Here is a 112,326-nt window from a genome sequence, read left to right on the forward strand (position 1 = left end):
AAGCCGGTCGAAAATGATCGTCTCGTCCAGACGATTCAAAAACTCGGGCCGGAAATGGGCGCGAACCGCATCCATAACATCCCGTTTGGCCTGCGCTGCATCGGCCCCATCCGGCAGTTGACTCAACGCCTGAGCGCCAAGGTTCGACGTCAGGATGATCAGTGTCTGCTTGAAATCGACCTTGCGGCCCTGGCCATCGGTCAAGATACCGTCGTCCAGCACTTGCAAGAGCACGTTGAACACGTCCGGATGTGCCTTCTCGACTTCGTCGAACAGCACAACTTGGTAGGGTCTGCGCCGAACGGCTTCAGTCAGGACACCACCTTCTTCATAGCCAACGTATCCCGGCGGCGCGCCGATCAGACGTGACACGGCGTGTTTTTCCATGAACTCAGACATGTCGATGCGAACCATCGCCCCATCGTCGTCGAACAGAAATTCGGCCAAGGCCTTCGTCAACTCGGTCTTGCCCACGCCGGTCGGTCCCAACATCAGGAAGCTGCCCAAAGGGCGCGCTTCGTCGTTCAGACCAGCGCGCGCACGCCGGACGGCATTCGCAACCGCCGTGACCGCCGTATGCTGACCAATGACGCGGCGGCCAAGCTCGTCCTCCATCCGCAGCAGCTTTTCGCGCTCGCCTTCCAGCATCCGAGACATCGGAATGCCAGTCCAGCGCTCGACCACACTGGCGATCTGTTCTGGGCGCACGGCTTCTTCGACCATCATATCGCCTTCGCGACTCTCGGCTTCGGCCAACTGTTTCTCAAGCTCGGGGATACGCCCGTACTGCAACTCACCGGCGCGACCGAAATTGCCTTCGCGTTTGGCCTGATCCAGTTCGACACGCGAATGGTCCAGCTGCTCCTTAAGGTCACGTGCAGTGTCCAGCTTATCACGCTCGGCCTGCCAAGCAGCCGTCATCGAAGCGGATTGCTCCTGCAGATCGGAGAGCGACCGCTCCAGATTTTCCAGCCGGTCTTTAGATGCCTGATCATCCTCAAGCCGCAGTGCCTCCACCTCGATTTGCTTTTGCAATATATCGCGATCCAGTGCGTCCAGTTCTTCGGGCTTGCTGTCCACTTCCATCCGCAACCGCGATGCGGCTTCATCGACCAGGTCAATGGCTTTGTCCGGAAGGAAACGATCCGTGATATAGCGGTTCGACAAAGTCGCCGCCGCCACCAGAGCCGCGTCCGAGATCCGGACACCGTGGTGCAACTCGTACTTCTCCTTGATACCGCGCAGGATGCTGATGGTGTCAGACACCGAAGGCTCATCGACCATCAAGGGCTGGAAACGACGCGCCAAGGCTGCGTCCTTCTCTACGTACTTGCGATACTCATCCAAGGTCGTCGCGCCGATACAGTGCAACTCCCCTCGCGCCAGTGCCGGCTTGATCAGGTTGGCGGCATCCATCGCGCCGTCGGATTTGCCTGCGCCTACCAGCGTGTGCATCTCATCGATGAATAGTATCACTTCGCCAGCCGCTGCAGTCACTTCCGACAGCACAGCTTTCAACCGCTCCTCGAACTCACCGCGATATTTCGCCCCCGCGATCAGCGCGCCCATATCCAGCGACATCAGTCGCTTGTCGCGCAAGGATTCCGGCACGTCGCCATTGACGATCCGCAAGGCCAGACCTTCCGCGATGGCCGTCTTGCCGGTGCCAGGCTCGCCAATCAGAACAGGGTTGTTCTTGGTGCGGCGGCTCAGCACCTGCATGGCGCGACGGATTTCCTCGTCACGTCCGATGATCGGATCGATCTTACCCTCGCGCGCGGCTTCGGTCAGGTCACGGGCATATTTGCCAAGCGCTTCATAGGTATCCTCCGCGGACGCCGAATCCGCTGTCCGCCCTTTGCGTACGTCGTTAATCGCGGCGTTCAACGCCTGTGCATTGACCGCACCTGCATCCAGCGCGTCCTTGGCTTTGGACTTGACCATCGCCAGCGCCATCAGCACCCGCTCGACCGGCACGAAACTGTCGCCAGCCTTTTTCGCCACCGTTTCGGCCTCATCCAACACACGGGTCAGTTCGCGCGACAGATAGACCTGCCCCGCATCTCCCGACACCTTGGGCAGCTTCGAAACCGAAATGTCGACAGCCTGGCGCACGCGGTCGGGCGCACCGCCAGCTGCCGCGATCAAGTTCGCAGCCATGCCCTGTTCGTCATCCAATATCGCCTTGAGCAAATGCTCCGGCATCAACTGCTGATGCTCTTCACGCGTGGCGATCGTCTGTGCAGCCTGAAGGAAGCCGCGCGCGCGTTCGGTGAATTTCTCCACGTTCATATCGTCTCTCCTATAAAGCGCCTGCCGGATGCGCCGCCCTGTTCCAGGCGCGGTGCGGGTGCAGACCTCGTTACAGAAGATGGGATGCGTCAGCAGGGCTCGCAAGATGGAGCGCGAACGGAAAACGGGCGCCTTCGTTTCGGAAGACACCCGATCAAACAGCGGTCCTGGTACGGCGTCAGCCGTAGACGCTGGCTTTCCCGAAGTGCTTGGTCAGCAGGTAGTAGAAAACGGCACGATATTTGTTGGTGTTCGATTTGCCGTACTTTTCGGCCACTGTGCTGATGGCCTCATCCAGCTTTGGTCCGTCGGACAGACCCAGCTTCTTGATGAGGAAATTGTTCTTCACCGTAGCCATCTCCTCCTTGGAGGTGGTCGACACGGTTGAACTGTCGCGGTTGTAGATCGAGGGGCCGCACCCGATGGTTACTTTGCGCAGAAGGTCCATATCGGGCGCTTCGCCAATCTTGCTGCGGATTTCATCGGCATATTTTCCGATCAGTTCATCACGTTTGCTCATCAGGTGTCCCTCTCGATCTACGGTCTGGACGCCTGTGCGCCCCCCGGCGCAACAATTGCCAAATCAGGGGTAAAAATAAAGAAAAACTTCGCGATGTGTCCGAGCCACAAGCTCCAGTATGTCGACGGAAGATAAACACGATCGGAGCGGAACGCACTACGCTCGGGTCAAGAACGGTGAAGAACCAACCCCATACGTCATCCCGCACCGCCCGTCAGAGCGCTGCTTCGGGCATATCACAGATAGCCGTTGTATAAATCAAACTGGCGACCACCAGCCATTGTCACGCCGTGGACATCCCTGTGTCTCAGCCATCGCATGAGTGCTGAGCCAGTGTCGGCTTGGATCAGGTTGACCGGCTTAGCTGCTTCCATGATGAAAAAGGGCGCCCCGCCTGACCGAACGATCATAAAATGAAAAGGCCCCGCCGAAGCGGGACCCTGTGCCTAACTTATAACCTTGCGATAACCGTCACTTAATATCGCCGACCATCATATCCAGCGCCTGAACTTCGCCAGATTTATCCCATGCCGGCATGGCCTCCAGTTCGGATTCGGTCAGGGCGTTCAAGATCAATACGTCGTCCGAACGCTCGAAACGATCAAGCGCGATGGCAACCTCATGTTCCCCCAGTCCGAGGAAACCACCGACTCCAACAATCGCAACAAGTCCATCGTTGCCTTTTACGATGCTGTCGATTTCGCCAACTTCATTGCCGGTTTCGCCCCGAACATCCATACCGACCAGATCGGATACACGTACATCAGCAAACATTGAAGCAGCAGGATCGGCTGGCGGCTGAACGTCCGTAGAGACGGCTTCCGCGCGCTCGCCATCAGTCCCGTCGATAGTAACCGCCGGATCGGCATTGCCGTCAATTACAACACGTGCTTCGGCCTGATCGACGTTTACGTCGGCTTGTCCAGACTGTTCGATGTTCACGACCGGGTCGGTTTCGGACAAAACAACTTCACCCTCGCCTTCCGATTGGACGTTCACATTGGCATCAGCCTGTTCGATAGCGATTTCAGCGGCCTCGGCACGATTCAAGCGGATTTGCGGTTCGGCCTGAGTCACTTCCACGCGCGGCTCGGATTCCTCGATAGTGATGCGGGGCTCGGGACGGACAAACCGAACGATGGGTTCGGGCTGTTGAACGGCGATCTCCGGCTCGGCGGTATCGACGTTAACATTCGGCTCGGGCATAATTACGGTGATAGTCGGCTCGGGAATCGTCACGACCACTTCGGGCTGCGCTTGTTCGATGGTGATGACCGGAGCCTGCTGCTCGACCGTAACCGTCGGTTCGGCAACGGTCACGGTGATTTCAGGCTGCGCCTGTTCGACCAGAACTTCGGGACGGGCCTGATCAACCGTAACAACCGGATCGGGGACTGTGACATCGACTTCGGCGTCACCCTGCTCGACAACGATCTGACCGCCAAGGGGATCGGAACTTACAGATGCACCACCGGAGACCGGATTGCCGTTTGCATCCAATCTTACATGGCTCTCGGAATATGCTGCGGTGGTGGCGAGTGCCAGTGCGGCGACACTGCTCAGAAGCAGGCTGTGCTTGGTCATCGGGGTCTCCATTCAGCTGTTTGCAGTATAATGACAAACCTTCTGAAGTCAGACCGGTTCCAACTTTCTTGTTAAACAAATGAGGCGGGAACTGATGTCGGACCGCTTACGTTATATTTGGTTTAGGTGCGGTCAGTTCAATGAAAAAGGCTTTGCTGAGACGGGATCTACTACAATGGAACAATTCGATTTGGCAGTTGGTCGGTCAGTTGGATTGTTCCTATATCCCTTCCCCGGCATGTCCCAGCCCGGCGCGACAGGCGATGTTTCGGGTGCTGGCGCTTTGACATCCCATATTCAGAGTCTGCCTTCGAATTCCCCCTCCGATTCATATCCGCACGGATCAACATCGGCGCGCGACGGATTGATTCCGTCGAACTGGTCATGCTGGCGCGGTAATCAGCATATCAGCGAACCGCCTGGAGGATCACGGCCAAGGCGGCGGCGCTTGCAGATGACGGCAGCTGAAGGCTTTGGTCTTTCTCCCAGCATTCTTTGGGATATGCCCGCGGCGCAGGGCGCATATAACCGCGCCGGAATTGCTGAAGGTTTCAACTTCCGAGTCGGAAACGGTTGTCCTGAATGCTTTCCGGTGTGATGGTCGCGGACAGGTATTCACGCGATACCGCTGATCACAGGCCAAGCTACCGTTGTGCAGAAAGCCATACTGAACGCCATTTCGGAAATGTCTGGTACCGGCAGCGTCGGCACGCTCCGGACTCTCAACTCGTTCGCCATCGACATTATGTCCATACGCAACGCCGAGGACCTGTTCTGGTATGTCGCGCGGAACGTTGTGGGCAGGTTGAACTTCGTTGACTGCGTTATCTACGAGGCTGATCCCGCAACCGAGGAACTCGTGCAGGTCGCGGCCCTCGGGGACAAGAACCCTTATGGACGGACAATTCTCAACCCGTTGCGTATCCCGTTCGGGGAGGGAATCACTGGTCGGACGGCGAGAACCGGAGAAGCCGTCGTGATTGAGGATCTGCTGTCCAACCAGAACTACATTCCCGACACCCAGCCTGCCCGCTCTGAGATCTGCGTTCCCCTGATCTCGGACGGTCGCGTCCTGGGCGTGATAGACAGCGAGCATCCTGAAGCTGGCGCATTCGGCCCGGCTGAACTGGAGGTTCTTTCCACGATTGCCGCAATGACGAGCGCGAAGCTCGATCTGCTGGCGGAAACGGAGCGGTCCGAGCAACGCTATCGCGATCTGGTCCAGTCGCATGCCCAACTGAGCGCGGAGACAGAAACGCGAAAGGCGCTCGAAGCGCAACTCTTCGAGGCCCGGAAGCTTGAGGCAATCGGTCGCCTTACAGGTGGCTTTGCGCACGGGTTCAATAATCTGCTGACAGTCATCGCCGGAAATCTTGACCTTGTCGGAGAGCATCGCGTACCGCCCGAGGTGGGCGTGTTTCTTGGAGATGCGCGTGCCGCAGCCGACCGGGGTGCCAACCTAATTCGGGACATGATGGCATTCTCGCAGCAGATGCGACTTGTCCCGCAACCGACGGACCTCAATGCGCTCATCGCAGAGACATGGGATCGAAACCAGAAAGCTTTCGGCTGTGATGTCGAAATGGCCTTCGAGGCGGGAACCTGGACAGTTGCCGTCGATCCGAGCGCGACAGAGATCGCACTGGTCAACCTGATGATGAACGCCAGGGATGCCATGGAGGATCGGGGAACGATCAGGATCGAAACAGGAAACCTTGTCTGCGACGATGTCGCGCGCAGGACACGTGGGCTCGACCTCGCGCCAGGCCGGTACGTCCGTCTGAGTGTGACCGACGAAGGCATGGGCATTCCGCCCAAGACGCTTCAGAGAATATTCGATCCGTTCTTCACCACAAAAGTTGTGGGACAGGGGACCGGTCTTGGCCTCTCCATGGTGCAGGGCTTCGTAAAGCAAAGCGGCGGTTCGATCATCGCCCGGTCAGGGCCGATGGGCGGTGCGACATTCGATGTCTATTTTCCTGCAATCGACCCTGACGTTAACGAATCGTTAACCTGATTTGTGGAGGTGTTGTCCGACAGGGGGGAAAGAATGTCAGGTGCATCGGCGCGCGTACCGGAGACTGATGAGGTCATTCCGCTCATTAGTCTGTGCGATCTCGGGTCGAAAGACATTAATCGGGTTACCCGGCTTGCCGATACGATCGGACAGGCCGCGCGAGAGGTCGGATTTTTCCGCGTGTGTGATCATGGTATCGACGCGGCCACGATCAAGGCAACCTATGCCGCTGCGCGCACATTTTTCGCGCGACCCGAAATCGAGAAGCGCCGCCTCTACATCGGCTTGAGCGCAAATCATCGTGGCTATGTCCCGTTTACCGAAAAGGGGGATTATCCCGACGAAGTCAGCCGTAACTACGAGGCATTCGATCTTGGTTTGGACCTGCCGGAGGACGACCCTGACTATTGCGTTGGCAACCGAATGCTGGGACCGAACGTCTGGCCTGATCAGCCCGGTTTTCGGGATGCCATCTCTGTCTACTATGCACAGGTAGCGGATCTTGGACAAAGACTATGCGCATTGCTGGAATTGCACCTGGGTCTGCCGCCCGAATCAATGACCAGTCGGATGAGCAAGCCGATCTCGCAGCTGCGTTTGCTGCACTATGTCCGGGACCGTCAGGTGGCGAGTTCGAAATCCGTGAACATGGGCGCGCACACTGACTACGAGTGCCTAACCCTTCTGCATACCGGCAACCCTGGCCTTCAGGTGATGACACGCGACGACCGCTGGATCGATGTGCCGGTAGATCCATCCGCCCTTGTGGTGAACATCGGCGACATGATGGAGGCCTGGACAAACGGTCTCCTGCGCTCGACGCCGCACCGGGTTCTCAACCTTAGCCCGGAACGGTTTTCGCTGCCGTACTTCACAGCGACCAACCACGATACGGTCATCGCGCCATTCCCCGAGCTGGTTGAGCCGGGCCACCCTCCACGCTATGCCCCCTTCACTGCCGGCGCGCATCTCGAGCGGATGCTGGTGCGGGATTTTCCCTACCTGCGAAATCAGGTGCGGCGTGGCGATCCGGAGGATGCGGTCACCAATCCCTTCGAGGATCGTCTGAACCGGAGCGACGACTGATCCATGCCGCCTGTCGATACGATTCTCACCGTGGCCCTTGCCGGCCTTGCGCTGAGCGCAACACCCGGGCCTTCAATGCTCTACGTGCTGTCCCGCAGCGTCGGGCAGAGCCGTGCAGCGGGCTTGGCCTCGGCGATCGGACTTGGCCTCGGGGGCATACTGCTGGCGGTCGCAACCGCGCTAGGTCTGGCAGCGCTCTTCGCGGCGTTTGATTGGATCGTACCGACCCTGCGCCTTGCGGGATCCGCCTATCTCGTGTGGCTGGGGGTCGACATGATCCGAGGTGCGCGCGGCGGCGCATCCATGGTCATGCGGGCTGAAGCGGTCGAGGTTCGGCCGTTTTCTGAAATTGTCCGGCAGGGCATTCTGATCGAAGTTCTCAATCCCAAGACCGTCTTGTTCTTCGCGCTGTTCCTGCCGCCCTTTGTGGATGCCAGCACGGGAGGAACGGGGACGCTGAACGTACAGGTCCAGTTGCTTGTCCTCGGCATTCTCGTCCCACTGACGGCCTTGCCGTCGGACATTCTCGTCGCCTATCTGGGCGGCACCGCTGCGGAGAGCATCCGTCGCAATGAACCCATTAGAATGGGCTTGGCATGGGCCGGTGGTTTGACGCTGATCGCGATTGCAGCGAACCTGCATTTCGGATTTTTCTGACGAGCCATTGGAGTGAGCGCTACATGACCTGCGCGCCGATCCGCCGTCTGCTGCTGCGCAGCCACAACGAGCAGCCTACGACCTTGAGCGTTGAGCGATCGACGAAGTGATTGCGCCTTAGCTCGCGGAAAGTCGTTCTGCGGCGTCGGCCCAGCACCCGCGCCGTCTCCGTGGGAGCCATTTGCCGCAGAACGCATTCCTGAGCGGATTGCCTTACGGCAAAGCCTGCCTGGCGGAAATCTCCGGTGAAATGATGCGTTGAATCTATTGGTATATTATAAAGGCCCAATCCAAACTATGGATTAAGCCTCTATAATCAATCATTTATTATCAGTAGCGATAATGTTCCGGCTTGAATGGCCCGTCCTGCGTCACGCCGATATATTCGGCCTGCTCTTTGGACAGCGACGACAATTTCACGCCGATACGGTCCAGGTGCAGGCGCGCGACCTTCTCGTCCAGATGCTTGGGCAGGATGTAGACGCCCGGCGCATACTCCTCGCCCTTGGTCCACAACTCGATCTGCGCCAACACCTGATTGGTGAACGACGCCGACATAACGAAAGACGGATGACCTGTTGCGTTGCCAAGGTTCAGCAGGCGACCTTCGGACAGCAGGATAATGCGATTGCCCGAAGGCATTTCGATCATGTCCACCTGTTCCTTGATGTTTGTCCATTTGTGGTTCTTCAGGCTGGCGACCTGGATCTCGTTGTCGAAGTGGCCGATGTTCCCGACGATCGCCATGTCCTTCATCTCGCGCATATGCTCGATGCGGATGACGTCCTTGTTGCCAGTCGTCGTTATGAAGATATCGGCGGACGAAATTGCATCTTCCAGCGTCACGACCTCATATCCGTCCATCGCGGCCTGCAACGCGCAGATCGGATCGACTTCGGTCACCTTCACGCGCGCGCCGGCACCGGACAACGATGCCGCCGAACCCTTGCCGACGTCGCCATAGCCGCAAACGACGGCGACCTTGCCGGCCATCATCGTGTCGGTCGCGCGACGGATTCCGTCAACAAGCGATTCCTTGCAGCCATATTTATTATCGAACTTCGACTTGGTGACCGAGTCGTTTACGTTGATCGCAGGAAATGGCAACTGACCCTTCTTGTGAAGGTCATAAAGACGATGCACGCCGGTTGTCGTTTCCTCGGATACGCCCTTGATCGCATTCCGGACCTTGGTGAACCAGCCCGGGCTTTCCTTCATGCGCTTCTTGATCTGCGCAAAGATCGCCTCTTCCTCCTCGGAGGTCGGTACTTCGATCAGGTCGGTTTCACCGGCCTCGACCCGTGCACCCAGCAAGACGTACAGGGTCGCGTCTCCGCCATCGTCCAGAATCATGTTCGCGCCCTCGGCGAACATGAAGGACCTGTCCAGATAGTCCCAATGCTCGGTCAGGGTCTGCCCCTTGATCGCGAAGACCGGTGTTCCGCCTTCGGCAATTGCAGCCGCCGCATGATCCTGCGTGGAAAAGATGTTGCATGAAGCCCAGCGCACGTCAGCGCCCAAGGCGACCAGCGTTTCAATCAGAACCGCTGTCTGAATCGTCATGTGCAGCGAACCGACGATCCGCGCACCTGCAAGCGGCTGCGACCCGCCATATTCCTCACGCAGAGCCATCAGTCCTGGCATCTCGGTTTCTGCAATGTCGAGTTCTTTGCGGCCATATGCGGCCAACTTGATGTCCTTGACGATATAGTCGCTCATCACACGTGCTCCTGCGGAAATCCGGTTGGTCGCCGCCTAGCAGCAGGAACAGTGCCGCACAATAACCGGAAGCAACGCGCAGACACGCGCACGAGTTGGCATCAGGTGGGAGCCGTGCTGCTGATGCCGTCAGACCGGTGCATCGGATATCTGTGCAAGGTCGGTGCCGCCGGACCAGTCAGTTCCGGCTGCCATTATGCAGGACAAGCCGGACACATCTGTCATCAGGATCGTCCAGTTTCGGTCAGCCCTGGATACCCAGACTTCAAACAATGTCGAATCGCTTTGCAGGCCGCCACCGTCAAGCGCTTCGCCATAGTAACCTGACAGACGGTCAATGACCTCCGCGCGCGGCGCGCAATTCGCGGCCACCTGCGCCAGCGCTGGGGTGACTATGCCGGTACAAAATCCAATTACAGCGGTTGCGAGGATGAATTTCGAATTCATTTGGCACTCCCGTATCAATACCGCGACTGATCGCACCTGACGTCTGCCGTCGCGGAAACAACGCCAGAATCACGATTTGGTTGCATCGCGGCGTAGCGCGGCTACGACGGTTGAATGATCCGCCAACGCCCTCAACCCCGCGCATGGCAGCGCATGCTGTCGGGACGCCGTCTCGACCTTCTGGACCCGACCCCGATGGATATCGAGGTCGTGGATATCGCGCACGGCCTTGCCTTCGTGGCCAGATGGAATGGTCAGACCCATGGCGACTGGCCCTATTCAGTGGCCGAACACTCTTTGCTGGTGGTCGAAATATTCACCCGCCTCCACCCCGCTGCATCCGCGCGCGAGCGGTTGACGGCCCTGCTGCACGATGCGCCTGAATACGTGATCGGCGACATGATCTCGCCGGTAAAGGCAGCCGTCGGGTCTGACTACGGTGCCTTGGATAGTCGGCTACAGGCCGCGATTCACCTGCGGTTTGGTCTGACGGCCCACACGCCAGATCGGCTGAAGCGTCGTATCAAGAAAGCCGACAAGCTGTCTGCCTGGCTCGAGGCGGTGGGGATAGCGGGCTTCGATCCAACTGAAGCAAACCGCTTCTTCGGCAAACCCGCACCGGGCGTTCTGGACGGCCTGTCCCTGACTCTGCGCCCCCCTGCCGAGGCACGCGCGGCTTTCCTGGAATGCCATGCCCGTTTGATAACGGCCCTCGATCATGGTTAAACTCCATGTGCAACAGGTCGAGCCATGACGCAGATCGACGTCCGCAAGGCGCAGTCCTTTGATGCGGGGGCGATGGTCAGCCTTTTGAACGACATCATCGCCGCAGGCGGCATGACTGCCTTGACCACATCCGTCACATCCGCCGACCTGCGGGATTGGATGCACGAGAGCGGGGCTTGGCACCTCGCCGAAGTCGGCGGCGACATCTGTGGGTTTCAATGGATCGGTCCGCATGTCGACCTGGCACCCGACACCTGCGACATCGCCACCTTCGTCGCGCTTGGGCAACACGGTGTCGGGATCGGATCGGCCTTGTTCAGGGCAACCTGTGCCGCCGCGCGCACCTTGGGATATCGCCGGATCAATGCCGTCATCCATGCCGACAACGGCGGGGGACTCGCCTATTACAGGTCACGAGGGTTCGAAACAGTAGGGCACCTGAAGAATCTGCCTCTGCCAGACGGCAGAACTGTCAACAAAGTGGTAACGACCTATCGCCTATGATGGCCCGATGACATCACGTCCCTGCGTTTGAAAGGACATCGCAAGCCAAAGTGTTCGTGCTGCGGGTCACGACGTTCGCAGTCGTTAGGCGCTGGTAATGTAGCTTTTTTTGAACGTTATCTGGGCGACTTGCTTTTGCCTCCCATTGGCATGGGGTCGAATGTTGAGATTATACCCTCATATCGCCGGAATGGTCAGGCTGGCATCGCTTTCCGCACCGGAAACGCGATGGGCAGGTCTGGCCGCAGTGTGGGCGCGCTGCCGGGGACCCTGGCCTGAGGGGTTTGTAAATTCCTCAAATATCCCCGTCGCGAGGCTGGGACTGAACGATGGTGATGGCGATACGTCCTGGAGGCGGTGCTGGCTTCCGGTTCGGTTGCTTTCGGTGCCTGGGCCATCACACAGACGGCCCGATCCTGCAAACTTTCAGCCGCAGGTTCGTCCTGCAGTATCCGAACCACTGGTCCACCCGACGAAGGTTCCACTTTCGAACACTAGCTGCAGATTACCTTTGGTCACAAAGGCCTGACGACCTGAACCACAGGAAGTCGCGCGCGGGGCCATACCTTCGATCCGGGCAACCGTCTGCAATGCGCCCGGCTGATCACGCCCGAAGCCGATCTCCCGTCCGCCGGAACCGTTCACCAGAAGTCCGCCAGACGCAGGCACAAGCGTCAGACCCGGCAAAACGGGCGATGCAACCGGCGGAACGGCAGGTTGACACGCGGCCAGCCCCGCCAGAAGCACTCCGCTCAGGGCAGTCGACCTCATCTGGGCGACCGTTTCGCCAAAATGCGCTGCAACGTCCGTCGATGCATGTTGAGGCGACGGGCCGTTTCGGACACGTTGCGGTCGCACAACTCGAAAACGCGCTGGATATGCTCCCACCGGACCCGGTCCGCCGACATCGGGTTATCAGGCGGCGGCGGCAACGCCTCGCCCTGCGCCAGAAGCGCGTCGGTGATATCGTTCGCATCGGCCGGTTTCGACAAATAGTCGGTCGCCCCGATCTTGACCGCAGCGACCGCCGTTGCGATTGCGCCATATCCTGTCAGAACCACGATACGCGCGTCCGGCCGTCTTTCGCGCAGCTTTTCGACCACATCCAGTCCGTTGCCATCCTCAAGCCGCAGGTCGACGACGGCGTAAGCGGCCGGGCGGGCGCTGACCGACGCCAGTCCTTCAGCGACGGATTGTGCCGCCTGCACGTCGAAGCCGCGCTTTTGCATCGCCCGCTCCAACCGCCGCAGAAACGGTTCATCATCATCGACCAGCAAAAGCGTCCGATCGGGACCGATGTTCTTTAGGGCGTCGCTCATACCGTTTCTCCGGGTGGCCTTGTCACCTTGGAGATATGGGGCGATCCTGCCGTGGTCAAATTCGGGAGCGTCCCGCCCCATGTCAACACAGACTACCGGCAGCCTGCTGCCGCCCGAAACTGGAGCGCCGCAGGTGCGCCTCGGCACGCTAGTCAATCTGCGGTGGCTTGCAATCCTGGGACAGTCCGTCACCGTTCTGACGGGAAGCCTCCTGCTGGACCTTCAGTTCGAACTCGGGCTTTGCGCAATGGTCATCGGCGCTGCGGCCGTCGCGAACCTGATGACCGAGGCCATGCGCCCCGCCAATACCCGCCTCTCGGATCGGGCGGCCTTCGGCTTCCTGCTGTTCGATCTTATACAACTGTCAGCTCTTCTGTTCCTCACAGGAGGGCTGCACAATCCGTTTGCTATGCTTTTCCTTGCGCCCGTGACGATCTCGGCAACAGCGCTGTCGCTCCGGTCGACCCTGACGCTGGGTGCCATCGGGGCTGCGCTGATTACATTGCTGGGGGGATATTACCTGCCGCTGCGGTTATCGGATGGCCGTCTGCTGGAACTGTCGCAACTGCAACTGGTGGGATTCTGGCTGGCCATCTTGATCAGCATGATATTCCTCGCCGGGTTTGCCTACCGCCTGACGCTGGAAACAGAACGCACGTCCAATGCGCTTCTGGCCACGCAAACCGCGCTCGCCCGGGAACAGAAGCTGCATGATCTGGGCGGCGTCATCGCCGCAACGGCACATGAGCTCGGTACGCCTCTGGCGACCATCAAACTCGTGTCTTCGGAATTGGCGGAGGAATTGTCGGAGCGGCCCGATCTGCTGGAGGACGTACTGCTGATCCGCTCTCAGGCTGATCGGTGTCGCGACATCCTTCGGTCGATGGGGCGGGCGGGCAAGACAGATCACCACATGCGCACTGCCCTGTTCGAAACGCTGGTCCGCGAAGCGGCAGAGCCGCATATAGGACGTGGCATTATCGTTACCTGCGACTGGGCTGCGGCGGACGGATCGGACGAACGCATGCCCAGCCTTCAACGGCGACCCGAGGTCATCCACGGGCTGCGCAACCTGATCCAGAACGCGGTCGATTTTGCGCAATCGCAAATCTGGATCGACGGGCGTTGGTCCGCTGACGAGATCATGGTTCGGATCATCGACGACGGGCCCGGCTATCCGCCCGAAATGCTACACCGGCTGGGGGACCCGTTCGTGCGGTCGCGGCGACGCAACGGCTATGAAGGGATGGGTCTTGGCCTGTTCATCGCCAAGACACTGTTGGAACGTACCGGCGCGACTCTGTCTTTCGCAAACGGCAGGAAACCCGGCCAGCGCAGGCCATCCGTCCGCAGTGGAGCAATCGCAGAAGTCGTCTGGCCGCGCGCGTCCCTCGCCGTGCCGAAAATCGGCGGCCTGGGCGAGAATACCCCCCTCTTTCCCTGATTTTCCAAGCCATATCCTACGGGTCTTCACCGGACGTCATTAACCCCCTCTTAACCCGAATCGCTCACCTTGGCGTGCAGAACTTCGCCTGTCACAACCCCGAGGGTTCGATGCCATCCGCCATCATGATTCTGATACCCGTTCTTGGCGGTCTGATCGCAGGCATCATGGCCCTATCGGCGGTTCTCTGGCTCGCCCCCCGCAAGTGCGAAGCGTGGCAGGGTCTGGATGCGGACGTCTTGTCTGAACCCCGCCAGTTTCAATTTCGCCATGGCTATCTGGTGAACCACTCCGGCAATGTCGGATTCCTGCTGCCTTTTCCAATAGATCATCTCAAGGCGTGGGACTCGCTGATCGAAGCTTTGTCGGATATAAACGAGAATGTGCCGACCGCCTTCGATGCGCTGCGAGACACAGGGCTTCCGTTCAAGCTGGAAGGTCCCTTCGGGCGCGATCGCGTCGTCATAATCGGCCTGCGCGACGGCGAAGACCTCCGCATCACAATCGCCACCGCCGAAGAGCGGCAGGGTTCTGTTCGTATCGACCTGTCCAGCCTCAAGGCCATGGAAAGCGAGATTTCGATGCTGGCCCGGGTTGGCGACACCAGCCCGACGCTCAGCTGGGCGGTAAACGACGCCAGGCAGGTCGTCTGGTCCAACGCGGCCTATCTGGAACGGGTCGCGCAATGCGCCGGACCGGATGCGGCGCAGGGCTGGCCCTTGCACGTTCTGTTTCCCGAGCCGGACGACTCCGGGCCCGGCAAGACACGCCGCAAGAACCGGGATCGTGCCGGTATCGAACATTGGTTTGAAGTCACCACGTCCGCCCCGGATACGGATGGTTTGCGCCATGGGCATGCGATCCCCCTCGATACCGTCATCAAGGCCGAGGATTCTCGCCGCACGTTCATTCAGACCCTGACAAAAAGTTTTGCCTTTCTGCCCTCCGGCCTGGCCATCTTCGACCGCAACGGACAATTGACGCTGTTCAATCCGGCGCTGATGGATATGACCGGCCTTGATGGGGCCTGGCTCTCGCGCCGCCCGCTGCTTGCCGATTTCTTCGATGCGCTGCGCGACCGCCAGAAGTTGCCCGAGCCGCGCGATTACAAGACCTGGCGCGACAGCCTTTCGGACATCGAACGCACTGCTGGGCGAGGCGTCTACATCGAAACCTGGACCTTGCCCAGCGGCGCGACATTTCGCGTGACCGGACGTCCGCAGGGTGACGGTGCCGTAACGCTCATGCTGGAAGATATATCGGCGGACGTCATCGCAGACCGCACGCATCGGGCCGATCAGGACATGATGATGGCGGTTCTGGAAGATCTCGACGACGGAATCGCGATCTTCGAAGCTGACGGCACCAGAATTCTTGCCAATGCCGCAGCGGCCGCCCTGTGGGGGGATGGTAGCGCGGGCCTGCCCGCTACGCTCGACGGATGCATCACCTACTGGAAGACGCTGTCGCACCCGCATTCGATATGGGGCGAACTGCGCGATCTGATCCGCAGTCCCGATGCGGATTGGGCCGATTGGGACGATACAATCGGACAAACGAAGGGGCCCGCTTTACGGCTGCGGGTCAGTGCCCGGCCGGGCGGACGTATAGCACTGACATTCCGGCCCGATGTCGCCGTGACACCCGCGCAGTCCGAGGTGCCGGCAAAAAGGATCGCTTCCGCCTGACCGCCCCCTTGCGTGTCCCGGTACCGGGCGTCTAACTGCAGTCGGATGACCCGCCTGACCTGCTCCATTCTGTTGCCGTCGCAGGCCGCGACCGACGCATTCGCGGGGACCATGGCTCCCCTGCTTCGGGTCGGTGACGTGCTGTTGCTGGACGGCCCCGTCGGTGCAGGCAAGACCGCTTTCGCGCGCGCCCTGATCACAGCTTTGCGCAGACAGGCCGGGCTGCCGCGCGAAGATGTGCCCTCACCGACGTTCACGCTGGTCCAGACCTATGACACCGGCGCTTTCGAGACCTGGCACGCCGACCTCTATCGCCTGACAGGGCCGGATGGCATTGCGGAGCTGGGGCTGGACGAAGCCTTTTCCGAAGCTCTCTGCCTCATCGAATGGCCCGACCGTCTCGGCCCTGCCGCACCTCCCGATGCCGGGCGGCTGATCTTTACGGTCAACCCGGACGACAGCCGCAACCTTGCCCTGGTCGGACCGTGTGCGATGATTGCCCGTCTTGCACCGGCTTTTGCGGAAAATCCAGAATGACCGACCGTGATCCGATGATCCGAGATTTCCTGAAGGCCACCGGCTGGGGGTTCGCGACCCGCATTCCCTTGGCGGGCGACGCATCCCTGCGTCGATACGAGCGGCTTGTGCGCGGCAACGATCGCGCGATCCTGATGGATGCCCCGCCTGACTCGGGCGAGGATACGCGCCCGTTCATCGAAATCGCAGACTGGCTGGCCGATCACGGACTTTCCTCCCCAAGGATCATCGCCCGCGATCCGGATAACGGTCTTCTATTACTGGAAGATCTGGGCGACGATCTCCTTGCGACACATGCCGCATCGCATCCGGAAGACGAGCCGATCCTATACGCCGCCGCCGCCGGTTTGCTGGCCGATTTGCACCGTCACGTGCCGCCGGCCCGTCCCTCTTATCCGGCGCAGATGGCCACGCTGGCCGCAACTGTCTTCGACTGGTATGCCCCCGAGGCGCAGGATCGGCGTGACGATCTGACGGCGGCAATGCAGCGCGCCATCGACACGACGTTGACCGGCCCCGAGGTTCTGGTGCACCGCGATTTCCACGCCGAAAACCTGATCTGGTTGCCGGAGCGCACCGGCCCGGCCCGGATCGGGTTGCTCGATTTCCAGGACGCCATGCGGGGACCGGCCGAATACGATCTCGCCTCACTGATCCATGATCCGCGTCGTGCGGTGTCGCCCCGCGCTGCCCGGGCCGCCACGACGGCCTATCTGGACGCGACCGATATCGACCCCGAGATCCTTCACGCCCGCATTGCCGTCTGTTCGGTGCAGCGGTCCCTGCGGATCATCGGAAAGGTGTTCACACGCCTTTGCCTGCATTCCGGGCGAACGAGCTATCTTCGTTTCATCCCGCCCACTTGGGTCGCGCTGCAACGCGAACTTCGGCACCCGGCTCTGGACGAGGTTCGCGCGCTTCTGGTCGACCTTCTGCCCGAACCCGACGCTGCCTGGCTGGCCGATACCGCGGCCCGCGCGGGCACTCTCTACGGGCGCGACCGCGCGGGCGCGCCATGATCGCCACGATGATCTTTGCCGCCGGACTGGGCACACGAATGCGGCCGCTGACGAACGAACGACCAAAGGCGATGGTCGCGGTCGCGGGCCGACCGCTGATCGACCATGCGCTGGATCAGGTCGCCGGTCCCGGCCCGACCGTGATCAATACCCATCATTTCGCGGATTGCCTGCATACCTATCTGGCGGGCCGGAACATCACGCTGGTCCACGAGTCGCCCATGCTTCTGGAAACTGGCGGCGGACTGCGCAATGCCCTGCCGCATCTGGGCGACGGCCCGGTGCTGACGATGAACGCCGACGCCTGCTGGACCGGACCCCGCGCCCGTGACTCCCTGCTGAAGGCATGGGACCCGAGCCGGATGGACGGGCTTCTGCTGATGGTTCCGCGTGACCGTGCGATCGGCCCGTCGCGGGCCAGTTTTGCCATCGGTCCGGACGGACGGCTTACACGGGATGCATCCGGCCTGATCTATACCGGGGCCGGCATCGTGCGGACCGAAGGGCTGTCGGCCTTTGGAGACGACGTTTTTTCGTTGCGTGACCTCTGGTTGGCCATGATGAACCGGGGTCGCCTCTTCGGGGTGGAACATCCGGGGCACTGGGCCGACGTCGGAACCCCTGATGGTATCGCCGCCGCCGAAGCCATGCTGGCCGGGGCCGCCTGATGCGCGGCCTGTTTCATGAACCGATGGGTGTCGATTTTTCGACCACCTTCGCCGCCGGGCTTCGCGCCCGGTTGAACGGACAACCGCCCGAGGCAATGGCCCGCGTTACCTTGCTGGTCAACACGACGCGCATGGCCCGCCGGATCGAAGCAGCGCTTGCCGCGTCCGGGGCGACCCTGCTGCCCCGCATCGGATTGGTGTCCGATCTTGCGCCACTTTTGCCGCCCGGCGATGCACCCGTGGCCGGAATTGCGCCCTTGGCTCTGCGCTTGCGTCTAACCCGGCTGGTCGCGCGACTGCTGACCTCGGACCCGAGTCTCGCACCGCCGTCCGCCGCCTTCGATCTGGCCAGCAGCCTGACCCTTCTTCTGGCCGAGATGCAGGAAGAGGGGATGGATGCCGACGCCCTGACCCGGATCGAGACCGGCGATCTGTCGATACACTGGCAACGGACGCTGCAATTCCTGACGATTGCGACCGATTGGCTGACGGAGGACGGAACACTGACCCCGGCTGGCGCGCAGGCGCTGTCTCTGGACCGGCTGTTGCAGCACTGGACGGAACGGCCGCCTGCCGATCCGGTAATTGTGGCCGGGTCCACGGCATCGCGCGCGCCGACCCGGCGTCTGATCGGGGCTGTGCTCGGGTTGCCGCAGGGGGCTGTCGTTCTGCCTGGCCTCGATACCGATATGCCGGACGACGCCTGGGCGTCCCTGACCGATCCCGACGGGCCGGGCCAACAGGATCATCCGCAATACCGGCATGCCGCCTTGCTGACGTCTCTGACCAAAACGCGCGCGCAGACGCCGCGTTGGGGGGATGGCGCGCCAGCCGCGCCGCATCGCAACCGGTTGATCTCGCTCGCGCTGCGCCCGGCTCCCGCGACCGATGCCTGGCGCGCCGAGGGTCCTGATCTGGACGGTATCGCCGAAGCATGCGCAGGCGTGACCCTGCTGACCGCGCCGTCCCCAGGTGCCGAGGCCGCCGCCATCGCGACCGGGCTGCGCGCCGCACTGGATCAGGGGCGCACCGCCGCGCTGATCACACCCGACCGGACGCTCTCCCGACAGGTTGCGGCGCAACTGGACCGCTGGGGCATAGTGCCGGACGATTCCGCTGGCCGCCCGCTCAATCAGTCCGCGCCCGGTCGCCTGCTGCTGCACAGTGCCGAGATGCGCGGCCAGCCGGTCGAGTCCGAGGCACTGACCATATTGCTGAAGCATCCTCTGACGCATGTCGGTGGTGACCGGCCCGCCCATCTGATCCGCACCCGCGAACTCGAGGTCAAACTTCTGCGTGGGCGCCCTCTGGCTTTTCCGACACGGGCCGCACTGGATCACTGGCTTACCGATCGCAAGGTTCCGCAGGCATATGACGACTGGACGCTCTGGTTGTCGGATCTGCTCGATGCGATTCCGGCGCAGGCCGCCTTGGCACCTCTGGCGACCCATGTAGTCAGCCATCTTTCGCTGATCGAAATGCTGGCGAAAGGTACTGGCGGCGATACCGGCACGCTTTGGACGGATACCGCCGGGCACGAAGTCCGCCGCGTTCTGGATCGGTTATCGCAGGCTGCACCCGAACGCGGCGACGAACTGATCACTGCCCGCGATTATGCCCGTATCCTGGGCGCGCTTCTGTCTGCCGAGGAGGTGCGCGACCCGTTCAGCCCGCATCCGGAGGTGATGATCTGGGGCGCACTGGAAGCACGGGTGCGCACCGCCGATCTGGTCATCCTGGGCGGTTTGAACGACGACGTCTGGCCCGGTCAGCCGACGCCGGACCCCTGGCTCAACCGGACCATGCGCCGGGACGCCGGATTGCGTCTGCCCGATAGATCCATCGGCCTCTCGGCGCACGATTTCCAGCAGGCCGCCGCAGGGCCGGAAATCTGGCTGTCCCGTGCAAGCCGCACGTCCGAGGCCGATACCGTCCCGTCCCGCTGGCTCAATCGCATCGACGGACTTCTGACCGGCATCGGACCACAGGGCGATGCCGCATTGAACGCGATGGGCGCACGCGGCGACCGCTGGTTGTCGCTGGCCGCGCAGTTGGACAAACCTGTCAAGCGGATCGAACCCGCTCCCCGTCCGGCCCCGCAGCTGCCGCCGTCTGTGGCGTTGGACAAGCTCTCCGTGACAGCGATCGAGACGCTGATCCGCGATCCTTATTCAATATACGCCCGCCAGATCCTGCGCCTGAAGGCGATTCCGCCGCTGCGTCAGGGACCGGATGCGCGGGTCCGCGGACAGGCCGTCCACGATGCGATGGAACGCTTCGCCCATGCTGTGCCCGGCCCCCTGCCCGATGACGCGCCCGCGCAAATGCGCCAGGCGCTGGAGGAGGCGCTCGCCCTGTGGACACCGTGGCCCGGACCGCGCCGGTTGTGGCTGGGCAAATTCGACCGGATTGCTGCCGATCTGATCGCCGCCGAAACCACGCGGCGGACTTTGGGCCGCCCGACTTTCGTTGAACGCGACGGCGCGCTTCGCTTCGACGACCCACCCTTCACCCTGACCGCCCGCGCCGACCGCATCGACGACCGAGGCCATACGGTGGCGATCTATGATTACAAGACAGGCCCGGCGCCATCGAAGAAGCAGCAGACTCATTTCGCAAAACAGCTTCTGCTCGAGGCGTTGATGGTCACCGAAGGCGCTTTTCCCGACATCCCGCAGCGACAGGTCGAGGAGATCCGTTACCTGTCCCTCGGTGCGAAATACGCCGAGGCGGCACCGGATGATTTCGGTCCAGATCTGATTGCCGCCACGCGCACCGAGCTTCTGACCTTGATCCGCGCCTATGCCGACGGTCAGCCATTCCGCGCCCGTCTGGCACCCGATTTGCTGACCTATGCCAGTGACTACGATCAGTTATCGCGGTTCGGCGAATGGTCCGATACCGACGGCGCCACGACAATCCCGGTGGGGCGCGAATGACCGGCGTTGCCTATACACCCGATGCCGCCACCCGCGCGCAGATCGACGCCGCGAATCCGGCCGGGTCGGTCTGGCTGGCGGCCAACGCCGGGTCGGGGAAGACCCGCGTTCTGACCGATCGGGTGGCCTGGCTTCTTCTGGATGGAGCCGCGCCTGAACGTATCCTGTGCCTGACCTATACCAAGGCCGCGGCGGGCGAGATGCAGAACCGCCTGTTCAAGCAATTGAGCAAATGGACAATGCTGTCCGACGAGGCGCTGCGGGTAGAAATCACGCGGCTTGGCGCGGCGCGCGGCACCATTCCCGACGATCAACTGCGGCGCGCCCGCACCCTGTTCGCTCGCGCCATCGAGACACCGGGCGGGCTGAAGATACAGACGATCCACGCCTTCTGCGCGTCCCTTCTGCGCCGGTTCCCGCTGGAGGCAGGGGTTTCGCCCGCATTTTCCGAAATGGACGAGACCGCAACCGCGCGTCTTCAGTCCGAGGTGCTGGATGACATGGCGTCGGACCCGGCGCTGCAACCGCTGGTGGATCGCATTGCAGCGCGACTGACAGATGCGGAGCCATCGGCATTCCTGTCCGACGTTGCAAAACACAGAACCGGATTCGATCGCCGCTTTGAGACCGACGCCCTCAAGGCGGCGCTTGGCATCGCTGACGACAGCCCGAAATCCGTGCGCGACAGCCTGCCTGACGCGGATGATCTGGACCTGCTCGAGACGATCCGCGACGCGACGCTGTCGTTGTCCGGCAAAACGATGTCAGACCTGCATCGCGGGCTGGCGCAGGCCATTCTGGCCGATACATCCGACCGCCTGGACCTGCTGACGCCGATCCTGTTGACCCAGAAGATGGAACCACGCTCGATCCGCTGGACCAACGACGCCAAGACTGCGATCTCCGAAGACACAATCGACGATTTGACGGCCTTCGCCATCCGGCTGGCCGATGCCCATGCCCGGATCAACGCGTTCGAGGCCCTCGCACAGACCGAAGCCTTGCACGCTTTCGCCCCCGAATACACCGCGCGGGTCGAGGCGCGGAAACAGGCGCGCGGCTGGCTGGATTTCGATGACCTGATCTCACGCGCACAGCGCCTGTTGTCGACCTCGGACATGGCGCAATGGGTGCTGTTCAAACTGGACGGTGGCATCGATCACATTCTGGTAGACGAGGCGCAGGATACCTCGCCTGGCCAGTGGGAGGTCATTACGGCGTTGGCCTCGGAGTTCGGGGCGGGCCTGGGCGCGCGCCCGGATGTGCCCCGAACGATTTTCGTCGTCGGCGACCGCAAACAGTCGATCTATGCGTTTCAGGGTGCCGATCTGGACGCCTACGAAAAGATGCGGGCGATCTTCGGCGACATGGTGTCGCGACGGGACGACGGAGCGATGTCCGGACTCCGCGATCATGTGCTGCTGCATTCGTTCCGTTCCTCTCCGGTTATTCTTGATCTGGTGGATGCGGTCTTTGCCGACGGCGGTGGCGTCGGCGATGCGCCCGAGCACATCGCGTTTCACACCGAAATGCCGGGCCGCGTCGATCTCTGGCCGGTGATCGATCAGGACAAGGCGGACCATTCCGACCGGGTCTGGCACGACCCCATCGACCGGCCCGCCGCCAATGACGCGAATGTCCTGCTGGCCGAACGGGTGGCCGAAGCTATCGACCGGATGCTGAAGGACGGCACGCCAATCGGGCGCGACAAGGATCGGCGCGCGGTGCAGGCCGGGGATATCCTGATCCTGCTGCAAAGACGGGCGGATCTGTTTCATCACATCGTGCGGGCGTGCAAACGCAAGAACCTCGACCTGGCGGGGGCCGACCGGCTGAAGCTGTCGGACGACATGGCGGTCAAGGACCTGATCGCCGCACTGACCTGGGCCGCGACACCCGACGATGATCTGGCGCTGGCGACCGTCCTGCGGTCCCCGCTTGGTACGATGGACGAGGCCGGATTGTTCGCCGTAGCCCATGGCCGGGACCGGCGGCGGCTCTGGGATGTATTGCGCGACCATGGCAGCGATCCTACGGCCATTACGATGCTGACGGATTTGCTGCGGATTGCCGACATACTGCGACCCTACGAAGTGCTACAACGCATCCTGATCCGGCACGATGGCCGCCGCCGCCTGTTGGCGCGTCTGGGCGACGAAGCCGGAGAGGCCATCGACGCGCTGCTGACACAAGCCTTGGCCTATGAACAACTCGAAACACCCAGCCTGACCGGATTTCTGGGCTGGCTCGCCTCGGCGGACGTGGATGTGAAGCGTCAGGCGGGAAAGGGTTCGATCCGTGTGATGTCGGTGCACGGCGCCAAGGGTCTGGAATCGCCGGTGGTGATCCTGCCCGAGACGATGAAGCGTACACCACGCGGCATTTCCGGAGTCCGGCGTCTGCCCGATGGTCTGCCGGTCTGGATGCCGACCAAGGCCAATTGGTCGCCTGCGATGCACGACGCGAGCGACCGGGCCTTGGCCAGCGATCGGGCCGAACGCGACCGTCTGTTGTATGTCGCGATGACCCGCGCCGAAAGCTGGCTGATCGTCGGGGCCGCCGGAAATGTCGGCGAAGAGACGGCGGACAGTTGGTACAATAAGATCGCGGCGGCGATGGAGAACCGTGGGGCCGAAGATTACGACTTCGGCTTTGGTCAGGGACGACGGTTGGAGATTGGCGACTGGTCCGGGGTCGCGCCGAACAGGACAGATATGCCCACCTCGGATGTCCGGACACCGGCCTGGCTGCGTACCAACATCGCGCCGCCGACAAAGGCCGCCACCCGCATCGCACCGTCCGGCCTTCCGGGTGCGAAGGCGCTGCCGGGCGAGGCAGGCGTTGATACGGCGACGGCCCTGCGACGCGGCACCGCGATTCATGCCTTGTTGGAACATCTGCCTCGACTTGAGCCGGAAACATGGATGGAACGCGGGCCCGCCATCCTTGCCACCTATGCCGATGTGCACGAGGATGAGATCGGTGACCTTCTGGCGGAAGCCGCTGCCGTCTTGAACCACTCCGATCTGGCGCATGTCTTTGCCGGGGGAACGCTAGCCGAGGTTCCATTCGCTCTGCCGCCAACCGTGGATCGCCCTGCGATAGTCGGCACGATAGATCGGGTGATCCTGACACCTGACTGCGTTCAAATTATCGATTTCAAAACAAACACCGAGATTCCGCCGACTCCTGAGAGCACACCCGGCGGCTTGCTGCGACAGATGGCGGCGTATCGGCTGGCGGCAGAGAGCATCTGGCCCGACCGGCAGGTTCAGGTCGCGATCCTGTGGACGAAAGGCCCCCGTCTGATGGATCTTCCGCACGATCTCGTGACGGATCTCGACGCGGGCATTGACCCTTTGATCCTGCCCGCCTAGCTAATATGACCCGCCCCCGAGGCGCCCATATTCAGGAGAACACCATGGCTACGATCGCCGCCACCGACGCTACTTTCGATGAAGTCGTCAAGCAGTCCGACATCCCGGTCGTCGTTGATTTCTGGGCAGAATGGTGTGGCCCCTGCAAGCAGATCGGTCCTGCTCTCGAGGAGCTTTCGGCGGAATACGACGGCAAGATCAAGATCGTGAAGGTCAATGTTGATGAAAACCCCGGCAGCCCGGCGGCCCTGGGCGTTCGCGGCATTCCGGCGCTGTTCCTGTTCAAGGGTGGCGAAGCGGTAGATCAGAAAATCGGCGCTGCACCCAAAGCCGCGCTGAAGGACTGGATCGACGCCGCTGTCTGAAATTCGCGATTTAAATTTTCTCGGTTATTGAAAACTTCCCGACCCCCGGATGCGTCAGCATTCGGGGGTCTTCTTGTTTCCACATTGAGAAAGCCCGGATCGCTATCGGTCAGGTTTGCGTAGCGGCAAGCCATGCCTCGGCTTCGTCTTGCTCATCGAGTTCGAAACTGCGGATGTCGAGGCCGGGAAAGAGCGCGCCTTCGAATTCGGCGGCCTTCCTGAGCCAGTCGGAATCGGTAAGCACGGCGCATTTATCGAACTTTCCGAGCAACCCGAACAGTTTTGGCAGGCGGCTCATCTCGACACCGATTGCCCCCAAAGTGGGCAGGGAAAAATCGGTGATCCTGTAATACATGCGCCCGTTTTTCACGTCTTCGGACGCCGCGATCAGCTTGTCCAACCCATCCCGCATGGCATCCGCATCGAGGCTGCCACTGAGGTCAATGTCCACACGATTGGCAGAGCGCTTGGTGATCTTGAGCATGTCGGCCTCCTTTTGAAGTCTGGGGCATCCTCTTGATGATTGTCGGACCTGGCATTGATCCTGGTCAAGCAGGCGGTCAGATCTGCCCCGGTTTGAACACTCCAAACCGGCATGGAGATCAGTGCCACTGCCGAACCCATACTGAAATCCGATTATGAGCCGGTCTTGATCTCCACTATGGCAGAGCCGATTTTCCTGCCCCAGGAGACTCTGGACCATACCATTTCATGCAGGAAATACGAAATGAAACCGGTTACGGAGCCGACGATGGCTATGCCGCTGCTTGCCATGACCGAACCTGTGAAAAGGTAACTGATCAGCGTCATCATGATGAACCCCGCGACCTGCCATGTAGCTGACTTGGTAACGAGGCGGATCGTGCTGTCCATTGATGAATTCTCTGCGAAAAGTCGGGTGCTTCCTGCTGGTTACCTGCGATGCCCACGAATGGACATTAGGTCAATTTGCTGCGTAAAATCGATTTTGGTGTTTTATATCTACAAAGGGGGTAAAAATGGACAAGCGTATCCGTGCTGACGTGTTCCGGACCCGCCTTCAAGAAGCCATGTCGCTCAAAAAGGTTACCAGAAGCGCGCTGTCCAGAGCCGCCAATGTCGATCGGTCGACGATTGGTCAGCTTCTCAAAAACGATTATCCCCGTCTGCCAAATGCGCAATTGGCTGCTGATATTGCAGGCGCCCTGAGCGTCAGCACCGACTGGTTGCTGGGCCTGACGAACAGGCCAGAAGCTCCGGGCGACATCGTAGCGGCCGCAATGTCTCTAAGCCCGGCAGAACGGACTTCGGCTGACGAACAGCTTCTTGAATGGCATCGCGAAGCTGAGGGTTACAAGGTGCGACACGTTCCTGCGACTTTGCCCGACATTCTGAAGACCGAACGGATGCTGCAATGGGAATATGCGTCGTTTCGCGAGAAGCGGCTTCCCGAAGCCTTCGCCGCCATGCAAAATCAGCTCCAATGGCTGTCATCAGGCGTTTCCGACTACGAGATCGCCCTGCCGCTTCACGAAATCGAGGCCTGCGCGGCCGGGACGGCCTATTACAAGGGCGTCAGCAGAGATGTCCGGTTCGAACAACTGAATTTCCTTGCCAATCAGTGCGATCAGATGTTTCCGCGACTGCGGATATTCCTGTTCGACGCACATAGGGTCTTTAGCGCACCGGTCACTGTTTTCGGCCCGAACCTTGCCGTTGTTTACGTCGGCCAATGCTATCTCGCATTCCGTGAAGTCGAACGCGTAAAGTCACTGACAAATCACTTTGATTGGCTGGTACGAGAGGCGATCGTGGATGCGCGTGACGTCCCTTTTCATATTCGCTCGATGATGGATCAGTAACTTCGCCGTCTCCCGGTTTCGACCGCACCACGAAACATTGCTGAGCGGCGAAGGTCCGCATTGTCCCGCATGGCCGACCTACGAGATGGAAAGCCCCCGACCGCGTGCGCGACCGGGGGCTCGTCCCGTAGTTGCATCAGGGTTCAGCCGCGAGCGAACTCTGGGTAGGCTTCCATCCCCAGTTCGGCCATGTCGAGGCCGCTGATCTCGGCCTCCTCGGACACCCGGATACCGCCCAGCGCCTTGAGGATGAACCACACCAGCAAGCTGAAGATGAAGACGAAGGCACCGATTGCCACGAAGCCCAGAAGCTGGGTCGCGAAGGATGTGCCCTCCGTGTAGACCGGAACTACCATTGTGCCCCAGAACCCCGCGATCAGGTGAACCGGGATGGCACCGACAACATCGTCTATTTTCATCTTGTCCAGGGCCGGGACCGCCAACACCACAATCACGCCGCCGACCGCACCGATCCACAGCGCCCCAAACAGCGTCGGATCGAGGGGGCCTGCGGTGATGGACACGAGGCCCGCCAACGCACCGTTCAGAACCATCGTCAGATCGACCTTCTTGTAGAGGACCTGCGTCAGGATCAGCGCCGCGACGGCACCGGCGGCGGCGGCCATGTTGGTATTCGCGAAGATACGGCTGATGTCGGTCACGTCACCGATGGAACCCATGGCCAGTTGCGATGCGCCGTTGAAGCCAAACCAGCCCATCCAAAGGATGAACGTGCCCAGGGTCGCAAGCGCCAGGTTCGAGCCGGGCATCGGAACGACGCGGCCTTCCTTGGTGTATTTGCCCAGACGCGGGCCCAACACGATCGCACCCGCCAGTGCGGCGAACCCCCCGGTGGCATGGACTAGGGTCGAACCGGCAAAGTCCGAGAATCCGGCCTCCGACAACCAGCCGCCGCCCCACTGCCACGAGGCCTCGATCGGATAGATGACACCGGTCAGCACCACCGTGAAGATCAGGAACGGCCAGAGCTTGATGCGCTCGGCCAGAGTGCCCGAAACGATTGACGCGGTGGCGGCGACGAACATCAGCTGGAAAAAGAAGTCCGAACCGACGGACGCATAGGTCACGTCGACCACGTCCGCACCAGCACCCACAGGCTCCAGCGATACGGGCGCGAACAGTTTGCCCAGATAGCCCACGATGGTCCAGTCGTCGCCAGGATACATTATGCCGTAGCCGATCAGCCAATACATGAGCGCAGCAATGGAAAAGAGAGCGATATTCTTGGTCAGCTGCATCGTCACATTCTTGGACCGGACGAGACCGGCTTCCAGCATGGAGAAACCGGCGGCCATCCAGAACACCAGAAAGCCACCGATAAGAAACAGCAGCGTGTTGAAGATATAAGCGGTGTCCGCGAAAGTCGCGAATTCGGGTGCGGCGGCGTCCTGCGCGGTGCCCATCGTGGGCAAAGCGAGGAGCATTGCCCCGAGAAGAAGTGAGTTGTGGAGTTTCATGTCAATCCTGTCCCCTTGAATGTCGATCAGATCGCGTCGTCGTTCAGCTCGCCGGTGCGCACGCGCACGGCCTGGCTAACGTCGAGGACGAAGATTTTGCCGTCGCCGATCTTGTCGGTCTTGGCGGTGGCGGCAATGGTCTCTACGACCTGGTCGGCCATGGCGGAGGGCACCACGATCTCCAGCTTGACCTTCGGCACGAAGTTTACGGCGTATTCGGCTCCACGATAGATTTCGGTGTGACCCGACTGGCTTCCGAAGCCCTTGATCTCCGTCACCATCATGCCGCGCACGCCGAGGGTGGTCAGTGCCTCTCGGACCTCCTCCAGCTTGAACGGCTTGATTGCTGCGATGATGAGTTTCACATCAATTCCCCTTGTCATTGCGATCCACAGACCGGACGACGGCAGATCACGAACCCGTGGGGGGAGGCGCAACGTATAGGCAGGCTTGGCAGGTTCACTCCGTACCCGATGCCCGGATTTTCGCCTGTTTTCGAGGCAAAGCATAAAATTTAGGCATATCAAATATGCTGCACCTGCGAAGGATTTGAGGTTCGGGGTGCACAATCGACTCGCATCGCCATATATTGGCGAAAACCCTCTAACGGGATGAGCAGCAATGGCACGATCTGGCAAAACCCGTCTGGTCGCCGACAAACGGCGGACAACGCCCAGGGGCGAAAAACCCGCCGCGAAACCGGCCCGCAAAAGGCGTGCCAAGCCCACCGCCCGCAAGTCGCGCGGCCTTCTGGGCTGGCTACTCCTGCCATTCGGTTTGCTGATCCGGCTGGGCTGGGCGTTGGCGTGGCGTGGGGCAGCGATCGCGGCTGCCATCCTGCTGGCGGCGACGATCTACAATTATGCCCGCATTCCTGACATGGCCACGCTGTCCGACGGGCGGGCGCGCGGGTCCGTCACATTGCAGGATCGCGAGGGGCAGACATTTGCTTGGCGCGGTGACAATTTCGCCGGGCTGATCACGCTGGATGGGGTGTCGACTCAACTGTCGAATGCCGTCGTGGCCAGTGAGGATAAGCGATTCTATAAACACTTCGGCGTCAGCCCCCGCGGCATCGTCGGTGCCATGCGTAGCAATATGCAGGCCGGACGGGGGCCGTTTTCGGGCGGCGGTGGCTCGACCATCACACAGCAGGTCGCCAAGCTTCTGTGTCTGGGACAGGACTGGGACCAGACCCTTGGCATGACCGAAGCGCAGTTCGAGGCCGACTGCCGCGTCGGAAGCGTGTGGCGCAAGCTGAAGGAAATTCCCTATGCCTTGGCGCTGGAGGCGAAGTTCACCAAGGATGAGATCCTGGCGATCTATCTGAACAGGGCTTATCTTGGGGCTGGTGCGCGGGGTTTCGCCGCCGCCAGCCAGCGATATTTCGGCAAATCGGTCGCACGGCTGAACCCGTCCGAGGCGGCTATGCTTTCGGGTCTGCTGCCCGCGCCCAGCTACTACGCACCGACCAACAACCTGCAACGTGCGCAGGACCGGGCCGAAACTGTGCTGCGCCTGATGCGCGAGCAGGGCTATCTGACCAGTGCGGAGTTCGCTCAGGCCCTCGAACAGCCCGCCACCCTCTCGTCCGCCGCAGGGCAGGACACTGGCGGGTATTTCGCGGATTGGGTCATGTCGGCCGGTCCCGACTTCCTGACCGGCGAGACGACAGAAGATGTTCTGGTCCGGACCACCCTCGATCAGCGTATCCAGAAGGCCGCCGAGGATGCCCTGGCCGCGGTTTTCGAGGCCAGTGTCAGTCCGGAGTCCGAGGCGCAGGGCGCTATCGTCGTGATGTCCGCCGACGGCGCGGTCCGCGCGATGGTCGGCGGGCGCGACACGCGGGGCGGCGGGCAATTCAATCGCGCCATCCAGGCAGTTCGCCAGACCGGTTCCAGCTTCAAACCTTTCGTCTATGCCGCGGCGCTGGATCTGGGAATGCGGTTTGACGACTACATTCTGGATGCACCGTTAACACTGAACATCCCCGGGTCGGGTGCGTGGTCGCCCGAGAACTACAGCCGCAATTACGCCGGAGAAGTCACGCTCACAGATTCGCTGGCGCGGTCGCTGAATACATCGACCGTACGGCTGTCGGAACAGGTCGGTCGGGATGTGGTCCGCAAGGTGGCCACCGATTTCGGGATCAACAGCGACCTGGCGGCCGGCCCTGCCCTGGCCCTGGGGGCAAGTGAATCCACCCTGCTGGAAATGACCGGAGCCTATGCCGGTATCCTGAATGGCGGCACCAGCGTCACACCCTATGGACTCAGTTCGCTGACTCTGCGTGGCGACGACGTGCCGCTCGTCGATCACGAAAGCGGTCTGGGGGAACGGGTCATTCAGGAAAACGCCGCGCGACAGCTTGTCTACATGATGTATCAGGGCGTCGAGAGGGGCACCGGCAAGCGCGCCAAGCTGCCCGATGGCCGCCCGGCAGCGGGTAAGACCGGCACCACCAGCAGCTATCGCGACGCATGGTTCATCGGCTTCACTGGGGATTACGTCGCGGGCGTCTGGATGGGATATGACGACAATTCGCCCCTGACCGGCGTGACGGGCGGCGGCTTGCCCGCCGAAATCTGGCGCGAGACGATGGTGCGTGTGCAGGAGGGTCTGCCGGTCCGGCCCCTGCCGATGATCGACGCCGAGGCCGAGGCACGCCCCGCCCCCGCCCCGCAGGTCGTTCAGCAGCGGCCCGCACCGCAACAGCCCCAGCATCAGCAGCCGCAACCCGATCTGGCGGAGCGGATATTGATGGATGTTCTGGGTGGAATTTTCCGTCGCAATTGACGGTCTGTTCATTCCTCTGACGCTAAAAGACGCGGCCCGATAACGGAGTCCGCACCGCATGCCACCCCCGTGCCGAACCACGCGCCCCTCGGGCAGTGAGGAGGTCGCCGCCATCCGCCGGGCGTCGGCCGCTTCGATGAGGATGGTTTTCGTGTTCTCGATGGCGGTGAACCTTCTGATGCTGACCGGCCCGGTCTACATGCTTCAGGTCTACGACCGGGTTCTGGGTTCAAGATCCGAAGAAACGCTTGTCGCACTGTCAGTCGTGGCAACATTCCTGTTTGTCATGATGGGTGTGCTGGATCATGCCCGCGGGCGTGTCATGGCGCGGGTCGGCGCGGAGTTTCAGGCCCGGTTGGACGGCCGCGTCTTCGCCGCGCATCTGCGCCATTTGTCGCTGACCCCCGGTGGGGCGGGCGGGCGCAATCCGCTGCGGGATGTCGAGGCTGTGCAGCGGCTGATGTCCTCACCTGTCTTTCTCGCCCTGTTCGACATCCCCTGGACGCCGCTGTTCATCGCGGCGATCTTTCTGTTCCATCCGATGCTGGGGCTTCTTGCCCTTGCCGGTGGGGTCGCGCTGATCGCGCTGGCCTTGATCAACCAGTTGATGGCATCCGGACCGATGGCGCAGGCAAATCTGGCCACTGCGCGCGCCGAACTGACGGCACAGCAACTCGCATCCGAGGCGGAACTCGTTCAGTCTCTGGGCATGCGCGGCGCCGCCTTCGCCCGTTGGATGAAGACGCGAGGCCGGTCTCTGACGCAATCGATGATGTTCTCGGACCGCTCGGGGCTGTTTACCGTGACGACCAAGACGCTGCGGCTGTTCCTGCAATCGGCAATGCTGGGTCTCGGGGCATGGCTGGTCTTGCGGGGCGAGATGACGGCTGGCGCGATGATCGCCGGATCCATCCTTCTGGGGCGCGCGCTGTCGCCCATCGAAATGGTGATCGGCCAATGGCAGATGATCCATGCGGCGCGACGCGGGCGTTTGTCGGTGATCGAGTTGCTGGACACGATCCCCGCCGAAGTGGTGCGCACACCCCTGCCCCGCCCGAGGGCGCGGCTGGTCGCCGAGAATGTGACGATGGTGCCTCCGGGTGCGACCCAGGCCAGCCTGCGGGCAGTGTCCTTCGTGCTGGCCCCAGGTCAGGCGATGGGCGTCATCGGACCGTCTGGCGCGGGCAAGACGTCGCTGGCCAAAGCCATTACCGGAGCATGGCCCACCGCAGGCGGTCGCATGCGACTGGACAGCGCGACGCTGGAACAATACGACCCCGACGTTCTGGGCAGTTATATCGGCTATCTGCCGCAGACGGTGACATTGTTCGACGGCACCATCGGCGAAAATATCGCCCGCCTTCAATCCGATGCAGACCCGGCACTGATCGTCAAAGCCGCAAAGAAAGCCGCCGCGCACGAGATGATCCTTCAGCAACCAGCAGGTTACGACACGCCTGTGTCTGCCGTCGGGGGCCGATTGTCGGGAGGGCAGATCCAGCGCATCGGTCTGGCCCGCGCAATGTTCCGCGACCCCGAGATTCTGGTCCTGGACGAGCCGAACTCGAACCTCGACAACGACGGAACGATGGCGTTGAACCGCGCGATCAAGGCCATGAAGGATGCGGGTGGCGCAGTCATCATAATCGCGCACCGCCCCGCCGCGATTCAGGAATGCGATCTGCTTCTGATGCTGGAGCATGGCGCACGCGCTGCCTTCGGCCCGCGCGAGGAAGTCTTGCAGAAACGCGTAAAAAACCACGTCCAGATCGCGGGTGGCGCGCGACCGGGGACAATGTCGTGACGCGCACCGCTGGCCCTGGTCCTGATCTGGCGCAATATTCCACTGCAAGGCCACTGATGCTGGGAATTCTGGCCCTTCTGTTGCTGATCGGCGGGTTCGGGTCATGGGCACTGACGGCGGAAATCTCAGGCGCAATCGTGACTTCGGGGCGGATTGCGGTCGACCGGAACCGACAGGTCGTGCAACACCCGGACGGCGGCGTCGTGACCGAAATCCTGGTACGCGACGGCGATACGGTCGAAGCCGGTCAGGTGCTGATCCGGCTTGACCCGACTGCGTTGCAATCGGATGCCGATATCCTGAGGAGTCAGATCCTCGAACTCGAGGGACGCGCAGCGCGCCTGATGGCCGAAAGGGACGGGGCGCAGATGCTGACCTTTCCCGCCGGTCTACTGGCCGCAGGGCGGGTCCGCCGCGACGTGGCAGAGACCATTGCAGGACAGCGCAACCTTTTCGCGACCCGCAGCACCGCGCGCAGTCGCGAGGTCGAACAGCTGACCCGCCGCAAGGAGCAGATCGCCAACCAGATTTCCGGGGTCGCCGCCCAATCCGCAGCGCTGCGGCGTCAGCTGGTGCTACTGCGTCAGGAACTGGTGGCCCAGCAGACCCTTCTGGCAAGCGGCCTGACCCAATCCTCCCGCGTTCTGGCGTTGCAACGGGACGAAGCCGGACTGCTGGGGCAACTGGGCGAATTCAGCGCCTCGGTGGCCGAATTGCAGGGCCGCATGACCGAAATCGATCTGGAAATCCTCAAACAAGGCAACCGCACGCGCGAAGATGCGATCACGGAATTGCGGGACCTGCGATCCCGTCAGATGGAGATTGCGGAACGTGACCGTGCCGTGCGCGCGCGCATGTCCCGTCTCGACATCACCGCTCCGGTTGCCGGAATCGTCCATGACATGCAGGTCTTTGCCCAGCGCAGCGTCATTCGCGCAGCCGACCCGGTTCTCTATCTCGTGCCGCAGGACCGGCCGCTGGTAATCATCACTCAGGTCGATCCGATCCATGTCGATCAGGTGTATCCCGGACAACCTGTGACCCTGCGCCTGCCTGCCTTCGACGCACGGATCACGCCAGAGTTGTTTGGCCATATCCGTCGCGTATCGCCCGACGCCCTGACTGATCCGGCGACGGGACTGACGTATTATCTGGCGGAGGTGCAGCCCGACGCCGGGGAAATCGCGCGGCTCGACGGTCAGGTTCTGCTTCCGGGCATGCCGGTCGAGGCCTATCTGCGGACTGGCGACCGCAGGGTGCTGGCCTATCTCGTCAAGCCGATGACCGATTACTTCAAGCGCGCGTTTCGGGAATAGTCTTCGTACGGACATGTGCCTCCTCCCGCATGCCACGCGTCCGGACATCTGCTTGGCATCGGCGGTTCGGCATGTCAGCAATCGTGCGACAATAACAGGAGTTGCCCGATGTCCTATACCGAGACCCTTGCAAAGTTGGGCGTAACCCTGCCCGATGCCCCGGCCCCGGCCGCCAACTATGTGCCTGCCGTCCGCTCGGGCGACCTGCTGTTCGTCTCGGGCCAGATCAGCAACGGTCCGGACGGGCTGATCAAGGGACGGCTGGGTGATGATATGTCGGTCGAGGACGGTGCCGCCGCCGCCCGCGCCTGTGCGATCAGCCTGCTGGCACAGGTCAAGGCGGCCTGCGGCGGCGATATCGAACGGCTGGAGCAGGTCGTCAAGCTGACCGCCTTCGTCAACTGCACGCCCGAGTTCGAGGATCAGCCCAAGGTCGTGAACGGTGCATCGGACTTTCTGGTTGAAGCGCTGGGCGATGCGGGGCGCCATGCGCGATCCGCTGTCGGTGCCATTCTTCCATTCGGTGTCGCCGTCGAGATTGAAGGAATTTTTCGCATAAAATGACCCTGCCCGCAGCATTTCTGAAGGGACATATCGCGCACCGTGGCCTGCACGGGATCGGGGCCGATGGGGTCGGACGACCCGAGAACTCCATGGCGGCCTTCCGCGCCGCGGTGGAACTTGGTGTCGCCATCGAACTTGACCTTCAACCGTCGTCCGACGGTCATGCCATGGTGTTTCACGACTACGATCTGGCTCGTCTGACCGTGCGAGATGGCAAAGTCGGTTCGTTCACGGCAAAGGCTCTCTCCCAGACCGGCTTGCGAGGCGGAGATGCCGGCATACCTACCCTGGAAGCGGTGCTTGAGATGATTGCCGGGCGTGTGCCTGTCCTGATCGAGGTCAAGGATCAGGATGGGCAGATGGGTCCCGATGTTGGCCCCCTGGAAGCGGCGGCGATGGCGACACTGGACGGTTATGTTGGCGACGTCGCGGTGATGTCGTTCAACCCGCATTCGGTCGCCTGTTTTCAGCGCGATGCGCCACATCTGTCGCGCGGGTTGGTGACTTCCGCCTTTGATGCCGATCATTGGCCCGAACTGACGGAGTCCACACGGGACCACTTGGCCGCAATCCCAGATTTCGACAGACTGGGGTGCGATTTCATAAGCCATCAGGCCGATGCGCTGAATATGCCCCGCGTGTCCGAGTTGAAGCGCGCTGGGGCCGCGATCCTGTGCTGGACGATCCGATCTCCGGCGCAGGAGGCCGAGGCGCGCAAAATCGCCGATGCCGTCACGTTCGAAGGCTACTTGCCCTGATGCGTAACGGCCCCACCTGTTGCCCATGACCAAATCCGTCCTCAAGTCCGAAGCCGAAATTGCGATCCATGTCGTGCCGTCGCTGGCCGATATCGACGCCGCCGACTGGGACGCCTGTGCCAGTCCCGAAACGGCGGACGGTGGCTCGCCGAATGACCCGTTCACGACGCATCGGTTCCTGCGCGCGCTGGAAACATCCGGGAGCGTCGGGCCGGGCACCGGCTGGCAACCGCAATATCTGATAGCAAAGTCAGGACAGGACATCATTGCCTGCGCGCCGCTCTATGCCAAAGGGCACAGTCAGGGCGAATACATCTTCGACCATGCCTGGGCGCAGGCTTGGGAGCGGGCGGGCGGCGATTATTATCCCAAGCTGCAACTGGCGGTTCCGTTTACCCCTGCAACCGGGCGGCGGTTCCTGTTGCGACCGGGATACGAGGACGTCGGGTTTAAGGCGTTGGTTCAGGCGGCGGTGCAGGTGACGGAGCAAAACGGGCTGTCGTCGCTGCACATCACGTTCTGCACCGAAGACGAAAGGGCGGCGGGCGCGGCGCTGGGCCTGATGGAACGATCAAGCCAGCAGTTCCACTGGTTCAACGACGGATATGAAGCGTTCGATGAGTTTCTGGCGGCACTCAGTTCCCGCAAGCGCAAGACAATCCGCCGTGAACGCGCCGTCGCGCAGGGGTTCGGCGGCGAAATAAATACCTACACCGGCGATACGCTGCGGCACGAGCATTGGGATGCTTTCTGGCGGTTCTATCGCGACACCGGCGCGCGCAAATGGGGCACACCATATCTGACCCGCGCGTTCTTCGATCAGGTGCAGGAAACGATGCGCGACGACGTCATGCTGGTTCTGGCCGAACGCGATGGCGTGCCAGTGGCGGGCGCGCTGAATTTCATCGGACGCGATGTGCTCTATGGGCGCTACTGGGGCGCGGTCGAGCATCACCCGATGTTGCATTTCGAGCTGTGTTATTATCAGGCCATCGACCTTGCCATCGAACGCGGCCTGTCGCGGGTCGAGGCCGGGGCGCAGGGCGATCACAAGCTTGCGCGCGGCTATCTGCCGGTGACCTGCCACAGCCTTCACCATATTCCGAATGAAGGCTTCCGTCGCGCCGTGGAGCAGTTTCTTGAGGCCGAGGCACAGGCCGTGGAGGAGGACATCGAAGTTCTGACCGGCTATGGTCCGTTTCGGCGCATCGCGCAGGAGGAACAGGAATGACCTATATGGAAATCCCCGAGGGCTGGTCCGGTGGCGCAGACGCGATCACGCGGCAGTTCAAGTTCGAAAACTTCTCGCAGGCATGGGGGTTCATGACCCGCGTGGCCCTTTTGGCAGAGGCTGCGAACCATCACCCTGACTGGCGCAATGTCTGGAACCGGGTGGACATTCGGCTGACGACGCATGATGCGGGCGGCCTGACGCAAAAGGATATCGACCTTGCGCGTGCTATCGACAAACTGACCTGAAAGACGCCCTTCGATATGAACGAACTCCTCTCGACCGAAGTCTACGCCGGGCGCACGCTGGGCGATTTCATTTCCTTCGACTATCTGGCGGGCATTCTGGGCAATGTGCTGTCCGCCATTGTGGTCCTCGTCATTGGCCTGATGGTCGCGGGATGGGTCGCGGGGCGGATTTCGGGGCTGTCGCACAGGCACAAGCGGCTGGACGACACGTTGTTCGATTTTCTGGCGAACCTTGCGCGATACGCCATCATCGGACTGTCGTTCCTGATTGTGCTGAACACCTTCGGAATTCAGACGACGTCTTTGGTGGCCGTCATCGGTGCTGCGGGTCTGGCCATCGGTCTGGCGTTGCAAGGCACGCTTTCGAACGTGGCGGCGGGTGTGATGTTGATTTTCTTCCGGCCCATCAAACTGGGCGATTTTGTCACGATCAATGGCGAGTCCGGAACGGTGAAGGCGATCAACCTGAACTTTACGGAACTGGCCAGCATCGGCAACGTTCAGATCATCATCCCAAACTCCGAAGTCTGGGGAAACACGATTACCAATTACTCCGCCTATGATACGCGGCAGGCGGAGTGGACGTTCGGGGTTGGCTACTCCGCCAATCTGGATACGGTCGAACAGGTTATCCGCGACACGATCTCCGCCGACCCGCGATTTCTGGCCGACCCGCCACCGACCATCAAAGTTACTGAACTGGGTGCCAGCAGCGTTGATTTCATGGTTCGCGCCTGGGTGCCACGGACGGAATTCTTCGCCTATTGGAAGGACATGAACCGCGAGGTGAAGCTGGCGCTGGACGCGGCCGGGGTGGAAATCCCATTCCCCAATCGCACCGTGCATATCGTCAAGGACGACTGATCGCGCGCAGTCCGGTTCAGGTCTCTGCGGCCCGCGCCAGCATCCCGAACAGGTCGCGCGGATCATCCGGATCGGCCAGCATGTCCAGATCGACATAGTATCCTGTTCGCCGGGCCGCATCGTGGATGTGGCACAGCGCGCTGAAATCCTCGGTCGCAAAGCCGACGCTGTCGAACAGGGTGATCTGATCGCGTGACGTCCGGCCCGTTGCCTTTCCCGCAATCACGCGCCACAGCTCGGTCACCGGATGATCGTCATCAAGTTGCTGGATCTCGCCCTCGATGCGCGTCTGCGGCGGATACTCCACGAAAATATCCGAGCGCTTCAGGATATCGCGATGCAACTCCGTCTTACCGGGACAATCGCCGCCGATCGCGTTGAGGTGGACGCCCGCGCCCACCATGTTGTCGGTCAGAATCGTCGCTTGTTTCTTGTCCGCCGTGCATGTGGTGATGATCTGCGCGCCCGCGATAGCGTCTTCGGCCGTGGTGCAGGACGTGACCTTCAACCCCGTTGTCGCCAGATTGCGCACCGCCTTGGCCGTGGCGTCCGGGTCGATATCGTAAAGCCGCACTTCTTCGATACCCAGAACGTGATGGAAGGCCAGCGCCTGAAACTCGCATTGCGCGCCGTTGCCGATCATCGCCATGACCTTTGCGTCTTTCGGGGCCAGATGGCGGGCGGCCACCACGGACGCCGCCGCCGTGCGCAGCCCCGTCAGAATCGTCATTTCGGACAGCAGGATCGGGTAACCGTTGTCGACCCGAGCCAGAACCCCGAAAGCCGTCACGGTCTGGAACCCGCGCCCCATGTTCGCCGGGTGCCCGTTGACGTATTTGAATCCATACCGCTCGCCGTCCGAGGTCGGCATCAATTCGATCACCCCTTCGGCGGAATGGGCGGCCACGCGGGGGGTCTTGTCGAAGTCTTCCCAGCGCAGGAAATCCGCCTCGATCCGGTCGGCGATGGCGGCGATGGTCTCGGCCACGCCATCGCCATTCACGATGCGCATCATGTTGTGGACCGACACAAACGGCACCATGGCCATGCGGGATGGGTTCAGGTCGGTCATGATGTGGCCTTTCGGGGTGATCGTGAAATACGGGCGGCGCGGGATGTCATCCTCGCGCCCGCGTCGGACGGTCGAGGACGGATTTACCGAACAGCGAGGCGACGAAATCCACCATCAGACGGGCTGTCTTGCCGCGCTCGTCCATGAAGGGGTTCAGCTCCGCGATGTCCAGCGATGTCACCAGTCCGCTGTCGTGCAGCCATTCCATCACCAGATGCGCCTCGCGGAAAGACGCGCCGCCGGGAACGGTTGTGCCGACGGCAGGTGCGATGTCCGGCTCCAGGAAATCGACATCGAAGCTGACGTGCAGATGTCCGTTCGCCGCCTCGACCCGGTCAAGAAAGGCACGCAGCGGCGCGGCAATGCCGTGTTCGTCGATGGCGCGCATGTCGGCCACCTGAATCTCGGTGCGGGCCAGTGCCGCCTTTTCATGCGGATCGACGGACCGCAGCCCGATCATGCAGATATTCGCCGGATCGACCCTGCCGGGCAAAACGGGGAACTGCGGCGAGAAATCTGACAGGCCGGTAAAATACGCGACCGGAGTGCCGTGCAGGTTGCCGCTGTCGGTGCTGTCGAAATCGTGGATATCGGAGTGCGCATCCAGCCACAGCACGAACAACGGACGACCGTCCGTTTCGGCACGGGCGGCCATGGCCGGGACCGTGCCCGCCGCCATCAAATGATCGCCGCCCATGAAAACTGGAATCGTGTCTTGGGTCACCTTGCCCGCCGCCGCCTGCAACGCACGCACCCAACCTGCGCAGAGGTCCAGGTCGCGGATGGTCTGGTTTTCGGTCGCGGGCACGCTCAGAACCTCGGGGGAGACGTCGCCCGCATCCGTCACATCATGCCCCAACACCGTCAGTGTCGCCGCAAGATCAGCCGTTCGCAGGGCATCCGGTCCCATCAGGCAACCGCGCCGCCAGGCACCGGTCTGAATGGGCGCGCCGAGAAGGGTGATGTGCTTGGCCATGGGATGCTCCGGATTGTTCGGGCCAGTTGATCCTGCTGGAGCGGCAGTCGAAAGCGGGATATGAGGTCAAATCGGTCGACGTTTCGACCAATATGATCAATCGGAGCAATCATAATGGACGATCTCGACCACCGGCTTCTGGTGCAACTCTCCAAAGACGGACGGGCTGGCATTTCGACACTTGCCGCAAGGCTGGGCGTCACCCGCGCCACTGTGCGGGCCCGAATGGAGAAGTTGTCGCAGGTCGGCGAAATCCTGGGCTATCGGGCAGTTCTCAAGAGCGATCTGGCGTACCGCCCGGTGCGTGGCATTATCCTGATCGAGATCGAGGGCAAGGGTGCGGCTCGCGTCAGCCGCACGCTGGCCGCCATGACGGAAGTCGAAGCTGTGCATTCCACTCATGGTCGCTGGGACCTGATCGCCGAGCTGGGTGCCGATACATTGGAGGCACTGGACACGACGCTCAACCGTATCCGTCTGATCGACGGCGTGTCACGGTCGGAAACCAATCTGTACCTCGCGACACGCCGGGCCTGAAATCAGAGCTCGGACAGAAGCGACTCTCCGGCCGTCATCTCGCAGACGCCGGTGGCTTCTTCAACGTGCAGCGTTCTGACCACACCATCGTCGACCAACATTGCATAGCGCTTCGACCGACCGATCAGACCGGCAGGCGGCGCGGTGAAATCCATACCGATAGCCTTGGTGAACGTGCCGTCCGCATCGGCCAGCATGTGCAAACCCGCCTCAGTCGCGCCCGTCGCCTCGCCCCAGGCTTTCATCACGAAAGGGTCATTCACCGATACGCAGACGATGGTATCCACACCCTTGGCCGCGAACCCGTCCCTGGTGCGGATGAAACTGGGCACATGGGCCGACGAACAGGTTGGCGTATAGGCGCCCGGCACGGCGAAGACGGCGATGGTCTTGCCGCGTCCGATCTCGGACAGGGAGACCGTCTCGGGGCCATCGTCGCCGATCCGGATCAGCTGCGTATCGGGCAATCTGTCACCTTGGGATATGGCCATGGATGGTTCCTCGCGTTTGAAGTTTCTGAAGCCGGGATATAGCTGTCCGTTAACAGACGACCAGAGGGAACGACATGCAGCACATTGCCGTAATCGGTGCCGGTCAGGCCGGGGCCACCCTGGTCGAGACGCTGCGCAAGCAGGGCTTCGACGGACGCCTGACTCTTTGGGGGGATGAGGCGGAACTGCCGTATCAGCGCCCGCCGCTGTCCAAGGCCTACCTGCTGGGCGAGATGACGCGCGACCGGCTGCATCTGCGGCCCGCATCTTTCTATGACGACCAGCGGGTGGAGGTTCACACAGGCACCCGGATCACCGCGCTGGACCCCGTCGCAATGACCCTGACCCACACAGGCGGAACTGAAACCTGCGATACCATCATCCTCGCCACCGGGTCGACGCCGCGCCGCCTGCCCGCCGACATCGGGGGCGATCTGCCGGGCGTCTTCGCCGTGCGCACGCTCGCGGATATCGACGCGCTGGAGCCGCATATCCGCGCGGACGGCCACCTGCTTATCGTCGGCGGCGGTTATATCGGTCTGGAAGCCGCCGCTGTCGCCCGCAAACGCGGCATGCGCGTCACGCTGCTTGAGGCGGCCCAAAGAATTCTCAGTCGGGTGTCCTGCCAGGATACGGCGCTCTGGTTCGCCTACCGTCACAGGGCCGAAGGCGTTGAAATCATCGAGGACGCGGCTCTGGCCCGTCTCACCGGGTCCGATCACGTCAGCGGCGCGGTCCTGTCGGATGGGACCAGTTTCAAGGTCGATGCCGTGGTTTGCGGCATCGGTGTCGCGCCCAATGTCGACTTGGCCAAGGCAGCAAAGCTGGAAGTGAATGACGGAATCGCGGTGGATGACCGCGGGCGCACCTCCGCTCCCGGCATCTGGGCGGCGGGCGACTGCTGTTCCTTTCCGTGGCGCGGGCGGCGCATCCGGCTCGAATCCGTCCCCAATGCCATCGATCAGGCGGAGGTCGTAGCCCGTAACGTGCTGGGAGCGGACGAAGCCTATGTCGCCAAACCGTGGTTCTGGTCCGATCAATACGACGTCAAACTGCAGATCGCGGGCCTGAACACCGGTTTCGATCACGTAATCGTTCGCGATGGCACCCCCACGGGCGGCGGTCGGTCGCACTGGTATTTCAAGGGCGACACCTTGCTGGCCGTCGACGCGATGAACGATCCGCGCGCCTATATGGTCGGCAAGCGCCTGATCGAGTCGGGCCGCTCCCCTGACGCGGGGGCCGTCGCCGACGGATCGACCCCGATCAAGGACCTGATGTGAGCCGCGCATGAGGATCATCGGCGGGGCGTGGCGCGGCCGTCGCCTGACCGCGGTGGGCAAGGGCGATACGGCAGCCCATCTGCGCCCGACCACCGACCGCGTCCGCGAGTCCATTTTCAATCTGCTGGTCAACGGCGGCCATGGCGATGTGCTGACCGACGCACGTGTTCTCGACGTCTTCGCCGGCACCGGCGCACTGGGGCTGGAGGCGCTCAGCCGGGGGGCCGCGTCCGCCACCTTCATAGAACAGGGGCGCAAATCGCTGGCGATCCTGCGCGACAACATAGCGCTGCTTGGCGCCGACGCACGTATCATCGCCCGCGATGCGCGCAGGCCGGGCGACGGCACGGCCCACGATCTGATCTTCCTTGATCCACCCTATGGGCAACGTCTTGGCGAGACAGCCATCGCGGCACTGCGGACCGGCGGCTGGCTGGCCCAAGACGCCCTCATCGTCTGGGAGGAGTCGATGCCCCCGACCCTCTCCGACCTGACCCCAATCGACCAGCGGCGTTATGGCGATACCTTCGTCACCCTGGCCCGATCGCAAAAAGGGCTGGCGAACCCATAGGCCGCCGCGCCTTCCTCCTGGCCGAAATATCCCGGGGGGTGCGGGGGCTGGCCCCCGCGTCCCGTCCGGATCACTCCGCCGCCATCAACGCCTGCGCATCCGCCACCAATCCGGCTCCATCAAGCCCCCTGGCCGTCATCTCGACGATCCAGTCGGCCGTGACCTCCTGGCCCAGGGCCACGATCTCGGCGGTGACTTCGGTCGACAGGGTCGCGATCTGGTTGTCCGTCGCCTCGACCACCAGACGTCCCTCGGCGTCGCCAAGGTCGTGCGCGCGCCCCGCCCAGGCCGAGGCCATCAGACCCGAATTCGCGTCGATCACCGCTTTCAGGTCGTCCGGCAGACCGTCGTAGACGGCCTTGTTCATCGCCCAGATGAAATACAGGTTGTACAGCGACTGGTCGCCCGCGACGTCGGTGTGGCTGTCCGTCAACTCGTCCAGTTTCAGCGAGGGGACCTGCTCCCATGTGATGACACCGCCGTCCAGCACGCCCTTGGCCAGCGCCTCTGGAAAGGCCGGGACGGGCATTCCGACGGGGTTTGCGCCCAGCTTGGCCAGCAACAGCGTGGCTGGCCGGGACGGGCCACGCAGGTTCAGACCCCTGAAATCCGCGACCGATTCAGGTGCCGGGCCCTTCTTGTGGACCAGACCGCGTCCGTGCATGTGCGCCGCGATGATCTGAACGTCGGCGAAATCGTCCATCAGGTATTTTTCGGTGAAGGCCCAGGCCGCACGCGATGCGGTTTCCGCGGATTTGGGCGTCATGAACGGCAGCTCCAGTGCCTCGGCCTCGGGGAACCGACCGGGCTGGTAGCCGGGAATGACCCAGCCGCCATCGACCGCGCCATCCGCGATCAGGTCATACATGTTCGGAGCCGACCCGCCCAGCTGCATGAAGGGATAAAGCTCGACCTTGATGCGACCGTTCGACTGCTCCTCGATGGCATCGGCCCAGGGCTGCATGAAATACTTCGGATTGGCCGAATTCGGGCTCACGAAATGCTGGAACCGCAGCGTAACTTCCTGCGACAGCGCTGGGGCCGCGAGTGGGGTGGCGAATGTCAGGGCGATCAGGGCAGTGCGAAGGATGGACATCGTAGGTCCCCCATATTTTGCGTCAGGGCCCCTTACTTACCACCGCCTGTAGCACCGCGAAAGGCAAATTTGAGAACGATTCTCATGTCATCGATTCTTACTATCCTCCCGTTGCCCTCTTGTTTCCGGATTCGGCATATGGGAGTCCGGCAAAAACCAATCTGGAAAAGCCGCGATGCCCGACGCCCGGGACCTTCTGCCCTCCATCTTCGGATTCGACGCCTTCCGCCCCGGTCAGGAGGAGATAGTCGATGCCGTCGTCGCCGGGCGCGATGTGTTGGCGATCATGCCGACAGGGGGCGGCAAATCCCTGTGCTTCCAATTGCCCGCACTGGTGCGCGACGGGCTGACTGTCGTGATCTCACCCCTGATCGCCCTGATGCGCGATCAGGTGCGGGCCCTGCAGGAGGCGGGCGTCAATGCCGGTGCCCTGACCTCGGGCAACACCGAGGAGGAGACCGAAACCGTCTGGCAGGCCATCGAAGACGGGTCGCTCAAGCTCCTCTACATTGCCCCCGAACGTCTGGCCTCGGGCGGTACGGAACGGATGCTGAAACGCGCCAACTGTACGCTGATCGCCGTCGACGAGGCCCATTGCGTCAGCCAGTGGGGCCACGATTTCCGCCCCGATTACCTGCGCATCGGTGCGCTGCGGCAAACACTTGGCGTGCCTCTTGCCGCCTTCACGGCAACCGCCGATGCCGAAACCCGCGCCGAGATCGCCAGCCGCCTGTTTGCGGACGAACCGCAGGTGTTCCTGCACGGCTTCGACCGGCCCAATATCACCCTGACCTTCCAGCCCAAGGACGGCCCGCGCCGCCAGATCCTTTCGTTCGCCGCCGCGCGCAAGGGCCAGTCGGGCATCGTTTACTGTGGCACGCGGTCCAAGACCGAGGGCATCGCCCGCGCCCTGCGCGACGACGGCCATGCCGCCTGCCACTACCATGCCGGAATGGACGCCGATGACCGGCGCGACGTCGAACGGCGGTTTCAACAGGAAGACGGTCTGATCGTCGTCGCCACCGTCGCCTTCGGCATGGGCATCGACAAGCCCGACATTCGCTGGGTCGCCCACGCCGACCTGCCGAAGTCGATCGAAAGCTACTATCAGGAGATCGGCCGCGCCGGTCGCGATGGTGCCCCCGCCGATACGCTAACTCTGTTCGGGGCCGACGACATCCGATACCGCCGCCAGCAGATCGACGAAGGTCTGGCCCCACCGGAGATGCGCGCCGCCGACCACACCCGCCTGAATGCGCTTCTGGGTCTGGCCGAGGCGCAGATCTGCCGCCGCGTGACCCTGCTGGGCTATTTCGGCGAAACGCCCGCGCCCTGCGGCAATTGCGACCTCTGCGAGAAACCCCCCGAACTATTCGACGCCACGACCGAGGTGCGCAAGGCGCTGTCGGCCATGCTGCGGACCGATGAACGCTTCGGCACCGGTCATCTGGTCGACGTGCTGACCGGAACGGAGACCGACAAGACCCGCCGTTTCGGCCACGACAGCCTGCCGACATGGGGCGCGGGCCGAGATACGCCGAAACCGCAATGGCAGGCGATCTTCCGACAGATGATGGGCCTTGATCTGGTGCGCCCGGATGGCGAACGCCACGGCGCGCTGCGGATGACCGATCCGGCACGCCCGATTCTGCGCGGCGAGGCCAGCGTCACTCTTCGCAAGGACACGATCACGCGGGCCGAGCGCCGCCCGGCCGTCAAGCAACTGGTGTCCGATGAGGACGCCCCCATGTTGTCGGCGCTCAAGGCCAAGCGCCGCGCGCTGGCCGAAGCGCAGGGCGTCCCCGCCTATGTCGTCTTCACTGACAGGACGCTGATCGAAATGGCCGAAACGCGTCCCGCGACACTGGATGCCATGGCCGGAATCTCGGGCGTCGGTGCGACCAAACTCGAGCGCTACGGCGCGACATTCCTGTCAGTCCTGACCGGCGAAACCCCTGACCCCGTCCACCCCGCCCGCCGCAAGCTGGCCGGGCGGGGCGAGGGCGAAATTTACGACAAGCTTCTATCGGTGCAGAACGATCTGACCCGTGGCGATACCGGGACCGACAAGCCGATGACCTGCTCGTCCTCGCAACTGGCCAAAGTCGCCCGCGCCCGCGCCGATGCGGCGGACATCACCCGCATTCTGGGTGATCGCCACGCCGAGCGGTTCGGCGAGGCGTTCCTCGAAATCCTGCGGGAAGCCTAGATGATGGCCATACCCGTCGATCCGCCGTTTCAGACCGACGCGGTCGCGCAGGTTTTCGGTGCCTTTCCCGATGCAGCCTGCGTCGACCTGCTGCGTCTTCGAGCGTTGATCTTCGCGACCGCCGCCGAAATCCCCGACCTCGGCCCGCTGACTGAAACGCTGAAATGGGGCCAGCCCGCCTATCTGCCCGCGGCGCCCCGTATCGGCACGGCAGTCCGACTAGGTATATCCAAGCCCAGCGGCACAGCGCTGTTCGTGCATTGCCAGACCAGCCTGATCGCCGATTTCCGCCAGACCTTCCCCGACACGCTGACGACCGAAGGCACCCGCGCCGTGATCTTCGCCCCCGGTAGCGCGCTGCCCGATGCGCCCCTCCGCCTGCTGATCCGCGACGCTTTGACCTATCATCGCAAACGGGGTTGAGCCTGCGGCCATGCCGCCTAAACTCCGCCAATGCTGACTGTCCTCTCCCCCGCTAAATCCCTCGATTTCGATCCGGTCGATATCGCCCCGACGCCGCCGCGGTTCCCCGAGGAGACGTCAAGTCTGGTACGAACCGCGCGCCGGAAGGGGATCAGGGACCTGCAGGACCTGATGAGTATTTCGGAAAAGCTTGCCCGTCTGAACCGCGACCGTTTCCGCGACTGGGACATCGCACCCGAAAAGCCCGCGATCTTCGCCTTTGACGGCGATACCTATACCGGGTTTGACGCCGCAACCCTGACGGACGACGCCCTGCGCCACGCCCAGACGCATCTGCGCATTCTGTCCGGCCTGTATGGCCTGCTGCGCCCGCTCGACGCTCTGAAGCCGTATCGCCTGGAAATGGGCAGTCGGCTGGCGACGCGGCGCGGCAAGGACCTTTACGCCTTCTGGGGTGATCGAATCGCCACTGTCCTGAACGACGATGCGGCGGAAAGCGGCGCGACTCACCTGCTCAACTGCGCCAGTCAGGAATATTTCGGCGCGGTCCGGACTGGAACCCTCGCGTTGCCGGTCGTCACGCCCAGCTTCCTTGAAGACAAACCCGGCGGACCCAAGATGATAAGTTTCTTCGCGAAACAGGCACGCGGCGCGATGGCGCGCTTCGTGGTCGACAACCGCCTGACCGACCCGGCGGACCTGCGCGGTTTCACGACTGGCGGTTATGCCTATCAACCCGACCGATCGGCCCCGAACCGCCCGGTTTTCCTGCGCCCCGACCAGGCGGCCAAGGCTGCCTGAACACGTCTTGGCTGCGGAAATATTCCCGCCCGAGGCCCGACGGCCGCACCGCCCGACGTCAGGCGAAGTAATCCTGCAGCACCCGCAGATAGATCGCCTTCAACTGCTCGATCTGCTCGACCCGCACCCGCTCGTCAACGGCGTGCATCCGATGGCCGACCAGTCCGAATTCCACCACCGGACAGTGATCCTTGACGAAACGCGCGTCCGATGTGCCACCAGTGGTCGATAACTCCGGCGTGCGGTTGGTCTCGATCTGAACGGCCTTCGCCACCAGATCCGACAGCGGTCCCGGCGGTGTCAGAAACGACTCGCCCGAGATCTTGACGCGCATGTCGATCGCAATGCCGGTCTCTCGCGCCATCCGGTCTGCCTCGGCGCGCAGCCAGTTCGTGATCCCGGCCCCGGTGTGCGCGTCGTTGAAGCGGATGTTGACCGTCGCGCGACCCTCCGCCGGGATCACATTCGTGGCCGCGTTCCCCACGTCCATCGTCACTACCGCCAGAGTCGAGGCATCGAAATGCCGGGTCCCGCTGTCCAGTTCATGTTCGGAAAGATCGGCCATCAGCCGCGCCATCGCGGGCAGCGGGTTCAGCGCCTTGTGCGGATAGGCGGCATGTCCCTGGGTGCCGCGAAACGTGAACCACGCGGTCATGGACCCGCGCCGCCCGATCTTCATCATCTGACCCATGTGATCGGGGCTGGTCGGCTCGCCCACCAGACAGACATCCAGCCGCTCGCCCTCGGCCTCCATCCAGTCCAGCAGGGCAACGGTCCCGTCGGTCGCATCGCCCTCCTCGTCGCCGGTGATGGCCAGCACGACGGCCCCGTCGGGCGGCGTGTCGGTCACGAAATCCACGGCGGCGGCGGCAAAGGCCGCGACGCCCGATTTCATGTCCGTCGCGCCGCGTCCGTACAGCCAGCCCTCCTCGATCTCGGCCCCGAACGGGTCTTTCGTCCAGGCCGCCAGGTCACCGACCGGCACGACGTCGGTATGACCGTTGAACCCGAAAGTCCGCGCGTGCGCCTTGTCGCCCCAGCGCGCATAAAGATTGGAGGTCCCGCCCCGGTCGACGCGGGTGCAGGCAAACCCGGCATCCGACAGCAGCGTCTGCAGCAGGACCAGCGCGCCGCCTTCGTCGGGCGTGACCGAGGGGCAGCGGACCAGCCGGGCCGTCAGGTCAACGGGGTCGATCATGCGTCGTCGCCCTCGTCTTCGTCATCATTCTCGTCGCCCTCGCGGAACACCGTCGTCTGCGCCACCACGACCGAATTCTCGCGCAGGGCACGTGCCATCATCTTGCGCTCGTCGACTTCGATGTCGTGGCCTTCGCCCTCCCGCTCCTCCAGCGACCCATATCCGGTCACCTCCAGCACGTTCAGGTCCGCGGTCTTCAGCACGGCGACGGTCTCGCGCACCGCCTCATCCTCGTCCACGCCACTGGCGTAACACATCAGGGCGGCCCCCGTGGCACCGTCGGGCAGGCCATCGCCGGTCTTGCGACCGACCTCGACCAGCAGGGTATAGACGAAATGCGGGCGTTTGGGTTTCTTCTCGGACATGGGGTTCGGTGTCCGTCGCGGCACCGGCCTTGTCAACCGGACCGGAAACGTAAAACGCCGCCCCAGGGGACGGCGTTCGACAATGACAGACGTGGCGTCAGCTTCGGACGGCGCGGACCCCGTAGATCAGGATGCTGGCACCGATGATTCCGACGAACAACTGCGGAATCCAGCTGTTTGCGGCGTAGATGCCCATCAAGCCCAGGATAAAGTTCAGGACCACGGCCCCGACGATACCCAGAATAATATTCATGAACAGACCGGTATCGGCCTTCATGATCATGCTGGCGATCCAGCCAGCCAGACCGCCAACGATGATCGATGCGATAATCCCAAGACCCATGATACGGCCCCCTTTTTGTGGTTGTGTGCGTCAGAAGGAAACGCCGCCCGCGCCCAACTGGTTCCCGACCGCCTCTTGCGAGGCTATTTGACAGGTCACCTCTGGCAACCCATCTCTGCACCATGTCACCGCGCCCGACACCGCCACCTGCCATTCCGCCCGCCACCACGTCCGCTGGCACGCAGGCTCAGGCCCGCGACCGTCGCCGCCTGATGGCCGAATACGACGCCCTGCCGCCCGCACTGCGCGACTGGCTGGCGGGTGCACGGCTGCAATGGTCGCCGGTCTCGGCCCGCAGGGCCTGGCGCAGGGGGTTGTGGAAAGGCCTCGGCCGGACATCCTCCGCCCGTGCCTACATGGACGCGCTGGAACAGGCGGCCATCAAGAAAGACGGCCTCGACCCGTCCTGACCCGATGCCGCCCCGATCTATTCAGTCGCGCAACAGCTCGTTGATCGACGTCTTGGACCGCGTCTGCGCATCCACCTTCTTGACGATAACAGCACAGTACAGGTTCACGCCATTCTTCGATGGCATCGAACCCGCGACGACCACCGACCCGGCGGGCACTTCGCCATAGGTGAACTCGCCCGTCTCCCGGTCGACGATCTTGGTGGACTTGCCGATGAACACGCCCATTCCCAGTACCGAACCTTCGCGCACGATACAGCCTTCGACGACTTCCGACCGCGCCCCGATGAAGCAATTGTCCTCGATGATTGTCGGCCCGGCCTGCATCGGCTCCAGCACGCCCCCGATGCCGACGCCGCCGGACAGATGTACGTTCTTGCCAATCTGCGCGCAGGAGCCGACCGTGGCCCAGGTGTCGACCATCGTGCCGCTGTCGACATAGGCCCCAAGGTTCACGAACGACGGCATCAGCACCACGCCCGGCGCGATATAGGCCGACCGCCGCACGATGCAGCTGGGCACGGCGCGAAAGCCCGCCGATTCCCACTTGGCGGCGTTCCAGCCGTTAAACTTGCTGTCGACCTTGTCCCACCAGCTGCCCCCCTGCGGCCCGCCGGTTTGCAATTCCATATCCTTCAGGCGGAACCCCAGAAGAACCGCCTTCTTGGCCCACTGGTTGACGTGCCAATCCGCGCCTTGCTTCTCGGCCACCCGCAGCTTGCCGCTGTCCAACGCATCCAGCGTCGCCTCGATCGCATCGCGGGTCTCACCGGTTGTCTGCGGCGTAATCTGGTCGCGTTCCTCCCAGGCGGCTTCGATCGCGGACTCGAGGTGTTCGTTCGACATCGGGGGGCCCTTCGGTTTGGCGGCATGAGTTGGCATCAATTGACTGCGGCGTGCATATCGCCCACCCCTTGCCGGGGCAATCCCGCCCCGTCCCAGGAGCTTTCGATGCAGACCCTGTCCCCCGCATTTTTCATTCCGATCCTCGTGGTTTTCGTCGCCGGTGTGGGCTTTGCCATTCAGGCACCGCTCAACGCGGCCCTCGGTAAGGGCATCGGCGGCGGCGTGGCGGCGGCAACGATCAGTTTCGGCGTCGGCTTCGCGGCGCTGTTGGTGCTGACCTTCGTGTTGGGCGAGGGGCGCGCGCTTACGCGGGCCATGTCGGTGTCGCCGATGTACTGGGCCGGCGGGCTGCTGGGCACGGTGGTTGTGTGGTCGATGCTGTGGTCCGTGCCCACCATCGGTATCCTGACGGCCTTCGCGGCACTCCTGCTGGGACAATTGTCGGCAGCACTTGTTCTCGACGCGATCGGGGCCTTTGCCGCCCCCGTCCACGCAATCACGCCGACGCGGGTGCTGGCCCTGCTGATGGTCGCGGGCGGCCTGATCCTCAGCCGGTTCTGAGGGCGTCCACCGGGTCGGGCGCAGGATTCGCGCCACAGATCAGGACCGCCACACGCTCACCCGGCTCAGGGGTGTAAGCCCCGCTGACCAACGCCGCCAGCGCACAGGCCCCCGCCGGTTCGACCCATTGCCGTGCCTCGCGCCAAAGCATCGCCTGCGCCTCCGTGATGGCCGCATCCGGGACCGTCACGCTGTCGGCTTCCCGCGCCAGATCGAAACAGATGTCTCCGATCCGCCGCGCGCCCAGCGCATTGGCCGCAACGCCCGACACTTCCACATCGACCGGCGCGCCCGCTGTCAGGGCCGCATTCAGCGCCCGCGACTGTTCCGGCTCCACCGCCACGATGCGCCGCCGCCCGCCGAACCACGCCAGCGCCCCGGCAACCAATCCGCCACCACCGACCGCGATCAGCACGGTGTCCGCGTCCAGCCCCTGCTCCTCCCATTCCGCGAAACAGGTGCCTTGCCCCGCCACCGTCGGAACGGAGTCATACGCATGAATCTGCATCGCGCCGGTCGCAGCTTCATGCGCCTGCGCCGCCTCCAGCGCATCGGCATACAGACCGGGGATGACGTGGCATGTCGCCCCCGCCCGTTCGATCAACCCGATCTTGGCCGCGCCCGCCACGTCGGGCACGAAAATATGCGCCGGGTGCCCCAATCGCCTCGCCGCGAATGCCACCGCCGCCCCGTGATTGCCGCCCGACGCCGCCACGACCCCGGCGGACGGCACATCGACCGACAGCAGCGTGTTGAACGCGCCCCGCACCTTGAAGCTGCCGGTATGCTGCATCTGTTCCAGCTTCACCGCGACGTCGAACCCGCCCGGTTCCAGTCGCGCCACAGGTGTCACGCGCGCATGCCCGGCAATCCGCCTCCGCGCATCTTCGATCTCGCTCTGCCAATCCATGTCGCGCCTCCCCGTTCGGCCTGTTACACCGCCCCGAACCTCCGGATGCAAGGACGACCCATGACCGACGCCCATCGCCAACATCCCCTGCCTCATGCACGTGAAGACCGGCAGACTGCCCGTACCGTCCCCGACACGCCCCAGACCCGCAATCCGGCCTATCGTCTGGCCTTCGTGGACGAGGATTTCCTGTGCCGGGAAGAATTGCGTCCCGTCCGCCTGCAACTTGAACTGCTCAAGCCCGCGCTCCTGATGGACGAGGCGGAAATCACCTCGACTGTCGTGCTGTTCGGCGGTGCGCGCATTCCGCGCCCCGAGAACCGGGCCGACGCCCGCACCCAGACCCTGCGCGACCTGACCGCGCAATACGACGAAGCCCGTGCTTTCGCCCGGCTGGTCACCGAACAATCCATGGCGACATCGGGCGGGCGCGAAAATGTCATCGTCACCGGCGGCGGCCCCGGCGTGATGGAGGCGGGAAACCGCGGCGCGATGGATGCCGGCGGGCGCAGCATCGGTCTCAACATCGTGCTGCCTCACGAGCAGGCCCCGAACGAATTCGTCACGCCCGACCTGTCGTTCAACTTCCACTATTTCGCGATCCGCAAGATGCACTTCCTGGTGCGCGCTGCCGCGATCTGCGTATTTCCCGGAGGCTTCGGCACGCTGGACGAATTGTTCGAAGCGCTGACCCTGATCCAGACCGGACGGATGGAGCGCGTGCCGTTCCTGCTGTTCGGCGAAAGCTTCTGGCGCAGCATCATAAACTGGGACGCGCTGCAGGAGGCAGGCACCATCGGTCCCGACGATCTGGAGCTGTTCCGCTTCGTCGATACCGCCGAGGACGCGCTCGCGCTGCTGAAGGACTGGCCCCACCCCCGCACCCGCCGCGAATGGCACCGCTGAATAGTCCGGGCCCCGCGCCCGTCACCAGCTTGCGGATGGCGATCCGAAAAACCGACCGCCCAATCCTCGCAAAGGCGAGAAGGGTGGCAATACCTTACACATGATCCTGGGGGAACCGCGCAGCGGCGGCATCGCCCCTAGTCCAACAGGTAGTCGACGAACTCCGTTCGCTGGATGAGGGGCCTGAGGTTGTCGTCGGAAATCATCGTCACCCGCATTCGCCCCTCGGCATCGCGCCAGACGTCTATGCCCTCCAGATTGTCATGTGTGCCGATGCCGGTCTGCAATTCCAGCCGCTCGTCCTGACCTGTCAGGTCGAAACTTCGGACGCGGGTGCGAAAGCCCAACACCGCGAAGTCGCGTTCCAGAACATATAGGCGCCCATCCGGCCCGACATCGGCACCCGACACCAGAAACCGACCATCCCGGCGCAGGTCGAACGGTTGTGTCCACACGTCGCCGTCGAAGCGAAACACCGGAAACGGTCGGGTCAGCACCCCGGACCGTTCCGGGATCGCATAGAGGTTTCCCGCCGCATCCGCCGCCAATGCCTCCAGCCCCGAATTGGTCTGCAACCCTTCGAAGGCGCCCGCCTGCACCATTCGCGACGGCGGTGCCGCGATATCGTCGTGCCGCATGACGCGGTGCATGCCTTCGTAGGCGACGTAGAACGCGCCATCGGCGAAGGCCACGGCCTCGGCATCCGTCTCGTCGGCCTTCAGGTCGTCGCCGGTCGATCGCAAAAGCGGCCCGCGATCCCTGATCGTCATGTCGGAAATCGCGCCCGCCGCGTTGCGCGTGACCGTGCCGCGCACCCAATGGCCCCTGTCCGACAAAAGCAGGACACCGGGGCCTTCCGGGTCCAGCCAGATCGCGGAATACCCCCCGGCACCGTCGAAGTCCGGTCTCCAGACGTAATTGCCCAGAAACGTCGCGGCGGACGCGGGTACAGTGGCGATCGCTGCCAACAGCGTTGCAAGACGCAGAATATTCATGATTGCATCCGACCTTCGTTCAGCGTGACGACAGGACCGAGGCACATTGCCGGGGCAGATCGGCCAGCCTCAACTCCGGGCGCGGGGTCGCGGCAGGGGCATTCGGGTCCGGCGGCGACGGGTTCAGAATATCGTCCACCCAGGACTGCGCCTCGGCACAGCCATCGCCGGGCGGCGGCGGGGCCTGATTTTCACAACCGCGCGCTCCGTCGGGACAACTTATGCGAACGTGGATATGCTCATGATGTCCATACCAGGGACGCACCTTGCGCAGCCATGACCGGTCGCCCGTCTCGTCGTTGCACATCTGGACCTTGGCACCCGGAAAGATGAAAATCCGGGCCGTGCGCGGGTCCTGCGCCGCGCGCTTGACCAGTTCGTGCTGCCCCCGCGACCAGTTCGAATTGACGAAGGCGCCCCCGGCGCGTTGCATGGATACGGCAGACAAATTCTCGCGCTGACGGCGCGACAGGGTCATGTCCGTCGCCGGATACAGCCAGATATCCGCATCCAGCCCGATCTGGTGACTGCGGTGTGCCGACAGCATCGGGCCGCCGCGCGGCTGGCTCATGTCGCCGACATAGATGCCGCCCCAGCCGATACGCTTCATGTAGCGGCCCAGGTCCTGCACCATGTCCACCAACTCCGGCTGCCCCCAGTTGCGGTTGCGCGACAGGCGCATCGCCTGCCAGCTTTCGCCGGTCTCGGGCAGGGCGACATTACCGGCGGCGCACCCGCGCGAATAGCCGCCGAACGGCTCCGGCGACTGGAAGGACGGCCCTCGCACACCGCTGAATTCCATCTTGGCCAGCTGCGCATGGGCGGCCGGGGCAGTGGCAAGGGCCAGACAGATGGCAAGAAACGTGACGGGGAACCGGCGTATCATGGCGCGACCTCTCCTTCGGGTTTGACCCAGATTAGCAGGACCAGACCGATTATGAACAGACCGACGATCGGCAGGATTCCGATCTGTTGACTGCCGGAGATATAAGTCACGAATCCGATCGACAGCGGCGCGATGAAAGCCGTCGCCTTGCCCGCCAGCGCATATAATCCAAACCCCTCGGTCACGTGATCCACGACCACCAGCCGCACCAGCATCGTCCGGCTGGACGCCTGCAACGCCCCCCCTGCCGCGCCGATCACCGCGCCCAGAACATAGAACGCGATGTCGGGCAGCGCCGAACCCTCGGCCACCGGGATCAACAGAACGGTGCCCGGCGTCACAGTGATCACCAACAGCGACACCAGAGTCAGGATCGCCACGCAGGTCACGATCACCGGCTTCGGCCCCCGTGCCCGGTCGGCCCGCCCCCCCAGCCATGCGAAGATCGCGCCGGTGACGGCCGCCAGGATGCCGAAGACCCCGATATCGACCACCGTCCAGCCCAGCACCCCGGCGGTATAAATGCCGCCGAATGTATAAAGCCCGTTGAGGGCGTCGCGATACATCATCGACGATCCCAGATAGGCTGCGAAGCCGGGCCTTTGCGGCAGCGACCGGAGCGTCGTCGCCAGCCGACGCAGGGCCGCACCGGCCGGCACAAGCGTGGTGGCGACCCGGCGCACCGGCTTCACCCACAGGAAGAACGGCACCATGAAGACGATGTACCAAAGCGCGGTGAACGGCCCGACGAACCGCGTGCCTTCACGCAGGGCAGCGTCCAGTCCGAAGATCGGCGCGATGCCGATCAGGGTCACGCCCTGCGCATTTTCCGCGAACAGCGTCAGCATCGCGATCAGCGCGATTACACCGCCGACATATCCCAGCGCCCAGCCCGATCCGGATATCCGTCCGATCTCATCGCGCGGACCCAGCGTCGGCAGCATGGCGTTGGTGAAGATCGTCGCGAATTCCATCCCGATCAGGCCGATGCCGAAGACCAGCAAAATGGGCCAGACCATATCCGCCCCCGGCACAGCGAACCACAGGCTGGCCGCACCCGCGACATACAGGACCGAGAATATCTTGATCCACATCAGATGCCGCCCCGACGCGTCGGCCATCGCTCCCAGAACCGGCGCGCTAATCGCCATGACAAAGCCCGCCAGCCCGACCGTCAGTCCGAAGACCGATTGCGCGGCGACCGGATCGTCCATCACGGCGCTTGCGAAATAGGGGCTGAAGATGAAGGTCAGCAGCAGGGTGTTGTAGGGCTGCGATGCGAAGTCGAACATCATCCAGCCGCGCACCCGGCGCCGAAGCGCGATGTCTGTCATGACTTCTCCCCAAGGCCGACCGGCGAACCTTGGGCGGGAAATCAGACCGGCGCAACAGCGGTGTGGCACACTTGGGTCAGATCGACGGCGGCACGTGACCTTCCGGCAAAACGCCCTCCGGCGGCCAGGGGCGCGTCCCCTCCGCTTCAATCCAGGCTGCGACCCATGCGGGCAAGTCAGGCGACACCGTGTCGACGTTCAATTCCGCCGCAACGTCACCCGTGGGCACGGACCGGCCTTTCGCTACCACCGCCGTCCGCAGCAGAGCCTGCGACGTACATTCGCCCGCCACCCACATCGACTGAACGATATAGAAGAACCGTTCGTCCCAACCCACGATCCGCGTCCGCATCTCGATCCGCTGGAACATCGTGACCCGGCGGCGATAACGCACGCTCACTCCTGCTACCGCCAACCCCCACTTCCGCCGCCGCAAAGCCGCCAGAAGGCCGATACGCTGCCCGGAGGTAAACCGGCCCAGATCATAGAGCGTCAGGGTGCGTCCGTTGTTCAGCTCCATGAAACCATCCAGATCCCACGGCAGGCACAGATGATGTGTCACCTGCGTGTCCATCACACCCATCGGCGTCGCGCGACGGGCGCGCGCCATTTGCCAGGCGAGGCGGAGAAACGGATACATGCCCGCCGTCTTTACCCCGATCCGATTTGCGTCAACCCGAACCCTGCGTCAGCTTGCGCCGACTGGCCCGTGCCCTTAGATCGGGGGCACTTCACTGAAAAGGCCCGACACAATGCTGACGCTCATCAACATCCTGCTGCTGCTGCTGAACGTCGCGTGGTGGTTCGCCGTGGCGCACATAATCATGTCATGGCTGATCAATTTCGGCGTGCTGAACATGAATCAGCCCATCGTCGGACAGCTCTGGGACGGGCTGAACCGCATTCTCGAACCGGTCTATTCGCGCATCCGCAACGTTCTGCCTGCAACCGGCGCGCTCGACCTGGCACCGCTGGTGTTTCTTCTCGGCATCATCATCGCGCAGATGATCCTGGGCGACGCGGCGCGATCGGTGGCCTTCTAAAGGGCCTGGATCCGTACGCCGCAGACCTGGCATTCCGCGACGTCGTGCCGTTCCATCTTTTCCACCGCCAATCCGGCAAGAATCGCGATTGCCAGCAAGGTCAGTCGAATTTCATGTCGCACACTCATGGACTTTCTCCGTCGTTCACGACCACTTTCCAATGCGCGCTACCCCCTTGCAATTCACAGGCCCGTGACGGCACCGTTTCGCACATGACAGACACGAAGATCAGCACCCACGATGCCGAAGACGATATCCGCAATGCCGCGATCCTGATCTGGGTGAACGGCAAGCTGAAACCGCGCGCCGAGGCCACCGTCAGCGTCTACGACAGCGGCTTCATGCTGGGCGACGGCGTGTGGGAGGGGCTGCGCCTCTACGACGGGCGCTGGACGTTCATCGACGAACACATCGCCCGCCTGTTTGACGCGGCCAAGGCCATCGACCTCGATATCGGCATGACTCCGACGCAGGTCATCGCGGCAATCGAGGACACCCGCGCCGCCAACAATTTCACCACCGACGCCCATGCCCGCCTGATGGTCACGCGCGGCGTCAAACGCCTGCCGTTTCAGCATCCGCGCCTGTCGACCCAGGGGCCGACCATGGTCATCATCATGGAACATTCGCGCCCGAAAATCCCGCGCCCCGTCACGCTGGCCACCGTGCCCCATATCCGTGGCCTGCCGATGACGCAGGACCCGAAACTCAACTCGCACTCGAAACTCAACTGCATCCTCGCCTGCATCGCCGCCGAAAAGGCCGGCGCGGACGAGGCGCTGATGCTCGACGTGCATGGCTTCGTGAACACCACCAACGCCTGCAACTTCTTCATCGTCCGCCGTGGCGAAGTCTGGACCAGCAAGGGCGACTACTGCATGAACGGCATCACCCGCCAGAAGGTCATCGACCTGTGCCGTGCGAACGACATCCCGGTGCGGGAGCGCAATTTTTCGTTGGTGGACACCTACGGCGCCGACGAGGCCTTCCTGACCGGCACCTTCGGCGCGCAGACCCCCGTCGGCATGATCGACGGCCGCGTCATCGGGACGGGCGATCTGGGACCGGTGACCGAGCGGCTGCGCGGGCTGTATAAGGCGCTTGTGACGCCTTGATTCACTGCCCAGGACCGCTGACACGAACTGTGTAGTCTGCTCAGAGACCGAACTCCCCCTCCTCTGTCGTCTTCTCGTCTGCGATCCCGAAGGAAGGATCATCAGCAATGTTTGGATGGCGCGCTACGCCAAGAGGCGATTACGGCCCATCGACACTCAGTCCAATATAGTCCTTCATTTCCGAGATCCCGGTCCCAGCCCCTGTCGCCGATAGAATTGACTCAAGCAAAACATCAAGGGATTCGATTAGGCGCTTCCAACCCCAAAAGTTCCAGCCGCCACCGCCACCGCGATTCGAGTATGCGTCGTCTATCACTGAGAATTTAAACGTTAATTCTGAACCTTCCAAGCCATGGTCTCGTATTTGTTCGGTACTCAAATTCGCTATTCTTACTTCCACTCTTTCCGCATGGCTGCGAAGCGGCATTAACGCTGCGTGCATTGGCTCTAATAGATGTTCCCGGAATTTAGGCCGCCAATTTGGCTCTTCCCTCATAGCCACCAAGTTAAGAAATTGCACTACGTCATTGAGGAAAGTTTTCAATACCTCTCGCGGGTCCTCGTATTTTTCTGTGGAAAGTTGCCCTAACATACTTATGTTTCCTTTTATAACAGTTGCTTAACGCTCCAAATTTCATGCTAAAATCATTCCCTCCTTTACTGTAAAGTATCGTGGCGCCCGTCATGTATTGAACTCGACCGCTTTGACTGGCTAAGACTGGGTTGCGACGGTCAAAAAAATAGGTCGTTCGGGTTCGAACTTTATCACGGCCGGGTTAGATTTGGCGCAAAATTTTTCATGGTCGCATGGCATTGAAGATAATCGCTGAATGGTGCTGCACAAAAAAATGCCACGGCGACGTTCAAGTTTGTGCTGTGCAGTGTGGAGAAAGACATCCGCACAGCGGACAAACATGGCCCGCAAAGAGACCCCAGCATCCAATCCCCCGCCCCACCATCCCACCTTGCCGTCGCGCCCCCCACCCCCCATGCTCGCCCCAACACGGGCAAGGGGACAGCCAGCATGAAAGTCATCGTCATGGGTGCGGGCGTGATCGGCGTCACGACCGCCTATTACCTCGCCAAGGGCGGCGCGGATGTCACCGTCCTCGACCGTCAGACCGGGCCGGGGATGGAGACCAGCTATGCCAACGCGGGCGAACTCAGCTATGGCATGACCTCGCCCTGGGCCGCGCCCGGCATTCCGGTCAAGGCGATCAAATGGATGTTCATGAAACGCCGCCCGCTGTTCATCTGGCCGCTGATCAGCCCGACCATGTGGTCGTGGAGCTGGCAGATGATCCGTAACTGCAACGCGGAAAGCTACCGCATCAACAAGGGCCGCATGGTCCGCATCTCGAATTATTCCCGCGACGTGATGCCCGAGTTGATCGCGGAAACCGGCATCGACTACGAGGGCCGCGAACAGGGCACGCTGCAACTCTTCCGCACCGCGAAACAGATGCGCGGCAGCCAGGCCGATCAGGACATCCTCACCGAATACGACAGCCCCTTCGAAATTCTCGGACGCGACGCCTGCATCGCCGTCGAACCGGCGCTTGCCGAAACCCGTGACAAATTCGTCGGCGGCTTGCGCCTGACCGCCGACCGCACCGGCGATTGCGCGATGTTCACCGTCGCGCTGGCCGAGAAATGCGCCGAAATGGGCGTCGAATTCCAGTACGGCCAATCAATCCGCGCCATCGCCATCGAGGACGGCAAGGTCGCGGGTGTCGACACCGAAATCGCCGGGCGCATCACCGGCGATGCCTATGTCTGCGCGCTGGGCAGTTTCGGTCCCCGGCTGCTGAACCCCATCGGCGTGAAGCTTCCCGTCTATCCGGTCAAGGGCTACTCCGTGACCCTGCCCGTCACCGACGACGCCTTCGCTCCGCAGTCCACCATCATGGACGAGACCCACAAGGTCGCGATCACCCGGCTGGGCGACCGCATCCGCGTCGCGGGCACCGCCGAGATCGCGGGCTACTCCAACCGGCTCGGGCCTCATGCCACCGACACCGTGCGCCATGTCATCGGCGACCTCTTCCCCAAGGGCGGCGACCTGAGCCGGGCGGAGGGCTGGACCGGCCTGCGCCCGATGACGCCGGACGGCACGCCGGTTCTCGGGCCGTCGCAATACGACAACCTGTTCCTGAATACCGGACACGGCACATTGGGCTGGACGATGGCCTGCGGCTCCGGTCGTGCCGTGGCCGATGTGGTTCTGGGCAAGACGCCCGAGATCGATTTCGATGGGCTGACGGCGGCGCGATACGCGGGGTAGAGTTATAGCCTGGACGTCCGCGCTGAGCCCATTTTGACGGATGCTGTAGGCTGCATGAATGTCGGCAATCATAACGCATGACTATCGGAACTGTCAGGATAAATTGATGGCTTTACTCAAAATACTGAGACTTTGCGGGGTGCAATTGCTTTAAGACAGATTTGCGCATCGAAATCGCAAGCCTATCGTGAAAGACTTCGATAGCGGATTCTGCACCTTTCTCGGATAGCCACCCATCATCAATTCTCCAATGGCGGAAGAACAGCCAATCCAAGGCGTTTCTGCGAGAAAACTCGAGGGACCGTTGGGCATACTTCCTTGATGGAACCTCACCCAGACGCGCCTTTGGCCCGTATTTATCACGTCCTTCGGCAATCTTCTCTTCATGCCAAATGATAAGCTCGTCGATGTGGTTGTCGTTTATCACAATTAGCTCTAAAATTTCGGCGGCTATGTGATCAGGAATGGTAGCAACCGCCTTCTGCACCGCTTCCAAAAAACGCTCGTCACTAAGAAACTCTAGGGTCCAATTCTTTGGTGAAGTTCTCCATAGTATGAACTCCGCTTCCTTGGTCCAGCTTCCATCCGAGATCAGGCCAAGTCGTTCAAGCATCTGCAGAAAATCGGGTTCGCATAGCGCGCAGCCCAGCCCGAAACGAGCGGCGATATTGGGGGTTGGAGGTGGCGGCGGATCTTTCATGGCAATGACAAAACCATTTCCTATGCGGGTCGGTGGGAGGCTTCCATCTGGCAACCGGAATGAAAGCTTGTTTTGTTGGTTCGCAAGCCACAGGATAGAAATGCAGATGTCGTCCCATCGAGGCATTGTCGCAGGTTGTTCAGGAGGATTCTTTGGTATTGCTCCCCAATCTGTTGCGTCAGCAAAGCCTAGCTTGACCAAGGCCATACATCCGATTTGATAGGCCGTTGAGGCCATATCGTGCCAACCCGGACGGTCCGAAGCTTTCGGCAAGTTTTCCGCTAGGAATTGCGCGGCGTCTTCACGCCAGTTTGGATAGTCACTAACCATGCTGCGCCTCTGATTTGGCTTAAGTCCAGACTATATGGCTCGATGCAAAGCGAACTGCAATTTCGTTGATCTTGTGTTTTTCGTAAAGTGGAGAAATTCACTGAAACGGTCATTGGCGCACCTGCACAAGTCCGCTAAGTCCGCGCAACTGGCATTCCACTTCATAACATCTCACACCTCACAGGCCGGACGGAATATTCCTTTCCCGCACCGTCCTCCCCCAATTTGCCCTTGACGGTGCGCCCAGTGACGTCAGACGTGGATCACCCGCAGATCACCCCTTCCTCACCCACGGAATCCGACATGAAAATCCTCGCCTGGTCCGGGCCCCGGAACCTCTCCACCGCGATGATGTATGCTTTCGGAAACCGCCCCGATTTCGAGGTCATGGACGAGCCGTTCTACGCCGCCTACCTTGCCACCACCGGCCTCGACCACCCGATGCGCGATGCCATACTGGCCAGCCAGCCGACCGACCCGGTGGCAGTTGCCGCCCTGTGCCGCAAGCCACCGAAAATACATTCTTATCAGAAGCATATGGCCCACCACATGCTGCCCGATTTTCCCCTCGGCTGGGCCAGCGGCGCCGTCCATCTGCACCTGATCCGCCACCCCGCCCGCGTTATCGCAAGCTATGGTGCCAAGCGCGACGACATCTCGGAATCGGACATCGCCTTCGCCGCCCAGGCCTCGCTTTACGATCGCGTCGGGGGACTTGTCATCGACACCGCGGACCTCCGGGACGACCCGGCGAAGATGCTGGCAAAGCTCTGTTCCGAAGTGGGAATTTCCTTCGATCCCGCTATGCTGAGCTGGTCGGGAGGCGGGCATTCCGCCGACGGAATCTGGGCCTCGCACTGGTACAACGCAGCTCACGCATCGACCGGGTTCGCAGGCCCCGAAGGTCCCCTGCCGGCCGTCGACCGCGATGATCTGCTCCAGGCCGCATTGCCATTCTACACCGCAATGAAAGCCCGCGCGCTTCAGGTCTGATCGGTGCCGAACTGCATGGAATGCAACTGCGTATACAGCCCCCCCTGCGCCAGCAGTTCATCATGCGTGCCACGCTCGGCCACACGGCCTTTGTCCAGCACAAGTATCTGATCCGCCTCGCGGATCGTCGACAACCGGTGGGCGATCACCAGTGTCGTCCTGCGTTGCGACAGATGGTTCAGCGCATCCTGCACAAGCCGCTCCGACTTGGTATCCAGCGCACTTGTCGCCTCGTCCAGCAAAAGGATCGGCGTATCGCGCAGCAGCGCCCGCGCGATCGCCACACGCTGCCGCTGACCGCCCGACAGGTTCGACCCGCGCGGCCCGGCAGGAGTATCGAGGCCAGCCGGCAATTCCGACACGAATTCGGTCACATGTGCCGCCTTCAACGCATCCTGCAACCGGGATTCGGACAGGTCGCCGCGCCCCAGCAGAAGGTTTTCCCGCAGCGTCTCATCGAACAGCAGCGTGTCCTGCGACACGACCGAGAACAGGCCGCGCAGGTCGCGCAGGGCATAATCCTGAATGTTGTGCCCGCCAATGGTGACCACCCCGGATTCAGGATCGACCATACGGGTCAATACGTTGAATATGGTGGATTTTCCCGCCCCCGAAAGGCCAACAAGCGCCGTCGTCGTGCCTTCCGGCACGGTAAAATCCACGCCGCGCAGGACAGGGTTGTCGCCATAGGCCAGCGTCACCCCGTCGAAGACGATCTCGGTTGTCTCGGGACGCGCGGCGGCAGGCGTCACCGGGTCGATGATCGTCGGCACCGTGTCGTGCAGGCTATAAATCCGTTCCAGCGAGGCATTCATCGTCTGCCAGGCCCCCGCCGTATTCGCCAGACGACGCATGGGCTGAAACGCCAGCGACATTGCGGTGAAGAACGACATGAACTCGCCCACCGTTTTTTCGCCCGCGATGATCTGCGGTCCACCGTACAGAAGAACGGCAAAGAATCCGAACCCGATCGCGAAGTCCACCAGCGCGGGCACGGTCGCCTGCCCGGCCTGCGTGCGGATCACGGCGCGCACCATATCTTCGGTGGCCAGGCGAAATCGTTCCTCCTGATAGCTTTCCATGGCATTCAGCCTAATGGGGGTAATGCCGTGAAAAATCTCGTCCAACCGCGTCGTGCGCCGCCCGGCGATGTCGCGCAGGCGGAAAGCCTTGCGGCGGATATAGCGTTGCAGGATCAGACTTGGCGCGATCAGAAGCGGCGCACCGACGATGGCGACGGCGGTCCAGACCGGATCGACCGAGATCGCCACGATCATCAGGGAGATCAGGGCCATGGCATCGCGCCCGACCCCAGTGATCATCTGCACCCACATCGTCTGGATTGCCTGCACGTCGCCCTGGACCCGCTCGATCAGCTGACCGGGAGAATGTCTGCTGAAATATGCCGCATCCAGACGCAGGACGTGACTCAGCAGATCCTGTTGGATGCGGGACGACGCAAGGTAGGCGACCCTGGACATCACCACTCGCTGCGCAACGCCTGCCATGCCGCGTACGATGAACAGGGCAAGGATCGCCGCGCCGACCCAGACCACCGCGCTGGCGCGCCCTTCGACGAAGACCAGATCGAACATCGGCTCCAGCATCCAAGCCAGAACACCGACCGTGCCGCCTTCGACCGTCATCAGGAAGGCACCGAACAGGATCCACCAGAGGTGACGCCGCAGATAACCACGCCACAGACGGACGAAAGGATGGACGGTTGAGGGCAAGGGCCGGGCCTTTCGACGAAGATCAGGGCGCGACCTAACGCGCGTTTGCGCGTTCGGGCAAGGTCGCGGCCCGGTCTCCGCCCTGAAGATTCCGGAATGTGGCGCATCGGCTATTGCAATTGACCTGCGACCGGCGGGACAGCGATCGCACTTGCGCTGAAGCGGGCGGACATGCGACGGCGGGCAAAACGGGGGGACATTACATGAAGTCTGGCATCGCAATCCTCACGCTTGCCTATGTGCTGAGCCAGTTCTATCGCGCTTTCCTTGCCGTTCTTGCACCTGATCTGACCGCCGATCTGAATGTCACACCCGCCGATCTGAGCCGCGCATCGGGCATCTGGTTTCTGGCTTTCGCCGCGATGCAACTGCCGATCGGCTGGGCGCTGGACCACGTCGGACCACGCCGGACAGCGGCCCTGTTGCTGGGCGTAGCGGGTGGCGGCGGCGCGCTCCTGTTCGCGGTCGCCAGTGCCGGGTGGCAGATCGATCTTGCGATGGCACTGATCGGTGTGGGCAGCGCACCGGTCCTTATGGCCAGCTACTATATCTTCGCGCGCACGTTTCGGCCCGCGATCTTTGCAACACTGGCGGGCGTGCTGATCGGGGTCGGGTCGCTGGGCAATATCGCGGCATCTGTGCCGCTGAGCTGGGCGGCAGAGATAGTGGGCTGGCGCAGCGCGATGACGACATTGGCCGTTTTGACGGCGGCGACGGCGGTCGGTTGCCTGCTGCTGGTGCGCGACCCCGAAACGGTCGAAGGGGGCAAACGCGGATCGCTGCTGGACGTGCTGAAAATCCCGGCGATCTGGGCGATTCTGCCGATGCTGTTGGTGAACTATGCCCCGGCGGCTGGCCTTCGCGGGTTATGGGCCGGGCCCTATGTCGCGGACAGCTATGGCGCGGAATATGTGGGCACCGTGACGCTGGTGATGGGACTGGCGATGATTGTCGGCAATTTTGCCTATGGCCCCGCCGACCGGATATTCGGGACACGCAAATACGTCGTGCTGGCAGGAAATCTGGCCGGAGCCGCGATCCTGGGTGTCCTGTGGTGGATGCCGGTTCCGGGATTGGTGGCGGCGACGGCTCTGCTGGCGGCTGTCGGCTTCCTTGGGTCCAGCTACGCGCTTTGCGTGGCACATGGTCGGGCTTTCTTTCCTCCGCATCTGGTGGGGCGCGGCGTGACGCTTCTGAACCTGTTTTCCATTGGCGGCGTCGGCGTGATGCAGTTTGCGACGGGGCCCCTGTTCACGGCATCGGGCGGCGGCGTGGCCGGATATCAGACGTTGTTCGGGGCGTTCGCGCTGGCGTTGCTGGCGGGGAGCATCGTCTATGCCTTTGCACCGGACAACACGAACTAGAGCGATCCGAATGCCACGCATCACGGATCGTGTTGCGCCCTTACCTTTACGCGACAGGTCCACGGGTATAGGCCCCGCCCGTTAATCAAAGGACAGATCAGATGGGTTACAAGGTCGTCGTCGTCGGCGCCACGGGGAACGTGGGTCGCGAAATGCTGAACATCCTGGCCGAGCGTCAGTTCCCCGTAGACGAGATCACGGTGCTTGCATCGCGCCGGTCGATGGGAACGGATGTGAGCTTTGGCGACAAGACCTTGAAAACAAAGGATCTGGAGCAATTCGACTTCACCGGCTGGGACATCGCGTTTTTTGCCATCGGGTCGGACGCCACCAAGATCCACGCGCCCCGCGCCGCCAAGTCAGGCTGCGTGGTGATCGATAATTCCTCGCTCTACCGCTACGACGCGGACGTGCCGCTGGTCGTGCCGGAGGTGAACCCCGAGGCGGTGGACGGCTACGCCAAGAAGAACATCATCGCGAACCCAAATTGTTCGACCGCGCAGATGGTCGTCGCGCTCAAGCCGCTGCACGACCGTGCGCGGATCAAGCGGGTCGTCGTGTCGACGTATCAGTCCGTCTCAGGTGCCGGGAAAGAGGGCATGGACGAGCTGTGGGACCAGACCAAATCGATCTACAACCCGGTCGACAACAAGCCCGCCACCAAATTCACCAAGCAGATCGCGTTTAACGTGATTCCGCACATCGACAGCTTCATGGAAGACGGGTCGACCAAGGAAGAATGGAAGATGGTCGTCGAGACCAAGAAGATCATCGACAAGTCGATCAAGGTCACCGCCACCTGCGTCCGTGTGCCGGTGTTCGTCGGCCATGCGGAGGCGATCAACATCGAGTTCGAGGATTTCCTCGACGAGGACGAAGCGCGCGAGATCCTGAGCAATGCCCCCGGCGTTCTGGTCGTCGACAAACGCGAGGACGGCGGCTATGTCACGCCCGTCGAATGCGTCGGCGATTTCGCGACGTTCGTCAGCCGCATCCGGCAGGACAGCACGATCGACAACGGCTTGAACCTGTGGGTCGTGTCCGACAATCTGCGCAAGGGTGCCGCGTTGAATGCCGTTCAGATCGCGGAAACGCTGGGCCAACGGATGCTCAAGAAGCACTGAGTGCATTTCTAGGGCTGACAGTTTCAGTCCGCCAAGCGACACTGGCCCCCGGATTCAATTTCGAGGGCCGTTTCATGCGCCGCACGTTACTCATCACGACCTTTCTGACCCTGCCACTTGCCGTCTGGGCCGAGGAGTTCCCCCTGCCCGCGCCGGTGACTGAAGCAGAGATCTATCTGCAGGGGGCCTTGCTGGTCCGAACCGGTCAGATCGACCTGCCTGCGGGCGAGCATCGTTTGCTGGTCCCTGTCGGCCGCACCGCGAACGGTCTGCCGAACATCGACCTGACGGGGGCTTCGCTGGGCACGGTCGAGACCCTGCCCGGTGCCATCGCGGACGGTCGCCGGTTCCTGACGCCACCGCAGCAGGCCGCCTATGATATCTGGGTGACCGCGCAGGAGGCGGCCGGTCTGGTCGAGGATGCCCGCATGCGCGCCGCTGCCGCAGTGAAGGCGGCAGAGGATCAACTGGCCTTCCTGCGCTCGATTACCGGGACCGGCCTTGAGTCGCTGGATGCCGGGGCAATGCTTGCGACACTGGATGTGCTGGGCGAACGGGTGCAGGAGGCCGAGGTTGCGCGCGCCGCTGCCCAAGCCGCCCTTCGCGCGGCAGACCGCGCCGTGCGCGATGCCGGTCTGATCTTGGCGCAGGCCAGGATCGACATGGACGCGACAGGGGCGCAACTGGGCAAGGTATCGTTGCTGGTCATCGGGGTCACGGTCGCCGAGGCCGGGACCGTTGGCCTGACGATGGAGACCTTCACACCGCAAGCCGGATGGGGCACGCGATACGATGTGACGCTGGGCGCGGACGATAGCGTAACGCTGGAGCGCAAGGTCGAGGTCTGGCAGGGCACCGGCCTGCCGCTGGTCGATGTCGCGCTGTCGCTCTCGACCGCCGATCCCTTTGCCCAAACCGCCCCGCAGGAGGTGTTTCCGAACCAGGCAAGTCTGGCAAAGCCGGAGGCGGAATTGCAGGTCAGACGATCTCTTGAGATGGCCCCGCAGGAGATGGACGCTGCGGCAGAGTTTTCCATGGCTGCCCCCGCGTCGGAACCTGTCTTCGCCAAGGCCAATTTCGACGGCCCCGTGGTGACCTACGATTATCCCACAGCGGTCAGCCTGCCCTCGACCGGCGGCAGTGTGACGCTGACGCTGGATACGCAGTCGCTCGACGCGCGGGTCTTCAACCGCGCCAGCCCACGGACCGATGAGACGGCGTTCCTGATGGCCGAGGTTATCAACACCTCGGGCGAGCCGCTCTTGCCCGGACCCGCGGCCCTGTTTCGGGACGGGGCGCGCATTGGAGAATCGTTCTTGCCTCTGATGCCCGCGGGCGATGAAGTCGAGCTTGCATTCGGCCCGCAACAGCACCTGCGGCTGGAGTTCGTGCGGCTGGAAAACGAGACCGGCGATCGGGGGCTTATCTTTACCTCCGGTACACGTCAGCAGGATATGGTGTTCCGCGTCCGCAACCTGTCGGACGCGACAGAAGTAGTCGAGACCCGTTTCGCCCTGCCCTATTCCGAGGAGGAAGACCTGCAGGTCGACGTCAGCACCCGCCCAGATCCCGACGAACGCAATGTCGAGGACAAACGAGGGGTGGCACAGTGGAATCTGGACGTCCCCGCCAGAGAGGAAGTCGAGGTCACTGTCGGCGTGACGCTAGAATGGCCGGAAGGCGAAACGCTGAACTGGCAGCCCTGACGGGAGAGTTCGACTTGCGGGCGGCGTCAGAACCGCTCCGCCCGCGAGACTTCGCAATCGGTCACCAACACAACGCCGATATGCCGCCCGATCACGGCGAAAGCCGCATAGAGCAATGCGTAATATTTTCAGCCTGCACCGAACAGGCGACCGACACTATTCCACTATTTCGGGAATGACCGGTCGGAACGGCCCGGCCCCGCGAACGGGCCAAGCGCAAACGGAAGATGACGGGCGGCGTCAGATTGGCGTCGAGAGGAAGGGAGAGTACTTCATACAACCAGATCCGAATACTGAACGGCGGTTCAATCAATCGTGTCTGACAATCCTGACAAACCCTTCAAATCGATATGAAACGGTCGGTCGCCGCGTCGTAGTACTCCAGCGTGCCTTCCACGATATCGTTCCAGAGGCCGTGCAGCGCCAGATCCCCCCGGTCGACCGCAGCGGCCACAAAGGGAAACGTCATCAGGTTGTCGATTGACGTCAGCACGGCGCGCTTTTCCAAGGCCTCCAGCCGCTCCCGTTCATCGGCGATGCCGCGCACTTCTTCCCAGCCGGGACGCAGCAGATCCATCCAGCGACCGACGAAGCTGGCGGGGTCCTCCAACTCGGGGGCGTGGCCGGAACACATCGCCTCGCAGCCCTGCACTCCGCCGCACTGCGAATGCCCCAATATGATAATCTGCGCCACCTTGAGCGATGTCACCGCGTATTCGATGGCCGCCGACGTGCCGTGCCGCAACCCGTCCGGTTCGTAGGGCGGCACCAGATTCGCGATATTGCGGTGAATGAAGAACTCGCCCTGTTCAGCCCCGAAGATCGACGTGACATGCACACGGCTGTCGCAACAACTGATGACCATGACGCGCGGGCGCTGGCCCTCGGTGCCCAGACGGCGATACCACGCGGCGTTTTCGGCAAAGGTCGTGGCCTTCCAGCCGTGATAGCGCTGGATAAGCGATCCGGGAAGGGGACGGGTCTTTCGCATGGCTCTCTCCTTGACGACTGGAGGCTTCTAACCCTGTCCACCCGTACAATTCGAGCGATTTCTACCTCGGATGGCCGAAAGACCGCCCCGGTTTCGCCCGGTTTCGCCAGCATCCATAAGACAGACGCCGTGGGGGCGACTGCCAAGGAACGAGACCAATGACAACAACCATCGCAACCCTCCGCCCGACCGAAGCCGTGACTTTCGACCAGGGCAAACTGGCCACGCTGTGTGACCGGATGGGACCGCGCGCCGAAAGCTTCATCGCCGGGGTGCTGGCCGATGTGGAAACCCTGATCGACGCCATCACACGGGATCATGCCAAGACCGCCGACCTGTCGCATCACTGCTTTGAACTGGCGCATTACGCCGACAGCATTGGCATGACGACGGTATCGCGCGCCGCGAAGGCCGTGCTGGACTGCCTTGCCCGCGATGACGCCCGCACCCTTGCCGCCTGCATCAATCGCCTGCAACGTCTGAACCAGCCGCAGGGCAATCCCGGATGGGCCCTTGAATCAGCCACCTGTCCCACAACTGTCGCCTGACACATCATCGCTATCCTGACTTTCGGACAACACACCGCCCGTTGATTCCCGCAGACCTTGCAGCGAGTGACGCCTCCGCTATCGTGCCCGACGCCGCACCGCGCAGCCGAGGATTGCATGACACCCACGTTCGCCGCACCCGATACCCGTGCCATTCCGGTTCGCACCGTTACCACGCAGGGCTTCGACGACTGGCTCGCCAGTCAGGATGTGCCGGTACGCGACTGGGTCCGGGCCAATGGGTTCATCGGAACCGCGGGTCAGATTCTGCGCCTGCCCGCACCCGATATGTCCATCGCCCGCGTTCTGCTGGGTTGGGGCGGGCCGAAGGACCGGGTGCGCACCCGGTTTCTGTTCGCCAAGGCCGCTGTGGCGTTGAAATCAGGCACCTATGCGCTGGACGGCGATCTGACGGCGAACCAGACCGAAGAGGCGGCACTGGGGTGGCTTCTGTCCGCCTATAGCTTCAACCGCTACAAGGGCGATGAGGTCGAAGTCGCGCGTCTGAAGGCCCCCAAGGGCGTCGACGCCCTCCGTCTGGAGGCGATTGCCGCGGGCGAATGCCTGACCCGCGATCTGATCAATACGCCCGCCAGCGACATGGGCCCGGACGAGTTGGAAGCGGCCTGTCGCGATCTGGCGCAGACCCATGGTGCCGACATCAAGGTGACCACGGGCGACGCGCTTCTGGACGATAACCTGCCGATGATCCACGCGGTCGGGCGCGCCTCGACCCGCGCCCCGCGTCTGATCGACATGACCTGGGGCCACGACGGTCCACGGATCACGCTGGTCGGCAAGGGCGTGTGCTTCGACACGGGCGGGCTGAACCTGAAGCCCGGCACGTCGATGGGGCTGATGAAGAAGGACATGGGCGGGGCTGCGACGGTTCTGGGCCTGGCGCATATGATCATGGCGACCGGGCAGAACCTGCGGCTGCGCGTCCTGATCCCGGCCGTGGAGAATGCGGTCGCAGGCAATGCTTTCCGGCCCGGTGACGTGCTGACCGCGCGCAATGGGCTTACGGTCGAGATCAACAACACCGACGCCGAAGGCCGACTGGTGCTTGCCGATGCATTGGCGCTGGCGGACGAGACGCCACCGGATCTGATGATCTGCATGGCGACATTGACTGGCGCGGCGCGGGTGGCCCTCGGCCCTGATCTGGCACCGTTCTACACTGATGACGATGCGCTCGCTATGGCGCTGAACCACGCCGGTCACCGGGTGCGCGACCCGCTCTGGCGGATGCCGTTCCACCGGCCCTATGACGACATGATCGAGCCTGCCATCGCCGATCTGGACAACGCCCCCTCGGGCGGATTCGCGGGCAGCATCACGGCGGCATTGTTTCTTGACCGGTTCGTGCGCAACACGCCGCGGTTCGCACACTTCGACATCTATGGCTGGAACCCCGTGGCCGCCCCGGCACGTCCAAAGGGGGGCGTCGGCATGGGCGCGCGGGCGATTTTCGACGCACTGCCCAAGGTGCTGTCGCTGTGACGGCCTATGATCCCCGCATAACGCCAGCCAACGGTCACGCCGCCGCGCACGAATTGCGCGGTCTGGTCCAGGCGACGCGCTACGTCAAAGGCACGGTTCGCACGGTGCAGCAGCCGCTTGTCAACCTGTCGGACGCTCCGCGCGGCGAACGCTCCAGTCAGCTTTTGTTCGGTGAAGCGTTCCGGGTGATCGACGAGCGTGACGGTTTTGCCTTCGGGCAGAGCCTGCGGGACGGATATTGCGGTTATGTCATCTCCGGTGCCCTGACGCGGCAGGAAGCGGCGACGCATTGGGTCGCTGCCCCTGCCACGCATCTGTATCCCAAGGGCCGCCTCAAAGCACCGCCCGAGGTCGCGATCTTTTTCGGCAGCCAGGTGCGGGTGACGTCCGATCTTGGCGACTTCAAGAAAATCTCGACCGGACACTTCATTCCGACCGGCCATCTGCAACCGCTACGCGCGCGGTTTTCCGACACGGTCGGCGTGGCGGACATGTTTCTGGGCACGCCCTATCTGTGGGGGGGCTCGTCGCGATGGGGTATCGATTGTTCGGGACTGGTGCAGGCGGCGCTCGTGGCCTGCGGTCTGGACTGTCCACGCGACAGTGATCAGCAACGCGGCGTCGGGCGCGAACTTCACCCCGAGGAGCCATTGCAGCGCGGCGATCTGATCTTCTGGTCCGGGCACGTCGGTCTGATGTCAGACGCCAATACCCTTCTGCACGCCAATGCCCATCACATGGCGGTCGCCTATGAACCGCTTGTGCAGGCCCGCAACCGGATCGCCGCGAATACTGACGGCGCGGAGGCCGGCACCGGCGATATCGTGATGCGACGACGGCCCGAATTGCGGAGTTGACGATATGCGGTCGGGCGAACCGTTCGTCAGTTCACCGACCGGATCAGCTTGCGTTCCAGCACGCGCAGGACAGTTTTCAGGTCCGACCCGCGTCGCAGAATACGGCCATCCATCCCGATGACACAGTAAAGACCCTGCTTGGCCGCCATCTTCGGGCGCTTTTCGATGCGAAACATCGGTTGTTCGGCGGTGCGGCGAAAAACCGAAAAGACAGCCACGTCACGCAGCGCGGATATGCCGTAATCCCGCCATTCGCCCGCCGCGACGAACCGACCGTATAACGACAGGATCACCGACAGTTCACTGCGCTGAAAATGCACATTGTCGTGGGTCGGAGAATGGATCGGCGTCGGCGCATTCATTGCGTCAAACGTGGCCCTTGCCGGGCATCGGCGCAAGGTTTCGTTGTGCCGGATGGACGCGAAGACGTTAACTTCGTCACATATCTGCCCTGAAATTACCCGGCCATGACCGCATCGTCACCCTCAAACCGCCGCGCGACACTCTCAAAACGGATCATGTAGGAGCGAAAGCTCACCCCGATGCGACGAACTATTGCCCCCACCCAGTCGCCGCATCAGGGAGCTACAGGCAGATAGGTTCCACAAATCGCCTGCCGGTCATCACGACCCCGTCCTTCAGGACGGGGTCGCTTTTTGTTATGCAGTCCGCCGTATCAGGTTCGGACCAGCTTTTCATAGGATTCCGCGATATCGCGGGTCAGTTCGCCCACCTCGAAATTATAATCCCCGATCTGACCCACCGGCGTGACCTCGGCGGCGGTACCGGTCAGCCAGCACTGCTCGAACCCCTCCAGCTCCTCGGGCATGATATGGCGTTCGTGGACCTTGATTCCGCGGTCGCGGAGCATCCCCAGCACCGTTTGTCTCGTGATTCCATTCAGGAAGCAGTCAGGATCAGGCGTATGTACCTCGCCGTTCTTGACGAAGAAAATGTTCGCGCCCGTCGCCTCGGCGACATAGCCGCGATAGTCGAACATCATCGCATCCGAACAGCCTTTCGCCTCTGCGGCATGCTTTGACATCGTACAGATCATGTAGAGGCCCGCGGCCTTGGCGGTGTATGGTGCCGTTTCGGGCGAGGGACGTTTCCACCGCGCGATGTCCAGCTTCGCGCCTTTCATCTTGGCGTCACCATAGTAATTGCCCCAGGCCCAGGTCGCGACAGCCATCCGCACCGGGTTGCGTGCTGAACTGACGCCCATATCCTCGCCCGCACCGCGCCATGCCAGAACACGAACATAAGCGTCGTCCAGCCCGTTGGCTTTCATCGTTTCGTATTTCGCGGCCTCGATCTCGTCGATCGAATAGGGGATTTCCATATCGAGCGCCCGTCCCGAAGCGATCAGACGCTCCGAATGTCGGCGCGATTCGAAGATCTTGCCGGAATAGGCACGCTCGCCCTCGAAAACGGCGCTGGCATAGTGCATTGCATGGGTCAGCAGGTGGACATTCGCGTCCTTCCAGTCGACCAGCGTGCCATCCATCCAAATCTTGCCATCGAGTTCCGCATAGGACCCAGCCATGATGTTCTCCATTCCATTCGTTACGAAATTACGCCCCATTCGGACATAATATTGCGTGAAATCTGGCCGTCGCTAACAATCCCGTCTTGGAATGTCAACAAGACTGACGTAGTTTCAGCCAGCACAAGGGGGGAAAATGGCCCAGGGACACAGCGACAATCTTCTGTTTCTTACCGATGAACAGCTGCGTCGCGCAATCGAGGCGATGTTCTTCGCCTATCGCGGCTTCACCGCCGACCCGGACCGTATTCTGGCCGAAATGAACTATGGCCGTGCCCATCACCGCGCGATCCACTTCATCCATCGCAGCCCCGGAACCACCGTCAACAACCTGCTGGCGATCCTGGGCGTGACCAAACAATCGCTGAACCGCGTCCTGCGAACCCTGGTCGAGGATGGGCTGGTCGACAGCCGCGTGGGTCAACGCGACCGCCGCGAACGACACCTTTACCTGACTGAACGCGGCGATGCGCTGGAGCGGGAGCTGTCGGATGCGCAGCGCGCCCGCATGCGCGCCGCCTTCCGAGAAGCGGGCCCGACTGCCGTCGCTGGATTTCGCGAGGTCCTTGAGCATATGATGGACCCGGAACTGCGCCGCCATTTCGCGGTTGCGAAGGAAGGCGACAGATGACCGAAGATGCCCTGCCGGGCCATCAGGCTCATGTCCTGCTGGTGGATGACGACGAACGAATCCGGGGGCTCTTGCAGAAGTTCCTGATGCGCAACGGCTATCTGATCACCGCAGCCCGCGATGCGGATCATGCGCGGCGTCTGCTGGCGGGTCTGGATTTCGATCTGGCTATCCTCGACGTGATGATGCCGGGCGACAATGGCTTCGTGCTCTGTGCGGAAATCCGCGAGACGCGGGACATGCCGATCCTGCTGCTGACGGCCAAGGGCGAAACATCGGACCGGATCACCGGGCTGGAGGCCGGGGCCGACGATTACCTGTCCAAACCGTTCGAACCGAAAGAGCTTCTGCTGCGGCTCAAGGCGATCCTGCGACGTGTTCCTGCCTCGGGCGGCGCCATGCCAAAGACGCTGCACCTCGGCTCTGCGCGCTACGATCTGGACCGCGGCGAATTGTTCCGCGGACAGGACCCTGTGCGCCTGACCGCAACCGAGACGACGTTGATGCGTGTCCTCGCTGCGACCCCGCATCAGGCGGTCAGCCGCGCCACGCTGGTCGACAGGCTGGGCCGTGACGGCGAGGCGTCGGGCGAACGCGCGGTCGACGTACAGATCACCCGCCTTCGCCGCAAGTTGGAACAGGATCCGAAGCAGCCGCGATATCTTCAGACGGTGCGCGGCGAAGGTTACATGCTTGCACCCGACTGAGCGGTGGCCGGGGGTCAAGCCCCAGACCCCCTGGGATACTTTCGCCAAAAGGAAAACGACCTTCCAATGACCCTGCTGATGACCCATCCCGATGCCGACGCGCACGAAAATCCGCCCGGCCACCCCGAACAGGTGAGGCGACTTCAGGCCGTTCGCCGTGCAATGGACGACATGGTTCTGGCGCGCGAGAAACCGTCGGAAGCATCGGACGCAGATCTGACCCGCTGTCATCCGCAGGATTATGTCGATGCGCTGACGGCCGCCTCGCCCGCCGAAGGCTGGGCGCAACTCGACCCTGACACCTATCTGTCGCCCGGCACGATCCGCGCAGCGCGTCTGGCTGCGGGGGCCGCGATCCGCGCGGTGGACGCGGTGATCGGCGGCGAACACGCGAACGCCTTCGTCGCCATGCGCCCACCCGGACATCATGCCGAAACGGCCAAGCCGATGGGGTTCTGCCTGTTCGGCACCGTCGCCATCGCCGCCAAACATGCTTTGGATGTGCATGGACTTGACCGGGTGGCCGTGGTCGATTTCGACGTCCACCACGGTAATGGCACGCAGGATTTGTTGTGGGACGAGCCGCGAACGCTGTTCGTCTCCTCCCACCAGTCACCGCTCTGGCCCGGAACTGGCGAGGTCGGGGACAGGGGCGCGCATGACAACATCATCAACGTCCCCTTGCCACCGGGCAGCGACGGCAGCGTGTTTCGCACCCGGATGAAACCTGCCCTTGACCGACTGGACGCCTTCGCGCCCGAACTGGTCATCGTCTCGGCCGGATTCGACGCCCACCGAGAAGACCCGCTGGCGCAGTTGGAATGGGACGAGGATGATTTCGCCTGGATCACCGAACAGCTGTGCGATCTGGCGGATCGCCATGCCGAAGGCCGTCTGGTGTCATGCCTCGAAGGCGGCTATGACCTCGACGCGCTGGCGACCTCGGTCGCCGCCCATGTGGAAGTTCTGCGGAGGCGGGGAAATGGCTGATGACATCAGGGACATGAGTTTCGAGACGGCCTTGGCCGAGCTGGAAAAAGTTGTGAACCAATTGGACAGCGGCGACGTGCCGCTGGAAAATTCCATCAGGCTTTATGAACGCGGCGCGGCCCTGAAGGCGCATTGCGATGCCAAGCTGAAGGACGCCGAGGAAAAGGTCGCGCAGATAACCCTCGATGCGAAGGGACAGCCGACCGGCACCACCCCGGCCGAGGGAATGTGACTTTCCAAGACCGGCTGCGCACAGCCCAGGACGACATTCAAACGACACTGACCGACCTGCTGGCCGCTTTCGACGGGCCGGTGGGCGACGCGATGCGTTATGCCTGTACCGGCGGAAAACGTCTGCGCGGGTTTCTGGCGCTGGAGACCTCGGCTCTGTTCGACGTGCCCCGGCCCCGTGCCTTGCGGGCGGCGGCGGCGATCGAGGCGGTTCACGCCTATTCCCTGATCCACGACGACCTGCCCTGCATGGACGACGACGACATGCGGCGCGGTCACCCCACCGTCCACCGCAGATGGGACGATGCGACGGCGGTTCTGGCCGGGGATGCGTTGCAGTCCGCAGCTTTCGAATGGCTGGCGGATGCCGCAACCCATGACGACGCCGGCGTTCGCGCCGATCTGGTGCTGACACTGGCCCGGAACGCAGGCGCGGCGGGCATGGTGCGGGGACAGGCGCTGGATATCGCGGCGGAAACGGCGGCGACGGCCCTGTCACTGGATCAGATCATCGAATTGCAGCGTCTGAAAACCGGATGTCTGCTGGAATGGCCGTGTCGCGCCGGTGCCTTGCTGGCGCAGGCCAATCCCGCGCCCCTGCTGGCTTATGCCGCTGATCTGGGGCTGGCGTTCCAGATCGCCGATGACTTGCTCGACGTCGAAGGCGACGCAGAAATCGTGGGCAAGGCCGTCGGCAAGGATGCGGGCGCCGGCAAGGCAACATTTGTATCGCTAATGGGAGCTGAGGCGGCCCGTACCCGTGCCGATAATCTTGTTAAAACTGCACAAGGCAGCCTTTTGCCCTTCGGTGATCGCGCTGATACCCTTGCCGCGGTCGCGCGCTATGTCGTGACCCGCGACAAGTGAGGCCGACGCCATGACCGAAACTCCTGCCCCCGAAACACCGCTTCTTGACCGGATCGCCGAGCCCGCTGACTTGCGCAATCTGTCGGACCGCGACTTGCGACAGGTCGCCGACGAACTTCGGTCCGAGACGATACACGCGGTATCCCGAACCGGCGGTCATCTGGGGGCCGGGCTGGGTGTAGTCGAACTGACCGTGGCATTACACGCTGTCTTCGACACGCCCCGCGACAAATTGATCTGGGACGTCTCGCATCAATGTTACCCGCACAAAATCCTGACCGGGCGCCGCAGTCAGATGAATACGCTGCGCCAGAAGGATGGCCTGTCCGGCTTCACCAAACGCACGGAATCGCCTTACGACCCGTTCGGGGCGGCCCATGCCTCGACCTCGATCTCGGCGGCGTTGGGATTTGCCGTCGGACGTGACTTGGGGGCACCGGGCAATGGCGACGCCATCGCGGTGATAGGCGACGGCGCGTTGACCGGCGGTATGGCATTCGAGGCGCTGAACCACGCCGGACATCTGAAGAAGCGCCTGATCGTGATCCTGAACGACAACGAAATGTCGATTGCACCGCCGGTGGGCGCGATGTCGTCCTATCTGTCGCGGCTCTATGCGGGAAATCCGTTCCAGGACCTGAAGGCCGCTGCCAAGGGTGCCGTCGGATTCCTGCCAGGCCCCCTCCAGGAAGGCGCGCGCCGGGCGAAAGAGATGCTCAAGGGCATGACCGTCGGCGGCACATTGTTCGAAGAACTGGGCTTCAGCTATGTCGGACCTATCGACGGGCACGATATGGAGACGTTGCTGGGGGTGCTGCGTGCCGTCAAGACACGTGCGACGGGGCCGATCCTGATCCATGCGATCACCAAGAAGGGCAAGGGCTTCCGCCCCGCCGAACACGCAAGCGACGGAGGTCATGCGACCGCCCGGTTCAATGTGACGACCGGGGCGCAGTCCAAGGCCCCGTCCAACGCGCCCAGCTATACCAAGGTCTTTGCCGAAAGCCTGATGCAGGAAGCCGCTGACGACGATCGCATCGTCGCGGTCACGGCGGCGATGCCGGATGGCACCGGGCTGAACCTGTTCGCGGAACGCTTTTCGTCGCGTTGCTTCGATGTGGGCATCGCTGAACAGCATGGTGTGACATTCTGTGCGGGTCTGGCCGCATCGGGGATGAAGCCGTTCTGCACGATCTACTCGACATTCCTGCAACGGGGTTATGACCAGATCGTCCACGACGTCGCCCTGCAACGTCTGCCGGTGCGTTTCGCCATCGACCGGGCCGGTCTGGTCGGGGCAGATGGTGCGACCCATGCCGGAAGCTTCGACATCGCCTATCTGTCCAACCTTCCGGGCATGGTCGTCATGGCCGCCGCCGACGAAGCCGAGTTGCGGCATATGGTGGCGACCGCCGCGGCCCATGACGACGGCCCGATCGCGTTCCGCTTCCCGCGCGGCGAAGGCGTCGGCTGCGACCTGCCCGAACGGGGCGCACCATTGGAGATCGGCAAGGGACGGATGATCCACGAAGGCTCCCGCGTTGCGATCCTGTCCTTCGGCGCGCGTCTGGCCGAAGTGGAGGCTGCGCGCGAAAAACTGATGGCGCGGGGCATTACGCCGACCGTCGCGGATGCCCGTTTCGCCAAACCATTGGACCGCGAACTGATCCTGCAACTGGCCCGGGACCACGAGGCGCTGATCACCATTGAGGAAGGCGCCGTCGGGGGTTTCGGCAGTCACGTCGCGCAATTGCTGGCCGAAAACGCCGTGTTCGACACAGGCCTGCGCTTCCGGTCGATGGTCCTGCCGGATGCCTTTATTGATCAGGCCGGCCCGCACCAGATGTATGCCGACGCCGGGCTGAATTCAGACGATATCGAACGCCGTGTGCTGTCGGTTTTAGGGGTCGACGTTCTGGAACGCCGCGCCTGACGGGACAGACGCGGTTAACCAGATTTTATGATTTGCTGACTAGGCTTCGAAAAAACCGAGGATTGGCAGGACGATCATGATGCCCGACCCTTTGTCAACAGGTCTGGACGGCTTGGCCGTTACAGGCGCAACCGGACGGATCGGGACCCTGTTGCGCGGCATTTGGTCGAATGGTGGGGCCGATGGCATTGCTTGGCTCGCGCGGTCGGACGAACCATTACCGGACATGCTGCGCGGACGGCGAACCCTGTTGGCGCTGGCCGGGGTGACCTGTGGGGATGCGGCGGCCATCGACAGTAACGTCACACTCGCCATCGGAGCGCTGGATGCTGCCCGTGACGAAAATCTGGATCGCGTTTTCCTGATGTCCTCCGCCGCGATCTATGGCCGCGCAACGGGCCGCCTGAGCGAAGATCGCGCGCCTACACCCATCAGTCCCTACGGCGCGGCAAAGGCCCGGATGGAGGCCGCTGCTGCCGAATGGACGGAATGCCATCCCGATGGCCCGCAAGTCACCTGTTTGCGGTTGGGAAATGTCGCCGGGGCGGATGCCTTGCTCGGCCAGCTGAATGGGTGCGCACCCAGCCTCGACGTCTTCGCAAACGGTCGCACCCCTTGTCGCAGCTATCTTGGCCCTGTCTCTCTGGCTGCGATCCTGTCACGGTTGTTCGCCTGTCCATCCCCTTTGCCTCCGGTATTGAACGTCTCGGCCCCGGACCCTGTCGACATGGCAGACCTGCTTCGTGCTGCAGATCGGCAATGGCTCGGTATACCGGCGGGCGTGGATGCCATAGCGAAAGTCTCGCTGGACGTGCGGGTATTGCGCAGGTTTGTGGATTTGCCCGAAGGTTGTGCAAGCCCGGAGCGTATCGTCGCCGAATGGCGCGGTCTGGCCGCATGACGCCCGGCAAACGTCTCTTCGATATCCTGTTTTCGCTGTATCTGATGGCGTTTCTCGCACCGGTTTTCGTGATGGTGACGTGGAATGTCTGGCGCAGACAGGGGCGTCCGATTTTCCACGGGTCGGAACGAATGAAGACCACGACCGAAAGCTTCGTTCTTTGGAAATATCGCACCATGCAGCCAGTGCCGTCCGATAGCGGCGTCACCGGCGGGGACAAGGCGGCACGGGTTACGGATTATGGCAAGGCCCTGCGGCAGCGGCGGCTGGATGAATTGCCGCAACTCTGGAACATCCTGCGTGGAGATATCAGTTTCGTCGGACCGCGCCCGCCCCTGCGCCGCTATGTCGAGATGTTTCCGGATCTGTATGCGCGGATCCTGGCCTCCCGTCCCGGTGTCACCGGTTTGGCCAGCCTGATCTTTGCCCCGCACGAGGATCGCCATCTGGCCCGCACGACCACGCCGACCCAGACCGAGGCCGTCTATATTGGCATTTGCATTCCCAGAAAGGCCAGACTCGACCTTTTGTATCACCGGCACCGCAGCTTCTGGCTGGACGTCAAATTGATCTCCTGGACGACGGCCAGGTTTTTTCCGGATCGTCTGCGCCCCCGGCGCAAGGGCAGGCCAGTCTGAGAGATCCTGGCCTGGCACAGTCGCTTCAGCCGCGATCGAACCGGGTCACCAGTTCGACATGCGGCGACCAGCGGAACTGGTCTACCACGGTGACCGGTCCCATCCGCCAACCGGCCCCCACCAATATCGCGGCATCCCGCGCGAACGTGCCCGGATTGCAGCTGACGAATGCGATCGTCGTCAGATCAGAGGCGGCAAGCTGCGCCACCTGAGCTTCGGCCCCGGCGCGAGGCGGGTCAATGACCGCCGCGTCGTAGCGCGACAATTCCTCTGACAGCAAAGGATTACGGAACAGATCACGCACCTGCGCGGTAACCGCCTTCAATCCGGTCGCGTGTCGTGCACCGTGGGCCAGTGCCTCGATCAGTGCACGGTCGCCCTCGATAGCATGGACCGGTGCCATTTTTGCAATCGGAAACGTGAATGTGCCGCAGCCCGCGAACAGGTCGACGACACTTTGCGCACCCGCAAGGCTTTCGTTCACGGCATTGACCAGTGCTGCTTCTCCCTCGGCTGTGGCCTGCAGGAAGGCCCCCGGCGGCAGCATCACGCGAGCCGCGCCCAACGTCACGACAGGAGGGGTCTGTTGCAGCGCCGTCTCGCCGTTCCAGGTGATCCGCGCGAAGGCCATGGCCAATGGCGCGAGGGCAAGCATGACATCGCGGTCAAACGGTTTCGCCTGCTCCACCGACAGGTCGATACCGGTGGCGGTCTGCGTGACGTGCAACGTAACCTCGCTCCCGCGCGTCGCGGCTAGCCGGGTAATCTGATCCAGCGCTGGCAGCGCGGCGATCAGATCGGGGTGCAGCAACCGACAGTCGGGCCCCTCGACGATGTCGGTGCCCCCCGCCACGTGAAACCCGACCTGTGCGCCCTTCTTGGTGCGCCGCCCCGACAGCGCAGCGCGGCGACGGCTGTTCGGCGGCGACGTCTTGACCCCGGTAATCCTGGCGTCGATCCCGACCCGTGCCAGTGTGTCGCGCACCAGCCCGGCTTTCCACCCTTCAACGAACGCGTCCGATGCGTGCTGAAGCGAACATCCTCCGCAGCGACGATAATGCGGACAGGGCGCGGCAACGCGATCGGTCGAGGGTGTGACGATTTTCGGGGCGATGATCCGGTCGCCGGTAACTTCACCCTCGATAACCTCGCCCGGCAGGGTGCGTGCGGCGAACACCGGGCCATCGGGACCGGACGCGATGCCGTCGCCATGATGGCCAAGGCGGGTGATGGAAAACGTCATGTCGGGTCTTTCGCGAAACGAAGCGGGGCACATCTGTCTCATGTCACTCCGCCGCAAGGTCCTCCACCCCGATGAAGCCACCGGACTGACGATCCCAATAGCGGGCATAAGTGCCTTTTGCAGCCAGCAACTCACTGTGGGTTCCGGCCTCGACGATTTGCCCGGCCTCCAGCACGACGATGCGATCCATGCGGGCGATGGTGGACAGGCGATGGGCAATGGCGATCACGGTCTTGTCCTCCATCACGCGGTCCAAGGCGGTCTGGATCGCAGCCTCGACTTCGCTGTCGAGTGCGCTGGTGGCTTCGTCCAGAACCAGAACCGGCGCGTCTTTCAGGATGGCACGGGCCAGGGCAATCCGCTGGCGCTGCCCTCCCGACAGTTTGACGCCGCGTTCGCCCAGATACGCATCGTACCCGGTGTTTCCTTTGTGATCGCGCAGGCCGGTAATGAACTCATGCGCCTCGGCCCGTCGCGCGGCGTCTTCGACCTCGGCCTGCGTCGCATCGGGGCGACCGTACAGAATGTTGTCGCGCGCAGTCCGGTTGAACATCGCCGTTTCCTGCGTGACCATCCCGATCTGCCGTCGCAGACTGTCTTGGGTAATGTCGCGGATGTCGCGCCCATCCAGCGTGATATGTCCGGATTCCGGGTCATAAAGCCGCAGCAACAAGGCCACGAGCGTCGACTTGCCTGCGCCCGATGCCCCGACCACGCCCAGCTTTTCGCCCCGCTCAAGCGTCAGAGTCAGGTCGACAAGTCCGCCACCCTCTCGTCCATAGCTGAAGGTTACGCCTTCGAATGCGATGCGCCCCTCCGCACGGTCAACCTCCAGCGCGGCGTCTCCGTCGCGCAGGGTCCAGCGCGGCGTCAGCGTATTCATCCCGTCCTCGATCTCGCCCACGTCGGCATACATCGACATAAGCGTGAAGCTGACCCAGCCTGTCATCTGTGCAATCCGGATGGCGATGGCCCCCGCCGCGCCGATGTCACCCGGCGTGGCGGTGCCCGACTGCCACAAAAGAACCGTTCCGCCGATCAGCAATACGGGCAGCAGACCCGCGATCGCCATCAGGGCGAAACGAAAGGCGGTCGAAACATGCCCGAACTCGACCGCGCGCAGCCGCAGGCGTTCCATCGCATCGAGCGCGGTGCGATCCTCGTGATCGCCATGGCCGAACAGTTTCACGGTTTTGATGTTGGTGATCGTATCCACCACCTGCCCGGTGACCATCGCACGCGCCGCCGCGCGGGCCTTGGACCGCCCGCGAATGCGCGGCATGAACCATCGGATCAGCGCGAAGTAGATACAGAGCCAGACCGTCAGAGCCAGCGCCACACGCCAGTCGATGGAAATCAGCAGGATCGCCGAACCGACCATCGACGCCAGCGCAAAGGCGATGACATTGATGAACTCGTTCGCCACCGATGTGACGGCGCGCGCCGTCTGCATCTGCTTGGTGGCGATGCGGCCAGCGAAATCGTTGTCGAAGAAGGTGACCGCCTGGCCCAGCGTCCAGCGGTGCAGACGCGACTGGACCAGAGGGTAGATATTCGGCGTGACGGCGATACCGTTCATCGCAGCCGAGCTGCCGAACAACAGCGGACGCAGGATGATGTAGAACGCCGCAAACCCTCCCAGCAATGCGGCGTTGCGGACGAAATAGCCCTCCGGCCCGCTCATGGTGCTGTCGATCACGGCACCGAGCAGGAATGCGGTGATGACCTCGGACACACCGGCAGCGGCGCTGATTGCAAAGGCCCATCCCATAACGCCCCAGGACCCCGACAGACCCCAGCGAATGAACGCGGCCAATGTTTGCGGTGGCGGACCATCGGCGTGCAGGAAAGGATCGAACAGACGGGACAGACGCTGAATGACAGTCATTCCGCGGCCTCTCGCGTGTCGATGAAACCGCCCGACTGGCGTGCCCAGAATTGCGAGTACAGCCCGTCGGCGGCCAGCAGCTTGTCGTGCGTACCCTCTTCTATGATGCGCCCGTCGTCGATCACCAGAATGCGGTCCATCGCGGCAATGGTCGACAGGCGGTGCGCGATGGCGATCACCGTCTTGCCTTCCATCATGCCATAGAGCGTGTCCTGAATCGCGGCCTCGACCTCGCTGTCGAGTGCGCTTGTCGCTTCGTCCAGGACCAGAACCGGCGCGTCTTTGAGGATTACGCGGGCCAGCGCGATCCGCTGCCGTTGCCCGCCGGACAGCTTCACGCCCCGTTCGCCGACATGCGCATCATAGCCCGATCGCCCCTCCGGATCGGCAAGATCGAGGATGAATTCATGCGCCTGTGCCTTACGGGCCGCCGCCTCGACCTGCGCGTCGGTCGCATTGGCGCGGCCATAGCGGATGTTGTCGGCAACCGACCGATGCAGAAGCGAGCTGTCCTGCTGCACCATGCCGATGGCGTGCCGCAGGCTGGATTGCGTGACATCGCGCAGGTCCTGGGCATCGATGGTGATCGTCCCGGCTTCGGGATCGTAGAACCGCAGCAGCAGCTTGACCAAGGTGGATTTGCCCGCGCCCGATCGCCCGATCAAGCCGACCTTTTCGCCCGGCCGGATGTGAACCGTCAGGTCGGTCACGCCGCCCTTGCCGCCGCCGTAATGATGCGTGACGCGGTCAAAACCAATGGCACCCTCCGTCAGAACCAGCGGCACGGCCCCCTGCGCGTCGCGCAAGTGGATCGGTTGGGCGATGGTTTCCATGCCCTCCTCGACGACGCCGAGGCTGCGGAAGAAAGAGGTCAACGCCCACATGATCCAGCCGGTCATCGCATTCAGACGCAGCACAAGCGCGGTGGCCGCCGCGATCACGCCGACCGAAGCCGTGCCCCCGACCCAGAGACTGATCCCCCAGCCGACGACGCCCACGATCAACAGACCGTTCAGCGTGACCAGTGACACGTCCATGATGGTGAAGATCCGCATTTCGCGCGCGAAGGTGGCGCGTGTCGTCTCGATGGCGGACTTGGCATAGGCCAGTTCCTCGCCTTCGTGTGCGAACAGCTTAACGGAATGGATGTTGGTATAGGCATCGACCACCCGGCCTGTCGTCATCGACCGCGCATCGCTGCTGGCCTTGGATGCGGGGCCGACACGCCGGACCGTCCAGCGCACCAGAACCGCATACAGCGCGAACCAGATCAGCAGCGGGATCACCAGCCGCGGGTCGGCGTCGAACAGCAAGATGCCCGCACCGATGAAATAGGCCAGAGCGAAAGCGATCGCGTCGAACACCTGAAACACCGCCTCGCCCGCAGCCGGGGGCGCCTGCATGATGCGGTTGGCGATGCGCCCGGCAAAGTCATTCTCGAACCAGCCGACCGACTGGCGCAGCACATGGTTGTGCGCCCGCCAGCGCATCAATGTGCCGTAATTCGGCAGGATCGCGTTATTCAGAAGCAGCGTGTTGAGCGTCTGCAACGCGGGCCGCAGAATCAGGATGAACAGTGCGACGGCAACCAGTTCCACGCCGTTGTCGCGGAAGTAGGTCGCGGGCGCGCTTTCCGTCAGGCTGTCGACCAGCCGCCCCATGTAGGCCAGCAGCCAGATTTCGACCACCGCGACCAGCACGGCAACCACGGCGGTCACGGCGAAGACCCGTTTGAAGGGGCGCGAATAATCCTTGAGGAACGGCCAGAGCCGGGCCGGAGGAGTGTCGGACTCCATATGCGGCGCATAGGGGTCGACCAGGGTTTCGAAGAAACGGAACATCGGATGGGCTTTCGGGGGTGCCCTAGCGAGTATAGCCCGTCACGCGAGGAAGACCATGAACCCCGAAGCGGCAAGCGCCAGAGCCATTACGGTTGTAAATACGCGCCAGGCCAGCGGAGTGCGGAGCAGATAGGCCAAGAGGGTTCCGGCGAATGTCCAGAACAGGCAGACGAACAGGTTGATCCCGCTGAACGCGCTGCCAATGCGCAGCGCCTCCTGCGCGGCGGGCAAGGTGCTGGCATAGCCCGATGCGGCTGCCAGCGCGATGATCCAGATCTTCGGGTTGACCCATTGGAACAGCACCGCTTCCACGAATGTGAAGGGTCGGTCGCGACCTTCGGTGGTCACGCCGCGCGACCGGAACAACTTCCACGCCATCCAGAAAATCCATGTCACGGCTGCGACCTGTAACGCCAGTTTCAGCACCGGGATCGCCAGCAGAAGCGCGCCGATACCCAAAGCGGTCAGTGCAGAAGTGATGCCCACGCCGATTGCCACGCCCAAAACGTGTGGAATGGTTCTGCCAAACCCAAAGCGCGCCCCCGATGCGGTCAGCAGGATGACGTTCGGGCCAGGCGTGAACAGGCCGAAAAAGACAAAAAGGTAAAGCGGGTCGATCAAGGCTTCGGATCTGCACGGGCCGCCGCAATCAGTTCAGCATGTGTCGCGCGCCCCCTGGTGGACCGCCACAGCGTGCGGGCCGCGTCCAACGCGCTGCCCAGCGCCGGGCCGGACAGGCCGGGCATAAGGTCGGATGCGGACAGCGGGAAGTCCGCCTTTGCTCCGTCCCGTGCCTCGGCCAGCAGCGCTGGATCAATGTCCTGGCCAAGCAGAGCGGCCTGCACGAACATGGCATCCTGCGCCAAACCCCGGCCATAGATGTCCCCCATGGCGAAGGGGGAGATATCGCTGCGCGCGGCGTCAGTCAGATTTTGCACCTCCCGCATCTCCTTTTTCGACAGACGCAGACCCGAGGTATCGCCGCCCAAAAGCGCCAGTCGCCGTGTCCAGTCGCCGGGCGAGGCCTCCAGATGGATCAGCACGGGAAGCGCGGTGGCATCGGCCCCCGGCAAAACCCGCTGCAGGATGCCGGTCTGCGCCATCGCAGCGAGGGCAGGTGCCGGGTCAGGTGCGCCCAGCAGCTTGCGAATTTCGAGGCCCACCCGCTCCCGGCTCAGCCGGGTCAATCCTTCGGCGTGATCGGCGCAGGCTGCCAACCCGTCTGCGTCCAGACCCAGAGCCGGGTCACCGTACCAGGCCGTAAAGCGGAAGAACCGCAGGATACGCAGATAATCTTCGGTGATGCGCGCCACCGGGTCGCCGATGAACCGGACATGACGCGCGCGCAGGTCGTCCAGACCACCCAAGGGGTCCACGATGACACCCGACGCATCGGCATAGAGCGCGTTCATCGTGAAATCGCGCCGCGCCGCATCCTCAGTCACATCATCGGAGAATGCGACCGTCGCATAGCGTCCGTCGGTATCGATATCGCGGCGGAACGTCGTAATCTCATACGGGGTGCCGTCCGAAATGACCGTGACCGTCCCGTGATCGATACCGGTCGGAACCACCTTGAACCCGTCCGCCTCGGCCACGTCCATCACCCGGTCTGGTGTGGCATTCGTTGCAAGGTCGATATCCGAGACAGGCACACCCAAAAGCGCATTTCGCACGCAGCCTCCCACTGCCAGTGCCCGATACCCTGCATCGTTCAGCGCAGTGAACACCGCCTGCGCACGCGAGGCCGTCAGCCAGTCATCGGTTATCCGCATTCGTTTCTTCCGCCCCCATCCGGTCTGCCAGCCCCCGCAGAATCCGGGCCGTCGCGCCCCAGATGTAATAAGGACCATAGGGCACGGCATAATACCTGCGCCACTCCCCTCGCCAGCGCCGTTGCTCGATGACGAAACTGGCGGGGTTCAGAACATGGGACGGAGGCACGGTAAAGACTTCGGCCACTTCCCCCGGTTCGGGTATCGGATCGAACGCCATGATCCGGGCCAGCACCGGCGTGACGGTGAAGCCGGTCACTGTCTCGTGGCTGGGCAGTCGGCCCAGAATGCGGGTGTGGCTTTCGGGCAGGCCGATCTCCTCGCTGGCTTCGCGCAACGCGGCCTGTTCGGGGGTCTCTCCCGCCTCCATCTTGCCGCCGGGAAAGGAAATCTGACCGGGGTGATGGCGCAGACTGGAGCTGCGCTTGGTGAGCATCAGGCGAAGCCCCTTGGGCGTTTCGACGAAGGGCACCAGAACGGCCGCGTCCCGCAGGATGCGACCGCCCGGCAGGATTACGTCCGGGTTCAGGTCAAAGTCCGACGACGCGCCGCCGTTGCGGGCCAGCGCGGCAATCAGGGCATCAGGCGTCATCGGCCGATTTCGTGGCCTCGAAGCCCAGCGTCTGCGGGTCGAATTCATAATGTGCGCCGCAGAACTGACAATCGGCAGTCACGCGCCCGTCGTCGGTCGTCATATGCGTGATGTCCTTGGCCGAATAGATCGAAAGCGATTGCCGAACCTTGTCGGCAGAACAACTGCATCCAAAGCGGATCGGCTGGCTTTCGAAAACGCGCGGACCTTCATCGTGAAACAGCCGCACCAACAGATCGGTGGGTGCGAGCGTTGGACCGATCAGCTCCAACTCATCGGTAGTGTCCAGCAGGATGTTTGCACGCGACCAGTTTTCGCCAGCGTCGTCATCCAGAATATCGGCAGCGGTCAACAGTCCGCCCTCGCCTGAACCGCCCTCGCCGGTGGCGAAGGGGCTGGCCTTGGGCATGTGTTGCAGCATTATGCCACCGGCCCGCCACGTCTCGGGCTGGCCCGGCGTGCTGGACCGGCCATAGGCCAGTGCGAACCGCGTGGGAATCTGTTCGGACTGCGCAAAATAGGTCTCGGCGCAGGCAGACAGCGACCCGCCCGACAGCGGAGTAATCCCCTGGTAGGGGGCCATATCGGGACCCTGATCGATCAGGATGGCGAAATATCCGCTGCCGACCAGATCAAATGGCCGGACGTTTGCCGCAGTCATCTCGTCCAGCCGATCGCGGTCGAAACTGGCGTAGGCGCGGATGCGGGCAGGCTGACCGTCATCGGTGGGGCCATAGTAATCGGTCGCCAGCAGGCGCGCCGGACCATCGCCACGCACCTGCAACGACAGCTTCCAGCGCAGCTTGATCGTCTGCCCGATCAGCGCGGTCAGCAGCGCCATTTCCGCCACAAGCGCCTCGATCGCGGGGGGGTAATCATGCTGCGCCAGCACATCCTCCAGCACACCGTCAAGACGGGCGATCCGCCCGCGGATGTCGGAAGAGTCGAGCTGGAACGGCAACACGGTGTCATCCCAGATATGGGTCGTCGCATCAGTCATGACGGAGGTCCTTCGATTGCCCAAACGGCTTTCACCGCGCGTCCGGGACTGGCATTGACAGGAACATATAGGCACAGCAACCGCAGGACCAACCCCATGATCCCACGCTTTGGCCGCGCACCCCGCCCCGGCACCGTCTATCGACATCGTCCGGGAGCCTATGCGGTGCTGATCCGCGACGGAAAGATGCTTCTGACGCGGCAGGTCACGGCGGACATCGACGAACTGCAACTGCCCGGTGGCGGGATCGATCCCGGCGAATCGCCCCTGCCCGCACTGATCCGCGAATTGCGGGAGGAGACAGGATATTCCGCCATCCTGACCCGTAAGCTGGGCGTGTTCCGCGATTTCACATGGATGAGCGACTATGGGTTTCATGCCGCAAAGCTGTGCCACCTCTATCTGGGTCGACCGGGATTGCGGCGGGGTCATCCAAGCGAGGCATGCCATTCCGCTGTCTGGATGCCATGGCGGGCGGCCATCGCGGGGCTGGCCAGCGATGGAAGTCGCCGCCTTCTGATGCATCGGCTTGGCTGACGGCTACCCCGCCGCCAAGCCACGTTTCGACGCCGAAGCGGTTTCGTAACGGAACAGCAGCATGGAAATGTCATCTTCGAAATCATTGATGCCCGAATGGTTGCGCAAGGCCGCTTCGATACTGTCGACCGCGGCTTCGGCCCCGTCGGGAATAGCCGACAACAGGTTCATCAGCCCCTCCTCCTCCAGCATGTCGCCCCAGGTATCGGCGCATTCTGTCAGACCATCCGAATAGGTCAGAAAAGCATCGCCTGGATTCAGCTGGACCGTGGTGCAGTCGAAGGCAAGACCAGGCAGAAGGCCGACGGGCGGACCGCCGTCACCGACCTGTTCGACCGTGCTGTCCGCGCGCCGGATCAACGGATGCGGATGGCCCGCCTGACAGAAGACGACCTGCCCCGTGACGGTATCGACATAGGCGAGGACGGCGGTGAAATAGATGTCTGATTCCATTTCCGACAGCATGAAACTGTTCAGACGCTCCATCACCACTTCGGGGTTGTAGACATCGCGCCCGTTGGACCGAAAGGCGATGTTTGCCCGCCGCGAGTTCCACGAGAACAAGGCCGCAAGCCGCCCCGTCAGAAGGGCCGACGCGACACCGTGCCCGGACACGTCGATGGAGTAGAGACCAATTCGCGTGTCCGAAATCGGAAAATAGCCGACAAGGTCGCCACCGATCTGCCCCGAGGTGACCAATCGCAGCGACAGGTCCGACCCTTGGAAGTGATGGTTTCGATCGGGAATGAATGCCATCTGCAGCTTTCGCGCTTCCGCCAGATCGCGGTCCATCGCGTCATGCAAAGTGGTCAGGTCGCGTAACGTCGTATGAACCTCGTGGTTTCGGTGCAGCAGCGCCTCCTGCATATCCAGGATGCGGCGACCCGTGTTGATGCGTGCCCGAAGTTCGGTCAGATCCAGCGGTCGCGTCACGAAATCGTCTGCCCCTGCCTCCAGCCCAATGGCCTTTTTCGAGCGATCCGTCTCGGAGGTCATCAAGATAAAATAGGCATAATCATCGCGGGCCAACTGTCTGAATGCGCGGCAGAAGTCGGGCCCATCCATGCCCGGCATCTGCCAATCGCTGAGAACCATTCCGATATCTGCCCCTTCATCGGTCATGCACAGGAACAACGCCTGGGCCGCGTCAGCGACCATAGTGACGTCCAGATCCATTCGGCACAGAACGCAGGCCAGCAACTGCCGCTGCGATTCGCTGTCGTCCACGATCAGCACTCGCAGTCTGTCCTGCGCTGGAGGCGGCATATCGGGTTCAGATCTGATCATCGGTCCGCGTCATCGTTCACATCCGGCAGATGTGCACCGCCAGCATTAACGCCAGGTGAAGAAAACAAATCGAAACAATCGGACTGTGGCAGTTAACATTATCTTATGACCTCGCTGCGATAGACGACCGCATGATCGACACTGAGCGCATTGCTGAATTGCAGGCCGAAATTGGCGCGGAAGACTTGTCTTGCATCGTCTCGGTCTACCTGGAGGAGGCGCGGGCAACTCTGGCACAGATCGCGGCGGGCCTGACGGAGGAAGATCACGCGCGTGCGATTCATTTTCTGCGCAGTGGCGCGCTCAATATCGGGCTGAGCGGCGTGGCGGATGTGGCGGGGAAAATGACTTGCCGTGCAGCGTCCAGCCGCGATGACTGTGCCGATCGCTTTCGCGATGTGCTGGACCACACGATGGCGGAGGTCACGGATAGTCTTGCGTAATCCATCCGACCGGAAGAAATGATCAGATCACGAGTTCGCCCAGAAGCGGGTCATCGGTCAGGTCGCGGGCCGCCATGCCCAGTTCCGCCATCCGCGTTTCCAGTTGCGCGAAGGCCTGTGGCTCGCGGCTCTCGATTCCAATCAGGACACTGCCGAAGTTGCGGGCAGATTTCTTGAGATATTCGAATCGCGCGATGTCGTCATCCGGCCCGAGAATATCCAGAAAATCCCGCAATGCTCCGGGGCGCTGCGGCATCCGCAGGACGTAGTATTTCTTCAGGCCGGCAAACCGCATTGCGCGTTCTTTCACATCCGGCAAACGCTCGAAATCGAAGTTGCCGCCGGTGGCGATGCATACGATGCGCCGCCCTTCGATCTCGGGTCCCAGGTCGCGCAGCGCGTCGATCGACAGCGCTCCCGCTGGCTCCAGCACGATGCCTTCTGTGTTCAGCATCTCCTGAATTGTAATGCAAAGTCTGTTTTCCGGGATACGCAGGACATGCTGTGGCGGCACCTGTCGCAAAATGTCAAAGGGGCGTACGCCGATCCGGGCGACGGCAGCCCCATCGACGAAACTGTCCAGCGTCGGCAAAGTGACCGGCTCACCGGCCGCAAGTGCCGCGGTCAGGCTGGCCCCGCCCGCAGGCTCTACATATCGTATGTCCGGCGTTGTTCCGATGGCCCGGAAATACGCCAGCATCCCCGCCGACAATCCGCCGCCGCCCACCGGCAATATGATCAGGTCGGGCGCATCGGGCATCTGGTCCAGCATTTCGACCGCGACGGAAGCCTGGCCTTCGATCACGTCGTTGTCGTCGAAGGGCGACAGGAAGTGCGCCCCCGACTCCGCGCAGAATGCCTGCGCTGCGGCCAGCGTGGCATCGAAGAAATCGCCGATCAGGCGGATTTCCACATGGTCGCCCCCGAACAGACGGGTCTTGTCGATTTTCTGGCCCGGCGTCGTGACCGGCATGAAAATCACTCCGTCAACGCCCAGATGGCGGCACATCCAGGCCACGCCCTGCGCGTGATTGCCCGCGCTGGCGCAGGCAACACGCCCGCCGCCCAACTTTCGCATCGCATTGAACGCGCCGCGCAGTTTGTAGGAGCGCACCGGCGTCAGATCTTCCCGCTTGAGCCAGATATCGGCCCCGAACCGATCCGACAGATATTCGTTTCTGGCCAGAGGCGTGGGCGGAAAAACGTCGCGCATGGCCAGAGTCGCTGCCTGCGCGCGGGATGCAAAATCAGTCAACCGGACGGCCTTCGACCAGATGACCGTACAGCGCCGTCAACGTACCAACCCCCAGGATCAGGCCGATCCAACCGATGACCAGTTGATAGATCACGGTGATGATCCCCGGCCCGGCATCCGCCGTCGCATCGGCCCCACCCCCATCGATCAGCGCGGGCAGTTGCAGCATCAGGGTGAAACCGACTGTCAAAATCGCCAACACCAGCACCGTGCCCACATGATTTCGGGTCACCTCCAGCGATTGGCTCAGGGTTATCGGCTGGCCGATGGCTCCGGCGGGCAGGACCAGCGCTAGGCGGTAGAACAGGATCATGCCGATGAACAAACCGCCCGTTCCCGCCAACATCCCGGCCAAGGGCGGGGCCAGCATTCCGACGACAAGGTTTATAACGAGCGACGTCAGAAAGATTCCCAGCAGCATGATCACACCGACAAGCAACGATCGTCCCAGATAGCCCAGCATCTCCGGGCCGCGAAACGCCGGCATCCATCCGTCGAAGGTTTCGGACAACAACACATAGCGATGCCAGTTCACGGCAATCCAGATCGTCGCGGTCATATTGGCCAAAAGCACGAGCATCTGACCACCAAGGAACCCCGCGGGTGGCATGTTGTCCGGGTCGAAACCTGTCGCGCCGATCCATTCGGGGTAGCTGACCGAAAGCCAGACGGTGACAGCCACGACCAGCAGATAGGGAACCGCCGACAGCCGCAACGCATCGCCAAGGTTGTCGATAATCAACATCACCGCGCGTAGAAACAATTTCCAGCCGAGCATCCGGACCTCCCTCGTCGTTCGGAGCAAGGCCTATGCCTGCGGGCCCGCTGGCGTCAATGTCGTCTGTTCGCCGCGTTGCCTTCACCCTGCGTGCCTTGCAGGTGCCCGGCGATTGTCCTACGCCGTCGGCGACATATCGGAGACACCCATGGACGCCCCCAAGAAAGTCGTGCTTGCCTATTCGGGCGGACTGGACACCTCGATCATCCTGAAATGGCTGCAAACGGAATATGGCTGCGACGTCGTAACCTTCACTGCCGACCTGGGTCAGGGCGAGGAGTTGGAGCCAGCCCGCGCCAAAGCCAAAATGATGGGCGCTTCGGCCATTCACATCGAAGATCTGCGCGAGGAATTCGTCCGCGATTTCGTCTTCCCGATGTTCCGGGCCAACGCGCTGTACGAGGGGCTGTATCTGCTGGGCACATCCATCGCGCGGCCCCTGATCTCCAAACGGCTGGTGGAGATCGCCGCCGATGAAGGCGCCGATGCCGTGGCCCATGGTGCGACGGGCAAGGGCAACGATCAGGTCCGGTTCGAGTTGGCGGCCTATGCTCTCAACCCGGACATCAAGGTCATCGCGCCGTGGCGTCTGTGGGACCTGTCGTCGCGCACGAAGCTGATCGATTTCGCCGAAAAGCATCAGATCCCGATCGCCAAGGACAAGCGCGGCGAAGCCCCGTTCAGCGTTGATGCGAACCTTCTGCACACCTCGTCCGAGGGCAAGGTTCTGGAAAACCCCGGCGAAGAGGCCCCCGATTACGTGCTTCAGCGGACGACGCGCCCAGAAGACGCACCCGACGAAGCGCAGATGGTCGAAGTCACGTTTGAACGCGGCGATGCCGTCGCCATAGACGGCGAGGCGATGTCCCCCGCGACAATCCTGACCAAACTGAACGAGTTGGGTGGCAAGCACGGGATCGGTATTCTGGATCTGGTGGAAAACCGTTTCGTCGGCATGAAATCCCGTGGTATCTACGAGACGCCGGGCGGCACGCTGCTTCTGGAAGCGCATCGCGGTATCGAACAGATCACACTGGATGCCGGTGCGGGTCACTTGAAGGACAGCATCATGCCGCGCTATGCGGAGCTGATCTACAACGGCTTCTGGTTCTCGCCCGAGCGGGAGATGATGCAGGCGCTGATCGACAAATCGCAGGAACATGTATCGGGCACAGTCCGCCTGAAGCTCTACAAGGGCAGCGCCCGCACCGTCGCCCGCTGGTCCGATCACAGCCTCTATTCCGAGGCGCATGTCACCTTCGAAGATGACGCCGGGGCCTATGATCAACGCGACGCCAAGGGGTTCATCCACCTGAATGCGCTGCGCCTGAAATTGGTGGCCAACCGCAACAAACGCGTCGCGAAGTGAACCTTGGACGCATCGCGCTGACCTTCGCCATCGGCGTATCCGGCGTGATCGTATTCAGGGCAGCGGGTCTTCCGCTGCCCTTTTTGCTGGGCCCCATGCTGGCCTGTCTGGTCGCCGCGCTGGCGGGCCTGAAACTGTCCAGTTGGTCACCTCTGACGAACGCGATGCGGACGATCCTGGGTGTCGCGGTCGGCGCATCCTTCACGCCCGCGGTCATCGTCCAGATGGGAGACATGCTTGTGTCGCTGGCCCTGGTTCCGCTGTTCCTGCTGGTTTGTGGCGTTCTGGGCTATCCGTTCCTGCGCCGGGTCGCCGGATTCGATGCCCCGACCGCATTCTATTCGGCTATGCCCGGCGGCTTGCAGGATATGCTGCTGTTCGGCGAGGAGGCGGGCGGCGACCCCCGTGCCATGTCGCTGTTACATGCTACCCGCGTCCTGCTGATCGTGACGATCCTGCCGCTGCTCCTGTGGCTGGCATGGGGTATAGACCTGACCTTGCCCCCCGGCGCGCCCGCCTCCTCTCTGCCATGGCCCGAAATGGCGATCATGGTGGTCTCCGGTATCGCCGGTTGGCAGGTCGCCAGCCGGATCGGAATGTTCGGCGCATCGATTCTGGGGCCATTGATCCTGACGGCGGCGTTGGCCCTGACAGGCGTGATCGAGCACCGCCCCCCGGCCGAAGCGATCATGGCGGCACAGTTTTTCATCGGTCTCGCCGTCGGAGTGAAATATACCGGTATCACGCTGACCGAGGTTCGCCGAATCCTGGGGGCAGGCCTGGGCCATGCGGCCATTCTAGGGGGCGTGGCCTTCGTCTTCGCCGAAGCCGCTCTTATCATGGGCCTGGCCCCGCCTCTGGATGCGATCCTGGCCTTCGCGCCCGGCGGACAGGCAGAAATGGCCGTTCTCGCCATCGTTGCCGGGGCGGATGTTGCCTATGTCATCCTGCACCATGTTCTGCGTATCGTAATCGTAATCGTCGGCGCGCCGCTGATCTTCCGCTTCCTGCGCTGACCGACCATCCTGCGCCATCGGGTTCCGTCAGACGTGATGAGGGCCATGACGCATTGCCCTGCCATTCGAGGAGGAGAGGTCGATTTAATCAATCCAGACCTTTTCCATGTCGCCGCCTTCTGACATGCCGCGCAGGATGGAATATGCCGCCCCAAAAGCAACCGTCGCTGTGATCGGCGCGGGTCCGGCAGGCCTGATGGCGGCCGAAGCGGCGGCTCGGGCGGGATGCAGCGTCGCAATCTATGACCAGATGCCCAGCCCGGCGCGCAAGTTCCTGATGGCAGGCAAATCCGGCCTGAACATCACGCGGGCCGATGATCAATTCGCCGACGTCTACGCCTGCCCCCCGCTGAACCCGATGATCGCGGCACTCGGGCCGTTGCAAGTTCGCGACTGGATGGACGGCTTGGGGCAGGCCTCTTTCGTCGGCTCGACCGGGCGGGTTTTTCCCGATGTCATGAAGGCATCGCCCCTGTTGCGGGCCTGGCTTGCGCGTCTGGATGAGTTAGGCGTTACCCTGCACCGTCGCGCGCGCTGGACGGGGTGGGACGGCGCGGCGCTGACCTTCTCGGACGGGACGACGGCTTTGCCGGATGCCACGGTCCTTGCGCTTGGCGGCGCATCGTGGCGCAGGCTGGGATCGGACGGCGAATGGGCCGCGTTGCTGGACGACGTTGCTCCTTTCGCCCCGTCGAACGTCGGCTTCCGCGTCGACTGGTCATCGCACATGGACCGCCATTTCGGCGCGGCGGTGAAAAACTCAGGACTGATCGTCGACGGCAAAACACATCGAGGAGAAATCACTATCTCTGCAAAGGGGCTTGAGGGGGGTGGCCTGTATCCCCTGACCCCCGCCCTGCGCGACGGCGCGCAGCTGGCGCTTGACCTGAAGCCGGACATGACGCCTGCGCAGGTCCGCGACCGGCTGGAACCGCCGGGCAAGGACAGCCTGCCGAACCGCCTACGAAAGGCGCTGCGTCTGACGCCGGTGCAGATCGCTTTGTTGCACGAATTCGGAAGGCCGTTGCCCGCCGATCTCTCCCCGTTGATCAAGCATCTGCCCGTGCCCCTGCGCGGCCCTCGCCCGCTGGACGAGGCAATTTCCACTGCGGGCGGCCTGCGCTGGTCGGCGATGGATGACGCGCTGATGATCGAAGCCCGTCCCGGCACATTCGCGGCAGGCGAGATGCTGGATTGGGAAGCCCCGACCGGCGGCTATCTTCTGACCGCCTGCCTCGCGACCGGGCACTGGGCCGGGCGGCATGCGGCGAATTTCGCCAAATCTCAGCGGTAGCGTGCCATCCAGCCCAGCGTCGCGTCGGTGTCGCTGTCGGGCTTGTATTCTGCCCCCAAAGGCATTTCCCATCCCAGCCGCGCGATTTCGGCGAAGACGTGATCGTAAGACAGTTCCCCCGCATCCGGTGCACCCCGCTCGGGCACGCTGGCAAACTGGATGTGGCCGATCACCGGCAGGCAATCGCGCAACTGCCGCGTCAGGTCGCCGCCCATGATTTGCAGGTGGTAGCAGTCGAACATCAGTTTGACGCCCGCCCGATCCACCCGTTCGATCACGTCGCGCGCCTGCGCCGATGTCGTCAGGAAGTATCCGGGGGCATCGTGATGGTTCAACGGCTCGATCAGGATCGTCATTTCGGGCGCATGATCGCAGGCGAAGCGCAAATTTTCGACAAAGGTGGCATCGGCTTGCAGTCCTTCTGCAAAGCCAGCCATGACATGCACGGCCCCTGATCCGATCGCGCGGGCATAGGCGATTGCCTGCTGGATTGCGGCCTGCGCCTCGGCCTCGTGGCCCGGCAGGGCGGACAGCCCGTTCCCCTCGCCCCTGATCGTGTTAACGCCCAGCGCCGTCAGACCCGTCTCGTCCAGCGCCGCGCGAACGTCTTCGGCTGGCGTGTCATAAGGCCAGTGGAATTCAACCGCGACAAAACCCGCCGCATGGGCCGCGCGGATGGCGTCGGGCAACGGACGATCCGTCCACAGAAAGCCGAGGTTAGCTGAAAACTTCATCCATCCCACTCCACATCGAATTTGGTCACGACGTCACGAACCTGCGCATCGGTCAGCCCGCGCGGGTTCAGGCCGCGCGTCATCAGCGCCAGTTGCGCCGTGGCCTCCAATTCCTCGATGGCGTTGCAGGCGGCTTCGACGTCCCTGCCCGCCACGACGGGTCCGTGGTTTGCCAACATGACGGCGGTGCGTTTGCCCGCCAGTCCCCGCACCGCCTGCCCCATTGCCGGATCGCCCGGCAGGAAGAACGGCAGCAGCGTCACGCGACCCAGTTGCATGACCGCATAGGGCGTCAGCGGTGGCAGGAAATCTTCGCCAGGTTCGTGCAACATAGACAGCGCGACGGAATGGCAGGAATGCAGGTGGACGACCGCGCCGGTCGTGCCACGTGTATCGTAAAACGCAGAATGCAAAGGCATTTCCTTGGTCGGACGGTCACCGCTCAAATGGCTGCCATTTGCATCGAACCGCGCCAGCCGTCCGGGGTCCAGCCGCCCGAAGCTGGTCCCGGTGGGCGACACCAGCATCCCGCCGTCCTCGGTCCGGGCCGAGATATTGCCGGTCGATCCATGCGTCAGCCCCCGATCGAACAGGGATTTCGCCAAGACGCACATCTGTTCGCGCAGGCGCGCCTCTGAGCTCACGGAAGCTTCACGCCGGCCTGCGCGGCATAGACCTTGGCGATGGCGGCATCATCCTCGCGCCCCAATCCCATTTCGACTGCCTTGCGATACCCGCCCAACGCGGCCTGAACCATCGGCAGGTCGATGGCGGCATCTGTCGCGATTTCGTTGATGATGCCCAGATCCTTGATCCAGATCTCGACGGCGGAATGCGGTGTGTAATCGCCGTCGCGGATATGCGGACCCCGATTTTCCAGCATCCACGATGTGCCGCCGCATTGCGGAAGGACTTCCATGAACCGCGCGGGGTCAATGCCCTGGGTGATGCCGAAGACCATCGCCTCGGCCATGGTGGCAATATGGGTGCCTGCCAGAACCTGATGCACGGCCTTCATCGCGGAGCCTGCGCCGACCTCCTCGCCCATCCTGAAGACGGTGCGAGCCATGGCATCCAAAGCCGGCTGCGCGGTATCGAAAGCGGCGTTCGGGCCGCTGGCCATGATGCTCAGATCGCCCTGTGCAGCACGGGCCGCGCCACCGGATATGGGCGCGTCGAGGTAGAGGACTTCCCTGGCCTTGCAACGGCTTGCCATGTCGCGCGCGAATGCGGGTGACACCGTGGCGCAGGCCACGACGACGGCACCGGCCCGCAAGCTTGGCAGGATTGCATCGATGACGCTTTCGGTCTGCGCGGCGTTAAGGACAACGATAACAGCGATATCAAGTTCCCCGGTCTCAAGGTCTGCCGCGCCATCCAGGACAACGCCGCGCGGGTCATGCCCAACCGTCGGCAGCCCCGCCTTTACGAGCGATTGCGCCATGCCGAGCCCCATGGATCCGAGACCCCAAATTCCAATGTTAGTCATGCGTCATTGCCCTCCTGAATGCAGGCCGAGCCCGCATTGTTTTCATATGCCTGTGCAGTATTTCATGCACGTCAAACCCGCGGCCCAACGCCCAGCTACAGCAATGCGCCAACAGGATATCGGGCACCACTGGGTCGTCCCCCATCAGAAACGGACGATCTCCGAGAAGATCTGCCATCACATTGGAGTATTGTAAAAATTGCCATTTCAGACTGGGCTTGACGGCCTCGACCCGATGTTGCTCCGGCAGGACGAAACTGTGCTTGGCAAAATCCCAGAGCACCGCGTCGAACGTCTCGTTTATGGTGTTGGTAAACCCGTCCTGTCGACCGCGGGCATAGGTTCCGGCGGGGTGCGTGAAGCCGCCGTGCTTGTCGGACAGATAAGTCATCTGTGCGACGGAATCGTAGATCATGCCCTCGGAGGTTTCCAGAACCGGAACCTTACCCAGCGGTGAAACGGCTCGCACCTCGGGAGAGCGCGGATCGGCCTGGATCAGAGTATAGGGAAGCTCAAGCTCCTCCAGTATCCAGAGCGTTCGCATCGTCCGGGTCCGGATATTTCCATAGAGTTTGTACATTCTGGGATAACTCCAACCCGATCTTTTCGCATTCTGAGATAACGCTCAGCTGCGCACCATCATCGCCAGCCGGATCAACGCCCGTTCCATCACCGCCATCTGAGGGGCGCGGGACGCGGAACGCAAGGTCAGGTCGGTCTCCATCAGAAGTGCCAGCGCCTGTTCGGACCTGGCACTGCCCCAGGATCGCGCCTGACGTTGCAACGTATCGCGGTTCGGGCCCCAGGCCTGCGCCGTGCCGTTCGCCAGCCCATGCAACTGTTGAAAGTGGCGTGTCGCGAAGATCGCCAGCGTCACCGGCGCGACCCCCTGTCCCGTCAGGCGTTGCATCAGCGGCCCGATCGCCCCGGCATCGCCATCCCCTGCGGCAAGAATAACCTCGTCCATTTCGGCGTCGATGGTGGCAGGGGCCATCAGGGTGATGACTTCTGGCGTCACAGGCTCCGTCCCGCAGTAAAGAGAGATCTTGGTCAGTGTCTGGCGGAAGTCGCCGGGATCGAGGGCGGCGGCCAGCGCGTCGATGTCGCGGCGCGCCTCGGATGAAAGCGTCAGGCCTTCCGCAGCAAGGGCGGCGTCAATCTCTTCCTGGCCCATCGGATCGTCGTAGAGGCCGACAGCAACCGCACTGGGGTGGGATTCAAATGCCTTACGCAGCTTCGATGTCTTCTTGAGAGCGCCCGCCGTTACCACCAGCGCCGCGTCCCCCTTCGACCAGCCGTCAAGCGCGGCAAGGATCGGACCGGCCTGCAGTTCGGTGGCACCGTCGACGAATACGACGCGGATGCCGGGGAACATGCCGACCGCCTTCAACCCGTCCAGAACCGAGGTCGGGTCGGATTTCGCCTCGCCTCCGGTCATCCGCGTCAGGCGCATCTCCTCCTCGGCCCCCGGTCCTGTCAGGTTTGCGATCAATTCCTGACGTTTGAGCGCGACCCGCATGGCATCGCCACCATAGATCAGTGCTCCGGCCGTGCCCGGGTCGGGCTTGGCAAAGAACCTGATCGCGGCGGGCCCCCGCAGGTTCATGGCTGAACCTTCATTGCGAGAGGGTCGCGGCCTCGGCCAGCAGGCGCGACACCACGCTGTCGGCCAGTATCCGGGCGAGACGACGCTGGGCATCGCGTTTTGATTCCAGCGTCGAAACATTCGATCCGGTCGCTGAATAACTGGTGAAGTCCGTTTCACGTCCCGTCAAAACGGCGGTGTTGCTGCCAACAGGCGTCAGAGTCCATTGCAGGGTGCCCTCGATATTATACCGGGTGATGTTGTTCGATCCATCGATGGCCAGCGCTTCGGACGTCGTAAGGATAGTATAGTCCAGATCCCAGCGCGGGGCGCTTGGGCGGCCGAGCCGTTCTTCGAACTGACGGACGAAGGCAAAGGTCAGGTCGGTATCAGGCTCGGTCGTGCGGATGGCGTTTCGCAGGGCCGACCCGCCTCCGGACGGGCCGTAGACCGGGGTGAATCCACACGCCGACAGCGTGGCAGACGCCAACGCAGCGACGAGAAAGCGCCTAGATAACGACATTGACGATCCGCCCCGGCACAATGATGAGTTTCTTCGGCTGCCCGCCATTCAACGCGCGCTGAACGATGGTATCGCCCAGCACAAGCGCCTCGACTTCTGCATTTGGCATATCTTTGGACACCGAGAGTTCGGATTTCTTCTTGCCGTTGATCTGGATGGGCAGGAGGATCGCATCCTCAACCAGAAGCCCCGGATCGGCTTTGGGCCAGGGCGTGTTCAGCACGAACCCTTCTCCGCCCATCATCGACCAGATTTCCTCGGCCAAATGGGGCGTCATCGGTGCCATCAGTTGCGCAAGTATCTTCATTGCATCGCGGCGCGCCTGCGCACCCGCGTCGGATTTGTGCAGCGTGTTGGTAAATTCGTAGAGCTTGGCTACGGATTTATTGAAGGCGAAGCCTTCGATGCCTTCGGTGACTTCGTGGATGGCGCGGGCCGTGGCGCGGGCCAGGTCGGTGTCGGCAGCGTTCGCAGCACGATCCGCACGGGCAATATCGGTGGCCAGCCGGTGGACGCGGCGCAGGTGTTTGAACGTCGCCTCGGCTCCGGACGCTGTCCATTCGACGTCGCGCTCGGGCGGCGAGTCGGACAGGACGAACCAGCGGGCCGTATCTGCTCCGTAGCTGGAGATGATGTCCTGTGGATCAACGACGTTGCGCTTGGACTTGGACATCTTGGCAGAGGGGATGATTTCGATGGTTTCGCCCGTGGCTCGGACGGTCTTGCTGTCCAGGTCAACGTCTTCCGGAAGATGATAGACCGGTCGACCTTTGTCGTCGCGGGTCTGGAAAATCGCGTGCGTCACCATGCCTTGGGTGAACAGAGCCTTGAACGGCTCTTCAGTTCCCTGCGGCAAATGGCCGGTCTTGCCCATCGCGCGGGCAAAAAAGCGGGAATAGAGCAGGTGCAGAATCGCGTGTTCAACGCCGCCAATGTATTGGTCGACATTCATCCAGTAGGCTGCATCATCCAGATCGGTCGGCGTTTTGGCGCGGGGCGCGGTGAAGCGGGCATAATACCACGATGAATCGACGAAGGTATCCATCGTGTCTGTTTCGCGCCGGGCCGGTTTGCCGCAGTTCGGGCAAGGCGTGTCGCGCCATGAAAGGTGCCGGTCCAGCGGGTTTCCGGGCACGTCGAAGGTGACGTCGTCGGGCAGGACGACGGGCAGGTTTTCCTTCTTTTCGGGGACGACACCGCAGGCGTCGCAATGCACGACAGGGATCGGGCATCCCCAGTAGCGTTGCCGCGACAGGCCCCAGTCGCGCAGACGGTATTGGGTCTTGCCTGTGCCCAGTCCTTTGGCCTCGGCCCAGTCGATTGTCGCAGCGATGGCAGCCTGCCCGGTGGTAATATCCAGGCCGGTCGGATGGTCGAGCCAACGCACCGCCTCGGTCTTGGGCGGAGTGAACGCCTCGGTCGTGACGGGGTGGCCGTCCTGAACGGCGACGAACGTGTCGATGACGGGCAGGTCGTACTTGCGGGCAAAGTCCAGGTCGCGTTGATCGTGTGCCGGGCAGCCGAAGATCGCGCCGGTGCCATAGTCCATCAGGACGAAGTTCGCGATCCAGACAGGCAGGGTGCCGCCCAACGGGTTATCGACGGTCAGCCCGGTGTCGAAACCGCGCTTTTCCGCCTTTTCAAGCGCTTCCTCGGTCGTTCCACCCTTACGGACATCGGCGGCGAAGGCAGCCAGATCCGCGTTGTCCTCGGCCAGCGCTTTCGCCAGCGGGTGTTCGGGAGCAATGGCAATGAAGGACGCGCCGCGCAGGGTATCGGGACGGGTGGTGTAGACTTCGATGCCATCCTGCCCATGGACCGGCGTCGTCATCGGGAAAATCATCTGCAACCCACGCGACTTGCCGATCCAGTTTTCCTGCATCAGGCGGACCTTTTCGGGCCAGTCCTTCAGGCTGGTCAGCCCGTCCAGCAAGTCCTCGGCCATGTCGCTGATCTTGAAGAACCATTGCGTCAGTTCGCGCCGCTCGACCTCTGCGCCAGACCGCCAGCCACGTCCGTTCTCGACCTGTTCGTTGGCCAGGACGGTCATGTCGACCGGGTCCCAGTTGACGGTGGCGTTCTTGCGATAGACCAACCCGGCGTCCAGCATATCGAGGAAAAGAGCCTGCTGCTGACCGTAGTATTCCGGGTCGCAGGTGGCGAATTCGCGGGACCAGTCGATGCTGAGACCAAGAGGCTTCATCTGCCCGCGCATCACGTCGATGTTCTGGTAGGTCCAGTCCTTCGGATGGCCGCCCGACGCCATCGCGGCATTCTCGGCGGGCATTCCGAAGGCGTCCCAGCCCATCGGGTGCAGCACGTTGAAACCGGACGACATCTTATACCGCGCGATGACATCGCCCATGGTATAGTTGCGGACGTGCCCGATGTGGATACGGCCCGACGGATAGGGGAACATCTCCAGCACGTAATACTTGGGGGCGGCGCTGCGGGTGGCGCGGAACAGGTCGGCCTGATCCCAGGCGGCCTGCCACTTCGCCTCGATCCTGGCGGTATCGTATTCGGATATTTCGGCGGTCATGGATCGGTCCCCTGGGCCAGCACGGGGCCCGCGGGCCGACGCGCCGGTCACATCGTTGCAGTTTGTCGTGCCTGATTTACAGACCGCTGTCGCGAACGCGAAGCTGGCGGGCACGGGTCAGGATCGCGTCTTCGATGGATCGCTGGGTTTCGCGGCTGACCGCCCCGCCCCGCGTGCGCAACGCGACGTTCAGGCTGCGCGCGTCCAGCGCCGGGTCCTGAATCAGCACGGTCGCCTGATAGGCGCGACCACCGCCCGGCGGCGTGCCATAGCCGAACTGGATCACGCCCGAGAACGGATCGGCGTTCTGCACCGGCAGGAACGACAGCACATCCAGCGACGCCGCCCAGAGGTAGCGGTTCACCTCCAGCGTGACATTCGGATCGTCGGCGTTGCTGAACAGGTCGAACACCGAAGATTGCAGCGCATTGCTGCGCTTGGCCCGCGCGATGGTGCGGCCGTTTTCCTGTCGCGCGGCACTTTCGCGGGCGCCTTCACCCCCGAAGATTGCGCCGCCACATCCTGCCAGAAGCGAAAGAACGGTCAGTACCGAAATCCCCCGCAGCATCCTCTTGCCGCCCATGTCCGCCCCCGTGTGCGTTAGTCCCGTTTACGATTGCGACCTGCCTAACCCATCTGAGGGCGCCCGAACAAGGCATCCCGGCGCAACCGGGCCACACCTTCCGGCAGACTGAGGCACGATCAGGGCACCCGTGGCAGCACTGTGGCACGAAAGCACCATGGATTTTGCGAAAACCGGGCTATCCACCGTGCCTTTCTTGCGAGGGACGGCCCGATAGTTGAAATGACGAATACGCCCAACGCGATTCTCGTGGTGGGGACGATCTGAAACACGAGGGAAAACAAATGAAAAACGTTCTCTTCGCTTCGACCGCCCTGGTCGCCTTCGCGGGCGCCGCCTCGGCCGAAGTCACGCTCTCCGGTAACGCGGAAATGGGTATCTTCAACGCTGACTCGGTCGACCAGAATACGAACACCGCTGGGGGAACTTTCACCAGGGTCGACGGTGAAACCGGCTTCTTCACCGACATCGACGTCACCTTCACCATGTCGGGCGAAACCGACGGCGGCCTGACCTTCGGTGCGAGCATCGACCTGGACGAGTCGGACGGCGATCCTTCGGGCGCCTTCGGTGGCAGCACGCAGGGTGGCGAGACCATCTTTCTCTCGGGCGCCTTCGGCACCCTGACCGCCGGTGACACCGACGGTGCGCTGGAATGGGCCCTGACCCAGGTTGCCTTCAACTCCGGTTCGCTCAACGACGACGAAACCGTCCACGGCGGTTACAACGGCAACTCCGGTCTTGACGGCCTGTATGACGGTCAGATCCTTCGCTACGACTATTCCTTCGGCGACTTCGGCGTGGCCCTGTCGGCTGAACTCAATGATGCCACTGCGGACGACGCGGGCACCAACTATAACGAAGCGCTGAGCGACGACGTGTTCGGCATCGGTTTCAAGTATCAGCTCGATCTGGGCGGCAGCGAAATCGGACTGGGTCTTGGTTACCAGACCGCTTCGGTCACAGAGACGACAAGTGGAAATGAGGTTGATCTCGACACGATTGGTCTGTCGGTCACCGGTTCGATCGCCGGTTTCAACGTCGGCCTGTCGTATATGACTTTCGAAAACTACGTCCCCAACTCAGTTGCTGACGGAAACATTATCGAAAACCGCATCATTACTCCGGGTCAAGACACCGACCAGATCGGCGTCGGCATCGGCTATACCACGGGTGCCATCTCGGCCAGCCTGAACTACGGCAAGTATGATCATGACTCCGGTATCGAATCCGACGGCTACGGCCTGACGGTCGGTTACGACCTGGGTGGCGGCGCTTCGGTTCAGTTCGGTTACAGCGACAGCACCATTACCGATGCCGCTGGCGTCGATACCGACTTCGACCGCGCTTCCTTCGGCGTTCGCATGAACTTCTGATCCAACCGGATCAGGGTTACAGGAGAGAGCGGGCCTTGCGCCCGCTCTTTTCTTTTTGGCACATGGGTCATCCAAGCCGAAAGCCTGACCCCCATGTCCCTGCCCGAGATCATCGCCCGCATCCGCGCCGCCTGCGCCCGTGCCGACCGCTCCCCCGCCGAAGTCTCGCTGATCGCCGTCAGCAAGGTGCAGCCCCCCGAACGGGTCGAGGCCGTGCTGGACGCCGGGCACCGTATCTTTGGCGAGAACCGGGTGCAGGAAGCGCAGGGCAAATGGCCCGCGTGGAAAGACGCCTATGGCGGGGTCGAACTGCATCTGCTGGGACCGCTGCAATCGAACAAGGTGCGCCCGGCGATGGAATTGTTCGACACGATCCACTCCATCGACCGCATCAAACTGGCCCGCCGCATCGCCGACATGGCGCAAGAGATGGGGCGGTGTCCCGGCCTGTTCCTGCAAGTCAACACCGGCGAGGAAGACCAGAAAGCGGGCGTGTCCCCGTCAGAGGCCGACGCCTTCATCCGCGAGGTGCGCGGCCTCGACCTGCCGGTGCTGGGCCTGATGTGCATCCCGCCTGCCGACGAAACCCCGTCGCTGCATTTCGCGCTGCTGGCCAAAATCGCGGCGCGCAACGGCCTGTCGGGTCTGTCGATGGGCATGTCCGCCGACTTCGAACAGGCGATTGCGCTGGGCGCGACGCATGTGCGGGTGGGGTCGGCGATCTTTGGCGCGCGGGTCGCGGGCTAGCGCACGATCAGCCGGGTCCGGGGCGTGAGGCGCGCAGCGATCCAGCGCAGGTGCGCGGGGTCGAAGGCGACGCAGCCCTCGGTCGGATAGCCCGGCCTGCGCCAGCGATGCAGGAATATGGCCGATCCGCGCCCCGGACGGGCGACGGGCCAGTTCCAATCCGTCAGGATCACCAGATCATACAGGGGGTCGGCCCGGCGAAGCGCCTCGGCAGACGCGCCAAAGGGCGCACGGACCCTGTGGTTATATTCAGGCTGCGCCGGATCATCGCACCACAGGTCGCGCGGGCCGATGGGCCTGGCCCATGGCACCGGGGGCGTCATCCGGTCGGGTCGATACAGCACGCCGATGATCTCATGCGCCCCGACGGGCGTGCCGCCATCCCCCTCGCGCTTGTCGGCGACAACGCCGCCACGCCCGATGGTGCAGGGAAACCGTCGCCCGAGAAAATGCACGCCCGTCGGCCCCAGCACCAGGTCGCCGGTCGTTGCTCCCGAAATATTCCCGCCGGAGGCCCGTGCCGGCCGCATCACTCCAGATGCCCCGACTTCGCGCGCTTCACATCCAGATAGCCTGCGTTTTCCGGTGTTCGCCCGACGTGCAGTGGAACCCGCTCCGCGACATCGACATCCTGCGCCATCATCATCGCCAGCTTGCGCGGATTGTTCGTCATCAGCCGCACCGACCCGATGCCCATCCGCTTGAGCAAGCCTGCCCCCAGCCGGAAATCCCGTTCGTCATCCTCGAATCCCAGACGGTGATTGGCTTCGACGGTATCGAACCCCTGGTCCTGCAGATCGTAGGCGCGCATCTTGTTGGCCAGCCCGATGCCCCGTCCTTCCTGATTGAGATAGAGCAGGACGCCGCCGCCCGCCGCCGCCATTGCGTCCATCGCAGCGTGCAGTTGCGGACCGCAATCGCATTTGACCGACCCCAGGACATCGCCCGTGAAACACGCGGAATGCAACCGGACCAGGACCGGGGCGGACCGGTCGACCCTGCCAATCTCGACGGCGTAATGTTCTTCGCCGCCACTACCTTCACGGAAGACATGGACCCGGCTGGCCCGTTCGATGGCAAGCGGAACGCGCGCGGCGGCGACTTCGGTCATTGTCGCGGTCAGCGTGACATCCGGCGGCACTTGCGTAATGCCCGGTGGCGGTGGTGCGACGATTCCCACCACGGCGGGCAGCAGATGCGCGGCCTTGGCCAGCGTCACCCCCGCCCGCCATGGCACCGGGTCGCCATCGCGCAGGGTGCGCAAGGGGCCTTTCATCGGTGATCGCAGGTCGTTCGCCGGATCGGCGACGGCCCGCAGCCACGCGGCGTCGGCCTCCTCGGGCACCGCCACGCGTGCGACATCGCCATCGTAGGCGCGCGCCTTCAATGTTTCGGCCCGACGCCCCGAGATCGTCAGTATCAATTCGCCCGCCGCCCGCATTGCCGCCAGACGTTCGGTCGATACAGTTTCGACCGAAGCCAGAAGCACACCGCCGATGGCCACCGGCAGGCCGGTTCGCAGGTCGGCGCGGGCACGGGCGAGAATTTCGGACGGTGTGGGCGAGAGCATCGCGCGTGAGTTCCTGTAACAATTGGGTCGGCTGATCGCCGGTCCTTTTGCACATATGAAACATTTCGCCCGTTGGCGACACGTCGGCGTGAGACGTGCAGGCCGGACTTCCCTGCGGCGCAATCCGCAGGCACCAATGACGCAACGGAATGACGGAGGCACCGATGGCCAATCTGAAGAAAATCCTGCTGGTCGACGACGATGACGATCTGCGCGACGCGCTGGCGGAACAACTGGTGATGACCGAAGACTTCGACGTGTTCGAGGCGGATTCGGGGGCGACGGGCATGGCCCGCGCCAAGGAACAGCTCTACGATCTGATTGTGCTGGACGTGGGTCTGCCCGACGCCGACGGGCGCGAATTGTGCCGGTTGATGCGAAAGCAGGGCATCAAGTGTCCGGTCGTCATGCTGACCGGGCATGATACCGATGCCGACACCATTCTGGGTCTGGATGCGGGCGCGAACGACTATATTGCCAAGCCGTTCAAGTTTCCCGTCCTTCTGGCCCGCATCCGCGCGCAACTTCGGACACACGAACAATCCGAAGATGCCGTATTCACGCTTGGCCCGTATACCTTCAAGCCGTCGATGAAACTGCTCCTGACCGAGGACGAGAAGAAGATTCGTCTGACCGAGAAGGAAACCAATATACTCAAGTTCCTGTATCGCGCCGGCGACGGCACGGTGGCGCGCGACGTGCTGCTGCATGAGGTCTGGGGATACAATGCTGGCGTCACGACCCACACGCTGGAGACGCATATCTATCGCCTGCGTCAGAAGATCGAGCCCGATCCCTCAAATGCCCGTTTGCTGGTGACGGAAAGCGGCGGATACAGGCTTATGGCGTGATGGGGATGCCACAGGAAGTTGCGGACTGTTTCCAATTGGGAAATTAACCTTACGTTAACTTTGAGTAGGCATTAAGATTTAGAGATACCGGCGCATCTGCGGGATTTCAGATGCAACCTCCCTGTTGGACTCGCCCGGGCTTTATGCCCGGGTTTCTTTTGGGTCGCAGACTGACTGTTCCGCCCAACCACCGGGCCAGACGCGGCGCCACAATACCCCCGGTCACGCCGCCGAACGCCTCCGCCGTCAGAAGCAGGCCATATCCCACCGACCCCAGACCCAGAACCCAGGGCGATCAGCACACCGGCCAAGGGCGGACCAATGAAATGTCCCGCGACTGTCTCGATCGACCACATCTGACCATTGGCGGATTCCAGGTCTTCTCGTGCGATCACTGCCGGCAATACGGTCTGGGCCGCGTTGTCGCGCAGCACTTCGGCCGAGCCGAGCAGGAAGGCAACCCCACAGAGCGCTGCAATCGCCATCGCGGGCGACCCGACGGGGGGTGATGCTGTGAGCAAGCGGGGACAGGGGATGCGTCGCGTCTAACCGGATGCGCTCCGGGACGGAAGGCGCCCGATGTCAGGGGGTCATTCGTCTTCGGCGTTTGCCCGGTCCCGGCCTCGCCGACACGTGAGAATTGCGGGAAAAACCGTAATAAAAGCCGGTTTGCAAACACACGATCCGGGGGTGGTCCCTTGGCTTGCCGCCCGGCATAACCGTAATATTCAGCCAAAGGACACCGTAATGCCCTTCACCCTTGCCACCTGGAACATCAATTCGGTTCGCCTTCGCGAACCTCTCGTCCTGCGGTTTCTGTCTGATTACCAACCCGATATCCTGTGCCTGCAGGAATGCAAAAGTCCGGTCGAAAAGATCCCGCGCGAGGCGTTCACGGCGCTGGGTTATCGCCACATGGTTGCGCGCGGGCAGAAGGGCTACAACGGCGTAGCGATCCTGTCGAAGCTGCCGATCAAGGAAGCGGGCGCGGAAGATCATGCGAATCTGGGCCACGCGCGGCACATCGCCGGGCGACTGGAAAACGGCGTAGCGATCCACAATTTCTATGTCCCTGCGGGCGGTGACAAGCCGGACCGTCTCATCAACGAGAAGTTCGGGCAGAAGCTGGATTACCTGTCGGATATGCGCGACGCCTTTCACAGCGCTGTCCCGCAAAAGTCGATTCTGGTGGGTGATCTGAACATCGCCCCGCGCGAAGACGACGTCTGGGATCATAAGAAACTGCTGAAAATAGTCAGCCACACCCCCATCGAAGTAGAGGCTCTGGCCCAGGCGCAGGACGCAGGCAACTGGGTCGACGTCACCCGCGCCGACATTCCCGATGGCAACCTCTACAGCTGGTGGTCCTATCGAGCATCTGACTGGGATGCGGCGGACAAGGGACGGCGGCTGGATCATGTCTGGGCCACGCCCGATATCAGCAATGCCGCGCATTCATCCCGTATTCTGCGCGACGTCCGCGGGTGGACTCAGCCGTCAGACCATGCACCGGTGTTGGCGACCTTCGACCTCTAGACCTTGGAAAGGTGCGCCACACCGCGCATATAGCCATTAAACCTGAGGAGTGCGCCCCATGCTCGAATTCGGCCAGCCGCAAAAGACCGATGCCCCCACCGACCTGATCCGCGACGTGGAAGAAACAACCTTCATGGCAGAAGTCGTGGAAGCCTCGATGACAACGCCGGTCATCGTGGATTTCTGGGCGCCATGGTGCGGTCCGTGCAAGACGCTGGGCCCGCAACTTGAACAGGCCGTTACCGCCGCAAAGGGTGCGGTCAAAATGGCCAAGGTCGATGTCGATCGGAACCAGCAGATCGCGGCGCAACTGCAAATCCAGTCGATCCCGACAGTCTATGCCTTTTGGCAGGGCAAACCTGTCGACGGCTTCCAGGGTGCAGTTTCTGCCAACGAAGTCGCCGAGTTCGTCAAACGCACGGCGGCGTTGGGCGGTGGCGCGGAAGACGATGGTCTGGCCGAGGCGGTCACCGCCGCAGAAGAAATGCTCGAAAATGGCGAGGCCGTCGACGCGGCCCAGACCTTTGCCGCCGTTCTGGGCGAGGAGCCCGAGAATGTCGCAGCCTATGGTGGTCTGATCCGGGCGCATCTGGCCTTGGGCGAACTGGATCAGGCCGAAGTGCTGATTGACGACGCCCCTGCCGCCATCGCCGCATCCGCCGAAGTGGAAGCGGCGCGGGCGCAACTGGTTCTGGCCCGTCAGGCTACGAATGCAGGTCCCGTCGCGGAACTGACGGCAGCGGTCGAAGCCGATCCCGACGATCACCAGGCGCGTTTCGATCTGGCTGCGGCCCTGCTCGCCAGTGACGAGACCGAGGCTGCCATCGACCAATTGCTGGACTTGTTCCGTCGTGATCGAGAGTGGAACGATGGTGCCGCGCGGACGCAGCTTTTCACGATTTTCGATGCGCTCAAGCCGACCGATCCCATGGTCCTGAAGGGACGCCGTCGCTTGTCGTCGATGATCTTCGCGTGAGGGTTTTCACAGTCACCCTGCGCCCTATCTGATGATGATGTTGTATCGCACCTCGGACCTGCCACGGACGATTCCCGTCTTTCCCTTGCCCGGTGCCCTGATGCTGCCCCGGTCGCGCTTGCCACTGCACATTTTCGAGCCGCGGTATCTTCAGATGATCGACGATTGCCTCAAGACCGAACATCGCCTGATCGGCATGGTCCAGCCCCGTGCCCAGAAGTCCGGGGATGGTCGAGAATTGCAGTCGATAGGATGCGCCGGACGCCTGACGCAAATGTCCGAAACCGAAGACCGGCGCTATATGATCACGCTGGCGGGGGTGTCCCGCTATCGCATCATGCGCGAAGTCAGCGGCTTCCAGCCCTACCTTCAGGCCGACGTCAGCTGGGACGGATTCGAGCGCGATCTTGGCAAGCCCGAGGTAGACCAGAAGTTCGACCGCCCACAATTTCTGAAACTGCTGCATCGCTATTTCGAGGCGCAGGATCTATCGACCGATTGGGACAGTCTGAAAGATGCGGACGAGGAGCTTTTGATAAATTCCCTGTCCATGCTTTGCCCGTTCGAACAGGAGGAGAAGCAAGCCCTTCTGGAAGCCCCATCTCTGGCCACACGTCGTGAAACGGTCGTGACGCTGATGGAGTTCGCACTGCGCGGTGGCGGCGCGGGCGAGGAGATCCTGCAATGACCCCGACAGCCCCGACCCACGACCGCCGTATGCTGGAGGCGCTGGTCTGCCC

Annotated in this window: 112 protein-coding genes (2 of these 112 running past the window's edge); 62 read left to right on the forward strand and 50 right to left on the reverse strand. The window is 62.7% G+C overall.

What is annotated here, in order from left to right:
* From clpB to BMY38_RS00995, 3 genes are all read right to left on the reverse strand, one after another.
* Window positions 1-2,292, reverse strand: the 5' portion of a protein-coding gene (gene clpB, locus BMY38_RS00985) for an ATP-dependent chaperone ClpB (protein ID WP_092758920.1). The gene continues 324 nt to the left of window position 1, outside the view; the window shows 2,292 of its 2,616 coding nt (coding positions 1-2,292); its start codon is at window positions 2,290-2,292; the stop codon falls past the left edge of the window.
* Between the two features lie 178 nt (window positions 2,293-2,470).
* Entirely contained in the window at window positions 2,471-2,812 is a 342-nt protein-coding gene (locus BMY38_RS00990) for a DUF2853 family protein (RefSeq protein ID WP_092758922.1), read from the reverse strand.
* A gap of 471 nt (window positions 2,813-3,283) precedes the next feature.
* Window positions 3,284-4,396, reverse strand: a complete 1,113-nt coding sequence (locus tag BMY38_RS00995) for a PRC-barrel domain-containing protein (RefSeq protein ID WP_175495731.1) — start codon at window positions 4,394-4,396, stop codon at window positions 3,284-3,286.
* Between the two features lie 94 nt (window positions 4,397-4,490).
* Between BMY38_RS00995 and BMY38_RS17820 the strand changes: the two genes are divergently transcribed.
* The 4 genes from BMY38_RS17820 to BMY38_RS01010 are packed head-to-tail and all read left to right on the forward strand — an operon-like array spanning window position 4,491 to window position 8,156.
* Window positions 4,491-4,994 carry a hypothetical protein gene (locus BMY38_RS17820; RefSeq protein WP_139204628.1) on the forward strand — a complete coding sequence of 168 codons (504 nt, stop codon included), beginning with the start codon at window positions 4,491-4,493 and terminating at the stop codon, window positions 4,992-4,994.
* A 54-nt stretch (window positions 4,995-5,048) separates the two neighbouring features.
* Entirely contained in the window at window positions 5,049-6,413 is a 1,365-nt protein-coding gene (locus BMY38_RS01000; protein WP_139204629.1) for a sensor histidine kinase, read from the forward strand.
* A gap of 33 nt (window positions 6,414-6,446) precedes the next feature.
* Window positions 6,447-7,499, forward strand: a complete 1,053-nt coding sequence (locus tag BMY38_RS01005) for an isopenicillin N synthase family dioxygenase (RefSeq protein ID WP_092758928.1) — start codon at window positions 6,447-6,449, stop codon at window positions 7,497-7,499.
* 3 nt (window positions 7,500-7,502) lie between these two features.
* Entirely contained in the window at window positions 7,503-8,156 is a 654-nt protein-coding gene (locus BMY38_RS01010) for a LysE family translocator (RefSeq protein WP_092758930.1), read from the forward strand.
* A gap of 330 nt (window positions 8,157-8,486) precedes the next feature.
* Here the strand turns inward: BMY38_RS01010 and ahcY are convergent, their stop codons facing one another.
* Together ahcY and BMY38_RS01020 are read right to left on the reverse strand one after the other, a co-directional pair.
* Window positions 8,487-9,878, reverse strand: coding sequence for an adenosylhomocysteinase (gene ahcY / locus BMY38_RS01015; RefSeq protein WP_092758932.1), 1,392 nt, complete (start codon window positions 9,876-9,878; stop codon window positions 8,487-8,489).
* 126 nt (window positions 9,879-10,004) lie between these two features.
* Window positions 10,005-10,322, reverse strand: coding sequence for a hypothetical protein (locus BMY38_RS01020; RefSeq protein WP_092758934.1), 318 nt, complete (start codon window positions 10,320-10,322; stop codon window positions 10,005-10,007).
* A 114-nt stretch (window positions 10,323-10,436) separates the two neighbouring features.
* Between BMY38_RS01020 and BMY38_RS01025 the strand changes: the two genes are divergently transcribed.
* Together BMY38_RS01025 and BMY38_RS01030 are read left to right on the forward strand one after the other, a co-directional pair.
* Window positions 10,437-11,048, forward strand: coding sequence for an HD domain-containing protein (locus BMY38_RS01025; RefSeq protein ID WP_092758936.1), 612 nt, complete (start codon window positions 10,437-10,439; stop codon window positions 11,046-11,048).
* Window positions 11,049-11,072: 24 nt separating this feature from the next.
* On the forward strand, window positions 11,073-11,552 hold the full coding sequence (locus BMY38_RS01030; RefSeq protein WP_092758938.1) for a GNAT family N-acetyltransferase: 480 nt from the start codon (window positions 11,073-11,075) through the stop codon (window positions 11,550-11,552).
* Window positions 11,553-11,978: 426 nt separating this feature from the next.
* Here BMY38_RS01030 and BMY38_RS01035 read toward each other — a convergent pair whose 3' ends face one another.
* The gene (locus tag BMY38_RS01035; RefSeq protein ID WP_092758940.1) at window positions 11,979-12,323 is read right to left on the reverse strand and encodes a hypothetical protein; all 345 of its coding nucleotides are present in this window, start codon (window positions 12,321-12,323) and stop codon (window positions 11,979-11,981) included.
* Complete coding sequence (locus BMY38_RS01040) at window positions 12,320-12,871, reverse strand: ActR/PrrA/RegA family redox response regulator transcription factor (RefSeq protein WP_092758942.1); 552 nt, start codon at window positions 12,869-12,871, stop codon at window positions 12,320-12,322. The genes BMY38_RS01035 and BMY38_RS01040 overlap by 4 nt, the downstream gene beginning before the upstream one ends.
* A gap of 79 nt (window positions 12,872-12,950) precedes the next feature.
* Here BMY38_RS01040 and regB point away from each other — a divergent pair, with 79 nt between their 5' ends.
* The 8 genes from regB to trxA (BMY38_RS01080) all read left to right on the forward strand — a co-directional run bounded on the left by regB (window position 12,951) and on the right by trxA (BMY38_RS01080) (window position 24,908).
* Window positions 12,951-14,315, forward strand: coding sequence for a sensor histidine kinase RegB (gene regB / locus BMY38_RS01045; RefSeq protein ID WP_092758944.1), 1,365 nt, complete (start codon window positions 12,951-12,953; stop codon window positions 14,313-14,315).
* Between the two features lie 110 nt (window positions 14,316-14,425).
* Window positions 14,426-16,003 (forward strand): PAS domain-containing protein, encoded by a 1,578-nt coding sequence (locus BMY38_RS01050; RefSeq protein ID WP_092758946.1) that lies wholly within the window; start codon window positions 14,426-14,428, stop codon window positions 16,001-16,003.
* A gap of 45 nt (window positions 16,004-16,048) precedes the next feature.
* Window positions 16,049-16,540, forward strand: coding sequence for a tRNA (adenosine(37)-N6)-threonylcarbamoyltransferase complex ATPase subunit type 1 TsaE (gene tsaE / locus BMY38_RS01055; RefSeq protein WP_092758948.1), 492 nt, complete (start codon window positions 16,049-16,051; stop codon window positions 16,538-16,540).
* A complete protein-coding gene (locus BMY38_RS01060; RefSeq protein ID WP_092758950.1) occupies window positions 16,537-17,559 on the forward strand; it encodes an aminoglycoside phosphotransferase family protein in 1,023 nt (340 codons plus the stop codon). The genes tsaE and BMY38_RS01060 overlap by 4 nt, the downstream gene beginning before the upstream one ends.
* A complete protein-coding gene (locus BMY38_RS01065; RefSeq protein WP_092758952.1) occupies window positions 17,556-18,227 on the forward strand; it encodes a nucleotidyltransferase family protein in 672 nt (223 codons plus the stop codon). The genes BMY38_RS01060 and BMY38_RS01065 overlap by 4 nt, the downstream gene beginning before the upstream one ends.
* On the forward strand, window positions 18,227-21,166 hold the full coding sequence (addB, locus tag BMY38_RS01070) for a double-strand break repair protein AddB (protein WP_092758954.1): 2,940 nt from the start codon (window positions 18,227-18,229) through the stop codon (window positions 21,164-21,166). The genes BMY38_RS01065 and addB overlap by 1 nt, the downstream gene beginning before the upstream one ends.
* The gene (gene addA, locus BMY38_RS01075; RefSeq protein WP_092758956.1) at window positions 21,163-24,543 is read left to right on the forward strand and encodes a double-strand break repair helicase AddA; all 3,381 of its coding nucleotides are present in this window, start codon (window positions 21,163-21,165) and stop codon (window positions 24,541-24,543) included. The genes addB and addA overlap by 4 nt, the downstream gene beginning before the upstream one ends.
* 44 nt (window positions 24,544-24,587) lie before the next feature.
* A complete protein-coding gene (gene trxA, locus BMY38_RS01080) occupies window positions 24,588-24,908 on the forward strand; it encodes a thioredoxin (protein ID WP_092758958.1) in 321 nt (106 codons plus the stop codon).
* A 109-nt stretch (window positions 24,909-25,017) separates the two neighbouring features.
* On the opposite strand, the gene BMY38_RS01085 is transcribed toward trxA (BMY38_RS01080), so the two are convergent.
* Both BMY38_RS01085 and BMY38_RS01090 read right to left on the reverse strand, forming a co-directional pair.
* Window positions 25,018-25,392: a SpoIIAA family protein gene (locus BMY38_RS01085; protein ID WP_092758960.1), complete on the reverse strand. Its 375-nt coding sequence runs from the start codon at window positions 25,390-25,392 to the stop codon at window positions 25,018-25,020.
* Between the two features lie 152 nt (window positions 25,393-25,544).
* A complete protein-coding gene (locus BMY38_RS01090) occupies window positions 25,545-25,781 on the reverse strand; it encodes a DUF2061 domain-containing protein (protein WP_092758962.1) in 237 nt (78 codons plus the stop codon).
* A 125-nt stretch (window positions 25,782-25,906) separates the two neighbouring features.
* Here BMY38_RS01090 and BMY38_RS01095 point away from each other — a divergent pair, with 125 nt between their 5' ends.
* Window positions 25,907-26,749, forward strand: a complete 843-nt coding sequence (locus tag BMY38_RS01095; RefSeq protein WP_092758964.1) for a helix-turn-helix domain-containing protein — start codon at window positions 25,907-25,909, stop codon at window positions 26,747-26,749.
* Between the two features lie 143 nt (window positions 26,750-26,892).
* On the opposite strand, the gene BMY38_RS01100 is transcribed toward BMY38_RS01095, so the two are convergent.
* Both BMY38_RS01100 and BMY38_RS01105 read right to left on the reverse strand, forming a co-directional pair.
* The gene (locus BMY38_RS01100; RefSeq protein WP_092758966.1) at window positions 26,893-28,227 is read right to left on the reverse strand and encodes an ammonium transporter AmtB; all 1,335 of its coding nucleotides are present in this window, start codon (window positions 28,225-28,227) and stop codon (window positions 26,893-26,895) included.
* A 26-nt stretch (window positions 28,228-28,253) separates the two neighbouring features.
* Complete coding sequence (locus tag BMY38_RS01105) at window positions 28,254-28,592, reverse strand: P-II family nitrogen regulator (protein WP_092758968.1); 339 nt, start codon at window positions 28,590-28,592, stop codon at window positions 28,254-28,256.
* A gap of 256 nt (window positions 28,593-28,848) precedes the next feature.
* On the opposite strand from BMY38_RS01105, the gene BMY38_RS01110 reads away from it, so the two are divergent.
* The 8 genes from BMY38_RS01110 (at window position 28,849) to BMY38_RS01145 (ending at window position 37,808) form a co-directional block, all read left to right on the forward strand.
* Window positions 28,849-31,023, forward strand: coding sequence for a transglycosylase domain-containing protein (locus BMY38_RS01110; RefSeq protein ID WP_092758970.1), 2,175 nt, complete (start codon window positions 28,849-28,851; stop codon window positions 31,021-31,023).
* Between the two features lie 58 nt (window positions 31,024-31,081).
* The gene (locus tag BMY38_RS01115) at window positions 31,082-32,827 is read left to right on the forward strand and encodes a type I secretion system permease/ATPase (RefSeq protein WP_092758972.1); all 1,746 of its coding nucleotides are present in this window, start codon (window positions 31,082-31,084) and stop codon (window positions 32,825-32,827) included.
* Window positions 32,824-34,143, forward strand: a complete 1,320-nt coding sequence (locus tag BMY38_RS01120; protein ID WP_342707723.1) for an HlyD family type I secretion periplasmic adaptor subunit — start codon at window positions 32,824-32,826, stop codon at window positions 34,141-34,143. Before BMY38_RS01115 ends, BMY38_RS01120 begins: the two co-directional genes overlap by 4 nt.
* Before the next feature lie 108 nt (window positions 34,144-34,251).
* On the forward strand, window positions 34,252-34,707 hold the full coding sequence (locus BMY38_RS01125) for a RidA family protein (RefSeq protein ID WP_092758976.1): 456 nt from the start codon (window positions 34,252-34,254) through the stop codon (window positions 34,705-34,707).
* On the forward strand, window positions 34,704-35,465 hold the full coding sequence (locus tag BMY38_RS01130; protein ID WP_092758978.1) for a glycerophosphodiester phosphodiesterase family protein: 762 nt from the start codon (window positions 34,704-34,706) through the stop codon (window positions 35,463-35,465). The genes BMY38_RS01125 and BMY38_RS01130 overlap by 4 nt, the downstream gene beginning before the upstream one ends.
* 25 nt (window positions 35,466-35,490) lie before the next feature.
* Entirely contained in the window at window positions 35,491-36,696 is a 1,206-nt protein-coding gene (locus BMY38_RS01135; protein ID WP_092758980.1) for a GNAT family N-acetyltransferase, read from the forward strand.
* The gene (locus BMY38_RS01140; RefSeq protein ID WP_092758982.1) at window positions 36,693-36,944 is read left to right on the forward strand and encodes a 4a-hydroxytetrahydrobiopterin dehydratase; all 252 of its coding nucleotides are present in this window, start codon (window positions 36,693-36,695) and stop codon (window positions 36,942-36,944) included. Before BMY38_RS01135 ends, BMY38_RS01140 begins: the two co-directional genes overlap by 4 nt.
* A 15-nt stretch (window positions 36,945-36,959) precedes the next feature.
* Window positions 36,960-37,808: a mechanosensitive ion channel family protein gene (locus tag BMY38_RS01145; RefSeq protein ID WP_092758984.1), complete on the forward strand. Its 849-nt coding sequence runs from the start codon at window positions 36,960-36,962 to the stop codon at window positions 37,806-37,808.
* 16 nt (window positions 37,809-37,824) lie between these two features.
* Here BMY38_RS01145 and BMY38_RS01150 read toward each other — a convergent pair whose 3' ends face one another.
* Together BMY38_RS01150 and rocF are read right to left on the reverse strand one after the other, a co-directional pair.
* Window positions 37,825-38,880, reverse strand: coding sequence for an ornithine cyclodeaminase (locus BMY38_RS01150; protein ID WP_092758986.1), 1,056 nt, complete (start codon window positions 38,878-38,880; stop codon window positions 37,825-37,827).
* Window positions 38,881-38,926: 46 nt separating this feature from the next.
* Window positions 38,927-39,856: an arginase gene (gene rocF, locus BMY38_RS01155; RefSeq protein ID WP_092758988.1), complete on the reverse strand. Its 930-nt coding sequence runs from the start codon at window positions 39,854-39,856 to the stop codon at window positions 38,927-38,929.
* Between the two features lie 114 nt (window positions 39,857-39,970).
* On the opposite strand from rocF, the gene BMY38_RS01160 reads away from it, so the two are divergent.
* A complete protein-coding gene (locus tag BMY38_RS01160; protein WP_092758990.1) occupies window positions 39,971-40,393 on the forward strand; it encodes an Lrp/AsnC family transcriptional regulator in 423 nt (140 codons plus the stop codon).
* Between the two features lie 2 nt (window positions 40,394-40,395).
* Here the strand turns inward: BMY38_RS01160 and BMY38_RS01165 are convergent, their stop codons facing one another.
* Complete coding sequence (locus BMY38_RS01165; RefSeq protein WP_092758992.1) at window positions 40,396-40,884, reverse strand: peroxiredoxin; 489 nt, start codon at window positions 40,882-40,884, stop codon at window positions 40,396-40,398.
* Between the two features lie 74 nt (window positions 40,885-40,958).
* Between BMY38_RS01165 and BMY38_RS01170 the strand changes: the two genes are divergently transcribed.
* On the forward strand, window positions 40,959-42,167 hold the full coding sequence (locus BMY38_RS01170) for an NAD(P)/FAD-dependent oxidoreductase (protein ID WP_092758994.1): 1,209 nt from the start codon (window positions 40,959-40,961) through the stop codon (window positions 42,165-42,167).
* Window positions 42,168-42,174: 7 nt separating this feature from the next.
* Window positions 42,175-42,738, forward strand: a complete 564-nt coding sequence (gene rsmD / locus BMY38_RS01175) for a 16S rRNA (guanine(966)-N(2))-methyltransferase RsmD (RefSeq protein ID WP_092758996.1) — start codon at window positions 42,175-42,177, stop codon at window positions 42,736-42,738.
* 70 nt (window positions 42,739-42,808) lie between these two features.
* Here rsmD and BMY38_RS01180 read toward each other — a convergent pair whose 3' ends face one another.
* Window positions 42,809-43,834 carry a TRAP transporter substrate-binding protein gene (locus BMY38_RS01180; protein ID WP_092758998.1) on the reverse strand — a complete coding sequence of 342 codons (1,026 nt, stop codon included), beginning with the start codon at window positions 43,832-43,834 and terminating at the stop codon, window positions 42,809-42,811.
* 175 nt (window positions 43,835-44,009) lie between these two features.
* Between BMY38_RS01180 and recQ the strand changes: the two genes are divergently transcribed.
* Genes recQ through yaaA form a run of 3 tightly spaced genes read left to right on the forward strand, consistent with a single transcriptional unit; the run spans window position 44,010 to window position 47,267 of the window.
* Entirely contained in the window at window positions 44,010-46,043 is a 2,034-nt protein-coding gene (gene recQ, locus BMY38_RS01185; RefSeq protein WP_092759000.1) for a DNA helicase RecQ, read from the forward strand.
* Window positions 46,044-46,466: a DUF1801 domain-containing protein gene (locus BMY38_RS01190; RefSeq protein WP_245737463.1), complete on the forward strand. Its 423-nt coding sequence runs from the start codon at window positions 46,044-46,046 to the stop codon at window positions 46,464-46,466.
* Window positions 46,467-46,496: 30 nt separating this feature from the next.
* The gene (gene yaaA / locus BMY38_RS01195; protein ID WP_092759002.1) at window positions 46,497-47,267 is read left to right on the forward strand and encodes a peroxide stress protein YaaA; all 771 of its coding nucleotides are present in this window, start codon (window positions 46,497-46,499) and stop codon (window positions 47,265-47,267) included.
* A 58-nt stretch (window positions 47,268-47,325) separates the two neighbouring features.
* On the opposite strand, the gene dapE is transcribed toward yaaA, so the two are convergent.
* The 3 genes from dapE to BMY38_RS01210 all read right to left on the reverse strand — a co-directional run bounded on the left by dapE (window position 47,326) and on the right by BMY38_RS01210 (window position 49,173).
* Window positions 47,326-48,465: a succinyl-diaminopimelate desuccinylase gene (gene dapE, locus BMY38_RS01200; RefSeq protein ID WP_092759004.1), complete on the reverse strand. Its 1,140-nt coding sequence runs from the start codon at window positions 48,463-48,465 to the stop codon at window positions 47,326-47,328.
* Window positions 48,462-48,830, reverse strand: coding sequence for a DUF8846 family protein (locus BMY38_RS01205; RefSeq protein WP_175495732.1), 369 nt, complete (start codon window positions 48,828-48,830; stop codon window positions 48,462-48,464). Before BMY38_RS01205 ends, dapE begins: the two co-directional genes overlap by 4 nt.
* A gap of 97 nt (window positions 48,831-48,927) precedes the next feature.
* Window positions 48,928-49,173, reverse strand: a complete 246-nt coding sequence (locus tag BMY38_RS01210; protein ID WP_092759008.1) for a GlsB/YeaQ/YmgE family stress response membrane protein — start codon at window positions 49,171-49,173, stop codon at window positions 48,928-48,930.
* A 122-nt stretch (window positions 49,174-49,295) separates the two neighbouring features.
* Between BMY38_RS01210 and BMY38_RS01215 the strand changes: the two genes are divergently transcribed.
* Window positions 49,296-49,583 (forward strand): DUF6525 family protein, encoded by a 288-nt coding sequence (locus BMY38_RS01215; protein ID WP_092759010.1) that lies wholly within the window; start codon window positions 49,296-49,298, stop codon window positions 49,581-49,583.
* A gap of 21 nt (window positions 49,584-49,604) precedes the next feature.
* Here the strand turns inward: BMY38_RS01215 and dapD are convergent, their stop codons facing one another.
* A complete protein-coding gene (gene dapD / locus BMY38_RS01220) occupies window positions 49,605-50,429 on the reverse strand; it encodes a 2,3,4,5-tetrahydropyridine-2,6-dicarboxylate N-succinyltransferase (protein ID WP_092759012.1) in 825 nt (274 codons plus the stop codon).
* A gap of 105 nt (window positions 50,430-50,534) precedes the next feature.
* Between dapD and BMY38_RS01225 the strand changes: the two genes are divergently transcribed.
* Window positions 50,535-50,990, forward strand: a complete 456-nt coding sequence (locus BMY38_RS01225) for a DMT family transporter (protein ID WP_092759014.1) — start codon at window positions 50,535-50,537, stop codon at window positions 50,988-50,990.
* Here the strand turns inward: BMY38_RS01225 and BMY38_RS01230 are convergent.
* Complete coding sequence (locus BMY38_RS01230) at window positions 50,977-51,900, reverse strand: threonine/serine dehydratase (RefSeq protein ID WP_092759016.1); 924 nt, start codon at window positions 51,898-51,900, stop codon at window positions 50,977-50,979. The genes BMY38_RS01225 and BMY38_RS01230 overlap by 14 nt on opposite strands.
* 60 nt (window positions 51,901-51,960) lie before the next feature.
* On the opposite strand from BMY38_RS01230, the gene BMY38_RS01235 reads away from it, so the two are divergent.
* Window positions 51,961-52,806 carry an LOG family protein gene (locus tag BMY38_RS01235; protein ID WP_092759018.1) on the forward strand — a complete coding sequence of 282 codons (846 nt, stop codon included), beginning with the start codon at window positions 51,961-51,963 and terminating at the stop codon, window positions 52,804-52,806.
* 137 nt (window positions 52,807-52,943) lie between these two features.
* Here the strand turns inward: BMY38_RS01235 and BMY38_RS01240 are convergent, their stop codons facing one another.
* The 4 genes from BMY38_RS01240 to BMY38_RS01255 are packed head-to-tail and all read right to left on the reverse strand — an operon-like array spanning window position 52,944 to window position 56,661.
* Window positions 52,944-53,801, reverse strand: coding sequence for an esterase-like activity of phytase family protein (locus tag BMY38_RS01240; RefSeq protein ID WP_245737464.1), 858 nt, complete (start codon window positions 53,799-53,801; stop codon window positions 52,944-52,946).
* A gap of 19 nt (window positions 53,802-53,820) precedes the next feature.
* Window positions 53,821-54,687 carry a penicillin-insensitive murein endopeptidase gene (gene mepA / locus BMY38_RS01245; protein ID WP_092759020.1) on the reverse strand — a complete coding sequence of 289 codons (867 nt, stop codon included), beginning with the start codon at window positions 54,685-54,687 and terminating at the stop codon, window positions 53,821-53,823.
* Entirely contained in the window at window positions 54,684-56,090 is a 1,407-nt protein-coding gene (locus BMY38_RS01250) for an MFS transporter (protein WP_342707725.1), read from the reverse strand. Before BMY38_RS01250 ends, mepA begins: the two co-directional genes overlap by 4 nt.
* A 7-nt stretch (window positions 56,091-56,097) precedes the next feature.
* The gene (locus BMY38_RS01255; RefSeq protein ID WP_092759024.1) at window positions 56,098-56,661 is read right to left on the reverse strand and encodes an acyl-CoA thioesterase; all 564 of its coding nucleotides are present in this window, start codon (window positions 56,659-56,661) and stop codon (window positions 56,098-56,100) included.
* 112 nt (window positions 56,662-56,773) lie between these two features.
* Here BMY38_RS01255 and BMY38_RS01260 point away from each other — a divergent pair, with 112 nt between their 5' ends.
* Entirely contained in the window at window positions 56,774-57,064 is a 291-nt protein-coding gene (locus tag BMY38_RS01260; protein WP_092759026.1) for a YggT family protein, read from the forward strand.
* On the opposite strand, the gene BMY38_RS18535 is transcribed toward BMY38_RS01260, so the two are convergent.
* Window positions 57,061-57,192 carry a hypothetical protein gene (locus tag BMY38_RS18535; RefSeq protein ID WP_281243193.1) on the reverse strand — a complete coding sequence of 44 codons (132 nt, stop codon included), beginning with the start codon at window positions 57,190-57,192 and terminating at the stop codon, window positions 57,061-57,063. The genes BMY38_RS01260 and BMY38_RS18535 overlap by 4 nt on opposite strands.
* A gap of 84 nt (window positions 57,193-57,276) precedes the next feature.
* Between BMY38_RS18535 and BMY38_RS01265 the strand changes: the two genes are divergently transcribed.
* Window positions 57,277-58,179: a D-amino acid aminotransferase gene (locus BMY38_RS01265; protein ID WP_092759028.1), complete on the forward strand. Its 903-nt coding sequence runs from the start codon at window positions 57,277-57,279 to the stop codon at window positions 58,177-58,179.
* A 1,024-nt stretch (window positions 58,180-59,203) separates the two neighbouring features.
* Entirely contained in the window at window positions 59,204-60,463 is a 1,260-nt protein-coding gene (locus tag BMY38_RS01275) for a D-amino acid dehydrogenase (RefSeq protein WP_092759032.1), read from the forward strand.
* 112 nt (window positions 60,464-60,575) lie between these two features.
* On the opposite strand, the gene BMY38_RS17825 is transcribed toward BMY38_RS01275, so the two are convergent.
* Complete coding sequence (locus BMY38_RS17825; protein WP_139204630.1) at window positions 60,576-61,493, reverse strand: hypothetical protein; 918 nt, start codon at window positions 61,491-61,493, stop codon at window positions 60,576-60,578.
* Between the two features lie 303 nt (window positions 61,494-61,796).
* Here BMY38_RS17825 and BMY38_RS01285 point away from each other — a divergent pair, with 303 nt between their 5' ends.
* Window positions 61,797-62,486 carry a sulfotransferase-like domain-containing protein gene (locus BMY38_RS01285; RefSeq protein WP_092759036.1) on the forward strand — a complete coding sequence of 230 codons (690 nt, stop codon included), beginning with the start codon at window positions 61,797-61,799 and terminating at the stop codon, window positions 62,484-62,486.
* Here the strand turns inward: BMY38_RS01285 and BMY38_RS01290 are convergent.
* Window positions 62,477-64,219 carry an ABC transporter ATP-binding protein gene (locus BMY38_RS01290; protein ID WP_245737465.1) on the reverse strand — a complete coding sequence of 581 codons (1,743 nt, stop codon included), beginning with the start codon at window positions 64,217-64,219 and terminating at the stop codon, window positions 62,477-62,479. The genes BMY38_RS01285 and BMY38_RS01290 overlap by 10 nt on opposite strands.
* Before the next feature lie 203 nt (window positions 64,220-64,422).
* On the opposite strand from BMY38_RS01290, the gene BMY38_RS01295 reads away from it, so the two are divergent.
* The 3 genes from BMY38_RS01295 (at window position 64,423) to BMY38_RS01305 (ending at window position 68,413) form a co-directional block, all read left to right on the forward strand.
* On the forward strand, window positions 64,423-65,583 hold the full coding sequence (locus BMY38_RS01295) for an MFS transporter (RefSeq protein ID WP_092759037.1): 1,161 nt from the start codon (window positions 64,423-64,425) through the stop codon (window positions 65,581-65,583).
* A gap of 101 nt (window positions 65,584-65,684) precedes the next feature.
* The gene (locus tag BMY38_RS01300; RefSeq protein WP_092759039.1) at window positions 65,685-66,707 is read left to right on the forward strand and encodes an aspartate-semialdehyde dehydrogenase; all 1,023 of its coding nucleotides are present in this window, start codon (window positions 65,685-65,687) and stop codon (window positions 66,705-66,707) included.
* A gap of 74 nt (window positions 66,708-66,781) precedes the next feature.
* Window positions 66,782-68,413: a DUF4139 domain-containing protein gene (locus BMY38_RS01305; RefSeq protein WP_092759041.1), complete on the forward strand. Its 1,632-nt coding sequence runs from the start codon at window positions 66,782-66,784 to the stop codon at window positions 68,411-68,413.
* A 340-nt stretch (window positions 68,414-68,753) separates the two neighbouring features.
* Here BMY38_RS01305 and BMY38_RS01310 read toward each other — a convergent pair whose 3' ends face one another.
* On the reverse strand, window positions 68,754-69,404 hold the full coding sequence (locus BMY38_RS01310; RefSeq protein ID WP_092759043.1) for a carbonic anhydrase: 651 nt from the start codon (window positions 69,402-69,404) through the stop codon (window positions 68,754-68,756).
* Window positions 69,405-69,562: 158 nt separating this feature from the next.
* Between BMY38_RS01310 and BMY38_RS01315 the strand changes: the two genes are divergently transcribed.
* From BMY38_RS01315 to BMY38_RS01325, 3 genes are all read left to right on the forward strand, one after another.
* The gene (locus BMY38_RS01315) at window positions 69,563-69,952 is read left to right on the forward strand and encodes a hypothetical protein (RefSeq protein WP_092759045.1); all 390 of its coding nucleotides are present in this window, start codon (window positions 69,563-69,565) and stop codon (window positions 69,950-69,952) included.
* 117 nt (window positions 69,953-70,069) lie between these two features.
* Window positions 70,070-71,455, forward strand: coding sequence for a leucyl aminopeptidase family protein (locus BMY38_RS01320; protein WP_092759047.1), 1,386 nt, complete (start codon window positions 70,070-70,072; stop codon window positions 71,453-71,455).
* Window positions 71,452-72,312 carry a C40 family peptidase gene (locus BMY38_RS01325; RefSeq protein WP_092759049.1) on the forward strand — a complete coding sequence of 287 codons (861 nt, stop codon included), beginning with the start codon at window positions 71,452-71,454 and terminating at the stop codon, window positions 72,310-72,312. Before BMY38_RS01320 ends, BMY38_RS01325 begins: the two co-directional genes overlap by 4 nt.
* Before the next feature lie 26 nt (window positions 72,313-72,338).
* Here the strand turns inward: BMY38_RS01325 and BMY38_RS01330 are convergent, their stop codons facing one another.
* Both BMY38_RS01330 and BMY38_RS01335 read right to left on the reverse strand, forming a co-directional pair.
* The gene (locus BMY38_RS01330; protein ID WP_092759051.1) at window positions 72,339-72,674 is read right to left on the reverse strand and encodes a DUF2794 domain-containing protein; all 336 of its coding nucleotides are present in this window, start codon (window positions 72,672-72,674) and stop codon (window positions 72,339-72,341) included.
* A 314-nt stretch (window positions 72,675-72,988) separates the two neighbouring features.
* Entirely contained in the window at window positions 72,989-73,858 is an 870-nt protein-coding gene (locus BMY38_RS01335) for a branched-chain amino acid aminotransferase (protein ID WP_092761054.1), read from the reverse strand.
* A gap of 136 nt (window positions 73,859-73,994) precedes the next feature.
* Here BMY38_RS01335 and BMY38_RS01340 point away from each other — a divergent pair, with 136 nt between their 5' ends.
* The 8 genes from BMY38_RS01340 (at window position 73,995) to BMY38_RS01375 (ending at window position 80,756) form a co-directional block, all read left to right on the forward strand.
* Window positions 73,995-74,489, forward strand: coding sequence for a MarR family winged helix-turn-helix transcriptional regulator (locus BMY38_RS01340; protein ID WP_092759053.1), 495 nt, complete (start codon window positions 73,995-73,997; stop codon window positions 74,487-74,489).
* On the forward strand, window positions 74,486-75,196 hold the full coding sequence (locus BMY38_RS01345; RefSeq protein WP_092759055.1) for a response regulator: 711 nt from the start codon (window positions 74,486-74,488) through the stop codon (window positions 75,194-75,196). Before BMY38_RS01340 ends, BMY38_RS01345 begins: the two co-directional genes overlap by 4 nt.
* A 66-nt stretch (window positions 75,197-75,262) precedes the next feature.
* Window positions 75,263-76,186 carry a histone deacetylase family protein gene (locus tag BMY38_RS01350; protein ID WP_092759057.1) on the forward strand — a complete coding sequence of 308 codons (924 nt, stop codon included), beginning with the start codon at window positions 75,263-75,265 and terminating at the stop codon, window positions 76,184-76,186.
* Entirely contained in the window at window positions 76,179-76,418 is a 240-nt protein-coding gene (locus BMY38_RS01355) for an exodeoxyribonuclease VII small subunit (RefSeq protein ID WP_092759059.1), read from the forward strand. The genes BMY38_RS01350 and BMY38_RS01355 overlap by 8 nt, the downstream gene beginning before the upstream one ends.
* Window positions 76,415-77,284, forward strand: coding sequence for a polyprenyl synthetase family protein (locus tag BMY38_RS01360; protein WP_425431612.1), 870 nt, complete (start codon window positions 76,415-76,417; stop codon window positions 77,282-77,284). Before BMY38_RS01355 ends, BMY38_RS01360 begins: the two co-directional genes overlap by 4 nt.
* 10 nt (window positions 77,285-77,294) lie before the next feature.
* A complete protein-coding gene (gene dxs / locus BMY38_RS01365) occupies window positions 77,295-79,217 on the forward strand; it encodes a 1-deoxy-D-xylulose-5-phosphate synthase (protein WP_092759061.1) in 1,923 nt (640 codons plus the stop codon).
* A 79-nt stretch (window positions 79,218-79,296) separates the two neighbouring features.
* Window positions 79,297-80,118: an NAD-dependent epimerase/dehydratase family protein gene (locus tag BMY38_RS01370; RefSeq protein ID WP_175495733.1), complete on the forward strand. Its 822-nt coding sequence runs from the start codon at window positions 79,297-79,299 to the stop codon at window positions 80,116-80,118.
* Window positions 80,097-80,756 carry a sugar transferase gene (locus BMY38_RS01375; protein WP_342707727.1) on the forward strand — a complete coding sequence of 220 codons (660 nt, stop codon included), beginning with the start codon at window positions 80,097-80,099 and terminating at the stop codon, window positions 80,754-80,756. The genes BMY38_RS01370 and BMY38_RS01375 overlap by 22 nt, the downstream gene beginning before the upstream one ends.
* Before the next feature lie 25 nt (window positions 80,757-80,781).
* Here BMY38_RS01375 and BMY38_RS01380 read toward each other — a convergent pair whose 3' ends face one another.
* Genes BMY38_RS01380 through hslO form a run of 7 tightly spaced genes read right to left on the reverse strand, consistent with a single transcriptional unit; the run spans window position 80,782 to window position 89,095 of the window.
* Window positions 80,782-81,999 carry a class I SAM-dependent RNA methyltransferase gene (locus BMY38_RS01380; protein WP_092759065.1) on the reverse strand — a complete coding sequence of 406 codons (1,218 nt, stop codon included), beginning with the start codon at window positions 81,997-81,999 and terminating at the stop codon, window positions 80,782-80,784.
* A 43-nt stretch (window positions 82,000-82,042) separates the two neighbouring features.
* Window positions 82,043-83,887 (reverse strand): ABC transporter ATP-binding protein, encoded by a 1,845-nt coding sequence (locus BMY38_RS01385; RefSeq protein ID WP_092759067.1) that lies wholly within the window; start codon window positions 83,885-83,887, stop codon window positions 82,043-82,045.
* Window positions 83,884-85,728, reverse strand: a complete 1,845-nt coding sequence (locus BMY38_RS01390) for an ABC transporter ATP-binding protein (RefSeq protein ID WP_092759069.1) — start codon at window positions 85,726-85,728, stop codon at window positions 83,884-83,886. The genes BMY38_RS01385 and BMY38_RS01390 overlap by 4 nt, the downstream gene beginning before the upstream one ends.
* Before the next feature lie 39 nt (window positions 85,729-85,767).
* Complete coding sequence (locus BMY38_RS01395) at window positions 85,768-86,349, reverse strand: LysE family translocator (RefSeq protein WP_092759071.1); 582 nt, start codon at window positions 86,347-86,349, stop codon at window positions 85,768-85,770.
* Window positions 86,346-87,503: a CCA tRNA nucleotidyltransferase gene (locus BMY38_RS01400; RefSeq protein ID WP_092759073.1), complete on the reverse strand. Its 1,158-nt coding sequence runs from the start codon at window positions 87,501-87,503 to the stop codon at window positions 86,346-86,348. The genes BMY38_RS01395 and BMY38_RS01400 overlap by 4 nt, the downstream gene beginning before the upstream one ends.
* Complete coding sequence (locus BMY38_RS01405; protein ID WP_092759075.1) at window positions 87,487-88,095, reverse strand: NUDIX hydrolase; 609 nt, start codon at window positions 88,093-88,095, stop codon at window positions 87,487-87,489. Before BMY38_RS01405 ends, BMY38_RS01400 begins: the two co-directional genes overlap by 17 nt.
* A complete protein-coding gene (hslO, locus tag BMY38_RS01410; protein WP_092759077.1) occupies window positions 88,085-89,095 on the reverse strand; it encodes an Hsp33 family molecular chaperone HslO in 1,011 nt (336 codons plus the stop codon). Before hslO ends, BMY38_RS01405 begins: the two co-directional genes overlap by 11 nt.
* 96 nt (window positions 89,096-89,191) lie before the next feature.
* Between hslO and BMY38_RS01415 the strand changes: the two genes are divergently transcribed.
* A complete protein-coding gene (locus BMY38_RS01415) occupies window positions 89,192-89,632 on the forward strand; it encodes an NUDIX domain-containing protein (protein WP_092759079.1) in 441 nt (146 codons plus the stop codon).
* Window positions 89,633-89,635: 3 nt separating this feature from the next.
* On the opposite strand, the gene BMY38_RS01420 is transcribed toward BMY38_RS01415, so the two are convergent.
* Window positions 89,636-90,919, reverse strand: a complete 1,284-nt coding sequence (locus BMY38_RS01420) for a PP2C family protein-serine/threonine phosphatase (protein ID WP_092759081.1) — start codon at window positions 90,917-90,919, stop codon at window positions 89,636-89,638.
* 131 nt (window positions 90,920-91,050) lie between these two features.
* Between BMY38_RS01420 and BMY38_RS01425 the strand changes: the two genes are divergently transcribed.
* Window positions 91,051-91,362 (forward strand): Hpt domain-containing protein, encoded by a 312-nt coding sequence (locus BMY38_RS01425; protein WP_092759083.1) that lies wholly within the window; start codon window positions 91,051-91,053, stop codon window positions 91,360-91,362.
* A 22-nt stretch (window positions 91,363-91,384) separates the two neighbouring features.
* On the opposite strand, the gene ilvA is transcribed toward BMY38_RS01425, so the two are convergent.
* Window positions 91,385-92,617, reverse strand: a complete 1,233-nt coding sequence (gene ilvA / locus BMY38_RS01430; RefSeq protein WP_092759085.1) for a threonine ammonia-lyase IlvA — start codon at window positions 92,615-92,617, stop codon at window positions 91,385-91,387.
* Window positions 92,610-93,395 (reverse strand): hypothetical protein, encoded by a 786-nt coding sequence (locus BMY38_RS01435; protein ID WP_092759087.1) that lies wholly within the window; start codon window positions 93,393-93,395, stop codon window positions 92,610-92,612. Before BMY38_RS01435 ends, ilvA begins: the two co-directional genes overlap by 8 nt.
* 148 nt (window positions 93,396-93,543) lie before the next feature.
* Between BMY38_RS01435 and BMY38_RS01440 the strand changes: the two genes are divergently transcribed.
* The 3 genes from BMY38_RS01440 (at window position 93,544) to BMY38_RS01450 (ending at window position 97,074) form a co-directional block, all read left to right on the forward strand.
* Window positions 93,544-94,764, forward strand: a complete 1,221-nt coding sequence (locus BMY38_RS01440) for an argininosuccinate synthase (RefSeq protein WP_092759089.1) — start codon at window positions 93,544-93,546, stop codon at window positions 94,762-94,764.
* Window positions 94,761-95,780 (forward strand): AbrB family protein, encoded by a 1,020-nt coding sequence (locus BMY38_RS01445; RefSeq protein ID WP_245737466.1) that lies wholly within the window; start codon window positions 94,761-94,763, stop codon window positions 95,778-95,780. The genes BMY38_RS01440 and BMY38_RS01445 overlap by 4 nt, the downstream gene beginning before the upstream one ends.
* Window positions 95,781-95,886: 106 nt before the next feature.
* Entirely contained in the window at window positions 95,887-97,074 is a 1,188-nt protein-coding gene (locus BMY38_RS01450) for a TIGR03862 family flavoprotein (protein WP_424338051.1), read from the forward strand.
* Here BMY38_RS01450 and BMY38_RS01455 read toward each other — a convergent pair.
* The 8 genes from BMY38_RS01455 to BMY38_RS01490 all read right to left on the reverse strand — a co-directional run bounded on the left by BMY38_RS01455 (window position 97,065) and on the right by BMY38_RS01490 (window position 104,530).
* Window positions 97,065-97,808 carry a hydroxypyruvate isomerase family protein gene (locus tag BMY38_RS01455; protein ID WP_092759091.1) on the reverse strand — a complete coding sequence of 248 codons (744 nt, stop codon included), beginning with the start codon at window positions 97,806-97,808 and terminating at the stop codon, window positions 97,065-97,067. The two genes, BMY38_RS01450 and BMY38_RS01455, sit on opposite strands and share 10 nt — an antisense overlap.
* Window positions 97,805-98,452, reverse strand: a complete 648-nt coding sequence (gene otnC, locus BMY38_RS01460) for a 3-oxo-tetronate 4-phosphate decarboxylase (protein ID WP_092759093.1) — start codon at window positions 98,450-98,452, stop codon at window positions 97,805-97,807. The genes BMY38_RS01455 and otnC overlap by 4 nt, the downstream gene beginning before the upstream one ends.
* A complete protein-coding gene (locus tag BMY38_RS01465; RefSeq protein WP_092759095.1) occupies window positions 98,449-99,297 on the reverse strand; it encodes an NAD(P)-dependent oxidoreductase in 849 nt (282 codons plus the stop codon). Before BMY38_RS01465 ends, otnC begins: the two co-directional genes overlap by 4 nt.
* Window positions 99,290-99,877, reverse strand: coding sequence for a glutathione S-transferase family protein (locus tag BMY38_RS01470; RefSeq protein WP_092759097.1), 588 nt, complete (start codon window positions 99,875-99,877; stop codon window positions 99,290-99,292). The genes BMY38_RS01465 and BMY38_RS01470 overlap by 8 nt, the downstream gene beginning before the upstream one ends.
* A gap of 45 nt (window positions 99,878-99,922) precedes the next feature.
* Window positions 99,923-100,903 carry a DNA polymerase III subunit delta gene (gene holA / locus BMY38_RS01475; RefSeq protein WP_092759099.1) on the reverse strand — a complete coding sequence of 327 codons (981 nt, stop codon included), beginning with the start codon at window positions 100,901-100,903 and terminating at the stop codon, window positions 99,923-99,925.
* A gap of 10 nt (window positions 100,904-100,913) precedes the next feature.
* On the reverse strand, window positions 100,914-101,405 hold the full coding sequence (lptE, locus tag BMY38_RS01480) for an LPS assembly lipoprotein LptE (RefSeq protein ID WP_175495734.1): 492 nt from the start codon (window positions 101,403-101,405) through the stop codon (window positions 100,914-100,916).
* Window positions 101,392-103,947 (reverse strand): leucine--tRNA ligase, encoded by a 2,556-nt coding sequence (leuS, locus tag BMY38_RS01485; RefSeq protein ID WP_092759103.1) that lies wholly within the window; start codon window positions 103,945-103,947, stop codon window positions 101,392-101,394. Before leuS ends, lptE begins: the two co-directional genes overlap by 14 nt.
* Window positions 103,948-104,023: 76 nt before the next feature.
* The gene (locus BMY38_RS01490) at window positions 104,024-104,530 is read right to left on the reverse strand and encodes a DUF3576 domain-containing protein (RefSeq protein WP_092759105.1); all 507 of its coding nucleotides are present in this window, start codon (window positions 104,528-104,530) and stop codon (window positions 104,024-104,026) included.
* Between the two features lie 284 nt (window positions 104,531-104,814).
* Here BMY38_RS01490 and BMY38_RS01495 point away from each other — a divergent pair, with 284 nt between their 5' ends.
* Both BMY38_RS01495 and BMY38_RS01500 read left to right on the forward strand, forming a co-directional pair.
* A complete protein-coding gene (locus tag BMY38_RS01495; protein ID WP_092759107.1) occupies window positions 104,815-105,906 on the forward strand; it encodes a porin in 1,092 nt (363 codons plus the stop codon).
* A gap of 93 nt (window positions 105,907-105,999) precedes the next feature.
* On the forward strand, window positions 106,000-106,653 hold the full coding sequence (locus tag BMY38_RS01500) for a YggS family pyridoxal phosphate-dependent enzyme (RefSeq protein ID WP_092759109.1): 654 nt from the start codon (window positions 106,000-106,002) through the stop codon (window positions 106,651-106,653).
* On the opposite strand, the gene BMY38_RS01505 is transcribed toward BMY38_RS01500, so the two are convergent.
* Together BMY38_RS01505 and ribA are read right to left on the reverse strand one after the other, a co-directional pair.
* Window positions 106,650-107,183, reverse strand: coding sequence for a L,D-transpeptidase family protein (locus BMY38_RS01505; RefSeq protein WP_092759111.1), 534 nt, complete (start codon window positions 107,181-107,183; stop codon window positions 106,650-106,652). The genes BMY38_RS01500 and BMY38_RS01505 overlap by 4 nt on opposite strands.
* The gene (gene ribA, locus BMY38_RS01510; protein ID WP_092759113.1) at window positions 107,183-108,223 is read right to left on the reverse strand and encodes a GTP cyclohydrolase II; all 1,041 of its coding nucleotides are present in this window, start codon (window positions 108,221-108,223) and stop codon (window positions 107,183-107,185) included. Before ribA ends, BMY38_RS01505 begins: the two co-directional genes overlap by 1 nt.
* A gap of 164 nt (window positions 108,224-108,387) precedes the next feature.
* Here ribA and BMY38_RS01515 point away from each other — a divergent pair, with 164 nt between their 5' ends.
* The 5 genes from BMY38_RS01515 to BMY38_RS01540 form a co-directional block, all read left to right on the forward strand.
* A complete protein-coding gene (locus BMY38_RS01515; protein ID WP_092759115.1) occupies window positions 108,388-109,074 on the forward strand; it encodes a response regulator transcription factor in 687 nt (228 codons plus the stop codon).
* Between the two features lie 747 nt (window positions 109,075-109,821).
* Entirely contained in the window at window positions 109,822-110,610 is a 789-nt protein-coding gene (locus tag BMY38_RS01525; RefSeq protein WP_092759117.1) for an exodeoxyribonuclease III, read from the forward strand.
* Between the two features lie 58 nt (window positions 110,611-110,668).
* Entirely contained in the window at window positions 110,669-111,586 is a 918-nt protein-coding gene (gene trxA / locus BMY38_RS01530; protein ID WP_092759119.1) for a thioredoxin, read from the forward strand.
* A 37-nt stretch (window positions 111,587-111,623) separates the two neighbouring features.
* Window positions 111,624-112,274 (forward strand): LON peptidase substrate-binding domain-containing protein, encoded by a 651-nt coding sequence (locus BMY38_RS01535; RefSeq protein WP_425431613.1) that lies wholly within the window; start codon window positions 111,624-111,626, stop codon window positions 112,272-112,274.
* Window positions 112,271-112,326 carry the beginning of a Trm112 family protein gene (locus BMY38_RS01540; protein ID WP_092759121.1) on the forward strand. 130 nt of this gene lie beyond the right edge of the window, so 56 of the gene's 186 nt are visible here — the first part of the coding sequence; its start codon is at window positions 112,271-112,273; the stop codon falls past the right edge of the window. The genes BMY38_RS01535 and BMY38_RS01540 overlap by 4 nt, the downstream gene beginning before the upstream one ends.

It is taken from the genome of Jannaschia helgolandensis (genome assembly GCF_900109285.1).
GTDB classification, from domain to species: domain Bacteria; phylum Pseudomonadota; class Alphaproteobacteria; order Rhodobacterales; family Rhodobacteraceae; genus Jannaschia; species Jannaschia helgolandensis.

Excerpts from the sequence above, each read along its gene's own strand:
- BMY38_RS01310 (WP_092759043.1), bottom strand. The coding sequence starts at position 69,404 with ATGCGAAAGACCCGTCCCCTTCCCGGATCGCTTATCCAGCGCTATCAC.
- BMY38_RS01535 (WP_425431613.1), top strand. The coding sequence starts at position 111,624 with ATGTTGTATCGCACCTCGGACCTGCCACGGACGATTCCCGTCTTTCCC.
- BMY38_RS01160 (WP_092758990.1), top strand. The coding sequence starts at position 39,971 with ATGGACGATCTCGACCACCGGCTTCTGGTGCAACTCTCCAAAGACGGA.
- BMY38_RS01335 (WP_092761054.1), bottom strand. The coding sequence starts at position 73,858 with ATGGCTGGGTCCTATGCGGAACTCGATGGCAAGATTTGGATGGATGGC.
- BMY38_RS01420 (WP_092759081.1), bottom strand. The coding sequence starts at position 90,919 with ATGATCAGATCTGAACCCGATATGCCGCCTCCAGCGCAGGACAGACTG.
- BMY38_RS01320 (WP_092759047.1), top strand. The coding sequence starts at position 70,070 with ATGACACCCACGTTCGCCGCACCCGATACCCGTGCCATTCCGGTTCGC.
- BMY38_RS01390 (WP_092759069.1), bottom strand. The coding sequence starts at position 85,728 with ATGTTCCGTTTCTTCGAAACCCTGGTCGACCCCTATGCGCCGCATATG.
- BMY38_RS01205 (WP_175495732.1), bottom strand. The coding sequence starts at position 48,830 with ATGTCCGAGAAGAAACCCAAACGCCCGCATTTCGTCTATACCCTGCTG.
- BMY38_RS17825 (WP_139204630.1), bottom strand. The coding sequence starts at position 61,493 with ATGGTTAGTGACTATCCAAACTGGCGTGAAGACGCCGCGCAATTCCTA.
- BMY38_RS01135 (WP_092758980.1), top strand. The coding sequence starts at position 35,491 with ATGACCAAATCCGTCCTCAAGTCCGAAGCCGAAATTGCGATCCATGTC.
- BMY38_RS01405 (WP_092759075.1), bottom strand. The coding sequence starts at position 88,095 with ATGACGCCTGATGCCCTGATTGCCGCGCTGGCCCGCAACGGCGGCGCG.
- BMY38_RS18535 (WP_281243193.1), bottom strand. The coding sequence starts at position 57,192 with ATGAGTGTGCGACATGAAATTCGACTGACCTTGCTGGCAATCGCGATT.
- BMY38_RS01115 (WP_092758972.1), top strand. The coding sequence starts at position 31,082 with ATGCCACCCCCGTGCCGAACCACGCGCCCCTCGGGCAGTGAGGAGGTC.
- BMY38_RS01050 (WP_092758946.1), top strand. The coding sequence starts at position 14,426 with ATGCCATCCGCCATCATGATTCTGATACCCGTTCTTGGCGGTCTGATC.
- BMY38_RS01495 (WP_092759107.1), top strand. The coding sequence starts at position 104,815 with ATGAAAAACGTTCTCTTCGCTTCGACCGCCCTGGTCGCCTTCGCGGGC.
- BMY38_RS01040 (WP_092758942.1), bottom strand. The coding sequence starts at position 12,871 with ATGAGCGACGCCCTAAAGAACATCGGTCCCGATCGGACGCTTTTGCTG.
- BMY38_RS01425 (WP_092759083.1), top strand. The coding sequence starts at position 91,051 with ATGATCGACACTGAGCGCATTGCTGAATTGCAGGCCGAAATTGGCGCG.
- dapD (WP_092759012.1), bottom strand. The coding sequence starts at position 50,429 with ATGTCGAACGAACACCTCGAGTCCGCGATCGAAGCCGCCTGGGAGGAA.
- BMY38_RS01110 (WP_092758970.1), top strand. The coding sequence starts at position 28,849 with ATGGCACGATCTGGCAAAACCCGTCTGGTCGCCGACAAACGGCGGACA.
- dapE (WP_092759004.1), bottom strand. The coding sequence starts at position 48,465 with ATGATCGACCCCGTTGACCTGACGGCCCGGCTGGTCCGCTGCCCCTCG.
- lptE (WP_175495734.1), bottom strand. The coding sequence starts at position 101,405 with ATGTCGTTATCTAGGCGCTTTCTCGTCGCTGCGTTGGCGTCTGCCACG.
- BMY38_RS01180 (WP_092758998.1), bottom strand. The coding sequence starts at position 43,834 with ATGTCCATCCTTCGCACTGCCCTGATCGCCCTGACATTCGCCACCCCA.
- BMY38_RS17820 (WP_139204628.1), top strand. The coding sequence starts at position 4,491 with ATGTCGGACCGCTTACGTTATATTTGGTTTAGGTGCGGTCAGTTCAAT.
- BMY38_RS01230 (WP_092759016.1), bottom strand. The coding sequence starts at position 51,900 with ATGGATTGGCAGAGCGAGATCGAAGATGCGCGGAGGCGGATTGCCGGG.
- rsmD (WP_092758996.1), top strand. The coding sequence starts at position 42,175 with ATGAGGATCATCGGCGGGGCGTGGCGCGGCCGTCGCCTGACCGCGGTG.
- BMY38_RS01400 (WP_092759073.1), bottom strand. The coding sequence starts at position 87,503 with ATGCGGATAACCGATGACTGGCTGACGGCCTCGCGTGCGCAGGCGGTG.
- leuS (WP_092759103.1), bottom strand. The coding sequence starts at position 103,947 with ATGACCGCCGAAATATCCGAATACGATACCGCCAGGATCGAGGCGAAG.
- BMY38_RS01235 (WP_092759018.1), top strand. The coding sequence starts at position 51,961 with ATGACCGACGCCCATCGCCAACATCCCCTGCCTCATGCACGTGAAGAC.
- BMY38_RS01465 (WP_092759095.1), bottom strand. The coding sequence starts at position 99,297 with ATGACTAACATTGGAATTTGGGGTCTCGGATCCATGGGGCTCGGCATG.
- BMY38_RS01525 (WP_092759117.1), top strand. The coding sequence starts at position 109,822 with ATGCCCTTCACCCTTGCCACCTGGAACATCAATTCGGTTCGCCTTCGC.
- BMY38_RS01350 (WP_092759057.1), top strand. The coding sequence starts at position 75,263 with ATGACCCTGCTGATGACCCATCCCGATGCCGACGCGCACGAAAATCCG.
- BMY38_RS01165 (WP_092758992.1), bottom strand. The coding sequence starts at position 40,884 with ATGGCCATATCCCAAGGTGACAGATTGCCCGATACGCAGCTGATCCGG.
- BMY38_RS01035 (WP_092758940.1), bottom strand. The coding sequence starts at position 12,323 with ATGAGGTCGACTGCCCTGAGCGGAGTGCTTCTGGCGGGGCTGGCCGCG.
- BMY38_RS01515 (WP_092759115.1), top strand. The coding sequence starts at position 108,388 with ATGGCCAATCTGAAGAAAATCCTGCTGGTCGACGACGATGACGATCTG.
- BMY38_RS01470 (WP_092759097.1), bottom strand. The coding sequence starts at position 99,877 with ATGTACAAACTCTATGGAAATATCCGGACCCGGACGATGCGAACGCTC.
- yaaA (WP_092759002.1), top strand. The coding sequence starts at position 46,497 with ATGCTGACTGTCCTCTCCCCCGCTAAATCCCTCGATTTCGATCCGGTC.
- BMY38_RS01295 (WP_092759037.1), top strand. The coding sequence starts at position 64,423 with ATGAAGTCTGGCATCGCAATCCTCACGCTTGCCTATGTGCTGAGCCAG.
- BMY38_RS00995 (WP_175495731.1), bottom strand. The coding sequence starts at position 4,396 with ATGACCAAGCACAGCCTGCTTCTGAGCAGTGTCGCCGCACTGGCACTC.
- BMY38_RS01505 (WP_092759111.1), bottom strand. The coding sequence starts at position 107,183 with ATGCGGCCGGCACGGGCCTCCGGCGGGAATATTTCGGGAGCAACGACC.
- tsaE (WP_092758948.1), top strand. The coding sequence starts at position 16,049 with ATGACCCGCCTGACCTGCTCCATTCTGTTGCCGTCGCAGGCCGCGACC.
- BMY38_RS01455 (WP_092759091.1), bottom strand. The coding sequence starts at position 97,808 with ATGAAGTTTTCAGCTAACCTCGGCTTTCTGTGGACGGATCGTCCGTTG.
- BMY38_RS01265 (WP_092759028.1), top strand. The coding sequence starts at position 57,277 with ATGACAGACACGAAGATCAGCACCCACGATGCCGAAGACGATATCCGC.
- BMY38_RS01500 (WP_092759109.1), top strand. The coding sequence starts at position 106,000 with ATGTCCCTGCCCGAGATCATCGCCCGCATCCGCGCCGCCTGCGCCCGT.
- BMY38_RS01090 (WP_092758962.1), bottom strand. The coding sequence starts at position 25,781 with ATGGACAGCACGATCCGCCTCGTTACCAAGTCAGCTACATGGCAGGTC.
- holA (WP_092759099.1), bottom strand. The coding sequence starts at position 100,903 with ATGAACCTGCGGGGGCCCGCCGCGATCAGGTTCTTTGCCAAGCCCGAC.
- mepA (WP_092759020.1), bottom strand. The coding sequence starts at position 54,687 with ATGATACGCCGGTTCCCCGTCACGTTTCTTGCCATCTGTCTGGCCCTT.
- addA (WP_092758956.1), top strand. The coding sequence starts at position 21,163 with ATGACCGGCGTTGCCTATACACCCGATGCCGCCACCCGCGCGCAGATC.
- BMY38_RS01125 (WP_092758976.1), top strand. The coding sequence starts at position 34,252 with ATGTCCTATACCGAGACCCTTGCAAAGTTGGGCGTAACCCTGCCCGAT.
- BMY38_RS01210 (WP_092759008.1), bottom strand. The coding sequence starts at position 49,173 with ATGGGTCTTGGGATTATCGCATCGATCATCGTTGGCGGTCTGGCTGGC.
- BMY38_RS01215 (WP_092759010.1), top strand. The coding sequence starts at position 49,296 with ATGTCACCGCGCCCGACACCGCCACCTGCCATTCCGCCCGCCACCACG.
- BMY38_RS01240 (WP_245737464.1), bottom strand. The coding sequence starts at position 53,801 with ATGAATATTCTGCGTCTTGCAACGCTGTTGGCAGCGATCGCCACTGTA.
- dxs (WP_092759061.1), top strand. The coding sequence starts at position 77,295 with ATGACCGAAACTCCTGCCCCCGAAACACCGCTTCTTGACCGGATCGCC.
- BMY38_RS01030 (WP_092758938.1), top strand. The coding sequence starts at position 11,073 with ATGACGCAGATCGACGTCCGCAAGGCGCAGTCCTTTGATGCGGGGGCG.
- regB (WP_092758944.1), top strand. The coding sequence starts at position 12,951 with ATGTCAACACAGACTACCGGCAGCCTGCTGCCGCCCGAAACTGGAGCG.
- BMY38_RS01340 (WP_092759053.1), top strand. The coding sequence starts at position 73,995 with ATGGCCCAGGGACACAGCGACAATCTTCTGTTTCTTACCGATGAACAG.
- addB (WP_092758954.1), top strand. The coding sequence starts at position 18,227 with ATGCGCGGCCTGTTTCATGAACCGATGGGTGTCGATTTTTCGACCACC.
- BMY38_RS01370 (WP_175495733.1), top strand. The coding sequence starts at position 79,297 with ATGCCCGACCCTTTGTCAACAGGTCTGGACGGCTTGGCCGTTACAGGC.
- BMY38_RS01435 (WP_092759087.1), bottom strand. The coding sequence starts at position 93,395 with ATGCTCGGCTGGAAATTGTTTCTACGCGCGGTGATGTTGATTATCGAC.
- BMY38_RS01275 (WP_092759032.1), top strand. The coding sequence starts at position 59,204 with ATGAAAGTCATCGTCATGGGTGCGGGCGTGATCGGCGTCACGACCGCC.
- BMY38_RS01085 (WP_092758960.1), bottom strand. The coding sequence starts at position 25,392 with ATGCTCAAGATCACCAAGCGCTCTGCCAATCGTGTGGACATTGACCTC.
- BMY38_RS01130 (WP_092758978.1), top strand. The coding sequence starts at position 34,704 with ATGACCCTGCCCGCAGCATTTCTGAAGGGACATATCGCGCACCGTGGC.
- trxA (WP_092759119.1), top strand. The coding sequence starts at position 110,669 with ATGCTCGAATTCGGCCAGCCGCAAAAGACCGATGCCCCCACCGACCTG.
- BMY38_RS01440 (WP_092759089.1), top strand. The coding sequence starts at position 93,544 with ATGGACGCCCCCAAGAAAGTCGTGCTTGCCTATTCGGGCGGACTGGAC.
- BMY38_RS01315 (WP_092759045.1), top strand. The coding sequence starts at position 69,563 with ATGACAACAACCATCGCAACCCTCCGCCCGACCGAAGCCGTGACTTTC.
- BMY38_RS01225 (WP_092759014.1), top strand. The coding sequence starts at position 50,535 with ATGCAGACCCTGTCCCCCGCATTTTTCATTCCGATCCTCGTGGTTTTC.
- BMY38_RS01300 (WP_092759039.1), top strand. The coding sequence starts at position 65,685 with ATGGGTTACAAGGTCGTCGTCGTCGGCGCCACGGGGAACGTGGGTCGC.
- BMY38_RS01100 (WP_092758966.1), bottom strand. The coding sequence starts at position 28,227 with ATGAAACTCCACAACTCACTTCTTCTCGGGGCAATGCTCCTCGCTTTG.
- BMY38_RS01285 (WP_092759036.1), top strand. The coding sequence starts at position 61,797 with ATGAAAATCCTCGCCTGGTCCGGGCCCCGGAACCTCTCCACCGCGATG.
- BMY38_RS01355 (WP_092759059.1), top strand. The coding sequence starts at position 76,179 with ATGGCTGATGACATCAGGGACATGAGTTTCGAGACGGCCTTGGCCGAG.
- trxA (WP_092758958.1), top strand. The coding sequence starts at position 24,588 with ATGGCTACGATCGCCGCCACCGACGCTACTTTCGATGAAGTCGTCAAG.
- BMY38_RS01150 (WP_092758986.1), bottom strand. The coding sequence starts at position 38,880 with ATGACCGACCTGAACCCATCCCGCATGGCCATGGTGCCGTTTGTGTCG.
- BMY38_RS01490 (WP_092759105.1), bottom strand. The coding sequence starts at position 104,530 with ATGGGCGGCAAGAGGATGCTGCGGGGGATTTCGGTACTGACCGTTCTT.
- BMY38_RS01305 (WP_092759041.1), top strand. The coding sequence starts at position 66,782 with ATGCGCCGCACGTTACTCATCACGACCTTTCTGACCCTGCCACTTGCC.
- BMY38_RS01060 (WP_092758950.1), top strand. The coding sequence starts at position 16,537 with ATGACCGACCGTGATCCGATGATCCGAGATTTCCTGAAGGCCACCGGC.
- BMY38_RS01140 (WP_092758982.1), top strand. The coding sequence starts at position 36,693 with ATGACCTATATGGAAATCCCCGAGGGCTGGTCCGGTGGCGCAGACGCG.
- BMY38_RS01020 (WP_092758934.1), bottom strand. The coding sequence starts at position 10,322 with ATGAATTCGAAATTCATCCTCGCAACCGCTGTAATTGGATTTTGTACC.
- BMY38_RS01190 (WP_245737463.1), top strand. The coding sequence starts at position 46,044 with ATGATGGCCATACCCGTCGATCCGCCGTTTCAGACCGACGCGGTCGCG.
- BMY38_RS01025 (WP_092758936.1), top strand. The coding sequence starts at position 10,437 with ATGATCCGCCAACGCCCTCAACCCCGCGCATGGCAGCGCATGCTGTCG.
- BMY38_RS01095 (WP_092758964.1), top strand. The coding sequence starts at position 25,907 with ATGGACAAGCGTATCCGTGCTGACGTGTTCCGGACCCGCCTTCAAGAA.
- hslO (WP_092759077.1), bottom strand. The coding sequence starts at position 89,095 with ATGACTGATGCGACGACCCATATCTGGGATGACACCGTGTTGCCGTTC.
- BMY38_RS01010 (WP_092758930.1), top strand. The coding sequence starts at position 7,503 with ATGCCGCCTGTCGATACGATTCTCACCGTGGCCCTTGCCGGCCTTGCG.
- BMY38_RS01005 (WP_092758928.1), top strand. The coding sequence starts at position 6,447 with ATGTCAGGTGCATCGGCGCGCGTACCGGAGACTGATGAGGTCATTCCG.
- BMY38_RS01170 (WP_092758994.1), top strand. The coding sequence starts at position 40,959 with ATGCAGCACATTGCCGTAATCGGTGCCGGTCAGGCCGGGGCCACCCTG.
- BMY38_RS01065 (WP_092758952.1), top strand. The coding sequence starts at position 17,556 with ATGATCGCCACGATGATCTTTGCCGCCGGACTGGGCACACGAATGCGG.
- ribA (WP_092759113.1), bottom strand. The coding sequence starts at position 108,223 with ATGCTCTCGCCCACACCGTCCGAAATTCTCGCCCGTGCCCGCGCCGAC.
- rocF (WP_092758988.1), bottom strand. The coding sequence starts at position 39,856 with ATGGCCAAGCACATCACCCTTCTCGGCGCGCCCATTCAGACCGGTGCC.
- BMY38_RS01375 (WP_342707727.1), top strand. The coding sequence starts at position 80,097 with ATGGCGCGGTCTGGCCGCATGACGCCCGGCAAACGTCTCTTCGATATC.
- BMY38_RS00990 (WP_092758922.1), bottom strand. The coding sequence starts at position 2,812 with ATGAGCAAACGTGATGAACTGATCGGAAAATATGCCGATGAAATCCGC.
- BMY38_RS01260 (WP_092759026.1), top strand. The coding sequence starts at position 56,774 with ATGCTGACGCTCATCAACATCCTGCTGCTGCTGCTGAACGTCGCGTGG.
- BMY38_RS01385 (WP_092759067.1), bottom strand. The coding sequence starts at position 83,887 with ATGACTGTCATTCAGCGTCTGTCCCGTCTGTTCGATCCTTTCCTGCAC.
- BMY38_RS01345 (WP_092759055.1), top strand. The coding sequence starts at position 74,486 with ATGACCGAAGATGCCCTGCCGGGCCATCAGGCTCATGTCCTGCTGGTG.
- BMY38_RS01415 (WP_092759079.1), top strand. The coding sequence starts at position 89,192 with ATGATCCCACGCTTTGGCCGCGCACCCCGCCCCGGCACCGTCTATCGA.
- BMY38_RS01450 (WP_424338051.1), top strand. The coding sequence starts at position 95,887 with ATGTCGCCGCCTTCTGACATGCCGCGCAGGATGGAATATGCCGCCCCA.
- BMY38_RS01145 (WP_092758984.1), top strand. The coding sequence starts at position 36,960 with ATGAACGAACTCCTCTCGACCGAAGTCTACGCCGGGCGCACGCTGGGC.
- BMY38_RS01255 (WP_092759024.1), bottom strand. The coding sequence starts at position 56,661 with ATGTATCCGTTTCTCCGCCTCGCCTGGCAAATGGCGCGCGCCCGTCGC.
- BMY38_RS01380 (WP_092759065.1), bottom strand. The coding sequence starts at position 81,999 with ATGACGTTTTCCATCACCCGCCTTGGCCATCATGGCGACGGCATCGCG.
- BMY38_RS01330 (WP_092759051.1), bottom strand. The coding sequence starts at position 72,674 with ATGAATGCGCCGACGCCGATCCATTCTCCGACCCACGACAATGTGCAT.
- recQ (WP_092759000.1), top strand. The coding sequence starts at position 44,010 with ATGCCCGACGCCCGGGACCTTCTGCCCTCCATCTTCGGATTCGACGCC.